The following is a 115,343-nucleotide window of genomic DNA, read 5'->3' as shown; positions in this document are numbered from 1 at the left end:
TTCAACGGACTTTCAGCCGGAGGAAAAGTTGAAATGCCGATGAACAAAACTTTCTGGGGCGCTTATTTCGGAATGTTCAAAGATAAATTCGGAATCAACTGGATGGTAAATTTTGACGAAAATCCAGCTGGGAAATAATAATTAAAGTTATGTTATTCTAAAAGCGGAACATAATTGTTAAATTACTTTGAAAAGCGCATGTATATGCGCTTTTTGTTTGCAAAAAAAACAATGATTATTCTTTTTTATCACCAATAGATTGCCGATTTTTGTCGCTTCAAAATCAATAAAGAAAAAATGGCAATAGAGGATAAAGAAATTATTTTATTAAAAGTTTCAGGACATGATAAAATAGGGGTTACAGCGGGTCTAACAGCTGTATTGGCGGCTTATGATGCTAATATTTTAGATATCGGTCAAGCTGATATTCACGATACACTTTCTTTAGGAATTTTGTTCGAAATTGCTGCAGGTTCTTCTTCTGCGCCGGTTTTGAAAGACTTGTTGTTTAAAGCTTACGAACTCGAAATTAAAGTGAAATTTATTCCAATTTCTATCGACGATTACGAAACTTGGGTAAAATCACAATCAAAACAACGCTATATTATCAATATTTTAGGCGAAAAACTAGCGGCTTCCCAATTGGCGGCGGTGACTAAAATTATGTCAGATCAAAACCTGAATATTGATTCTATTATACGATTAACAGGCCGAACTTCTATTGTCGAAAAAGAGCAATATCCACGTTCTTGTATTCAGTTATCTGTAACGGGTGAAATTGTAAACAAAATTGTCATGACGGCAAGTTTCATGGAAATTTCAAGAACGTTGAATGTTGATATTTCATTTCAAGAAGATAATATTTATAGAAGAAATCGTCGTTTAGTATGTTTCGATATGGATTCAACTTTAATTCAAACTGAAGTTATCGACGAATTGGCAGAATTAAATGGAGTAGGCGATCAAGTAAGAGCAATTACAGAATCGGCTATGAATGGCGAAATTGATTTCAACGAAAGCTTCAAAAAACGTATGGCTTTGCTTGAAGGTTTGAGCGAAGAGGTTTTGCACAATGTAGCAATCAATTTGCCAATCACACAAGGTGCGCACCGCTTGATGAAAGCGTTGAAATACTACGGTTATAAAACCGCAATTCTTTCTGGAGGATTTACTTATTTTGGAGAATATCTGCAAAAAGAATTGGGAATTGATTACGTTCACGCCAATCAATTGGAGATAAAAGACGGTAAATTGACAGGAAAATATATCGGCGATATTGTTGACGGACAAAAGAAAGCGGAACATTTAAAAGCAATCGCCGAAAAAGAAGGAATCCACATCAATCAAACAATCGCCGTTGGCGACGGAGCAAACGATTTGCCAATGCTAAACTTAGCTGGTCTAGGAATCGCTTTCCACGCCAAACCAAAAGTAAAAGAAAGCGCTTCAACTTCAATTTCTAGTTTGGGTCTTGACGGTGTTTTGTATCTTTTAGGATATCACGATCGATATATTGATATGATGTAAACATTCATGTTTACAGCATTTTTGTCATTTCGATCCCGATGCTTCGGGAAAGAAATCTTCGTAAGCAGCTCGACAATCAAAATAAAATTACAACCTTAGTTTTTCAATAAAGACTAAGGTTTTTTTATGGGCATGCCCCGCCAGAAAAAGGCGGGTCGGGCTATCCGTTTCAATCTTTTGTGTCTCGTTAAAGAAACGAGACACAAAAGGATTTCCACTTCTATCCCTCATGCGGGTTTAGTGGAATTAACGTTTTTACTTTCTAGTCTCTAATTCCTTTTTAATCTCTTTCAAATTATTCAGATTCAGGAAAAGAATCGGCAATAGCGCAATAGGGACAACACTCATAGCACTAAATCCTTTATTGTAAATAATGAATATGTTAAGTGCAAACAGTATACATAATGCAATAGCAAAAATAGTATTAACTGTTTTTAGCGTTTTCTGATTTTTGATGAGTTCTTCCGTACTCATTTCGTTGAATTTCGTGTTTTTCATTTTCTATAAATAAAAGTTGTTTTTAACACATTTCTTTCAATTGTTCCAAATAATCCCTCTGATTCGAAAGTCTCGGAATTTTATGTTGTCCGCCAAGTTTATCTCTTTCCTTCAACCAATCATAAAATAAGTTTTCGCGCGCAACATTAATCACCAAAGGATTTAAAGTCATATTGTTGTAGCGTTTCGCTTCGTAGTCTGAATTTAAAGTTTGTAGAGTTTCGTCGAGAACTTTTTGAAAAAGACCAACATCGGCTGGATTTTTCTTGAATTCAATCATCCATTCGTGGGCGCCTTTTTCTTTGTCATGCATAAAAATAGGAGCAACCGTATAATCGATAACTTCGGTTTGAGTAACTTGGCATGCTTTTGCGATAGCTTGGTCCGTATTTTCGACCATTAATTCTTCGCCAAAAACATTAATATGATGTTTGGTTCTTCCCGTAACTCTAATTCGATACGGATTCAATGATGTAAAACGAACGGTATCGCCAATCAAATAACGCCACAAACCAGAATTTGTCGTAATAACAATCGCATAGTTTTTATTCAATTCAACATCGGCTAGACGAACCACTTTTTGATTTGGAGCTCCAAAAGTATCCATCGGAATAAATTCATAGAAAATTCCGTAATCCAACATCAGCAATAAATCACTCGAATAATTCAAATCCTGAATAGCAAAAAAGCCTTCAGATGCATTGTAAATTTCGTAATATTTAAAATCAGAACTTGGCAGGATTTTTTTGTATTGGTCTTTATAAGGAGAAAAACTCACGCCTCCGTGAAAGTAAACTTCAAGATTTGGCCAAAGCTCCAGCAAGTTTTGGTTTCCTGTATTTTCTAAAACCTTATTCATTAAAACCAGCATCCAGGAAGGTACTCCGGCAAAACTGGTTACATTTTCGTTTTTAGTTTCATTGATAATCGCCGCAATTTTGCTTTCCCATTCGCTCATCAATGAAGTTTTGCTGCTTGGCGTACTGCTGAATTCAGCCCAAATAGGCATATTTTCAATTAAAATTGCCGATAAATCACCAAAAAAAGTATTGTTGTTTTCGTAAATCTGAGAGCTTCCACCCAAGCGAAGACTTTTTCCTAAAAACAATTCAGAATCTTCATTGTTATTTAAATAAAGGCAAAGCAAATCTTTGCTTCCTTTATAATGACAATCTTCAAGTGCTTCATTGCTTACGGGAATAAATTTGCTTTTGGCATTTGTAGTACCACTCGATTTGGCAAACCATTTAATTGAAGTTTCCCAAAAAACGCCTTGCTCACCTTGACGCGTGCGTTCAATCAACGGTTGCAATTCTTCGTAAGTTGAAATCGGGACTCTTTCTGCAAAAGTTTTATATGAACTTATCGAGGCAAAATCATATTTTTTCCCCACAACAGTATTTTCTGAAGCCGTCAATAAATTATGCAACAGTTCTTCCTGAACTTCATTCGGATATTTGAGAAAAAGCTCAATTTGGTGTATCCTTTGTTTGAGGACCCAAGATGCGAAAGAATTGATGATAGATACAGGCATGAGTGAATTTTAGATTTTAGATTGCTGATTTTAGATTTTAGATTTGACGCTCTACGCAAAATCAAGAAATTTAAAATTTGAATATCAATAGACAAATACTAACTTTGTCATATTATCAAAAATAGTATTTTTTTGTAAAAAAAACCATTCTATTTCGAGTAAAGATTCTAATTAAATTGAATTAGAAATTAAATTCGGAACTCAAAAGGAATAAATCTAAAATCTAAAATCAGCAATCTAAAATACAATGACTTACCAAGGCGTACTTACAAAAATGCAGACTGAAATGGGAAATCCAATTCAATATTATTTGGTTTTCGAAGATAGTTTCTTAAGTATGAATCAGTTATTGAACAAGGATATTGAGATAAATTTTGCAGGTTTTCAATGCTTAAATTGTGGCAAAAAGAAAAAAATTTACAGACAAGGTTTTTGTTACGATTGTTTTTACTCAAGCGCCGCGGTTGGCGATTGGATTATGCGTCCAGAATTGAGTACGGCTCATTTAGGAATCGCAGATCGTGATTTAGAATTCGAATCAAAAGCGCAGTTGCAACCTCATATCGTATATTTAGCCTTTTCAACAGAGGTAAAAGTAGGTGTAACGAGAAAATCTCAAGTTCCAACAAGATGGATTGATCAAGGTGCAACTCAGGCAATTGCAATTGTTGAGGTTCCAAATCGATACTTGGCTGGAATTACCGAGGTTGCTCTGAAAGACCATTATACAGATAAAACTAATTGGAGAAAAATGCTTCAATGTACCTCTGAATCATGCGATTTAATTCTTGAAAAATCCAAAGTAGAAAGCTTGATTCCTGCAGAAGTAAGGGATTATTTTTATACTGAAAAGAATGATGTTTATGAATTAAATTACCCAGTTTTGAGTTATCCTGCAAAAATCAATAGTTTGAATTTAGATAAAACACCTTCGTTTCAAGGAAAACTAGTTGGAATCAAAGGGCAATATTTATTATTTGAAAACGGAACGGTTTTTAATATTCGTGGTTCAGAAGGGTATGTCGTTACCATAAATGTCTAGTCAACTTAGTCATTCGTCTATTTATTTTTACTACCTGTCTATTAAATATAAAAAAGCGCCAAAATCATTTGTATTTTCGGCGCTTTTTAAAATTATGATGTGAATTATGTTAAATCAGTTTACAATTATGTAACGCTTACTTATTCAAAGATTTTAATTTTAAGAAAAATTTAACTTATATTTGGCCAGTTCGTACCACTGACTTACAAAATAAGGCAAGAAGTTTTTTTTAATTCTAAAAACAAAAAATGAATGAGTAACTTAAAAAAAGTTAACGTGTTCAGACGCAATTTAATGCGTAATTTAACCAAAGGCATTGGTCGTTCCGATGTGCAAAAAAGTGGGCAGATTGACAAAAGTGAAATTAAAAAAGTACTAATCTCTAGACCAAACAAAAGATTGGGAAATTTGCTTTTGATCACGCCACTTGTTCAGGAAGTGACTCAAACATTTCCAAATTGCAAAATTGACTTATTTGTTAAAGGAGGATTGGCACCAATTGTTTTCGAAAATTACGGAAATATTGACAAGATAATAAGTTTGCCAAAGAAGCCTTTCAAAGAATTGATTCAATATTTGAAAGTTTGGACATTGATAAAAAAACAGAATTATGATATGGTAATCAATGTCGATCAGAACTCGTCATCTGGTCGTTTGGCGGTAAAATTTTCAAATGCGAAATATAAATTTTTTGGAGACCTTCCAGAAAATGTGCATCTGCCTTATGAAGATTACGACCACATTGCAAAATATCCAGTTTATAATTTAAGATACGCTTTAAGCCAATTTGGCGTAGAAGAGAAAAAGGATCCTGTTGCACTTATCGATTTAAAATTATCATCTGAAGAAATTGCAAAAGGAAAAACAATTTTAAACAACATTGTCGACGGAAATAAAAAGTCCATTGCCATATTTACTTTTGCAACGGGCGAAAAATGTTATTGTGTAGAATGGTGGGAAGAGTTTTATACCGCTTTGAAAAAGGAATATGAAGCAGATTACAATATTTTTGAAATCTTGCCGGTCGAAAATGTTTCTCAAATAAATTTTCAAGCGCCGTCATTTTACAGTAAAGATGTCCGTGAAATTGGGTCAGTAATGGCAAATACAGCAGTTTTTATTGGTGCTGACAGTGGTATTATGCATTTGGCAAGTGCTTCAAAAGTACCTACAGTTGGTTTATTTTCTGGCGCTAATGTGAAAAAATATGAGCCATACGGAAACGGAAGTCTTGGCGTAGATACTAACACAAACTCAGTTCCAGATTTTATCCGAATCATCGATTTGATCTTAAAGAAATAAAATTTAACGTATAGTTTTTCGGCGATTTGATATAGCCCGTCGTTGATACCACTGACTATGTTTTATGCAGGAGTGTTTATATATGCAACGGAATATTCATAAAAAAGGCTGGCTCAATTTTGAGCCAGCCTTTTTTTATGAAAAGAAATTCGATTTAGTTTTTCTTCTTAAATAATCCATTCAGCAAGTCACTTGCTTTTTTGGTTACTTCTTGCGTTTTTTGTTCTTTTTCAGTTTTTGCTGCTTGAGTTGTATCTTTTGCTTTTGTGTTTTTATTAATTAAATCAGTTAAAGCAGCTGTACCTTTTTGTGTTAATTTTTCTTTTTGCTGATTCGCAACTTGTGACGCTAAACTGTTTACAGCCGTTTTCATGTCTGTGCTAATTTTTGGACTTGAAAAATTACCAGTAATCATCGCATTGATTGGAATATTTTCCAATTTGGCAGCATCAGCAGGAGACATTTTTGCTATTAAGGCATTTGCTTCACTTCCTAAATATTTAGCCGGAACATCAAATTTCAAATTGTAATTCATAGTTTGGTCAAAACCATGTGTTCCGCCAACTGTTATTTTGATGTCTTGATATTTAATGTCAAAAGGTTTTACATTTACTTTTCCATTATCAAAAGTTAAGGCCGCCTTAATATCATTTAAATTTACCTTGTTCATGTCGATAAATTTAATGTTTGAGCTAAGAGCATTAAGCAAAGTTGAATTTTTAGCATTTACAGTAGTTGAAAGCAATTGTCCAAGCAAATCTCCTGAAATAGATTTTAAATCTGGAGTTAATTCATTTGCATCAAGATTTCCGTTTAATTTGATGGTTGAATTCAGTTTTCCATTGATTATTCCAGCAATAGGCGCAATTTTTTTCATCATGTCCAATTGCGTAAAAGTCTGCGCAATATCAACTTGATTGAAACCAAGATTCATATCAAATGTTGGTACTTTCTCCTTTGTTGAAACAGCACCAGTCAAGCCGATTGTTCCTCCGAAAATAGATGTTTTAAAGTTTTCTAAAAGTGCTTTTTCATCTTTAATGATTAATTTCCCAGAAACATCTTTCAGTTTCAAATTATCATACAAAACAGTTGTTGCTTTTGCGTTTAAAGTACAATTCAAGAATGCTGGAATTTTCATTGCTTCAGCAGGTTTTGCTGGAGTTTTTGTTTCTGTTTTTGCAGGCTCGCCAGCAGTCATAAAATCATCAACAGCTAATTGATTTGAACTCATATTGAAATTTCCTCTCAATTCTTGTTTTTTGAACATAAAACCGTAGAAGTTTTCTAAAACTCCATTGATCGCAAGATCGCTTTTTCCAGTAGTTGCATTAAATTGTTTTAAGTTGATTTTACTTGGATTAAACTCAACTAATGCCGTGCTGATGTTCATTGCTTTGCCATTTTCGTCAGTATATTTGAATCCAGACAAACTCATAGTTCCAGCATTTTTGATGTTTTGATATTGGCTTTTTTCAACAGAAGCCATATCAAAATTAGTGGTAACATCAGCTTTCAAAATACCTGCAAGAGGCTTGTCCATTTTAATTGGATATGCTTTTGAAAGATTTGCCAAGTTGATTGTTCCTTTTAAAGCGGCATCAATAATAGGATTTACAGTAATGTTTTTAATGTTTGCTTTAGCGCTAAAAACGTCTTGATCGATTCTGAAAGAAAGCTTGTCAAGATTAACGTAAGTATCGTTAAGAATTCCTGTTTCATTTATGATTTTAGTATCAATTACGATATTTTGAACTGATTTTGGCAAGTTAGGATATTGAAATGAAGAGTTGCTTGAGGCAATTTCAATATTGAATTTAGGTACAGTAGTATCTGTCAACTCTCCTTTTGCAAAACCATTAACTGTAAAATCTCCAGTAGTTTTTACACCTTCCAAACTTGATGCATAAGCGGATGGAATCAAGCCTAAGAAATTTGTAAAAGATGAAGTTGGAGTCTTAAATTTTAAATCATAAATCTGAGCTTTTTCAGTCATTTGAATAAATCCGTCAAATTCTAACGGCAACTGATTGATTAAAGCTTTGTTTTCTTTAAAAGTATATTTGCTTTTGTCAAGATCAATCCCAAGAATAGCATCCAAAGTCAATTTTACATTTTTCATGTAATTGATTTTGTCCATATCCAAAGATACTTTAGCTGTCGATTTTGTAGTTAAATCTAATTTTGAATTGGTAAAATCACCTGTTCCTTCGTGGTTTAGGCTGTCAATTACCATTTTGATTTTAGAACCTTGATCGATGTATCTGAACGTGAAATTTTCGATTTTGTAATTCTGAATTTTTAAAGAAAGCGGTTTGCTTTTCTCGTCTTTAGGTTCATTTTTTTTGTCTTTTAAAGCGATATCAAAATTTCCAATACCGTCTTTATTAAAAATAATATTGATCAAACCATTTTCTGAAGTAATTCCTTGAATGCTTAAAGGTTCATTTTCTCCTTTGAAAAGTTCTTTGATGCTCATTTTAAGATTCAATTGTCCTAAAGAAACTAGAGTATCGCCTTCAAATGGCGCTTTGTTGATAATCACAAGTTTTTCGATTCCAACTGCGGCATTTGGGAAATTTCTAAACAAGCTTAAATCAGCGTCAGCAAAACTTACTTTTGCGTCTACACTTTCATTAATTGCTTCTGAAATTTTTGCCTTGATTTGATCTTTAAAGAAATAGGGAATGGCGAATAATGCGGCCACAAAAACCACAATTACAATGGCGGTTACTTTTAAAATTTTCTTAAACATATTTATAGATTTGAGGGTTTACTTAAAATCGATTACTGCAAAAATAGTTTTTTTTGCCAAAGCCGGGAGATAAAGTTTTCTTAAAAAGTAAGAAAAGTATTGTTTTTAAATAAAAAATCCGTTTGAAGATTTTCAAACGGATTTGCATTTTAATGTTGTATTTGTTTTTTTATGAAGGAAACAATTTTGTCTATCAATACTTCTGAAATTTGTAGCGTTTCATTATTGTAGCTTTCAAAATTTGCTTTATTATCACCATCTATAATTTTTAGAACGTGATTCATTTTTTCTACAATGACTAATTCGGCATTTTTATTTGCTTTCGATAATTTTTCGGCATCAGCAACGCTTACTTGCAAATCATTATTTCCTTGGATTATTAAAATCGGAACAGTCAGTTTTTTAATTTCTGTTTGTGGATCATATTTAAACCAAGAAATCAAATAAGGTTGAATGCTCGGCCTGAATAAAGAATTTAAAAGCGGGTCAACTTTGTTTACTTTATTTCCGGCTTTTAAACTATCAATAATCGGAAAAGTCATTTCTTCAATCTGCTTATTTGATTTAGAAGAAATTTGCTCTTTTAACAATTTGTCTGCAGATTCGCCTGCACCCGCAATTGAAATGAATTTATTCGCTTTTGCTCCGGCTATCATTCCAATTAATGATCCTTCGCTGTGACCAATAACAATCAATTGCGAAAAACGTTTGTCTTGTTTCAAAAAGTTGATCCAGCTTTTGGCATCTTCGGTATAATTTTCAAAAACCAAACTCGACTCTGTTACTGCTAACGCTTTGCTTTCGCCTATTCCTCTTTTGTCATATCGCAATGAGGCAATTCCGTTTTTTGCTAATGCTTCAGCTAGCATTTTCAACGAATTATTTTTCATCGTCGGATTATTCCCGTTTCTGTCCGTTGGACCAGAACCTGCAATTATCAATGCTACTGGACATTTTTTTGCAACATCAGGAACAGTCAATGTCCCATAAAGTTGATCAATATTGATTTTTAAAGTAACATTTGTTTCCTTAAAAGTATCCTGTTTTCCGGTTTGTGCATTTGCAATGGAAATAAATAGGAGGCTCAAAAACAAAAATATTTTTTTCATTTTTTTACGATTTGAACTATTTGATGTTAATTCCAAAAGGCATCATCGCCTGAACTCCTTTTTGTTTTTGAAGCTTTTTAATCTGCTCAATCATTAAGTAGTTTTCTTCACCAATTTCTTCTTTAATAAAAGCTTCTTTAGATTTTCCAAAAGGCATTTTTGATATCAAATCCCCAAAAGTTTTTTCGTATTCCGGATAATTTTGAGTGCTGTACGTTTTTACTTTAGCAATTCTGGCAGCTTCTGCGATCGCATCATTTAATCCACCAATTTTGTCCACTAAACCAATTTTTAAAGCCTGACTTCCAGACCAAACTCTTCCTTGTGCAATAGAATCTACTTGAGCAAAAGTCATTTTTCTTCCCTCGGCAACATGTGTTACAAATGTTTTGTAAATATGCTCAACTCCTTCTAGAGTAAAAGCTTTGAACTTTTCGTCAACAGGAACAAACGGACTATAATTTGCCGAGTTTTCGTGTGTTTTTACTTGCTCGGTATTGATTCCTAATTTGTTTGCTAACGGACTGAAATTTGGCAATATTCCAAAAACTCCGATAGATCCCGTAATTGTATTGCTTTCCGCAAAAATTTTATCAGCGTTGCAGGCAATATAATACCCGCCAGAAGCCGCATAATTACCCATTGAAACCACAACTGGTTTTACTTTTTTAGTCACTTCGATTTCTCTCCAAATCAAATCTGATGTCAAAGCACTCCCTCCTGGGCTGTCAATTCTCAAAACAATTGCTTTTACGTCTTCATCTTTTCTCGCTTCTTGAAGCGCACGGCGCATTGAGCCCTCACCAATAATAGTAACATCTCCTTCGCCACTTTCAATTTCGCCTTGAGCATAAATAATTGCGATTTCGTCAGTTGCTGTATTTGTTAAAGCTGTTGTGACGTTGTTTTGTGTATAGTCTTCAATTGAAATTTTATTGTAATCCTCATCACCGGTTACTTTTAATTGTTTTTTGATTGCATTATGGTAAACATCTTCATAAGCAATAATATCAACTAAACCATTTGCTTTTGCTAATTCTGGAGTTCTTGCCAGCAAGCCATTTGCAATTTCATTTAATCTTGGGAGCGGAATATTTCGGCTTTTTGAAATATCAGCAGAAACTGTTGCCCAAATTGAGTTTAATAAAGCTGTAATTTGTTCTCTGTTAGCGTCACTCATTTTATTTTCTAAGAAAGGCTCGACAGCACTTTTGTATTTTCCGTGGCGAATCACTTCCATATGAATTCCAGACTTGTCTTGAAAATCTTTGAAAAACATTACTTCAGATGACAGCCCTTTGAAATCTAATTCGCCAGCCGGATTTAAATAAACGGTATTGGCAACCGAATTCAAATAATATTCTTTTTGCGAATATGCATTGGCGTAAGCCCAAACAAATTTTCCTGATTTTTTGAAGCTTTCCAAGGCGTTTCTTAAGTCTTTGTATTGTGCAAGACCTAGTGAAGACTCATCATTTAAAATAGAGATCCCTTTAATTTTATCATCTGTTTTTGCCGCTTCAATTGCATTGATAACATCAGTTATGCCAATTCCTTTTTGTTCTGAAAAAACAGTTACCCATGGATCTTTGTATTTTCCGGCGTAGTCATTTTTGATTTCTTTTAAATTCAATTCGATAACCGAATCTTTTTTAACCGAAACCGTATCATCTCCTCCAAAAATAGCTCCTATAAGAATTACTCCAAAAAAGAATAGCATGATAAAAACAAAAATACCAATCACTGTGGCAATTACATTTCCTAAAAACTTCATAAGTATGTTTTTTTTAATAAGTAGCAAAAAGGACTCCTTTGTTACAAATATATCTAAATGCGATTTAATTATGTTATTGAATTTATGAAATATTTGTAGATTTTACATTTTTAAACTCGATAAATAATACAACCAATTCTAAATAGTTTTTAGTTACTTTGCATTAATTATGAAGTCACAGCATCAAGTCGTTTTATCTATAGGAAGTAATCAAGGAAACAGATTAGCAAATATCGAAAGTTGTATTGCTTTAATACATCAGGAAGTAGGAACTGTTGTCAGGGTTTCAAAACTATATGAAACTCCTGCTTGGGGATTTGAAAGTGATGCTTTTTATAATTGCGCATTGCTTTTGCATACCACTTCATCGGCACAAAAAATTCTCAATCAAGTTTTAAAAGTTGAAAAGCAATTAGGAAGAATTCGATCGAATCAAGAAGGATACCAATCCCGAGTTATTGATGTCGATATAATTGCTTTTGATGATGAAATTATTCATACTGAAAAATTACAGATTCCGCACCCGCTGATGCAAAACAGGAAATTTGTTTTGTTGCCATTTCAGGATTTGAAATTAGATTGGGCACATCCAGTTTTACAAAAAACGATTTCAGAGTTAGTTGCAGTTTCTCCAGATGATAGCGTTTGCACAGTGGTTCAAAGCTTGAAAAGTCCATTGCAGGAAATTGCTTTAGAAAACTTCAACTATATTGCTTTTGAAGGAAATATTGGAGCTGGAAAAACGACATTAGTGCATAAAATTGCGGAAGATTTTAATGCTAAAACTGTTTTGGAGGGTTTTGCAGATAATCCTTTTTTGCCTAAATTTTATAAAGATCAAAACCGATATGCTTTTCCTTTAGAAATGTCTTTTTTGGCCGATCGTTACCAGCAATTAGCTGATGATTTAAAACAATTTGATTTGTTTAAAGATTTTATCGTAGCCGATTATCATATTTTTAAATCGCTGATATTTTCTAAAATAACACTCGGAGAAGACGAATATCGATTATACCGAAATCTGTTTGACATTATTTATAAAGAAATGCCAAAACCAGATTTGTACATTTATTTATATCAAAATACAGAAAGATTGCTCCAAAATATTAAGAAACGTGGCCGTAGTTACGAACAAAATATCGAAGCGAGTTATTTGGATAAAATCAATACAGGTTATTTGGATTATATAAAATCACAAACCGATTTGAATGTTTTGATTATTGATGTTTCAGATCGTGATTTTGTAAAGAAACACGAAGATTATCTTTTTATTCTAAATGAAATTAAGAAGAAAGTAGGGTAATATCTCAATTAGAGAATATATGCCAATTTAGGGAATGTGTCAATTAGAGAATGTGTCAATTAGAAAATTAGATAATTTTTATACGGTTTCGAGATCATTTTCTAATTATCTAATTGACAAATTATCTCATTATACAATTCCAAGTTGTTTTCTTAGTTTAACCGATAATTTTTCAGAGACAAGACGATACGACTGCTGAATGTATTTTTCCCATTCTGATTTTTTCATTCTTGTAATATCGTCGATCAAAACCCATTTGTATTTTGCAACATAAGGGGCTGGTTTGAAGCCTGGTTTGGTACTCATTTCTTCAAATTCTTCATCTAAAACTTTAAAAGAAGCCGTAGTAGGATTTTGATCAAGCCCAACAACGCAATACATTTTAGTTCCAACCGAAAACACAAGATCATGATCCCATTTTATATCTTCAGTTGTTCCTGTTAATTTTTTACAGATTTCGCGAATTGCTTCTATATCCATTTTTATCTTTTTAAAGTAAAATGCCCTCTTAAAACAGGCTGTGTATTATCAATTTTTAATACATACCAATAGTCTGAAGCGGGTAAAGGTATTTTATTTATTGTGCCGTCCCAATATTTTTTTGAAGTGTTGAGTTGTGCAATGAATTTTCCATAACGATCAAAAATAGTAATTTGTGCTTCGGGATAATATTCAATTCCGGCTACTTCCCAAATATCATTAAATGAATCATTATTTGGAGTGAAAAATGCTGGAAAAACTAAAACTATAAAGCTTTTTGAAGCTGTTTTGCAACCGCTCTTTTCTCTGGCGTAAGCAGTTTGCAAACCTCCCGGAGCATCATGAAAAACATTCGCATCCTGAAAGTTTATTCCGTCAATTGAATATTCAAAATAACTTTGAGGATTGCTGAGAATAATAGTTACAGTTCTATTGTCAACTTCGATTTTTTGAATTTCAGGAGCAGGGAGTTCAATTACTTCGATGGTTTTTCGGTTGGTACAATTTCCTGCAGCTGAAGCTGTAACGTCAACAAAATAAGTGCCTAGCTGTGAAACGATTATTTTTTGAGTTGTTTCTCCAGTTGACCATAGATAACTCATATTGCTGATTCCAGCGTCGAGTGTTACAGAATTTGGAGCACATAAAACGACTTCTTGATTTTGAATCTCAGGAAGTGGGTAGATTTCTATTTCAATTGGGGTTCGACTTAATGAACGGCAATCATTATTGTTGGCTTCAGCGTAATAAATTGTATTTGATGAAATAGTAGGAGTGATAAACAAGGAACCCGTTCCTAAAATTGTTCCTCCGGTTGGAGAGTCATACCAGTTTGCGTCACCCTCAGAAACAGTAGCTTCGAGAAAAAAGATTCCAGATCCGCATACGGGTTCAGGATTAGAAACCGAAGTTATTTCTGGAACTGTATTTACTTTTGCAATAACGGCAGTTCTTTTAGTGACACAACCTTCAAATTCGGCGGCAACATAATAGGTTTGACTTGCATTTAAAACAGGAGTTGTAAAATTATTTCCAGTTGCAATTATGACTGGGCTCGTTTCATCAGCATACCAATTGATTGTTCCTGCTGCGCTTTTTGCTTCTAATAAAGTTGTTCCAGAGCCACAAATATCTGGAGCTTTGGTTTCTGTAATTGAAAGCATGGTGAGTGAAGTGCTGGCACTTATTTGAGGATAAACATCTCCAGGCATTCCACCATATTCTACAATATATCCTCTCGGATAATTTACATCTGCAGGATCTGAACTTCCATAAAGAGAAGCATCATTCCATCGCCCTTTTTGTCCAAATCCGGGTGGTGTGATATAGGCATAATCTTCAACGCCTTTTAAAGCTAGTTCACCGCCATTATTAGGTTCTTTAAAATCATTCCAATAGGCAAAAGTTGTAGTTGATCCGCTTTCACGACCGTACCAAAACTGAGTTCCTTCTTCGGGGCCGGTTTCCCATATCCAGTAAGGTTCTTTTCGAGTATCGCTGCCTCCAATCCAGCCTGTCCCAGAAAGCTGTTCTCCAACAAATATTGCTTCGTCTAAAGTTGTAATGGTTACTAAATATCCTTTTAAACCAAAGTAATTACTAGCTGCAGCTACTCTTTTAGCTTCGCCCCAAGAAATTCCAGGACTTGAAACAAACTGATAATAATGCTTAGAAGAAGGCAAATAATTGGCTTGCCCTAAACTAATAGAAAAATTTCTGATACCACTTGGTGTTTCAGAGCTATTTTTGAATTCAACAGCCTTAATTGCTGCAATAAATTCAGAAAGCGTGGCAGTACCCGTATTATTGCGTGAAATTGTCAGCATCCCCGAATTTGGATTCCAGTTTGAGGATAAACTGGGGTGGGAGCCAGTTAAAGTTAATACGTCTTCACCGGTTACATATCCGGAGGAAATTTGAATGTAGATTGTATTGATTTCTTCTGAGGCATTTATTGCTACGTCAGTTACAATTTTAATAGTGCTTTGTGGGCAATAAACTTGATTTCCAGTCGCGGTAATTATTGATGCAAATGATAAAGGTATTTGTGGATTTCTTTTCTCTGGCAAAGGCATGCTTTTGAGGGCAAACATCGTATTGCAACATAGCAATACAATTGCCAGAGTAAAACTGCCAAAGAATTTTGTTTTCATATTTAAAATTACATTTTTTAATTGAAAACGGTCTACGAAAGACAAAAAAGTGTTTTCAGAGACATTTATTTATCTTTTTAATGAAAAATGGCCTCTTAAAATAGGATGTGTATCATCAATTTTTAAAGCGTACCAATAATCAGACGCAGGGAGTTGTACTTTGTTGAAAGTCCCGTCCCAGCTCATTCTTGATAATGATAATTGGGCTAATAATTTTCCGTAACGGTCAAAAATAGTTACTTGTGCCTGCGGATAATTTTCCATTCCAGTTACTTCCCATACATCATTATAGCTATCGTTGTTCGGAGTGAAAAATGCTGGAAAAACTAAAACAACAAAGTTTTTTGCTGTACCGCCACAACCGCCTTTTTCTCTAACATAGGCAGTTTGTAGTCCGCCTGGAACATCATAAAAAATATTTGAATCTTGAAAATTTGAGCCATCGACCGAATATTCAAAATAGGGCTGTTCTTTTTTAAGGTAAATTATTGCTCTTGTTCCTTCAACATCGATACGGTCAATTTGAGGAACTTCATGTTCTTCCACAATAATTGTTTTTCGGCTTGTACAGTTTTGCGGAGATGGACTTGTTACGTCAACGGTATAGGTTCCTGCAACACCTATTTCGATTGTTTGAGTGGTAGCGCCAGTTGACCACAAATAATTCATTCCAGCTATTCCTGCGTCTAGCATTTTCTTTTGAAATTGACATAATACTACAGTTTCGTCTGTCACAACAGGAGGTGTGTAAATTGTAATATTTACAGGTGTACGTGTAGTATTCAGACAGCCGTTATTTGAGGCTTCTGCGTAATAAGTTGTAGATGAAGTAATGTTCGGTGCAGTAAAAATGTTTCCTGTCCAAACGCTTGTCCCTCCCGATGAAGTTGTGTACCAGCTGATAAGCCCTACATCAGTAGAAGCCTGCAATGTTACATTTCCTGGTCCGCATCGTGAAATATTTGACGATGCTACAGTTGGTGTGTCCGGGGTCTTGTTGATTACAGCCGTAACTGATTTTCGATTTGCTTCGCAACCTGCATCAACATAATAAGTTGTAGTTGTGTTTATAACAGGTGTTGTGTAGGAAGTTCCTGTGGCAATAGCAGCGCCACCAGTTGCTTGATTGTACCAGCTGATTGTTGCGCCAGCAGTTGCAGTTGCAGTAAGTGTAAAACTTCCTGAGTCACAAATTGGGGTTGGAGTCAAAACATTTGCTTCGGGAATTGTAATTTTTGTACTTGTTGCTATTTGCAAAGATGATTCTCCAGCAGATCCGCCATATTCAACTACATAACCTTTTGGCTGATAAGCATCGCCAGGGGTTAATGATCCAGTGTTTGATAAATCATTCCATGAACCGGGTATTCCTACTCCAGGTTGTGTAATATGTGCATAGTCCTCATCTCCTTGCTGATTTGGCTCGCCGGTATTCCAAAATGCAAAATTCGGTGTTGATCCATTTGCTGCTCCATTCCAAAAAATAGTTCCAGCTTCTGGGCCTGTCACCCATTTCCAAACCCCTTCAGTTTCTGCATCGCTTCCTCCAATCCATCCTGTTCCCGAAGCTTGCTCTCCAATTAATTTGGCCTCATCTGCTGATAAGATAGTAGCTAAATATCCTTTAAGTCCATAATAGGTACTTGCGGCTGCGGCATCTCGCGCCGAATTCCAGGTAATACCGATACTTGGAACATATAAATAAAAGTGTTGTGTTGAAGGTAGATAATTGGCATTTCCAATCGTAATTGAAAAAGTTCGCGTTCCAGATGCTGTAGATGATGAATTAGTAAAAACCACATCTTTTACAGCGGCAATTAAATCAGAATATAAAACGTCAGTTCCTAGGGGGCTTGTTATGCTTAATTTTCCTGCCGTTGCATCCCAACTTGTTGTTACATTAGGATGTGAAGCAGGGTTTGAAAGAGCAAGCTGATCCAAACCACTTGAATATCCAGATGAAACTTGAATATAAACGCCTTTAGTTCCTGTTTCCGTTAGATCATGTATAATATTGAAATCAGTTACAATATTTATTGAGCTTTGAGGGCAGTATAACTGGTCTCCGGTTGCTATGACGATAGGAGCAGTTGTCGTAATTTGAGCAAATCCAAAGAAATTCGACAGCAGAAAAGCTAATGAGATATATGTTTTAAGAGAGTAATTTTTTTTCATTTTATAAAAGTATCACTTTTATAATAATAAAAAAAAATATTTCAATTTCTAACAATTAAAGCCTAAAAACAACTTTAAAATCACATTTTTTTAGTAAAAGTATTCGTTAATTGTTTGTAGGCCAGTTTAGTTTTTGAAATAAATCCCAAACCACAATCCCTGCACTTACAGAGATGTTCAAAGAATGTTTAGTTCCGAGTTGAGGAATCTCGATGCAGCCATCACAAATTGCAACAGCTTCTTGCGCGACACCATAAACTTCGTTTCCAAAAACCAACGCATATTTTTGATTTTTCTCCACTTTAAAATCTTGAAGGAAAATAGCGCTTTCTACTTGTTCTATCGCAAGTGTCAAAACATTTTCTTTTTTAAGGTTTTCTATAACTTCCAAAACATTTTCATGATGTTCCCAAGTTACAGTTTCTGTTGCGCCAAGAGCAGTTTTGTGAATTTCCTTATTTGGCGGAGTAGCCGTGATCCCACACAAAATGATTTTTTCAATCAAAAAAGCATCGGCCGTTCTAAAAACAGAACCTATATTGTGTAAACTGCGAATATCATCCAAAACCAAAATTAATGGAGTTTTGTCTGATTTTTTAAAATCTTCAATCGATTTGCGGTCTAATTCGCTATTTTCAAGTTTTCTCATTTTGTGTTGCATTCAGGTCATAAAAAAAGCTTCCAAAGATAAGGAAGCTTTTTCAATTATTTTATTTTGTTTTGTTTCAGATTAGCTTTTTACTGGATCTGGTAAAACTGTACCTTTAATTGTAAGAACTTTTGTTGGCTGTCCTTCAGCGTTAGAAGTAACTGTTACAGTTTTTGTAAAAGCACCAACTCTATCAGTAGCATATTTTACACCAATAATTCCTTTTGCACCTGGAGCGATTGGCTCTTTTGGTGTAGTTGGAACAGTACATCCGCAAGAACCTTGCGTGTTAGTAATGATAAGTGGTTTAGTTCCGTTGTTAACAAAAACGAATTCACGTTTTCCATCAGCATTGTGAGCAATTGTTCCGTAGTCAATTGTTTCTGTTTCAAAAAGCATACCTGCACCTTCGATTTTAGCAACCTTAGTAGCTTTAGCTTTTTTAGTGCTTTGAGCATTTGAAGCTGTAATTCCAACTACAGCTAACATAGCGAATAAAATTATTTTTTTCATTTTTTATAGTCTTTGTTTAAATGATGAACAAATCTATGTAAAATTCTGAAATGTCAGCTTAAAAAATTCTTAAAATATTTTAATTTTTGAAGCCTTCGATATGCCATTAAAAAATTATAAATTCGCTGTCTTAATTTTCATTTAAATTTTATCGATTTGGCAGCTAAAGAAAAAGTGGTGAAGGAAACACCTTTAATGAAACAGTATAACGAAATCAAGAGAAAATATCCTGATGCATGTCTGCTTTTCAGAGTTGGGGATTTTTATGAAACTTTTGGCGAAGATGCCATCAGATCTTCAAAAATTCTTGGAATAACACTGACTAAAAGGGGTGCGGGTTCTGATACTGAAACAGCTTTGGCGGGTTTTCCACATCATTCAATCAATACTTATTTGCCAAAATTGGTTAAGGCCGGACTTCGTGTGGCGATCTGTGATCAATTGGAAGATCCAAAAATGACCAAAACTATAGTGAAACGTGGCGTTACTGAGCTAGTAACTCCTGGAGTTTCTTTAAACGATGAGGTCCTGCAGTCTAAGTCGAATAACTTTTTGGCATCGGTTTATTTTGCCAATAAAAATATCGGGATTTCCTTTTTGGATGTTTCAACAGGAGAATTTCTAACAGCTCAAGGAAATGCAGAATACATCGATAAATTATTGCAGAATTTTAGTCCAAGCGAGGTTTTAGTTCCAAAGAATAATAAAAGCGATTTTAAAAGTGCTTTTGGAGAAGATTTTCATAGTTTTTATTTGGAAGATTGGATCTATAAAGAAGATTATGCTTTAGAAACATTGACAAAACATTTTCAGACAAATTCCCTAAAAGGTTTTGGTGTCGAAGAATTGAAAGAAGGGATCATTGCTTCTGGAGCAATTTTGTATTATTTGTCAGAAACACAGCATAATCGTGTGCAGCATATTACGGCAATTCAGCGTATTGCTGAAGATGCTTATGTTTGGATGGATCGTTTTACGATTCGAAATTTGGAACTGTATCATAGTTATAATCCGAATGCAGTTACGCTTTTGGATGTTATTGACAAAACGCTTTCTCCAATGGGAGGGCGTTTGCTAAAACGTTGGTTAGCTTTACCATTGAAAGATGCTAATAAAGTAAAAAGTCGACATGAAGTTGTGGCTTACTTGAAGTCTAATCCTGAAATCCTGCGTAATATTCAATATCAGATCAAACAAATTTCAGATTTAGAACGTCTGATTTCGAAAATCGCGGCAGGAAAAGTTTCGCCTCGTGAAATTGTTTATTTAAAAGAATCTCTTGACGCGATTATTCCAATAAAAACCTTAGCGCTCGAAAGTCCGCAAGAAGCTGTAAAAGTTATTGGAGATAGTTTGCATGCCTGTGACTTGCTTCGCGAAAAAATCAAAACAACTTTAAATCAAGATGCGCCTGTTGCAATTGCAAAAGGAAATGCTATCGCAAGTGGGATTAATGAAGAATTGGATGAATTGCGTGCGATATCAACTTCTGGAAAAGAATATTTGGAAGGAATTGAAAGAAGAGAATCGGAGCGTACTGGAATTTCTTCTTTGAAAATATCCTTTAATAATGTTTTTGGATATTATATCGAAGTTCGAAATACGCACAAAGATAAAGTTCCTACAGAATGGATCAGAAAGCAGACATTGGTCAATGCGGAACGTTATATTACAGAAGAATTAAAAGAATACGAAACCAAAATTTTAGGGGCAGAGGAAAGAATCTATAAAATTGAAGCTGATCTTTTTGAGCAATTAGTTGCTTGGATCGCTACTTATATTAAGCCTGTGCAAATGAACGCTAATTTGGTTGCACAATTAGATTGCTTGTGTTCTTTTACGCAATTAGCAATAGAAAATAAATATGTTTGCCCAGAAATAGACGATTCGTTTGAATTGGAAATCAAAGAAGGAAGACACCCTGTAATTGAAAAACAATTGCCAGTTGGCACGCCATATATTTCAAATGATGTTTATTTAGACAGAGAAAGACAGCAGATTATTATGATTACCGGGCCAAATATGTCGGGTAAATCGGCAATTTTGAGACAAACGGCTTTGATTGTGTTATTGGCTCAAATGGGAAGTTTTGTTCCTGCTGAAAGTGTTAGAATGGGAATTGTAGATAAGATTTTTACAAGGGTAGGAGCTTCTGATAATATTTCGATGGGAGAATCTACTTTTATGGTGGAGATGAATGAAACGGCTTCGATTTTGAATAATATTTCAGATAGAAGTTTGGTGCTGTTGGATGAAATTGGAAGAGGGACTAGCACTTATGATGGAATTTCGATTGCTTGGGCTATTGCTGAATTTTTGCACGAACACCCGTCAAAAGCCAAAACGCTTTTTGCAACACATTATCATGAATTGAATGAAATGACAGAGTCTTTACCGAGAATTCAGAATTTTAATGTGGCGGTAAAAGAGTTGAAAGATACTGTGCTTTTTGTTCGTAAATTGGTAAAAGGGGGAAGTGCCCATAGTTTTGGAATTCATGTCGCAAAAATGGCCGGAATGCCTCAGTTGGTTATTTCTAAAGCGCAAAAGCTTTTAAAGAAATTAGAAAAAAATCATTCAAGCGATGCTCTAAACGGAATAAAAGCCGCTAATGACGAAATGCAGATGAGCTTCTTTAATTTGGATGATCCTTTGTTAGAAGAGATAAAAGAAGAGATTTTAGGGCTTGATATAAATGCAATAACGCCTGTTGAAGCCTTGATGAAACTGAATGAGATCAAAAGAATGTTGGTTAAAAAATAAAAATAAAAATTTTCAAGTTTAAAGTTTAGGTTATCAGAAAGTTATAAAATAAGTGTGATATTTTTTTTAAAAACGCTTGTATAATTGAATAAATGTCCTAAATTTGCACTCGCAATACGAAACAAGTGTTGTGGTTCTTAAATAGAATTTGAAATGCGAAAATAGCTCAGTTGGTAGAGCGCGACCTTGCCAAGGTCGAGGTCGCGGGTTCGAGCCCCGTTTTTCGCTCAAAACCATACAATGCTCGGATGGTGAAATTGGTAGACACGCTGGACTTAAAATCCAGTGAACAGCAATGTTCGTGCGGGTTCAAGTCCCGCTCTGAGTACTAAAGCCTCTTCTTTTGAAGAGGCTTTTTTTATTTCGCAAACTTGCGATTGATAAATTTACGTAGTAGATTTATTGGAAAATCTAAAATCAACAATCTAAAATCTAAAATTTGTAAATGGGTGCTTTTGTAATCAGCAGGAGGTTTAATGATGAATATAAATTTACGTTTACTTCTCGAAAAGGGAAGGTGATTTTTACGAGTTTGAGTTATGAGCTGCGATTTGAGTGTGAAGAAGATATTGAGAAGTTTAAAGGGTCGATTGATCTTGCGAAGTTTTTGAAATTTAAAGGTTCGGGAGGGAAGTATTTTTTTAAATTGATGCTGGGAGATGTTCATTTTGCTACAAGTCGTAAATATAGTACAGAATTGCTTTTGCAAAAAGGAATAAAAGAAATCGTGTCGTATGCCTCGAGGGCTGAAATTTTGGATTTCTCGTCAAATGAAGCGATTTTTGAAGATGAGGCAATTGAGGAAGAGGAAGAGGTGGAGTAGTCTTTTTGTTTGGGATATAAAAAAAAGTGTCTGCTTTTGCGGACACTTTTTTTATGCAATGTCGATTTTTGAAATCGGCATAAAAAAAACCATCACTATGATGGTTTTAAAATTTTTAGAACTTAGGTTCTAATTATTTTTTTACTTCTTCTACTTTAGCAGCAGCAGAATCAACTTTAGCAGCAGCAGAATCAACAGTTGCAGCAGCAGAATCAACTACAGTAGCAGCAGAATCAACAGTAACAGCAGTAGAATCTACAGCAGCAGCATCAGCAGCAGCGTCAGCTTTTTTACAAGATACAACAGTTAATACAGCAACAACAGCTAAACTTAAAAATACTTTTTTCATCTTACTTTATTATAAAAGGTTAATTATTAATTCGTGGCAAAGATATAAATTTTTTAATATGTAAAATATTTTTTCACTTTTTTTTTAAAATATTTTCGTCGCTCACGATTATCTTAGTTATCAATAAACATGCCAAAATACTAAAAAAAGATTATATTATTGTATTTTTTGCAGAAATTATTTTTTGCTGCAGATTCATCAGAAAAACTATTGTTTTAGAATCGCTGGCTTGTGCTTTATTTTGTTTTTTATGAAAAAAACATTCAAACAGATAAACTTCAAATAAACTTGTTTATATGCTTTGCAAATATCATAATAGCGTTTAGTTACAGTTTAGCTTTTAAATCGTCTCTGAAACAATTTTCATAATACAGTCTGTGGCTCCTTCATTGTTTTGTATAAAGGTTTTGCAAATTTTGCTCTTTTCGTCAAAATATTTTTTGTCTGTGAGCAAACGATCAAAATAGTTTTTTAGCTCCTTTTCATTAGAAATAGAAATACACCCACCTAATTCCACTAGTGAAACAGCTTCTGCAAAATTGGAATAATTTGGGCCAATCAGAATTGGAATTCCAAATGTAGCTGGTTCTAAAACATTATGAATTCCTGGGTTTCCAAAACCGCCTCCTACATAGGCAATCGTTCCGTAACTGTAAATTTTAGTCAGCAAACCAATTGTGTCAATAATAAATACATTATAGCTGGATAAATCGCCAGCATGATCTTTTTCTGAAAACAAAACGGTTGATTTTGTGATTTGCGTTTTTAAATTCGAAATTTGATCTTCTTTGATGTTATGAGGCGCAATAATAAATTTTACATTTTCAGAAGTTTGATTGATGTATTCTGCTAGTAAAGCTTCGTCTTTTGGCCACGAACTCCCTATGACTATTGTCGGGACATTGTTTTTGAATTTCTCAATAAAATCAACATGATTGTCTCTTTCTAAAATTGCTGCAACGCGATCAAAACGTGTATCGCCAGAAATGATTACATTTTGAAATCCGATTGCTTCAATTTTTTCTTTTGATTTTTCATTCTGAACAAAGAAATAGGTAAATGCCTTTAGCGCTTTGCGATAAAAACCTCCATACCATTTAAAGAACGTTTGATTGTCTCTGAAAATTCCTGAAATCAGATAGGTTGGTGTTTTGCTTTTTTCTAATTCTTTTAAATAGTTTAGCCAAAATTCATATTTAATAAAAAAGGCAATTTCTGGATGAACTAATTTTAAAAACTTTCGTGCATTGCTTTTTGTGTCTAATGGCAAGTATATTGTCACATCAGCAACTGTATTATTTTTACGCACTTCGTATCCGGATGGTGAAAAAAAGGTTACAATAATTTTGTGCGCAGGGTATTTTTCTTTGATTTTTTCGATGACGGGAAGTCCTTGCTCATATTCGCCTAAAGAAGCCGAATGGAACCAAATAGTTTTGTCTTCGGTTTTGATTTTTTCTTTTAGGATTGAGAAAACGTCTTTTCGGCCTTCAACAAAAAGCTTAATTTTCGGACTAAATAACGCAATGATTCTTAAGAAAAATCCTGCTAAGTGTATGGCGAAATTGTATAAAAAAAGCATCTGATAATTTTTGCAGCTAAATTACATTTCTTTAGACTATTTTCATTGGTGTGAAGCTATTAATAACTATTTTTGTTCCTCCTTTTAGAGATTCTGTTAAAAAAACAGGTCTTTATTTTTAAATGTTATTCAAAATGAAAAAAATACAAATGGTTGACTTGAAAAGTCAATACGAAAAAATAAAATCGACTGTAGATGCTTCAATTCAGGAAGTTTTAGATACAAATACTTATATCAACGGACCTTTAGTTCACCAGTTTCAAAAAAATCTTGAGGATTATTTAGGAGCAAAACACGTTATTCCATGTGCAAATGGAACAGATGCTTTGCAAATTGCTATGATGGGGCTTGGCCTTCAGCCCGGGGATGAAGTAATCACTGCTGATTTTACTTTTGCAGCAACGGTTGAGGTTATTGCTTTATTACAGTTAACGCCAGTTTTAGTGGACGTTGATATGGTAAATATGAATATTGATATTGATGCAATAAAAAAAGCAATCACTCCAAAAACAAAAGCAATTGTTCCGGTACATTTATTTGGACGCGCTGCAAATATGGATGCAATTATGGAAATTGCTGCCGAACATAATTTATATGTAATTGAAGATAATGCGCAAGCAATTGGAGCCGATTATATTTCTAAATCGGGATCAAAAGTAAAAGTAGGAACAATTGGTCATGTTGCAGCGACTTCTTTCTTCCCATCTAAAAACTTGGGTTGTTATGGAGACGGAGGAGCAATTTTTACTAATGACGATAAATTAGCACACATTATCCGCGGAATTGTAAATCACGGAATGTACGAGCGCTATCACCACGATGTAGTGGGAGTTAATTCTCGTTTAGATAGTATTCAGGCAGGAGTTTTGAATGCAAAATTGCCTTTGCTTGATGAATACAACAAGGCGCGTCGTTTAGCGGCAACAAAATATAATGCCGCTTTTGCAGGGAATAAGCATATTATCACGCCAGATTTTAATGCAAAAGAAAATGATCACGTTTTTCATCAATATGTTTTAAGAATTATCGATGCTGACAGAAATGCTTTGATGCAACATTTATTAGATAAAGGAATTCCTTGCGCAATTTATTATCCAATTCCGCTTCACTCTCAAAAAGCATATTTGGATCCGCGTTATAAAGAAGAGCAATTTCCGGTAACGAATCAATTAGTCCAGGAAGTAATTGCTTTGCCAATGCACACGGAACTTGATGATGAGCAGATTAAATTTATTACTGACAGCGTAATTGAGTTTTTGAAATAAAAAAAGTTATAAGCCCAAAAAACAACAACAACAAAACAACCAAATAATGAAAGTATTAGTAACAGGAGGTTTAGGATTTATAGGTTCTCACACTGTAGTCGAATTGCAAAATGAAGGCTTCGAAGTTGTGATTATTGATAATCTTTCAAATTCTTCAGAAGATGTTTTAAAAGGAATTACAACCATTACAGGCAAAACACCTTTATTCGAAAAATTGGATTTAAGAGAAAAAGCATCAGTGCAGGATTTCTTTAAAAAGCATAATGATGTTGCGGGAGTAATTCATTTTGCCGCTTCAAAAGCAGTCGGAGAAAGCGTTGAACAGCCATTATTGTATTATGAAAACAATATTAGCAGTTTAATTTATCTTTTGCAGGAATTGCAACAAAAACCAGAAGCGAGTTTTATTTTTAGTTCTTCTTGTACGGTTTACGGTCAGGCTGAAAAAATGCCAATTACGGAAGATGCTCCAGTTCAAGTGGCAATGTCTCCTTACGGAAACACAAAGCAAATTGGCGAAGAAATCATTACAGATACTGCCAAAGTCACAAATATCAACGCTATTTTATTGCGTTATTTTAACCCAGTTGGAGCGCACAAATCTGTGGAAATTGGAGAATTGCCATTGGGAGTTCCCCAAAATCTAGTTCCGTTTATCACACAAACTGGGGTTGGTTTACGCCAAGAATTATCTGTTTTTGGGGATGATTATCCAACGCCAGATGGAACTGCTGTTCGTGATTACATTCATGTTGTGGATTTAGCAAAAGCACACGTAATTGCTTTGCAAAGACTATTAAGCAAGAAAAACTTATCGAAAGTCGAGACTTTCAATTTGGGAACAGGAAAAGGAAGTTCAGTTCTTGAAGTCATTCACAGTTTTGAAAAAGTCAGCGATAAAAAATTGCCATATAAGATGATGCCTCGTCGTGAAGGTGACATTACGGAAGCTTACGCGAATACAGATAAGGCAAATAATATTTTAGGATGGAAGGCTGAATTGAGTCTTGACGAAGCAATGGCAAGTGCATGGAAATGGGAACAAAAAGTGAGGAGTAAATAATTCTTTACTTTAAAATTATAAAATTTTAAGATCCCAAATTATAGCAATATAGTTTGGGATTTTTTTTAGCAGATTGATTATCATGAAACAAACTTTAGATTATAAATTAATTTTTGCTTTAGCGGCAGTTGGAATTGTTTGGGGAACAACGTTTTTAGGAATTCGCGTTGCGGTTGAAACGATTCCGCCATGGTATGTAACTTCAATTCGTCAAGGGTTGGCGGGATTGATTATGATGACTATTTTGTTGTTCAAAAAAGAATTAAAATGGATTGGCTGGGACAATTACAAACAACAGCTTATTCCGTCGGTTTTGATGATTGTAATTGCGAATGGCTTTACCACAATTGCCGAAAAGACTGTGCCAAGCGGATTAGCTTCAGTAATAAGTGCTTTGTCTCCAATATTGATTTTTTTAGGAAGTATTTTAGTCGGATTGCAAAAAATGAGCTTTAGGGGATTTGTTGGTGTGTTAATAGGGTTTACTGGAGTCGTTTTTATTTTTAAAGACGGACTAGGATCATTTTTAGATGCTGATTACAGAATTGGGATGATGTTTATGGGATTTGCAATTCTGGCTTGGGCTATTGGAACAATTTACACCAAAATACACGCCAATAAATCCAATAATATTGTGCTTAATCTGTTTTATCAATTCACATCTGCGTCTTGTATTCAATTAGTTTTAGCATCAATTTTTTCGCCAGATCCCGATTTCAGTTCGTGGACTTCCAGAAGTATTTTGGCTGCTTTGTATTTATCGATTTTTGGATCTGTGATTGCTTTTTTCTGTTATAGTTATGCTTTGAAGTATGTTACAGCGGTTCAGGTTTCTATTCTAGCTTATATAAATACTATAATTGCGGTATTTTTAGGTTGGCTTCTTTTAGATGAAGTCATTACAATCGACTTTATAATTGCGACAGCTCTTATTATTCTTGGTGTTTTTATTGTAAATTATAAGAAGAAGGAAAAGAAAGTTTTATAAATTTTGATTTAATTTATTTTATAAATTTATAAGAATATAAAATGTAGGAATAATGGGTTCGGATAAAGAAAATAAAAAGAACAAGGTTGAAGAACCAAGAATAGAATACGAAATTCAAAAACCGAAATTTAAAGGAATAGATCCAGAAACTTTTGATTTTGATGCCGAGTTTGCGAAAGGATTAACTCTTGAAGAAGCAAAAGTAGAATCCAAAAGAAGAATTAGAGAATGGTGGCCAGAAAATTTGGATGCTGAATTTGCAAAAGGATTTACACCAGAAGAGTTTAAAGCTGAAATGTTTAAAAGAATTCAGAATTATCCTTGGAGAAAATAACAAAATAAAAAATCCTCGAAAACTGATTAAAGTTTATGAGGATTTTTTGCGTATAGTAAGTAATGACTGAAAACTGTCACTGAGACTGAACACTAATTAAGCATTCGCAGTCACCGCTTCTTTATCAATTTTATTAATCAAACCAGCTAATACTTTTCCTGGACCAACTTCAGTAAACAAAGTAGCACCGTCAGCGATCATTTGTTGTACAGATTGCGTCCATTTTACAGGAGCCGTCAATTGAATAATTAAGTTCTTTTTAATTTCGTTCGCATCAGAAACCGCATTTGCAGTTACGTTTTGGTAAACTGGGCAAATTGGAGTAGAGAAAGTAGTTGCTTCGATTGCAGCCGCTAATTCTTCTCTTGCAGGCTCCATCATTGGAGAGTGGAAGGCGCCTCCAACAGGTAAAATTAAAGCACGTTTTGCTCCAGCTGCTTTCATAGCTTCGCAAGCTTTTTCAACTGCTGAAGTTTCTCCAGAAATTACTAATTGTCCAGGGCAGTTATAGTTTGCAGCAACTACAACACCGTCGATAGAAGCGCAAACTTCTTCTACAACATTATCCGCTAAACCTAAAACTGCAGCCATAGTAGATGGAGTGATTTCGCAAGCTTTTTGCATAGCCAAAGCACGTTGAGAAACTAATTTCAAGCCATCTTCAAAAGATAAAGTTTCGTTAGCCACCAAAGCTGAAAATTCTCCTAATGAATGTCCTGCAACCATTTCTGGTTTGAAATCTTCTAAAGTTTTTGCTAAAATAACAGAGTGTAAAAATACAGCTGGCTGTGTAACTTTAGTTTCTTTTAGTTCTTCGGCAGTACCTTCAAACATAATATCTGTAATTCTGAAACCTAATATTTCATTAGCTTTTTCGAATAATTCTTTGGCTAAAGCCGAATTTTCATAAAGGTCTTTACCCATTCCTGTGAATTGCGCACCTTGACCTGGAAATACGTATGCTTTCATTTGTCTAATTTGTTTTTTTATTTTTTTGGAATTGAAAATTAGCTTCAATTGAAAGGCAAAAATAACACTTTTTTATTTCGTATAATCCTTAAACATGTAAATCCATGCCAACCTTGAAAATCGGAGATTGAAAGGAGTAAGCAAAGTTATCACAATGGCAATGATGGGAATGATTCTTAAATCGAAGTTTTTTTCAAAGAAAAACTGTGCAATACAATAGGTTGCAATTCCTTGAGCCACTGTTAATCCGTAGTTTACATACATCGCGCCAAAGAAATAGCCAGGTTCTTTTTGAAATTTATAATGGCAGTGACTGCAGTATTCATTCATTTTTGGAAGACCAAAAGTCAAAAAAATATTTTTGTCTGTAAATACTTTTCCTTTGTGACAAACAGGACATTCGTTGCTTAAAATATGAGTTAATGCATTTGACATGATTTCGATGTTTTTTATTTATACAAAGGTAATTCGGACTTGAATAAAAGTCTTTTTAGTATCTTCGCTACTTATAGCACAATAAAGACATTTTTATGAAGAAGTATCCAATTTATAGTGTTCAAAATTTTAGTTGCAACGACATTCATCGTGATTTTTATGTGAATACTTTTAAAGAACATCTAAAAAGCCACAGTTTTGTCGAAGAACCGCATCGGCATGATTCGTATTTAATGGTGTTTTTTACAAAAGGTTCAGGAAAGCACGAAGTCGATTTTGATCAATTCGAAATAAAAAGAGGCAGTTTATTTGTGCTTCAGCCCGGACAAATGCATCATTGGAGTTTGTCAGAAGATATCGAAGGTTTTGTAATTATATTTTCTCAGGAATTGTATAATTTATATTTCGGACAAAAAAAGATCAATGATTATAATTTTTATCATTCGATTCATAACCGGCCGGAAATGGTTTTTGAAGAAAAAGAAATCCCAAAAATCCTTCCGTATTTTGACTTATTGATTCAGGAAAACAATCAAAATAATAAATATCAGCTTGATAAAATGCTGAATTTGTTAGATTCAATTCACATCGAAATTGCCCGTAAATACAGTGAAACCTATTCGCATCAAACGCATTCGTACAATATTAAAATCAACAAATTCGAATCGCTTTTGGAACAATATTTCAGAACTGAAAAACTCCCATCTTTCTACGCAGAAAAACTAAACATTACACTAAAACATTTAAACAGAATCTGTAACGAAATTCTCCAAAAAACCGCCACAGAAGTAATCACGGATCGGGTAATTCTGGAAATAAAAAGAATGTTAATCGACAAACAATTAGCTGTAAACGAAGTAGCTTTCAAAGTTGGCTATGAAGATTATTCGTATTTCTCCAGATTCTTCAAAAAACAAACAGGAGTTTCGCCAACAGAATTTCGAAACACAGTGCGATGATTTTTGGTTTGCCACGAATTGCACTAATTTCCACGAATTATTTTTTTGCCACAGATTAAAAGGATTTTCACAGATTACTTATTCTCACAAAGCAAGAATAAATCCTTTTTAATCTTTTTAATCTGTGGCAAAAAAAAGATCTAGTTTTGAGAGAAAAAAAATTAGTGAAAATTAGTGCAATTCGTGGCAAACCCCAAAAAAAAGCCTGCACTCCCGAGAAAAAGTGCAGGCTTCTTAACCAACCAAATTAAAACCTATTATAAAGTATTAAGCTTGTTTTACGAATTGTAATTCAATGTTTAATTTTACTTCTTCACCAACTAAAACACCTCCAGTTTCAAGGGCAGAGTTCCAGTTTAAACCCCAATCTTTACGATTGATTTTTCCTTCAATGCTTAAACCTACTTTTGTATTTCCCCATGGATCAGTCATGATTCCGCTAAATTCAACTGGGAATTTTACCGTTTTAGAAACACCTTTAATGTCTAAATCTCCAGTTAATTCAAATTCGCCATCATTGATTTTTTTGAAAGCAGAAGATTTGAAAGTTAATTTTGGATGTTTCTCAGCATCAAAGAAATCACCGCTTCTTAAATGTCCGTCACGATCTGCGTTTGCAGTGTCGATTGAAGCGATATCAGCAGAAAAACTAAAATCTGCATTATCAAAGCTTTCTCCTTCTGTGATTGCAGAAGCATCATAAGTTCCAAATTTTCCTGAAACATTTGTAAACATCATGTGTTTAACTTTAAAACCAATTTCTGAATGTGTTGGGTCAATTGACCATTTTGTAGTTGCCATAATTTTATTTTTTAAATAATTAATTTATTTCATTTTGATAGGACAAAGTTACGGTGGTAGTAAGCGTAACGCACTTAACCTAGATTAAGAAATAAAAAATGGGATAATTTTTTTGCCACTCCCGATAGCTATCGGGATACACAGATTAAAAGGATTAAAAAAAATATTGCCACGAATTGCACGAATTACCACGAAAAAAATTGAATCAAAATTTGTGGAAATTAGTGTAATTCGTGGCGAATAAAAGCATTTTAATCCGGGGCAAAAAAACTTGATAAAATTGTAACAAAAAAAGAAACGATAATAAGCTGAAAATCAACTTAAATATCGTTTCTGAAAAAAAAAGTATTAATTGTAATCTTCGAATTAGTAATTCATCGGAATATCCATCAATAAAAATTCAGCATTTGTATTGGCTTTAATAGTTAAAGTGTCAGTTCCTGAAATTCCAACCGCATCACGAGTGTTTAATTCCTGTCCGTTGATGGTAACATTTCCTTTTAAAATGAAAGCATAAACTCCGTTTCCTTCTTTGTTAATTTTATATTCAGTTGCGATTCCGGAATCAAAATTTCCCATATTGAACCAAGCGTCTTGGTGAATCCAAACGCCTTCATCATCAGCATTTGGAGATAAAATTTGAGATAGTTTGTTATGTCTGTCAGCAACATTTAAAGTGATTTGTTGGTAACGTGGCGTAACGTTTCTTTTGTTAGGAAATAACCAGATTTGCAACAATTTAGTCTGCTGGTCAGCATTTGGGTTAAACTCACTGTGTTGAACTCCAGTTCCAGCACTCATAACCTGAATATCACCATTTTTAATGATTTCAGTATTTCCCATACTGTCTTTATGAGCCAAATCACCTTCTAACGGAATCGTAATGATTTCCATATTATCGTGAGGATGCGTTCCAAAACCCATTCCGCCCGCAATCGTATCATCGTTCAAAACACGAAGTGCTCCAAACTGAATTCTATCCGGATTGTACCAGCTCGCAAAACTAAAGCTATGATAAGCGTTTAACCAACCGTGATTTGCATTTCCTCTTGTGTCTGCTTTGTGCAATACTATATTTTCCATGATTTTGTTCTTTTGTTAATTTTATAGTACAAAGATACGGTCGATGTAGACGAAAAGCACTTAATCTAGGTTAAGAAAGATTCTGAGGCGCTAAGATGCTAAGATTTTTTAGGAGCAGAAATTTTGGTTTTCAAAAGACGTTTAGTCCCGCTATCCGTTTCAATCTTTTATGGTGAACCCCACCATAAAAGGATTTTCACTTCTATCGGGGCTAGACTAGGAATTTCATTTTTATAAGAAGGTTCAAAGGTTCAAAGTTGCAGAGGTTCAAAGGTTTTTATCATACAGTTTGTCATTCCGAGGAACGAGGAATCTTCGCAAGTAGCTCTACAAAGATTGGTGTAGATTATTCTTGTAAATTTCCATCAGGATATTTATAAAACTCTAAATCCAAAAGTTCTAATTTTGCATTAATTTTTTCATCATTAAGCTCCTCAACTTCTCGATTTCGGAGTTTTTTAATTAAATCATCATTAGGTAGTTTTTTCGGATTAATTAAATTAATTGCTGATTCAAGAATTTTTGCGGTTTTAAACTTTTTATTTTTCTTCAACACTTTTAATGTTTCGAAACAATTTTGCCCACTAGAATTAAAAAAGTATTGATTAAATCCTCCATTATTTACTTCCATTTCTAATTCTTCAATATTAGCTTTCGATTTAGAAATGATGGTTTTCTCTTTGTCTGATGAAACTTGGCTTAAACAACTTGAAAATGTTATTAGAATTAAAAATAAAATGGGGTTGAATAATTTCATTTTTTTAAGTTTTTGATTTTACTTTGTCGAGCTTCTTGCGAAGATTTGCTTCGCCAGTTCGCTATCGCTCGAGTCTCCTTAGTCGAGATGACAATATTGAGTATAGATTATTATGTTCAAAGAAAAAATAAACTTTGCGACTTCCCTCCCGATAGCTATCGGGATTACGAGATTATTAAAAACTTGTATTATTTAATCCTAATCAATTTTCCTTTTCCAACTATTTCATCAAGGTAATTTGCAGACAAACTATTCTTGTCATGCATGAAAAACGGAATGGTATCTTTTGTAATTTGTTCTTTATCAATGCTTATAATCAAATCGATATTCATAAAATTGTCCAGTAGAATTTTGTTTCCGTACGAAATTTTTCCTTTCGGCATAAACTTATTGTCAAACACAAAAACACTATCCTTAAAAGTGATTTTATCTTTTTGGATATAGGAATCGTTCTCTTCTATTACATAATTGTATCGGCCGTTCAGTTTGTCTGTTTTCTGATAGGAGTTAATAGAAAGCAATGTTATTAGTAAAACAAGATATTTCATAATTATTCTAACTGTATTGATTAATAAACTGCTGTACAACTGCATCGGTATTTTCATGGCGCTTTTCCTTTTCTAAAACAATAGGAGGAGCGCTTCTTTCTAAACAATCTTGTACAGCACAGGTCTCGCAAGTTACACCAACAATTCTTTTGACCAAAGGTTTTCCGTCAATGAATTTGAATTTCTTTTTCATCGTCGGATTAATCAAAATTCCAACGGAAATACTACGGATAACATTCTCCGCAAAAGGATCTTTTGTAGCCGATGAAAAAACCAGATACTCGTTTCCGCTGTTGGCATAACTCGAAATTTGAGCATCAAAAAAATGAGATTTATTTTGTTTGATGGCTTCGTCTATAGTTTTGATAGAAACCCATCTTCTGCAATAATGTTCGTTGGTTTCATTAGCATGCGGTTCCTGCTGATGCGTAATGTGCAATTCTTTATTTATCTGATAAAAATCAGAACCAATTTTGTGTGACAATCTTAAGAAAAAAAGGTTTTTCAGCTGAAAATCTTTTGGCAATAAATTGGTCAATCGCTGATAAAAAGATTCAGGCGATACTTCAAAACTTTCAATTAATTGAACAAATTCTTCCGGTTTTGGATTTTCGTTTTCTAAAAAAAGATTGATTTTGTCTACAACCAATTTTCTTGGCAACAATAAAGCGCCAGCAAAATAAGAAGCGTAAAAGTTATGCAAAACCTGATCGAAATTTTCAAATTTAATCCAGCTGAAAGTCAGCAGACGATCTGAAATTTTCAAGTAATTATAAGCAATTTCTTTAGCCAAAATAAAAGCTTTTTGCGGAGCGTCAAGTTCTGTAGAAAGCAATAAAGTCTTGCTTTTCGGGACATAAATCGAACGCAAATCGTCTAATGCTTCCTGATCTGTAAAAGCAATTTCTTTGATATTGTATTCGTATTCTTCTTTCAAAATCGCCTCTAATTCTTCTACGGTGATTTTAGAATCCAAATTAATTTGAAACGACTTCGAAAACGCAATTACCTTTTCTTCTAAATCTTCAAAATAATTGCTATGCGCTTCCTGATACGAACGCAAAGAAGCCAAAAAGAAGCTTTCACGACTTAAATTATAATGCTGTGCAATTTCGATAATCGTACTAATAAACGCGTTGACTTTTGCGGGAGCATTGGCAATAATATCAATTAAATCGGCTTCCTGAATTCCGAAAAGCTCTAGCGGAATCTCTTTTAAAATTCCGGATTTTAATATTTCGCCAATCGGAGCGAGGTTGTTATCGAGTTTTAAAGACACCATTTGGTCGTAAGTCACATCCAAATGTTCGCAGAGCAATAAAATTTTATCTGTTTTTGGATATTTTTTACCCTTTTCAATCTCGTTTAAATAAGATTTTGAAAGATTTGTCAGTTTGGCCAAGCCAAAAAGAGACAGATTTTTTTGCGTTCTGACTTGCTTCAATTTTAGTCCGAAGATCAGCTTTATATAGTCTTTTTCGATATCCATGAACCAAATATAGTTATTCTAAAAATAATCGCCAAAAAATTATTTTTTAATTTTAGCGAACGTTCGCTTGTTTTGTAAAAAACTTTTTTATAATATTGTCATGTAGAAATTATTAAAAATCAAAACGTTACGATTCTGATATTCCGAAATGAATGAACAATGATGTAACGACAAGATTTTTTTCTAATAAAAAAATAAAACCACAGCTATGAAAAACCAATTAGAAATTACCGAAACGGCAATGGAATTTTTAGCCGAAAAAAAGCTTCGTTATCCAAAAATCTGGACAGAAGAAGCGATTGTTTTTATAACCGAATTGCATAGAAAATTCGAATCACAGCGAAAACTATTGCTTTTGCAACGCGAACAAAAACAAGTCACTTTTGATCAGGGAATCATGCCGGTTTTTATTCCGGAAACCAAAAGTGTCAGAGAAGGCAATTGGACAGCTGGCGAAATTCCGAAAGATTTATTAGACCGAAGAGTAGAGATTACCGGACCAGTTGATCGAAAAATGATTATCAACGCGTTGAATTCGGGAGCAAAAACCTTCATGGCCGATTTTGAGGATAGTACTTCACCAACTTGGCAAAATTTAATGGATGGGCAAGTAAATCTAATCGATGCGGTTAACAAAACAATCACTTATACGGATTTGGTAAAACAAAAATCCTATCATTTAAATGAAAAAATCGCAACACTGATTGTTCGCCCGAGAGGATTGCATTTACCAGAAAAGCACATTTTAATTGAAGGAAATGAAGTATCAGGCTCTTTGGTAGATTTTGGTTTATATGTTTTTCATAATCATAAACGACTTTTAGAAAACAATTCTGGACCGTATTTCTACATTCCGAAATTGGAACATTATCTGGAAGCGCGTTGGTGGAATACTGTAATTGATTTTACCGAGGATTATTTAAAACTGAAGAGAGGAACGATAAAAGTGACGGTTTTAATTGAGACTATAACCGCAAGTTTTCAATTAGATGAAATTATTTACGAATTAAAAGAACATATCGTTGGCTTAAACTGCGGGCGTTGGGATTATATTTTTTCATACATCAAAAAGTTCAGAAAAAATCCAAAGTTCATTGTTCCGGATCGCGATCAGGTAACTATGACTTCACCTTTTATGAATGCTTATTCGAATCTAGTAATTCAAAGATGCCACAAAAGAGGAATTCATGCGATCGGCGGAATGGCCGCACAGATTCCGATTCGGAATAATGAAGAAGCCAATGCTATCGCTTTCGCAAAAGTAAAAACCGATAAAGAGCGCGAAGTTCGAAACGGCCATGATGGAACTTGGGTAGCGCATCCAGATTTGGTTGCAATAGCAAAAGAAATCTTTGATAAAGGAATGCCAACTCCAAATCAGATTCATATTAAAAGAGAACATCGAAAAATTACAGAAGCGGATTTGATCGAACCGCCAATAGGAATCATCACTGAAAATGGCGTTCGAAAAAATATCAATGTTGCAGTTTTGTATCTGGCTTCATGGTTGAACGGACAAGGCGCAGCGGCGCTTCATAATTTGATGGAAGATGCAGCAACAGCCGAAATTTCGAGATCGCAATTGTGGCAATGGCTTCAGAATAAAGTGATTTTAGATAATGGACGGAAATTAAATTTGGCGTATTATCACGAATTGGCTTTAGATGAATGCCGAAAAATAAAGGAAGAATTAGGAGCAGAAAACCATGAAAAACAGCAATTTCCATTAGCAGAAAAAATGCTGGAAAGGCTAGTGGTAAATTTGCATTTTGTAGATTTTCTAACCATTCCTTGCTATAAGTATTTATAGAAGAATTGATTTGAATTCCTGCAAGGTTTTGAAAACCTTGTAGGTATTTTGTCAAGAATACAAAACCTACAAGGTCAAAAAAAGACCTTGCAGGAAATCACACAACACTATTACTTACTAACCAACTTAACTATATTATTTATGAAAACAACAGAAGACAGAATTCAGGAATTGATTAACGATTGGATCACGAACCCAAGATGGAAAGGTGTTGAACGTCCTTACACTGCAAGCGAAGTTGTGGCGCTTCAGGGATCGTATAAAATTGAGCATTCTATTGCCAAAATGGGTGCGGAAAAATTATGGAGAAAGTTAAAAAGTCAGGATTATGTTGCGGGGTTGGGAGCTTTGACTGGAAATCAGGCGATTCAAGAGGTCGATGCGGGTTTAGAAGCGATTTATTTGAGCGGATGGCAGGTTGCTGCCGATGCAAATCTGGCTGGCGAAATGTATCCTGACCAATCACTTTATCCGGTAAACAGCGTACCAATGGTGGTAAAAAAGATCAATAATGCTTTGTTGCGTGCTGATCAGATTCAGAATGTAAATAAAATTGAAGGTAAAAAAGATTATCTGGTTCCGATTGTGGCTGATGCCGAAGCAGGTTTTGGGGGAAACCTAAATGCTTTCGAATTAATGAAATCGATGATCGAAGCTGGAGCTTCTGGAGTTCATTTTGAAGATCAATTAAGTTCTGCTAAAAAGTGCGGACACTTGGGAGGGAAAGTTTTGGTTCCAACTCAAGAAGCGATCAATAAATTAATTGCAGCGCGACTGGCTTCAGATGTTATGGGAGTTTCAACTTTAATTGTTGCAAGAACAGATGCCGATGCGGCCAATTTATTAACGAGCGACGCAGATCCAAGAGATAGAAAGTTTTTGACAGGAGAAAAAACGGCCGAAGGTTTCTTTTACGTTAAAAATGGAATCGATCAGGGAATTGCGAGAGGATTGAGCTATGCGCCCTACGCCGATTTAATTTGGATGGAAACCAGTAATCCGGATTTGGATTATGCTAGAAAGTTTGCAAAAGCAATGAAAAAAGAATTTCCAGATAAAATGTTAGCATACAATTGTTCGCCATCTTTCAATTGGGCGGCGAAATTATCAGTTGCCGAAATGGAAACTTTCAGAGAAGATTTGGCAGCAATGGGATATAGTTTCCAATTCATCACTTTAGCAGGATTCCATGCTTTGAATACGAGTATGTTTGAATTATCAAAAGCGTATAAAGAGCGCGGTATGGCAGGTTATTCTGAATTGCAGGAACGCGAATTTGCTTTACAGAAAAACGGATTCAGAGCGGTAAAACACCAAGCTTTTGTTGGGACTTCTTATTTTGATGCGGTTCAAAACACAGTAATGCTAGGAAAATCAGCAATAACCGCAATGGAGCATTCTACGGAGGTTGAGCAATTTTAATTCTTTTTTTTCAACCATTAAGATATTAAGAAAGTTAAGCTTTATATTCTTAAAAAATAAGAAAGATTAAGTCTAGCTTAATGATTCTTAATGTCTTAATGGTTTAATTTTATTTTTTCAAAAGTCGAGCTTTCATTTTACTAAAGAATTCGGGTGTTACGCCAATGAAAGAAGCAATTTGTTTTTGAGGAACTTTGTGAACCAATGTTCCGTATTTCTTAGTGAATTTTTCAAAACGTTCTTCTGCAGGCAAGCTTAAATTATCCATTAATCTTTGTTGGTTGGCAACTAAAGAATTCTCGATTAAAATTCTAAAAAAACGTTCTAGTTTTGGAATTTCAAGATATAATTGTTCCTGATTTACTTTGGATAAAGAAACCACTTCAGCTTCTTCTAAAACTTCAATAAAAAGTTGTCCTGGTTTTTCAGAAAAATAGCTGTACATATCGCTTATCCACCAGCCTTCGCAAGCGAAAGAAAGTACATGTTCAACAATATTGTCGTTGATATTGAAACTTCTTAAAATTCCTGAGTTTACAAAATATGAATGTTTGCAGACTTCACCAGCGTTCAACAAAACCGTTTTGGCTTTATAAGTATTTGTTTCTAGTTTCGATAAAAAAAGTACTTGTTCTTCTGGTGTCAAAGAAACGTGTTTGGCGATATTTTGGAGAATTAATTCCATTATTTTTTATCGTCAATTAAGGTAAATGAAGTAGCGATAAATTTATTTCCTTTGATTTGCCCTGTAACAGAAGCTTTTCTGATCGCGTTGCAGAATCCGTCTTTTGCATGAGCATCACCATGCTGATCAATTTTTGTTCCTTCAACAAAATACGATTTTCCGTCAATTCGAACGGCTAAATCACAGCTTTTACCTTTCATTCCAAATTGGCATTCTCCACAAGAAGCTTCTACTACAGTTGGTTGGTCAAATTTCTTTTTGTCTTGAGCCTGAGTTGAAATTCCGATAAAAAGGAAAGTCATGAATATTAGTTTTTTCATTTTTAAGAGTTTACAGTTATTAATTTTGCCGTTTCTTTGGCGCGTTCTGTTACTTCATTTATTGGAGTGGAAAGTGTATCGTGACTTAAAACAACTCCCATTCTTCGGTAAGGTCTTGATGTTGGTTTTCCGAAAATCCTGAAATCAGTTTTTGGTAAAGCGGCTACTTTTTCGATTCCGGTAAAAGTTGGGTTTGTCGAATCTTGTGAAGCTAAAATCACGGCGCTTGCTCCAGCTTTTTCTAAAGTAATTTCGAAAATCGGAAGACTTAAGATTGCTCTTAAATGCAATTCAAATTCGTTGAAATTTTGTGTTCCGGCCAAAGTTACCATTCCGGTATCATGCGGACGCGGAGAAAGTTCTGAGAAATAAACTCCTTCTTTAGTCAGGAAAAATTCAACGCCAAAAAGTCCAGCTCCGCCAAGTGCTTCGGTGATTTTTTCGGCCATATCTTGTGCTTCGTACAAATCTTTTTCAGAAACCAAAGCCGGTTGCCAGCTTTCCTGATAATCGCCTCTTTCTTGTCTGTGGCCAATTGGCGCACAAAACAAAGTAGGGTTGCCGTTTTGCGTAATGGTTAAAAGTGTAATTTCAGAATCGAAATTTACAAAAGCTTCAACAATCACTTCGATAACATCTCCACGCGAACCCGCAACGGCATATTGCCATGCTTTTTCGATATCACTTTCTGTTTTGATTGTTGATTGCCCTTTTCCTGACGAAGACATCAATGGTTTTACTACACAAGGAATTCCAACTTCCTGAACGGCTTTTTGAAGTTCTTCTGCAGAAGTTGCGTATTGGTATTTGGCAGTTCTTAGCCCAAGTTCTTTTGATGCTAAATCACGAATGGCTTTACGGTTCATGGTAAAGTTTGCCGCCTTCGCTGAAGGGACAACCGTGATTCCTTGTTTTTCGTAATCGTAAAAACGTTCCGTGCGAATGGCTTCTATTTCAGGAACTATAAAGTCTGGTTTGTGTTTGGCTACAATTCTGTCAAGCGCTTCGCCGTCGAGCATATTAATGACTTCAAAACCGTGAGCAACTTGCATGGCTGGAGCATTTTCGTAACTGTCAACTGCAATTATGGTTTGTCCGATTCGTTGTGCAGCAATGACAAATTCTTTGCCTAACTCGCCTGAACCTAAGAGTAGTATTTTCATTTTGGAGGGTTGTAATGTTTGAGTAGTAAAAGTAATTAAAAATGTTTTTAACCGCAATCCCGATAGCTATCGGGAGCAAAGAATTACACGAAGAACGCTAAGTTTTTGTTTTTAAGATAAAAAATGGCGCAAAGAATTTCTCTCGCAGATTTTGGGGATTCGGCAGATTTAATTTAATAACTAGCTTGTCTTTTAGATAAACTAACCACACAGTTTGTCATTTCGAGGAACGAGAAATCACACTCGGGATTCGACAAAGATTGGCGATTTTGATTGCGGAGTTTCTAGTGCGATTTCTCGTTCCGAAATGACAAGATTCGGGGAATTTTAAACGAAAACGCTATTATAAAACCGTTTGCGTGAGGGATAGAAGTGGAAAGCCCACAGCCGTGAGGAACGAACAGGCGAGGACTTGAAACGGATAGCCCGACCCGGAGGGACACGCCCAAAATAAAAAACCGATACTTCTTTTAAAAAGTATCGGTTTGTATATTAATGAAAATGATCTTCTTCAATTTCAAATTCAGCATCTTTTTCCCAGATTTCCATTTCGCAGGGTTTGCAGTTGAATTTTAGTTTGTATTCAAGCTCACCTTGTTTTAATACTAGTGGCTCTTTTACCTTGACACCAACGATGTCTTTTTGGTGTATTGGGCATTTTTTCAATTCGTATTTGATGCAATATTTGGTTGTCATTACTCGAGATTTTCCTGGATCCCATTGTAATTCGAATGCTTTTTCGATTTCGGTAACACCGTGGCGTTCGTAGAATTTACGAGCTGTTTTGTTCGAAACGTTGTACATGAAATCCAGTTTAGTTTCTGGATACGGATGCGACGTTTTTACCAATTGGTGTTCTTCACGAACGTAATTTGCGAGACGAATTTCTGTTAACTGATCGTAAACTGTTCTTCTCATTTCGTTAATTTTTGAAATAGGCAGGAACCAGTTTTGAGAAAACATAATATTGATTTCATCAGCTGTATAAGGCGTAAAACCTGTTTTTGCTAATTGTGTTTTGATGTTTTCTTCTATAGATTCGCCTGTTTTTGTTTGCTCTTTTGGGTGTTCTAAATTTACCGTACTTACGTTTCCGTCTTCGTCGGTTGCGATTAATTCGAAACCAGTTTCAGTTTCAGTAAGCAATAAAGTTGTACTTAATTTACGCACGGCACTATCTTCTCTTTCCACAATTTTGATGAAAGCAGCGTCGTTATTTCTGTAAATGAAAGTTCCGTCTTTTACTTCTTTTAAAACGTTTGGATATACTTTTCCGTTTTCGGCTTTGTTTACGTAGATTCCGTCAGCTTCGTTATTTTCGTTGATGAAGCAAAGTCCGTCGCCGTTGTTTAATAATTCGCCGTTTTCGATTTCGTAAGCACCGCCAACAGTTCGAATTAATTTACCGATATATTGCCCTTTTGATTTTGGGCTTTCCCAAGAACCAATTGAGCTATGTCTTTCGTTAACGAAATAATCAGTATAGCCACGGTTGAAAGTTCTGTTTAATGCAGAATCAAAAGTATACGTACATTTTCCAGAAGAAGCTTTTGTGTATTTATCGCTTCCCGGACCTTCTAAATAACTATCTAATTTTTGACGAAGATAAGACACGTTGTTTTTAACGTAAGCCACATCTTTTAATCGACCTTCGATTTTGAAAGAAACGATTCCCGCTTCGATCAAATTCGGAATCTGGTCTGAAATATCTAAATCTTTAATCGAAAGCAAGTGACTGTTTCTGATTAAAGTATCTCCATTTCCGTCGATTAAGTTGTATGGTAAACGGCAGTTTTGTGCGCATGAACCACGATTCGCGCTTCGTTCTCCGTTGGCCACACTCATATAACAGTTTCCGCTAAAGGAAACACATAAAGCTCCAGTTACGAAAAACTCTAATTCAACATCAGCGTGATCGTATATTGTTTTGATTTGATGCAAGTTTAATTCACGTGCTAAAACTACACGTTTAATACCAGCGTCTTTTAAGAATTTTATTTTATCGGCATCACGATTATTAGCTTGTGTACTGGCATGAAGTACGATTGGAGGCAAGTCCATTTCCATAATCGCCATATCCTGAATAATTAACGCATCGACACCAATATCGTATAATTCCCAAATCATGGCACGACAAGTTTCTAATTCGTTATCATATAAAATAGTATTGATAACTACAAAAACCTGAGCGTTAAATAAGTGTGCGTATTTTACCAGTTCGGCAACATCTTCGATTGAATTGTTGGCATTAGAACGTGCACCAAATTGCGGTGCACCAATATACACAGCATCGGCACCACTATTTATGGCAGCGATTCCTCCAATTAAATCTCTAGCAGGAGCTAATATTTCGATTTTCTTCTTCATTTCTAAAACTTTAGACTTTTGTGGTATTCCCGAAAAAAAGTGTGCAAAGGTCTAATAAATTATTCGAGTTTGCTAGTGATGAAGCGATTTTTTTGAAATTGTTAACTTAATATGGAATGATTCGACTCTGTATCTTTCTCAACGAATTAAAATCCGTTGCTGCAAATTAAATCGTTCTTTCGGGATTCATCCATTTTAGAGATTTGTCATCAGGTAGAACAAAAAAACTGCTTGGTTATTTAAACCAAGCAGTTTTTCTAAAACAAAAGCTTCAATGATATTAATTTGCTCTCATTTTAATTTGTGATAAAGTGTTTTGAATGCTGTTTAATTGTTTTGAAACAATATAAACTTGACTATGCTCAAGGTGATTCTCTTCGAGTGCCATTTTGTATTTTTCAATTGCAGCTTCTTCACCCGTAACGCAAGCGTTGATGATTGCTTTGGTGTCGCCTCCTGTAAAAGAAGATTTAATATCGATCCAGGTACGGTGTAAGGCGCCTAATGGTCCGCCCCCTGAAGTGTCAGTAGATTTTCCAAGTTTATTGATTTCGTCTTGTAGTTCTACAATAAATAAAGCTCGTTCGCGGGCATAATCAAGAAAATCGGCTTTCATGGCTAGATTTTCTACATGTTCAGCGGCATTTGTGTATCCTAGTTTTCCGTCTTCAAGAATTGAAATTAATCCGTTTAAGGTTTTTACGGTTTCATCTGTGTTTACATCTGTATTTGTCATGACTAATAGTTTTTTAATTAATACATTACAAATTTCAGAACTTATAAGGTGTTATGTTTTACAGGATTAGATGTGTGGTTTTATAATATTGTAGAATGGGAATTTTGAAAGTAAAAATTTTTCTCTCGCAGATTTAGCAGATCTCGGGGATTTTTTTCTTTTGAAAATGAATATTTTCGTTTTACGGTTTGCGTGAGGGATTGAGGCGGTATCCTTTTATGAAGCGGAGCGGAATAAAAGATATAGCCGAAAGCCCGACCCGCCTTTTTCGGCGGTGCACGCCCAAAATAACTTCATAAAAAAAACAGCTTAAAGTATAAAAGTGATGAAACTTTTGAACCTTAAGCCGTTTTAATAAAACTTATTATATTGTTATGCAGTCAAAGCTTCTTTGATTCTGCGTAATGCTTCTTTTAAGATGTCGTTGCTTGTTGCATAAGAGAAACGAATACAGTTCGGGTTTCCGAAAGCGTCTCCCGTTACTGTTGCTACGTTTGCCTCAGCTAAAAGATACATCGAAACGTCGTTTGCATCTTTAATTTCGTGTCCTTTTAATGTTTTTCCGAAGAAAGAAGAAACGTCTGGGAATACGTAGAATGCTCCTTCGGGAACGTTGATTTTTACGCCTGGGATTTCTTTTAATAATCCAACTACTAAATCTCTACGACCGTGGAAAGCCTCAACCATATGGTTTAAAACACTTGGATCAGCATCTACTGCAGTGATTGTAGCTCTTTGTGCCACAGAATTTGCTCCAGATGTTACTTGTCCCTGAATTTTTGTACATGCTTTTGCAATGAATTCTGGTGCTCCAATGTAACCAATTCTGTATCCTGTCATTGCAAATGCTTTTGCAACTCCGTTTACAGTGATTGTTTTTTCTAACATTCCAGGAATTGAACCGATGCTGCAGAAAGTTCCTGAGAAATTGATGTGCTCATAGATTTCGTCTGAAACTACGTAAATATTTGGGTGTTTTTCTAAAACTTTTGCCAATGCTGTTAATTCTTCTCTGCTGTAAACAGAACCTGAAGGATTACAAGGAGAAGAGAACCACATCATTTTTGTTTTTGGTGTAATTGCAGCTTCTAATTGCTCTGGGGTCATTTTGAAATCTGTTTCAACTGAAGTTGGAACTTCAATCGGAACTCCGCCAGAAAGTTTTACGATTTCGAAATAAGAAACCCAGTATGGTGCCGGCAAGATAACCTCGTCACCGTCGTTTAACATTACTTGTGCAATGTTGTATAAAGATTGTTTTGCTCCTGTAGAAACTACGATTTGAGTTGGTTTGTAATCCAAATCATTGTCTCTTTTGAATTTTCTGCAGATTGCTTCTCTCAATTCAAGGTAACCTTCTACTGGAGAATATGTGCTGTAATTTTCGTCTACTGCTTTTTTTACCGCTTCTTTAATGAAGTCTGGCGTATTGAAATCAGGCTCGCCTAAACTTAAACTGATAATGTCTTTTCCTTGTGCTTTTAATTCTCTTGCCAAAGCAGCCATTGCTAATGTTTGCGAAGTCGCAAGGTTGTTGATTCTGTCCGAAAGAATATGATTCATTATAAAATTTTTGATGTCCTTAAATTTGCTGTGTTGTTTAAGGAAGGTTAATTATTAATAGATTTTTTTAGTTTTTATGCTAATTCTGGCTTCATTCCCAATTCTCGTAAATGCTTGAAGTGAGCAATAACAGCACTTCGCATTGTTTTATATTCGTAATATGGTAAGTTACATTCCTTTGCAGTTTCTTTTACGATTTTAGCAATTTTACCATAGTGAATGTGACTGATATTAGGAAAAATATGATGCTCGATTTGATGATTTAATCCACCTGTATACCAGTTTACGATAGCATTTTTAGGCGCAAAGTTAGTGGTAGTGTACAATTGATGAATGGCCCAAGTATTGTCCATTTCGCCTAATTCATTTGGCTCTGGATTGGTTGTGTGGTCAACAACGTGTGCTAACTGGAAAACTATACTTAATATTAATCCTGTTGTATAGTGCATTACAAAAAATCCAAGAAGTACTTTCCACCATGTAATTCCAATTACAATTGGTAAAACAATCCAGATTGATGCGTAGATGATTTTTGTGATGATTAAAGTTGTCCAAAGAATTTTAGGGCTTTTTGGTTCGCCGTAAGATAATTTTCTTTTAAGGTAATTACGCATTTGTTTGAAATCGGTTGTAATTGCCCAATTGAAAGTCAATAATCCGTATAAGAAAACAGAGTAATAATGTTGAAAACGGTGAAAACTATGCCATTCAGCGTGTTTTGTGAAACGAATGATGCGTCCAGCATCTAAATCTTCATCGTGTCCAGGAATATTAGTATAAGTGTGGTGCAATACGTTATGTTGAACCTGCCAATTGTAGACATTTCCAGCCAAAACATAAATTGTACCCCCCATTATTTTATTAATCCAGCTTTTGTTTGAGTAAGAACCGTGATTTCCATCGTGCATTACGTTCATTCCAACGCCTGCCATTCCAACGCCCATTACGATAGATAACAATAACATTACCCAAAATGGCATATCAAGTGTAAGGATCAAAAAGTATGGTGTTAAAAAAACAGCAAAAAGAATAACAGCTTTTAGATGCAGTTTCCAGTTTCCAGTTTTTTGAATATTATTTTCTTTGAAATAATTGTTTACGCGAGAGTTAAGCGTTCTGAAAAACTTCAGATTGTCTTGTCTTGCAAATGTAGGTGCAGGGTTATTCATAATTATTTTAAATAGTTTTCAAAGGTAATTATTATAAATTCTCAATTTGCAAATTTGAGTTAAATATTTCAATCGTAAAGTAGTACTTTTGTTAAAAATTTACAGCAATGGATGAGATATTGAAATATTTTCCTGATTTGACCGATCTTCAAATCAAACAATTTCAACAATTAGACTTTTTATACCACGATTGGAATGAAAAAATCAATGTTATTTCACGTAAAGACATTGATTCCTTATATACAAAACACATTTTGCATTCGTTGGGAATTGCAAAAATCATGAAATTTGAGCCAGGCACTACTGTTTTGGATGTTGGAACAGGTGGTGGTTTCCCCGGAATTCCACTGGCGATTTTGTTTCCTGAAACACGTTTTTATCTAATTGATGTTATTGCTAAAAAAATTAGAGTGGTTCAGGGCGTTGCTGAAGCACTAGAATTAAAGAATGTAAAGGCAGAACAAAAACGTGCCGAATTGGTTAAAGGCGATTTTGATTTTATTGTTAGCCGCGCTGTAACTAATATGCCTGACTTTGTTTCTTGGATAAAAGATAAAATCAAAAAACAGAACAAGCATACTTTAAAAAATGGAATTCTTTATTTAAAAGGAGGTGATTTGAGTGAAGAATTGAAAGATTTTCCAAATGCTACTTTGTACGATTTGGCAGATTATTTTGAAGATGAATTTTTTGAAACAAAAAAAGTGGTGCATTTGCCTTTAAAGTTCAAACCGTAAGATAGTTATAAATACAACAAACCCGATAATGATCACTTGATTTCAGTGGTATTATCGGGTTTTGCATTTTAAAATGAATTATAATTAAGATGCTTTTTCAGATATGTGAATAAATGGATTTGAATTGAAGTCTAAATTGTTAATGAAATTATTCACTGCATTTTTTGATGCTTCTGGGGTATATTCAAATTCTGAATCAAAGAAAAACTCTCTACATATTGCCGGTTCGTTTGATGAATCATAAAAGTCTTCTTCGTCTCTGTTTTCGTCATATTTGTATGGGCAAGGATAAAAGTGGCCCAATTCGACAACGATTTTATTAAACCATTTATCAAATACTTTCTTTTTTGGGGTAATGTGTCTCACTAAAAGGACTAATCCTGCAAGCTCGTTCTGAATAAAATAAGTTCCTTTTCTGTAATTTACATCAATCATTCTAGCGGTCATAAGCGCCACCCAAATTGGTCCGTTGATGTGGTCCGAAGTTGGGAAATTAAGATCTAAATCAAATTCTAAAGGGTTTGTGCTTTCTAGGTTTATTGTAGAGCACCATAATGCTTCAATGCGTTCCTGAATATCATTGGTGGCTTTGCTGTATCCTGAAAAACGGCAAAGCACCCATTCTAATAATGCTGCAGTCAAAGCGACTGAAGCTTTGTGGTTAATATGGGATAAAGCAATTTCAAGATCTTCATTACTTTCAAGGCAATCTAAAAATTGTTCTGCCTTTTTTTTATTCCATTTAAAGTCGATTGGATGACCAATGCATTTTGATTTTAAAATAATTGATGGCGTATTCAAGTTCTTCATATTTCTTTATCGCTTTTAAATTTTCTTTTCAGTTTATTTTATAACAGGGCAAATGTATATTGATGCCTAATAATGAATTGTTTCTAAAAGTTTTAAAAATGATAGAATAAGTTTTTTTAGAGTTGTAATTGGTTGAAATACAATAGTATAAGAAAAAGACTACAAATAATTTGATTTAAAAGCATAAAATTAAAAAGCCGATTCCTATAGAGAATCGGCTTTGTATCTGTAGTCAGATTTATAACTTTAAACCTGAAACTTTAAACTAATATTATCTTAAGAAAGGATATCTGTAATCTTCTGGAGTTACAAACGTTTCTTTGATCGTTCTTGGAGAAGCCCAACGTAATAAGTTCAATGCAGAACCTGCTTTGTCGTTAGTTCCAGAAGCTCTTGCTCCACCAAATGGTTGCATTCCAACAACTGCTCCAGTTGGTTTGTCGTTGATGTAGAAGTTACCAGCAGCATTTTGCAATTTAGTTGTAGCTACTTCAATAGCATAACGATCTTGGCTGAAAACCGCTCCGGTCAAAGCGTACTCAGAAGTAGTATCAACTAATTCTAATGTCTCTTCCCATTTTGCATCTTCGTAAACATAAATCGTGATAACTGGTCCGAATAACTCAGTTTCCATTGTAGTATATTTAGGATTTGTAGTTACAATAACTGTTGGCTCAATAAAGTATCCAACTGATTTATCGTAATTTCCTCCAATGATGATTTCTGCATCAGCATCTTTTTTAGCTTGGTCAATATAACTAGCTAATTTATCAAAAGAGCCTTCGTGAATAACTGCCGTAATAAAGTTTCCAAAATCTTCTGGAGAACCCATTTTCATCGATTTTACGTCAGTAATTAATTGTTCTTTTACAGCCGGCCATAAACTTTGTGGAATATAAGCTCTAGAAGCTGCAGAACATTTTTGTCCTTGGAATTCAAATGCTCCACGAGTAATTCCAGTAACTACTTGTTTTACGTTTGCGCTTGGATGAGCAATGATAAAATCTTTACCACCAGTTTCACCAACGATTCTTGGGTATGTTTTGTAATTGTGGATGTTTGCTCCAATTTTAGCCCAAATATCTTTAAATACGTGAGTTGAACCTGTAAAGTGAACACCAGCGAAATCACGGCTTGCTAAAACAGTATCAGTAATCATTAAAGCGTCTCCAAAAACTACGTTGATAACGCCATCTGGAACTCCAGCTTCTTTGAAAACGTCCAAAATGATTTTAGTAGAAAATACTTGGCTGTCACTTGGTTTCCAAACAACAACATTCCCCATCATTGCAGCGCTTGCAGGAAGGTTTGCAGCGATAGCAGTAAAGTTGAATGGAGTAATTGCGTATACAAAACCTTCTAATGGTCTGTATTCTACACGATTCCAAACAGAAGAATCTGATTTTGGCTGATCATTGTAGATTTGAGTCATGAACTCAACATTGTAACGTAAAAAGTCAATTAATTCACAAGAAGCATCAATTTCTGCCTGGTGAATATTTTTAGACTGACCAATCATTGTTGCTGCGTTAATACGAGCTCTGTATGGTCCTGCGATAAGTTCAGCAGCTTTTAAGAAAATAGCAGCACGTTGTTCCCATGCCATGTTTGCCCATGCTTTTCTTGATTCAAGTGCATTAGCGATTGCTTTTTCAATATGTTGTTTTTCAGCTAAATGATATTTTCCAACTACGTGTTGGTGATCGTGAGGAGCTGTAATATTTCTTGTGTTTCCAGTTCTAATTTCTTCGCTTCCAATATGTAAAGGAACGTCAATTTGAGAATTCCACATTGTGGTGTACGCTGCCTGAACAGCTGCTTTTTCTGGTGAGTTCGGTGCGTAGCTTTTTACAGGCTCGTTTACCGCTTTTGGTACATGAAAGAATCCTTTTAACATGGGATAAATTATTTTAAAATTTACGAATTGTTTAATTTTTTACAAAAGTACAAATGATAATTTGAATTTATCACAATACAATATTAAAAAGTTGTAATTTAATAAACTAATTGTGTGAAGTTGTAAAATTAGTGATTCTATAAAGCTTTAAATTTGAGTTGCTTCAAAAGAGAATGTCTTAATTCTATTACTATGAAAATACCGCTTTTAGCTTTTAATGACAAAGGTATTTATTGCCAGCAAGCCGATGTTTATCTTGATCCGTGGCGACCTGTAAAAAATGCGATCATTACACACGGACATGCTGATCACGCGCGCTGGGGACATCAAAATTATATTACGCATAATACTAATGTTCCTATTATTCGTCATCGGTTAGGAGAAATAAATGTAACGGGAAAAGAATGGGGAGAAACCTTTGTAGTCAATAATGTGAAATTTTCCCTTCATCCCTCCGGACATATTATTGGAAGCTCACAAATCAGGGTCGAACACAAAGGCGAAGTCTGGGTTTTTACCGGAGATTATAAAACCGAAGACGACGGAATTTCAACTCCATACGAAGTCGTAAAATGCGACACATTTATAACCGAATGCACTTTTGGATTGCCCGCTTTTAACTGGACACCGCAAGCCGAAGTTATTTCCGAAATCAACAATTGGTGGGCCGAAAATAAAGCAGAAGGCAGAACTTCAATTCTGTTTGGCTATTCTTTAGGAAAAGCGCAAAGACTTTTAAAATACTTAGATACCAATATTGGAAAAATATATACGCACGGCGCAATCGAAAATATGACCAATGTTTTACGTCCAATGATTGATTTTCCTCCAACCGAATTAATTACCAGAGAAACAAAAAGAGAAGCGCTTTTAGGAAATATTGTTCTCGCTCCGCCAAGTGCACACGGAAGTATTTGGATTAGAAAAATGACACCATTTGTAACTGGAGCAGCAAGCGGATGGATGGCTTTTCGTGGCGCAAGACGAAGACGCGCCATCGATAAGGGTTTTGTTTTAAGTGATCATTGTGATTGGCATTCTTTACTGGAAAGTGTAAAAGCAACTGGTGCAGAACGTGTAATCTGTACGCATGGTTATACCGACATTTTTGCCAAATATTTAAGAGAATTAGGTTACGACGCCAGAACCGAAAAAACACAATATGAAGGCGAAACTGCCGAAATGGAAAAAGAGGATAAAGCAGAAATAGATCAAAATGAAACTTCGATTATTTCTGAAAATTAAATGTAAATGAAAAATTTCGCCCAACTCATAAAAACGCTGGACAGTTCAAATAAAACGAACGTAAAAGTCGATGCTCTGACAACGTATTTTAAAAATGCGTCGCCAGAAGATAAAGTATGGACAATCGCCATTCTTTCGCATCGTCGTCCGGCGCGACCGGTTAATACAACTTTGTTAAGACTTTGGGCAAATGAATTAGCCAATATTCCATTATGGCTTTTTGAAGAAAGTTATCATATAGTAGGTGATTTGGCTGAAACAATTGCACTTATAATTCCAACCACAAAAGAACATTCTGATAAAAGTTTAACCGAATTTCTACAGGAAATTATTGCCTTAAAAAAGAAAACCGATTCGGAGAAAAAAGAATATCTACATGAAAATTGGGTTGCTCTAAATTATTACGAACGCTTCGTTTTTACCAAATTAATTACCGGAAGTTTCAGAATCGGCGTAAGCCAAAAATTAATGACAAGAGCGTTATCAAAAGCGGAAAATGTAGATGAAGATGCTTTGGCTTATAAATTAATGGGAAATTGGAATCCGAATACGATTACTTTTCAGGAATTGATTTTGGATGAAAAAAGTTCCGATTATTTATCAAAACCGTATCCGTTTTATTTGGCGTACCCAATTGAAGGTGAAGTCGAAGATTTAGGAAATCCCGAAGATTGGTCGATCGAACACAAATGGGACGGAATTCGGTCACAGACCATCATCCGCGAAAGCGAGATTTACGTTTGGTCAAGAGGCGAGGAGTTAGTTACCGATAAATATCCGGAGTTTAAATCTTTCGTCGGATTGATTCCAAACGGAACCGTAATTGATGCAGAAATTTTAGCTTTTCCAGAAAATGAAATTGGTACTTTCAATGATTTACAAGCCAGAATTGGACGCAAAACAATATCGTCAAATTTGCTGGAAAAAGTTCCCGTAATTTTAAAAGCATACGATATTTTAGAATGGGAAGGAAAAGACATTCGAAATTTACCGTATATAGAAAGAAGAAAATTGTTAGAAGATTTATACGATGAAATAAAAGATTTTACGGCAACATTTCAACTTTCAAAACGAGTTGCTTTAACTTCTTGGGAAGATATTACAAAAGAAAGAGAACGCGCCCGCGAAATGAAAAGTGAAGGTTTAATGATAAAACGCAACAATTCGCCGTACCAAGTTGGAAGAAAAAAAGGCGATTGGTGGAAATGGAAAATTGAACCTCTTGTAATTGATGCTGTTTTGACCTACGCCATGCGCGGACACGGACGACGCTCGAATTTATTTACCGATTATACTTTCGCACTTTGGCAGAATAATGAAAACGGAGAAAAAGAACTCGTCACTTTCGCGAAAGCCTATTCCGGTTTAACCGATGCTGAATTCAGGAAAGTAGATGATTTTATAAAGAAGAATACTTTAGAACGTTTTGGTCCGGTTCGAAGTGTAACGCCACAATTGGTTTTTGAAATTGGTTTTGAAGGAATCTCACTTTCCAAAAGACATAAAAGCGGAATCGCAACAAGATTTCCAAGGATTTTGAGATGGCGACAAGACAAAAAAATAGAAGAAGCCAATTCTATTGAAGATTTAAAAAGTATGATTTCGTAAAAGATTCAAAGGGACAAAGTAACAGAGTTTCAAAGAAAAAAAAATATGAAACAGCTAAACTTTGTCCCTCTGAGCCTTTGCAACTTTGAACCTAAAAAAAATGAATAGGGAAGAATTGTATACAGTAGCCGAAAACTGGTTTAAAAGTCAGGGTTGGAAATCTTTTCCATTCCAGACGCAAACTTGGACAGCTTTTCTGCAGGGAAAAAATGGTTTATTAAACGCTCCAACGGGAAGCGGAAAAACCTATGCCTTGTGGGTTCCTGTAGTTCTCGATTACATTAAAAAAAATCCCGATTATAAAACGAAACACAAACCCGGATTAAAAGCAATCTGGATTACGCCTTTGCGAGCGCTTTCTGTTGAAATAAAACAAGCTGCAGAACGAATTATTACCGATTTAGATTTACCGTTAACTGTCGGAATCCGCTCTGGAGATACTTCTCAAAGCGAAAGAGCAAAGCAAAAAAACAAAATGCCAGATTTTTTAATTACAACGCCTGAGAGTTTACAGCTTTTGTTAGCATCAAAACAATACGAAAAAACCTTTGCCAATTGCGGTGCCATTGTAGTTGACGAATGGCACGAATTAATGGGAACCAAACGCGGTGTGCAAATGGAATTGGCACTTTCGAGATTAAAAACGATTGCTCCAAAAATGCGAATTTGGGGAATTTCAGCCACAATTGGGAATCTGGAATTAGCTCAGGAAGTTTTATTAGGACATGATACGGAAGCTTATAAAAATTCGGTTTTAATAAAAGCCCATATCAATAAAAAAATAAAAATAGAATCGATTCTACCTGAAAAAATGGAAACTTATCCGTGGCGCGGGCATATGGGTTTGCATTTAATTGATGAGGTTGCCAAAATCATTCGTAGAAGTAAAACAACTTTAATTTTCACTAATGTACGTTCAGCTTGCGAAATTTGGTTTCAGGCAATTTTAGAAAGATATCCTGAATTTGCCGGAGAAATGGCGATGCATCACGGAAGCATCAGCAGAGAAACGCGTCTGTGGGTGGAAGACGCGATTCGAAATGAAGAACTAAAAGTGGTAGTTTGTACTTCGAGTCTGGATCTGGGCGTTGATTTTGCACCTGTAGAAACGATTATCCAAGTTGGCGGACCAAAAGGTGTTGCGCGTTTCTTGCAAAGAGCCGGAAGAAGCGGACACCAGCCAGGAAAAGAAAGTATGATTTATTTTCTCGCTACACACGCAATGGAATTGATAGAAGCTTCGGCATTAAAAAAAGCGGTTGCCAAAACCGTTGTCGAAGATCGAATGCCTTATTTAAACAGTTGGGATGTTTTGGTTCAATACCTCAATACACTTGCCGTTTCTGACGGATTTTTTCCGGATGAAATTTATGAAGAAGTCAAAACAACTTTTTGTTATCAAAACATAACCAAAGAAAACTGGAACTGGATTTTGAATTTCATTACAAACGGAAGCCAAAGTTTACAAGCCTACGACGAATTCAAAAAAGTAGAAATCGAAGAAGACGGACGTTATAAAATCAATAGCCGTTTTATTGCCATGCATCACAGAATGCAAATGGGAACCATTGTGGGTGATGCCGTTTTAAATGTAAAATTTTTAAGTGGCGGTTTTATCGGTACAATCGAAGAATGGTTTGCTTCAAAATTGCAACGAGGCGATGTTTTTACTTTTTCCGGAAGGCGACTCGAATTATTTCAAATTAAAAACATGCAGGTTTTAGTTCGAAAAGCAGATCCGAAAAAAACGGCAAGAGTTGTAAGCTGGATGGGAGGGAGAATGACGTTATCGGCACAAATGAGTGAATTGCTTCGGGAAGAATTATATACTGCAAACACAGACAATTTAACTCCAGAATTAAAAGCGTTAAAACCCATTTTTGACAGACAAAGAAAAGAAAGTATTGTCCCTAACAATGATGAATTTTTAATTGAAACTTTTAAAACACGCGAAGGTTTTCATGCGCTTTTTTATCCTTTTGAAGGTCGTTATGTCCATGAAGCGATGGCAAGTTTAATTTCGTACCGAATCAGTTTGTTGTCGCCAATCACGTTTTCGTTGGCTTATAATGATTATGGGTTTGAACTACTTTCGGATCAGGAAATTGATATGCAGTCTGTTTTTGATAATAATTTATTTACGACAGAATATGTACATCATGATTTGCAGAAAAGTTTAAATTCAACCGAAATGGCGCGTAGAAAATTTCGGGATATTGCTGTAATTGCAGGTTTAGTTTTTACTGGAATGCCCGGAAAACCAGTAAAAACGAAACATTTGCAAAGTGGTTCACAATTGCTTTTTGAGGTTTTTAGAGATTACGAACCCGATAATTTACTTTTACAACAGGCCTTTATCGAAACCTTTGAACATCAGTTAGAAGAAGGTCGTTTGATTCAGGCAATGGAAAGAATAAACAGTCAAAATATTATTTGGAAACAATGCAAGAAACCAACGCCGTTTAGTTTTCCTATTATTACGGATCGTTTGCGAGAGAAAATATCCAGCGAAACTTTGCAGGAAAGAATCAAAAAAATGACAGCCAATTACATGAAATAATTTAGAACATGAAAATTACAATCCACAATCAAAGTTTTGTTTTGCATCCTTGCGGTGCTGCATTTTGGGAAGAAAAGAAAATCCTCTTAATTTCTGATTTGCATTTGGGGAAAATCGCGCATTTCAGAAAGCACGGAATGGCGATTCCAGAACGAGCTGTTCAGGAAAATTTCATACGATTAAATAATGTTCTTCAATTGTTTGATGCTGAAACGATTATTTTTCTTGGCGATTTATTTCACAGTAAAATAAACAACGAATGGGATTTTTTTGCTGACTGGACCAAAACTGTTTCGCAACAAATTATTTTAGTTGAAGGCAATCATGATATTATTTCTAAAAAAAATTATGCGGATTTGAATATTGAAATTTATGAAGAATTAATAATGGACGATTTTCTCCTAACGCATCAACCGACAACAAGAGAAAACTTTTTCAATTTATGCGGACACATTCATCCTGGAATAAAACTAAAAGGATTAGGGAAACAATCGCTCGGGTTATCTTGTTTTTTTAGAAAACCACATCAAATGATTTTTCCGGCTTTTGGAGAATTTACAGGCAATTTTTATCTCATTCCCGAGGAAAATGACAAAGTTTATGCGATTGCAAAAGATGAGGTAATCGAAATAAAAAACTAAATTAGTTCAATGCAAAAGGAGCGCACATTCTAAAAGTAGGAACAATTACTTTGAATGTTTTAGTTGTAGTGAAATTAATCATGTTAAAATGACCTTTCATAGCGCCATAAGGAGATGATAATAAACATCCAGAACTGTAAGTGTGATTTTCACCTGGTTTTAAAACCGGTTTTTTGCCAATAACTCCTTCTCCGTCCACAATATCTAAATCATTTAATGAATCAAAAATTTCCCAGTGACGTGAAGTTAATTGTACCGAATCTTTACTGTGGTTTTCAATTGTAACTACATAACTAAAAGCAAAATGAATCTTGTAGTTCTTGAAGTAAGTACCTTCAAAACTAGTCAAAACCGATATTTTTATGCCTCGTGTAATTTGAGAAACCATACTAAAGTAGTATATATGTGTGCGTTATATGTGCAAAGCTACGAAAAAAAATGATTGAAGTGAAAACCTTAACATTGTTTTAATTTACGATGTTTATTGAGTTTCCGTTTCCTTTTCCGATGACTCTTTGGTAGCGATCCGAACTTTCTTTGTAATAAACTAAGATGGTATATTCATTTTCAGTCTGATAAAAATTTCCATCAACAGCATTTTCATAATCAATGACTCCTTTTTTATCCACGGTTCTGTATTGATAATTAGTGAAACCTTGTTTGATCATCACAGCTTTTTCAAAGATCGCCTTGTCTGGATTATAATCCATTTTATATTCAGGCGAAAGGCTGAAATTATTGAACATTCCAACAATGTAAATATCTTTATTCAATTGAAAAGCCGGTGCAGATAAAGTGAAATAAACCCAAGCATAATCAGCTTCAATTTCTTGCTTGAATCCGTTGATGTTTTTTACAACAAAATTTCCGTTTACATCTTCGTAAAGCGTATAAATTTGGTTGCCTCTCGCAGCATTAGTGTATAAATATGAGCTGTAAACGTCATTGTTGGAACCCATTCTAGCTACATTATTGCTTGCAGCGCGGATGTCTTTGTTTTCGAAATACAAAAATTCATTTCCGCCCCAAAATTGCGTTTCCTTGTCGTATTTGTAAACCAGTTGATTTCCAATGGTGTATTGGGGAGGGACATTTTTAATGCTGGTCTTGAAATCACCATTTTGCAATAAAAGGACTTTTACACTTTGTAAAGGTGTTTGAAAAGTAATATCATTTGACAAAATAGTAAATTCAAGATTTTGCTTGTAATCAATATTGCTTAGGTTTCTTGTGCGTTTTACCAAGCAGGCAACAGTAGAGTGATTTTCGTAAAGAACAAATTTCCTTGCGAGAACAATTTCTTTATCTTCATTAAGGATTTTCAGTATATAGTTCCCCGAAATTCTAAGCTGCGTTGTAAACTGATTCGGAAACGTTAATCTATAATGTGTATAGCCTTGAAGTGTATTAAATGAATTTGTAAAATCAGTAATTCTTTGATTGTCAAAACCGCGAATGTATTCCGTCTTTGGGATATCTGACGGAATCCAATTGTAATCGCAATGAACCAATTCAAAATAATAGTTGGCTTCGTTGCCAAACAAATCATCAAATTGAAATGAAAATACCGAACCCAATTCAAAAATTGGGACAACATTCGTATCGTTTTGAACAAATGAAGCGGTCTTGATATTATATGGAGGGTCTATTTCGTTTTGTATTTCCTGAGCTTTCGCCGAAGTAAAAATTAAAAACAAAAAGAAGCTTATAGATAATAATTTTGGCATTTTATATATTGTAAGATTTGTAAATATAACAATTTTATGCCACGAAAAATAGGCCAATCTATTGGGTTTAACAATTAAGAACCCAAAATGTATTCTAAATTGCCTTCAATTTCATCATTAATATAACTTTCTTCTAAAAGTGAATCCGACAACAATTTTTTGTTTTCCTGCAGTTTGATGATTTTTTCCTCAACTGTATTTTTTGAAATAAAACGAATCACATTTACTTTATTCATTTGTCCAATTCTGTGCGCTCGGCCAATACCTTGTTTTTCGGCAAAAGGATTCCACCAAGGGTCCAGAAATAAAACATACGAAGCTTTGGTAATATTTAATCCCACGCCGCCCGCTTTAAGCGAAATAAAAAACAACAATGGATTTTCCTTTTCCTGAAAACGTTTTACTTCTTGTTCTCGTTTACTAGCTGGAGTTTCCCCAGTAATTTCGCAAAATTCTATTTTATGCTCTTTGCACCAATCGGTATAAAAACTCAAATTCGTAACAAACGAACTGAAAATGATTACTTTCTGTTTCGATTTAACTAAATTTTCTAAATAGTTTGTAACAGCAATATATTTTCCAGAATCAATTTCTGAATCTGCATCAATCATTTTTGGGTGATTGCTCAATTGTCTTAACTTCATCAGTGTATTAATAATACTGATTTTGTCCGGACTTGAATCTGTTTTCAACAAGAAATTACGGGCTTTAGATTTTTCTTTCTCGTACAATTTTTCCTGTTCAGGATCCATATCGCAGTAATAAATCTGCTCAGTTAATTCTGGTAAGTCTTTTAAAACCTGTTCTTTGGTTCTTCTTAAGATATAGGGAGCAATGAGGTTTTTTAACTCGGATAAAACTTCTTCATTTTGCTTTTTCTCAATAGGATTTTTGAAGTTTTCCATGAAAAAAGCATAACTACCCAAAATATCCGGATTGATAAACTGCATTTGTGACCATAAATCGTCAAGTGAATTTTCGATTGGCGTACCACTCAAGGCAATTTTATGCCCTGTGTTGATTTTATTTATGGCTTTAAAAATCTTAGAATTTTTGTTTTTGATGTATTGACTTTCATCCAAAATCAAATAACGGAAATCATATTTTTCTAAAATGGAAATATCACGATGAATGATGCTGTAACTTGTAAAAATCAAATCGGTCGAATTGATGCTGCTTGCTAACATTTTTCGATCATTTCCGACATATTGCATTTTAGAAAAGTGAGGCGTAAACTTTCCAGCTTCATTAAACCAGTTAAAAACCAATGAAGAAGGAAGAACGATCAAAGCTTTTAGAGGTTCTCTTTCAATAGTAGTTTCGTTGGCAAACAAATCAAAATTGGTGGTTTTAGTGGTAAAGCCTAATTGTTCCTGAACAGAAACCAAAACGGATAATGTTTGCAAGGTTTTTCCAAGTCCCATATCGTCGGCGAGACACGCGCCCATATTAGAGTTAAAATGTCCCAAAAGCCATTTTACTCCTTCAACTTGATAAGGTCTTAAAGTTGCTTTTATTAACTCTGAAGCTGTAAATTCGGCTTGATGAATCTGATCCAAATCATTGTCGATTTCCGAAATTCCGTCAAGAGCAGTAAAGTTGCTTTTACGTAAAAGCAAAACGCCGTTTTCTGTTTTGGCTAATTTTGCCAAAGAGCCGTATTTGCTGAACCATTCCAGCGGAATCAAAAAGTAGTTTCCGTCAGGCAATTGGAAAAGCCTTTCCTTGCTTTTTATATTAGGAATTATTTCGCTGAAATTGATTTTGTAATTTCCAACTGTAATAATGATTTTAATGTCAAACCAATCGGCTTTCGTTTCTTTTGCAATCGAAATTGTATTGCTTTCTGTAATGATTTCTTTGCTTTCGAGTTTTAAGTTCTGAATCGTAAAACCTAAATTTTCCAGTTTTTCCTTATTATCAATAATGAGTTGAATATTCAGATAAGGATCAGAAGTTTCAGCTTCCGATTTTAATCCAAATAACTCATTTTTGATTTTTTCTAAACCAATTTCGAGTAATTTTTTACAGTATGAATTTTCGTCTGAACTTCTTTTGAATTGAATTATTCTAGGTTCATTAGCGACACTGAAATCAACAAATGAATGTGTTTTTTTAGTTTTGCTTCCATCAAAAATATATCCGTTATAATCAAAATATAAATTGAGATAAAAGCAGTTTTTAAAGAAATCAAAAACGGGTTGTATTGTACAGGAAACGATTTTGTCGCGAAGCTCGATTTCAAAACCATTCGAGTGAATGTCGATTTTTTTAGCTATTTCCGGAATGAAATTCTTAAAATAATCATCTACTAATTTTGAAGGAATTTCAATTGATTTTTTCTTTAAAAATGGCGTCAGTTTTTTAGCATTTAACTCTTTTAACTGGCCTAATTTTTTATCAATAATCAACCAGCCTGGTTCATCTAAAAGAATGTCAACATTTTTATTCATTGGCAAAAATATAGTTTCATTTTCTTTTAATGAAAGCGTATAAGTGATGCCTTCAGCGTGTTTGTCGAACTGAATTTGAGGCTCAAAATCCAGCGGTTCTATGCTAACTCTTGATCGGTAAAAATCTTTTTCCGGACCCAAATTAATAGATAAAGGAAATTGCTCCTTTACAATCAAATCGTAAAAAGGAGTCAGGTTGATTTTTAAATGCTGACGAATGGCAAAATCAATTTTGGAATCTTTCTGCAAATCGGCAATGGTTTTGGCTGATTTAATTTTTGCACCGAATTTTTTGAAAATAAATTCAGGTTTTAAAGATTCACAAATATTTAGAATTCTTTTTGAATTGGGATCTAAATTTTCGAAATCAATTCCGAAACTTTCAAGAACACCTTTAGTTGCCTTTTTATTTAGATATTTAATTTCAATAGTATTCTCAACAATATATGCAGTTGGGATATAGGCATTCAGATTTTTTTCAAAACTGATGTCAAAACAGAACTGAAATGATTTTGTAGGTTCCAAGATTTGAGGTTTGATTGGCGTATAGTTGGGGGATTTGGCTAAAATTCAAAAAAATGAACGCTGATTAAACGGATTGCTAAAGCAAAACGCGGATCAAAGCAGATTTTTGTTTTAAATATCGATAAACCTAACAGGTTTTTAAAACCTGTTAGGTTTTGTCTTGGAGCTTTATATAAATGAACTTATATCACTTATATGGTGAAAAAAAATTAGTTTTCAGGTTTAAAGCAAAGCGGAATGATTTCTCCTTTTGCCAAACAATATTTTTCAACTAATTCTGGTGCAATTTTATTGGTATAATCTTCTTCAATTACGATAAAACCAATGCTTCTTAATTTGTCGAAATAATCGCGTCCGTAAATACGAACGTGATCGTATTGACCAAATATTCTTGCACGTTCTTTCTGATCTGTAATAGAATCATCCGCAAAAGTAACTTCGCGATTTAAATCTTGTGGAATTTGCAAAATCGCCATTCCGCCTGGTTTTAAAACTCTGAATAATTCCTGCATTGCTTTTGTATCATCCGGAATATGTTCTAAAACGTGATTACACAAAATAACATCGTATTCATTGTCTTTGAAAGGTAAATTACAAATGTCTGCTTTTACATCTGCCAAAGGCGAAAACAAATCGGTTGTAGTGTAATCAAGGTTTTTTTGCTTACGGAAAAGTTTGTAAAAAGCTTGTTCCGGAGCAAAATGTAGTACTTTTTTAGGTGCTGTAAAAAAATCAGTCTGATCATTTAAATATAACCAAAGCAAGCGATGTCTTTCTAACGAAAGTGTACTTGGCGAAAGCACATTATTACGTTGTTTTCCATATCCGTAAGGCAAAAAAGATCTAAAACTTTTTCCGTCGATAGGATCAGTATATTTACTTCCTTTTAAAGATAAAGCTAAAATTGGACGTGCTACATAACTCAAACGAATTAATAAAGGACGCGGGATTGTATTAAGGACTAATTTGAAAAGTTTTTTCACAGGTTTGATTCGAGATTGTATTTATACGATTAACGGAATTTGTCTGAATTCATCTTCTTCATTACTCTCGATTCCAAGAGCTTTGTAGATGTATTTGAAAGTTGATAATAATTCAGGTTTTCCATCAACTAAAGCAACATCGTGTTCGAAATGCGCACTAGGTTTTCCGTCGGCAGTCAGAATTGTCCAACCATCTTTCAATTGTTTGATGTTTCTAGTTCCCATGTTGATCATTGGCTCGATTGCTACAACCATTCCTTCAACGAACATTTTTCCACGTCCGCGTTTTCCGTAGTTTGGCATTTCTGGTTCTTCGTGCATTTTTTGTCCAACACCGTGTCCAACTAATTCACGAACTACTCCGTAACCGTGAGCTTCAGTATATTTTTGAATCGCATTTCCAACATCTTCCACGCGATTTCCTGCTTTAAATTCTCTAATTCCAACGTAAAGAGATTCTTTAGTAACACGCAAAAGTTTTTTGACTTCTGGAGCAACTTCTCCAATTTCGAAACTATAAGCATGATCTCCGTGGAAACCATTTTTAAAAGCACCACAGTCAACCGAAATTACGTCACCATTTTTTAGAGGAACATTATTTGGAATACCGTGAACAACCTGAGCATTTGGGCTCATACAAAGCGAATTCGGGAAATCGTACAATCCAAGGAAACTTGGAACTGCACCGTGATCACGAATAAATTCTTCGGCTAATTTGTCAAGATATAATGTAGTCACTCCTTCTTTAATTTCAGAAGCAATCATTCCTAATGTTTTTGATACGATCAAAGCACTTTCGCGCATTAATTCGATTTCCTCTCTAGTTTTTTGGATAATCATATTTTTTCCATTTTCAGTTGGCAAAAATACAATTTTATATTATTTTTTTCGCCACGAATTTCACGAATTATCACTAATTGTATATCGTTTAAAAATTCGCTTAAATTTTAATTCGTGATAATTCGTGAAATTCGTGGCTGACAAAAGATAGGGAACACAGGAAGTATCTCAGAAAAAAGCCATAAATTAGTAGTAGAAACACATATAATCATGGAAACTATTACAGATAAAGATATAGCCAAAGTAAAAGCACTGAAGAAAATGAAGCGTAATGCTTTGGGGCTTTTGGGTATTGCAGTGCTGTTGTTTTTAATTGCCATTTATTTTAAGATTCCAATGTTGCAGGCTTTCAGCGAAGCGGCGATGGTGGGCGGAATTGCCGATTGGTTTGCCGTTGTGGCGCTTTTTCGTCATCCGATGGGAATTCCAATTTGGCATACCGCAATTATTCCGACTAAGAAAAATGAAATAGGAGAGAACCTAGGGAACTTTGTTTCTGAGGAATTTCTCGATCGCGAAAAATTAGAAATTAAATTGGACGAATTCAATTTTGCAACTAAGGCATCAGATTGGCTTTCGCACGAGGAAAATGCAAATAAAATTGCTAATTCGGTTACTGTAAGTGTGATTCCGGGAATTTTAAGAACGATTAAAGATGAAGATGTAAAGCGATTTATTCAGGTTCAGTTTAAAGAAAAAATGGAAGGAATAAATTTCGGAAATTGGATAGCCGTTGCATTAGAACCTCTGCAAAAAGGGAATTTGAAAAATCAAATGTTGACGAATCTTCTTGAAGTAATGAGTGATGAATTGACTAATAATAAAGATTTAATCCGGCAAAAAGTGAAAGCTTCAACTCCGTTTTTGAGTTTCGGATTAGCAGACAAAAGCATCACAGAAGGCGTTTTTAACGGCCTGCAGGATTTTTTAAATGAAGCTAAAAAACCAGAAAGCGCAGTTCGTTTAAAAATTGACGAGTACATTTTTAATTTCTTAGAAAAAGTAAAAAACTCCGAAGAAATGCGAATCAAGATCAACGATATGATTTTAAATTTTGTTGGAAAAAAAGAAGTTCAGGATTACATTAACGGAATTTGGGATGAAATAAAATTATCGATTACAAACGATATAAATAAGGGAAATGATTCTTCAATAAAAAATAATATCGCAGATTTGATTCAAACTTTTGGAAACGGAATTAAGGAAGATGCTGTGATGATAGGTAAAATCAACGGATTTATCAAGAATGATTTATTGTCAATGCTTTTGAATAATAAAAAAGTAATTGGAGATTTGATTTCATCAACCGTAAAAAGCTGGGACGGAAAAGAAGTCTCGGAAAAATTAGAATTAGAAATTGGGAAAGATCTTCAATATATTAGGATAAATGGGACTTTAGTTGGTGGATTTATCGGTCTTGTGATTTATGGAGTTGAGCAGCTTTATCATTTTGTTTTTTAAACCATATAGTGATATCAGTAAATATAAATTCATGCTGTTTTCTTTGCGTAGATAAACCATATAAGTTATAAAAGTAAATATAAGTTTAGGCTATTTTCTTTGTGAAAATAAAAACCACATGAGAAGTATAAGTTTAAGTAAGCTTTGAGCTTCTAATAAATGAGCTTATATCACTTATATGGTGTAAAAAAAATTACATTCTGGTATAAAATAGTTCTCGCAAAGACACAGAGACGCAAAGTTTATTATTCTTTGCGACTTAGCTTCTTTGCGAGATTTTTTTTAAGTTCGAATTAAATGAACTTATATAACTTATATGGTTTTAAAAAATTACAAAAGCGAATGACATGTCATTGCATTTGGTTGCTGAACACCCATCAATTCTAAAATTGTTGGAGCGATATCACCTAAAACACCGTTTTGGATGTTTTTCAATTCTTTGTCCACTAAAATAATCGGCACTGGATTTGTTGTGTGCGCAGTATTTGGGCTTCCATCTGGATTAATCATTGTTTCGCAGTTTCCGTGATCGGCAATTACGATTGTCGTGTAATCATTTGCAAGAGCAGCATCGATAACTTTTTTCGCGCAAGCGTCAACAGCTTCACAAGCTTTAATTGCAGCTTCCATAATTCCGGTATGACCAACCATGTCTCCGTTTGCAAAGTTTAAGCACACGAAATCAACTTCGCCTTTGTTCAATTCAGGAACAAGAGCATCAGCAAGTTCGTAAGCACTCATTTCTGGCTGTAAATCATAAGTCGCTACTTTTGGAGAGTTTCTCAAGATTCTTGATTCACCCTCAAAAGGAGTTTCTCTTCCGCCAGAGAAGAAGAAAGTTACGTGAGGATATTTCTCAGTCTCCGCAATTCTGATTTGTTTTTTGCCAGCTTTTTCTAAAACTTCACCAAGAGTTTCGGTGATATTATCTTTATTGTAAACCACTTTCACGTTTTGGTACGTTTCGTCGTAGTTTGTTAATGTTACATAGTACAAGTTTAATTTGTGCATGTTTTGCTCATGGAAATCTTGCTGAGAAAGCGCTTCAGTAAGTTCACGTCCTCTGTCTGTTCTAAAGTTGAAGAAAATTACAACATCGCCTTCCACAATTGTAGCAAGGGGTTTCGCATTTTCGTCAACGATAACAACTGGCTCAATAAACTCATCTGTAACGTCTTTTTCATAACTTGAAAGTACGCTTGCAACAGCATTTGTCGATGGAGTTCCAACGCCATTTACGACTAAGTCATAAGCTAATTTTACGCGCTCCCAACGTTTGTCACGATCCATCGCATAATAACGACCAATGATAGAAGCGATTTTTACCGGAGTATCTTTAATATAATCTTCAAGATCGTGAATATATTTTGCTCCAGATTTTGGATCAACGTCGCGTCCGTCTGTGAAAGCGTGAACGTAAACCTGATCTAAACCATATTCTTGAGAAGCATCGATCAACCCACGTAAGTGTGAAGTATGTGAATGTACACCTCCATCAGAAACTAATCCTAAAAAGTGTACTTTTTTGTTGTTTTCTTTAGCATAAGTAAAAGCGTCAATTAAAACTTGTTCTTTTGCAAGTGTTTTATGTGCTACAGCTAAATTAATTTTTGCCAAATCCTGGTACACAATTCTTCCGGCACCAAGATTCATGTGTCCAACTTCGCTATTTCCCATTTGGCCTTCAGGTAAACCAACGTTTAATCCGTCAGTTCTTAATTGTGCACTTGGGTAATTTTTGTAAAGACTATTTATAAATGGAACATTTGCATTGTCTATTGCAGATACTTTAGGGTCAGGAGATTTTCCCCAACCATCTAAAATCATAAGGATAACTTTTTTGTTCATTACTTTTTGTTTTCTACAAAGATAATTCATTTCTATACTTTGCAAGAGCACAGCAGTACATTTATATTTAATAAAATGAAGCGTATTAAAAAATAATAATTTAATTGCAGAAGCCTTTATTTTTTAAAATTAATTCACGCTAAGCTCGCTTTCTGAACTTATTTTTGACAGCATTATAGTCAATAAAGTATTTTACACTGACTGAAAAAACGTGTTTTAATGCATCGTTATTTAGCAAAGCTGTTACGTTGTCTTTGTATTGCTTGTCAATAACGCGTTCAAAATTATCGGCACTATTGCGGTACAATACAGAAACCTGGCTACCTGGTGCAAACCACCATGAATATGATAAATCGGCATTCCAAGAATAAAAGCTTGAATTTTTATTGTCGGTATATTCAGGATACGGAGTCAAAGTTCCATCTTGTTCTAATTGTAAAATGTCTTTATTTTCAGCATATGACCAATATTGTCTCACTGATAAATTAAAAGTCATCGTGCTGTTCAAAGCATATTTTCCGCCAATTGTATTCGAGTAAGTAATTACATTTCGGTTGGCAAAAACAATGTCGTTTGGAGTGGCTTCATTATCGTCTCCATCTACGCTGTCAATGTAGCCTTTGTTGTTGTTTTTTCTAAAAAAGCTAAAATAATAGGTCAGTAAAAGTTTGTCATTAAAGCGATATCTAGGTCCCACATCAACTCCATAAGCAATTCTTCCCGGTTCATCTGCAACTGCAATTGATGGATTTAAATCTAATGCAAACTTATTATTGTAATTAGTCGAAATACTTCCCCAAGCCTCAATTTTTTTTGGAATAATAACATATCTTTTGTCAGCTCTTGGCTCGTAATAATCATGTGATTCCATTGGATAAAGGGTTATTCCTCCACCAAAATAATTGTTTTTTACAGTAGTCAAGTTTACATTCACATTAATACTGTTGTCTTGAACCAATCCGGATTCTTTATTGAATTCGGCATACATATTATAATTGATTCTAAAGCTATTGAAATGCTTGGTTGGATTTAGGATTCGATAATTGGCATTTCCGTAAAAGTTGTAGTAATTCGTGTAAAAATTAATCCCAAGATCATTTGGGTCATAATCTTTGGTCACAAAATCAGAACCGATACTGTAGCGGTATTTTCCGCTAGTTTCGGCAAAACCAATCGTTGTAAAAACGCCATTTTTATCTTCTTCTTTATTGATGTGGCTGTATTTTGCATTTCCGTATAAACTGTAGGTGTTTGCTTTTGTGTTTAAGTCCCAAGCCAAACCTGTTACGTTTGCATCTCTATAATGCCCATTTCTCGTAACATTAGTATTGATAAAAGTAACCGAAGAATTTTTGCGGAAACGCTGATCAAGGACCAAAACATTATAATTGGTCAGAGGTTCAATAACGACTTGTCTAGTCTCGTTTGAAATTGTATCTTTTATCGTAGCATACGTTTTTTCGGTAACAGCATTTAAAACGCCAATCCCTAAGCCATTTTTTGTTCTTCCTGAAACTTTTAAAGCATTGATTAGATTGACATTTTGAACAGTCTCAATGAGTTCTTCATTTTCATTTAAGTCTGGATCAACTGATGGACTTCCGCCAATTCTTCTCGAATAAAAAATATTTCCTTTGTTGAATAAATCAGTTCCTTCGGTGAAAAAGGCACGATTTTCATTGAATTGTTGTTCAAACGGGCTCAAATTAAGGATTTGATCATCGTATTTTGTTTGTCCAAAATCAGGAATCAGAATCGCATCAAGCGTAAAAGCGTCATTAATTCCGTATTTAATGTCCATGCCACCTTTCATTGTACCGTATGTTTTTTGTCCGTCGGCTGCGTTTAAATAATAGGAAGCATAAGGCAAAAAGAATAATCGGGTAGGAGGTTTGATGTTTTCAATTCCTGCTAATTCACCATTTTGCTGGGTAAACGTTCCAATTTTGGTATCAATTAAATTCCAAGTATATTTTTTGCGTTCACGTTTTACCTCTCTAAAAAAGTTGATTCCCCAAGTTTGCTTGTTTTCTGCAGAAAAGCGTAAAGCCGCGTACGGAAGTTTAATTTCAACAATCCAGCCTTTGTCGGTAATTCGGGCCTTGCTTAGCCAAACAGCATCCCAAGAATAATCTTCTCCAATGGCGTCAGTCATAATACAATCACCTTGAACATCAGCGGCAGAGACAAAAAACTCAAAATTTTGTTGCCCGTCATTGAATCCATTTACAAAAACGCCAAAGATATCAGCCGTTCCAAAATTGTCACGCTGTGATATTTCCTTTAAAATTTTATTTGGCTCATCATCATACATCATGGCGCCTATATAAATGGCGTCATTATTATAAAGCACTTTAATTTCGGTTTTTTTCCCTTCTGGAATTGGTTTCCCGTTGTCAGGCTCAAACATGATGAAATTTGTTGCAATTGGCGCATTTTCCCAAGCCACTTCGTCTAACTTTCCATCAATTGAAATGGACTCCACAGTCGATTGTGCCTGTAGCGATTTCTTTTGGCTGTAACACCAAAAAGACATTAGAAGAAGACTTAAGAAAACTAATTTTTTCATGAAAATAATGATGGGGAAATGAGTGCTCAAAATATATTAATGCTGTAATAGACTTCGATTAGTTTTAATTGTTACAGTTTTAAAAGCCAAAAATAGTCTTTAATTATATTTTCCTTAAGAAAATGCCTAAAAACGTTTAGATTTTATGTGGTGGTAAATATCTTACAAAAAAATCAGTTTTTCGACTAAAATGCAAAGTTTTTACTATTATTCTGTTAAAATTTAAGTAAAAAAGCACTGAATCAGTAGATTGGGTTCATTTCGCTATATTTTTTTTATATTTTTGCCCTACCCAAATTTATGTATTAACCTAAAGAAATTCAATGATTTACAAAATTTATCCCTTGTTTGTGTTTTTTCTATTGTCTTTTGGTAAAGATTCAAAAAGCACTCCCGAAATTAAAACTGCAACTGTAAAAAGTATAGCTAAGGTTGAAAAACTAACAGTTGATGCTAAAATTGAAAATGTATATGAAAATTTGAATGCAAACCATTTTCAGTTGCCAGAACTTAAAATTTTTTCTGAAGCTTTAAAAGGATTCTATCTTTTGAAAGAAAGAGGAGTAATCCAAAAAGATGTTTTAACGTTGATTGATTTTAGTTTGTCATCAAACAGTAAACGTCTTTGGGTTATTGATTTATCGACTAATACAATTTTATTTCAGTCATTAGTAGCACACGGAAGAAATACTGGTGAAGAATTTGCTTCTTCGTTTTCAAATACAAATTCGTCTTATAAAAGCAGCTTAGGTTTTTATGCTACTGGTGAAACGTATCAAGGAAAACACGGTGCTTCTTTACGTCTTGATGGATTAGAAAAAGGTTTTAACAGTAATGCTCGTGAAAGAGGTGTTGTGATGCATGGCGCAGATTATGTATCGGAAGCTTTTATTAAAGCGCATAGAAGATTAGGCAGAAGCCAAGGTTGTCCTGCAATCCCTTTTGAATTGAGAGATGAAATAATTGATGCTATAAAAGGAAAATCGTGTTTGTATATCTATCATCCGTCAAGAACTTTTGCGATGGAAGAAAAGCTAATTTCTTAATTTAGCATACAAATCCGAATCAAGATTATAAATATCAGCTCTGAAAATGAGCTGATTTTTTTTGCTCCAAGCTGTCCAATACCATTGATACAAAGCGTATTTTTTTACGATTTTGACACTTGTTGTTTTTTTGGAAGCAATAATAGTGTCGATTTTTTCTCTTGAAAATCGTGTAGAATCTGCTAAAATATGTGCTGCCAGTTCCAACGGATTTTCAACACGAACACAACCTGAACTCAGCGAGCGATTGCTTCTCCCAAAATAATTGCGGTGATTTGTATCATGAAGATAAACACTATGGTGATTAGGGAATAGAATTTTCATTACACCAAGTGAGTTGTTGTAGCCAGGACTTTGAATATATCTATAATTACCAGGTTTATTTTCGTTCCATTTATTTGGCTCAACTACATTTCCAGCAGTATCATATATAGTTATGCTTTTATTGGCTAAATAATTCCGATTTCGTTTCATTGCCGGCACCACATCTTCTTTTAAAATTGTTGGCGGAACGGTCCAAGTCGGATTAAAAACAATCGTTCTTAAGGTTGATGTTATTATAGGAGTTTTTCTTTTGCTGGTTCCAACCACGACATTTCTAACCAAGGTTGTGTCTTGATCTTCAACTACATTTAAGCTGTAATCAGGAATGTTTATGATAAAATAATTTTCGGCGAAATCAGCTGTAAACCATCTCCAACGTTCTAAATTGGCAATGATTTGCTGTTTTCTTTTTTCTTTTGAATAATTTAAGGCATTAATAGTTCCCTGGCCAATAACACCGTCAGTCGCTAAGCCGTGACGTTCTTGAAATCTTTTGATTGATTCAAATGTCTTGTTGTCGTAGATTTTGGTAAAGCTGCTATCTTTTCCAGTCATGTCTCCCCAAAACAGCAGTCTTTTTTTGATGTTGATTAGCGCAGCATTGCTTTCGTTTAAAATTATTTTTTTTGTCAAAGAATCTGTAGTTATCTTTTCAATGTTGTCGTCTGGAAATGTATTGATGATTTCAAGCGCTTTTAAAAGCTCTTTGTAAGTTTCAGATTTTGGCTGAATATTATCGACAATACTGTCTAATTTGTTTTTATTGAAAGCTTTAATGAGAACATCATTTACATCAAGAACTTTTTCTTCCAAATCCCAATCGGTGTAGATTGTTTTAGGATCTAGTTTTCCTTTGAAAAGATGATTCAGGTATTTTTCAAAATTATAAGTCAGTAAAATATCATAAGTCGCCAAGTCGGTATCACTTAGTGAAGCAATTTGCTTTTCAAATTTTTGCAATTGTGAAGCTTTGTAATCTTCGGGTTCTAAGCCAAGTTTGTCTGCGTTTTGAAGCTGAGACAAAATGTAAGTTCTCTTTTTTAAGTTTCCCCAAACAGTTTTATTTTCAGATGAATTATAAAACTGTTTGAGGGTTTCGCTTTTGTAAGCGCCTATTATAGCGGTGTCAATTTCAACTTTTCTTTCGTCAGTAAGTATGATTATGGGGGGCTTTTTTTTGACAATAGGAATGATTTTTGGCTCCTCTTTTTTACAGCCAAAAAACAAACATATCACTAAAAGAAAGTAAAGTTTTTTCATTTTATAATTTTTTATACATCAAGTAATGTTCGCCAACATCCTTAATGTCAAAAGGTTCTCCTAAAACCTCATAATTCATTTTTTTATAAAAGCCAACAGCGGCAGTTCTTGCGTTAAACCAAATCAATTGTACTTTATTTTCATTGCAGTAATTTTCGCAATGTTTGACAAGAGCTTCTCCAAATCCTTTTTTTTGATGGGTATCTAAAACCGCCATTCCGCGAATCTGAGCTTGATTTTTTGCGGCAAATATAGAGTTGATTTGTGAAAATAATGAAATTATTCCTGTTAAATTTTCATTTTCAAATAGTCCGAAATGATGTGTTGTCTCTAAATCATCGCCTTCAAAGATGCAACTTTCGATAGGTTTTCCTGCTCTTAATACAGGTTGACGAACGGCGTAAGTTTCTTTTGATGGGATTTCTTTAATAATAGTCATGATTTTTTTTAATTTTTTTTAATTTATAACTTTTTAATTTTAAATGTGTTATAAATTATTGTTGATTTTTATTGATTTTTTTTACCAAAAAGCTTGTTTTGAACTTAACTTTCTTTTTATATTTGCACCACCAATGCGAAAGTAGCTCAGTTGGTAGAGCTCCAGCCTTCCAAGCTGGTTGTCGCGAGTTCGAGCCTCGTCTTTCGCTCTAAAATAAATAATTTTAGATTTTATTTTTTTAGAAATTAAAATTATTTATATTTGCAGCATAAATGCGAAAGTAGCTCAGTTGGTAGAGCTCCAGCCTTCCAAGCTGGTTGTCGCGAGTTCGAGCCTCGTCTTTCGCTCTTCAAAAGCCTCAAACATTGTTTGAGGCTTTTTTGTTTTTGCTCTTTTGAAACCATATAAGTTATATAAGTAAAGTAAGTTTTTAGTTAAGCTTAAATTAATGAACTAATATAACTTATATGGTTGAAAAATTATTTTAAAGTGCTTAAATCGCTTTCAGTTTCCAGTTCTATTGGAGCTTCGTTTTGTTTGAATAAACGTGCTGTCAGATTCCCTTTTAAAGTGATTTCCTCACCTTTGACTTCCAGCCAGCTTCCTTCTCGTAAGCCTAAAACGGGAATCGAATTAAAAGCATGGAATTCTTTGATTCTGGTTTCGCGCGTTTCGCCCATGTGTTTCGACTGTAAATCTGGATCTAAATAATGCGGATTTAGATTGAATGGAATCAATCCTAAGGTTTGAAAACTTGGTGGGTAGATAATAGGCATATCATTTGTTGTTTGCATCGAAAGACCGCAAATGTTGCTGCCGGCACTTGTTCCAAGATAAGGAGTTCCATTTTTTACAGTTTCTGCAAGAAGTTGCATGATGTTGTGCCTGTAAAGTTGCGTAACTAGCAAAAATGTGTTGCCTCCGCCTGTAAAAATTCCTTCTGCATTTTTAATGGCTTCTTGAGCGTCTTCAAATTCGTGAATTCCTTTAACAGAAATATCGATAGTTGCAAAAGCTTCAGAAACTTTTTGAGTATAGTCATCGTGCGAAATGCCGCTCGGGCGTGCGTACGGGATAAATAAAAGATTTTTGCAATTTTTAAAATGTGATTGTAGTGTAGGCAGTAAATACTCTAAATAACTGCCTTCGTGGAGAGTAGAAGTGCTTGCAATGATAACGCTTTTCATAATTTTTAAAATCAGATTCTGTAGGTTAAAGGTATTAAAAAGTCTCTTTTTGATAATGATTGGCAATGTTTAATTAACATATTTTTACCAAGTCCTTAATACTAAATTTGGAACACATTAAGATATTTTTACGGCTTTAAGAATAGTTTTAAATTTTTATCATTTTGATTAATAAAATTGCCTGTTTTTTGTTAGTGGTTTGGGGACAGAATACTAGTTCTCAAGTTCAGGATAAAACCGTAATCACTGGAAAAATTACTTCTAATAATTTTGATTTGGAAGGCGTTTACGTGATTAATGCCCAGACTGAAGCAATGACTGTTACTGATGCTGCTGGAGGTTTTTCGATTTTAGCAAATGTGGGAGAAACACTGGTTTTTTCATCAATCCAGTTTAAGGAAAAGAGAGTTTTGTTAACTGCTGATAATTTTTCGGATCTTAATTTCACTGTAAAATTAAATATGGTCATGCATCAACTACAGGAAGTTGTGGTCAGAAATTATAATGGAATAAATGCTGAGACGCTAGGAATTGTGCCGTATGGTCAAAAAACATATACGCAGGCCGAACGTAAATTGCGTACAGCTACTGCTTTGAATCCCGAAGGGAGCTCGCCAACAGACGGGAGGCTGGAGGCTGGAGGATCAATATCTGCAGATCCTTTATTTAATTTTATGTCTGGACGTACTGCAATGTTGAAAAAAGAATTGGCAGTGGAGAAAAAAGAGGCATTTATGAAGCTTTTAGAAAAAATGTTTTCGCTTGAACATTTTGTCGACCGCTTAAAAATTCCGCTCGAATATGTAAAAGGTTTTGAGTATTATGCTGTTGAGAATGATAAGTTTACTGTTGTTTTAAATTCAAAGAATAAGACTTCTACAGAATTTTTATTGGCAGAATTAGCAACTAAATATAAAGAAATGATTGCGAGTGAAATCAAATAATACTTTGCATATAATTCTTTTTTTGGTTTTGGCTGAATTCAGTTATGGGCAAGATGTGGACAGAAAAGAAATTTTAGGAGAGATTTTTGAAGGTTCTGTTTCTATTGAAGGCGTGAATGTTATTAATGCTAATTCTCAAATTGCCAAAGTTTCGGATAGAAACGGTATGTTTTCTATTCCTGTTAAAAAAGGGGATGTTTTGGTTTTTTCGGCAGTTAGTCTCGATTCGCTTAAGCGTGAAATTACAACGGAAGACTTGAAAGTGGGGAAACTATTTGTTAAAATGGTAGTGAACAAAATAGAGTTAAAAGAGGTGGTTGTAAATACAGGTATTACTGCAGAAAATCTCGGAATTGTTCCCCATGGGCAAAAGACATTTACGCCAGCAGAACGAAAGCTTGCCACTGCAGGAGATTTTAAGCCTGTTCATTTACTTGGGTTGTTGGGTGGCTCTTTTGAATTGGATCCGCTTCTTAATAAAATAAATGGCAGAACAAAAAAACTGAAAGAACTGGTGGAGATCGAAAGAAAAGAAATGAACATCGTACAATTGGGTTACCTGTTTGAAGATGCCTATTTTACAGATTATTTGAAAATTCCTTCTGAGTATGTTCTTGGATTTAAATTTTATTTTGTTGAAAGTCAAGACGTAAGCCTTCTTTTAACAGAGAAAGACAAAACAAAACTAACTCCATTGTTGGCGGAGTCAGCTTTAAAATACAATGAAATAATTTCAGGTGAAACCAAATAAGACTTTACATATAATTCTTTTTCTTTTTTTTGCTCAATTCGTTGCTGGGCAAAATTTGGTTAGAAAAGAAATTTTAGGGCAGATTTTTGAAAAGTCAACTTCTGTCAATGGTGTTACTATTGTCAATAATACAACGCAATTCACTACAATTTCTGATGAAAACGGAATGTTTTCTATTGTTGTTAAGGAAGGAGATGTTTTGGTGTTTTCATCTGTCAATTTAGATCCGCTAAAACATAGAATTACTGCCGAAGATTTGATTTCTGAAAAAATTCAGATCAAAATGACGGCCAAAGAAATTGAGTTGAAGGAGGTTGTTGTAAATGAAAATCCCTCTATTACTACTGAAAACCTTGGAATTGTCCCGCATGGACAAAAAACGTACACGCCTGCTGAGAGAAAAGTTTACACAGCCACTTCGACCTCAATTGATAAATTGCTGAATAAGATTTCTGGTCGTACTGCAATGCTTAAAAAAGAAGTAGTTGTCGAGAAAAAAGAAATGCTTTTCAGAAAATTGGAATATCTTTTTGAAGAAAATTATTATACTGACCGATTGAAAATTCCTGTTGATGATATTAAAGGATTTCAATTATTTTGTGTGGATGATGCTCAATTTGCCGTATCTTTGAATACAAAGAACAAAACAATGAGTATGTTTTTAATCACAGATTTAGCTAGAAAGTATTTAATAATTCTCGAAAATGAAAAATAAATTAGGAATATTCGTTGTTTGCTTGTTTTGTCAAATTGCATTAGGGCAAAACTCTAGGATATCACTGCATGGGCAAGTGGTGAATTCGTCATTATCAATTGAAAGCGGTTATGTAATGAATATTAATGCAAATAGCAGAACTTTTATTGGTTCTGGTGGTTTGTTTGATATTTTGGCAAAACCAAAAGATACATTGGTATTTACAGGAATGGCTTTTCAATCAAAAAAAATTGTGTTGACTGAAAAGGATTGTGCAGAAATTCTTTTTGTAGTGCCATTGGAGTTAGTAAATAACCAATTGAAAGAAGTTGTTGTTCACAAGGAACTAAAAGTTAAATCATTAGGAGTTGGCTCACAGGCAATTGTCGATATGCAGTTTGAAGACGACAAGCAGTCAACTGCAAAAAATACGGCAATGTATTCTGATCAAACCATAAAATACGGAACTGATTTTGTTCGAATATTCAAAGATGTCAAAAAGCTTTTGAGGAAAAAGGATGATGTTAAAGAAGAAGAAATATCAGATATTGCTTTTGTGGCATATGCAAAAGATAACTTCCAACCAGATTTTTTTACAAAAACCTTAGGATTGAAAGAAGATGAAATTGACTTGTTTTTAATGTATTGTTCCAATGATCCAGAATCGAAAAGACACGTTGATCCAGATCAAAAATTTGAATTGATCGACTTTTTGATCAATAAAAATAAGGAATTCAAAAAATCGAATGTTGTTGAAAAATGAAAAAAAGATCGATTTACCCCTTAATTGGGGTTTTATTTTTATTGCTTTCGGCGTTTGCATTTCATAAGTTTTATATGGGGGTTTTTCAGGTAAATTATGCTGCCGAAAAAAAAATGATTCAAATTACATCCCGCATTTTTGTAGATGATCTAAACAACGGATTGGAAAAAAAATACCATAAAAAAACTTTTATTGGTACCGAAAAAGAAACTCCAGAAGATGTAGAGCTTCTTAAAAAATATTTAGCAGAAAACTTTGTAATAAAAGTAAATGGTCAAACAAAAGCAATAACCTTTTTATCTAAAGAAATAGAGTCTGGAGAGGTTTTGGTTTGTTATTCCAGAATAAAGGATGTTGAGAAATTTAAAACACTTGAGATCCAAAACACGATTTTGGTAGATTGGAACGCTGAGCAACAAAACATTACACATATTTCAGCATTTGGCACAAAAAAGAGTGTGCTTTTTACAGAATCTTCAAGGAAAGAAGTGTTAAAGTATTAATAGAAAAGAGAAATTATCATTTTAATTGTTATTTTCACACCCTGATAAAATTACCATTAAATTTTTATGAAAAAACTTTCATTATTATTACTTTTTCCTGCAATGCTAGTTGCCCAGGATAAAGCCAATACTCCAGCAGTTCAAAGACAGCAAGGAAAGTACGACACAAACAAGTTCAGTCAAATGTATGATTTGCTGGCAACTCCAAATATGTTTCGTACAGCATCTGGAGCACCGGGCCCAGCCTACTACCAACAACAGGCAGATTATAAAATTGATATCGAACTTGATGATAAAAATTCAAAAATAACAGGTTCTGAGGTTATTACTTATACTAATAATTCACCAGACAGTTTAGAGTATTTATGGATTCAATTGGATCAAAACCAAGCTCGCGCTAATACGCAAAGTACTTTAGCAGAAAGCGAAAAAATCAATCAGGTTTTGCCATTGGATGGTTTTTCAAGCAAATATTTGAAAAAAGATTTAGAACGCGGATTCAATATTGAGCAGGTAAAAGACGCAAAAGGAAATCCGATGTCATATACAATCAATGAAACTATGATGCGTATTAATCTTGCATCACCTTTAAAGCCTGGAGAAAAAATTTCTTTAGCTATTAAATGGTGGTACAACGTTAATAATTATAGAAAAGAAGGCGGACGTTCTGGTTACGAATTATTTGAAAAAGACGGAAATAAATTATATGTAATTGCGCAGTTCTATCCTAGAATGGCAGTTTATAATGATGTTGAAGGATGGCAAAATATGCAGTTCTGGGGAAGTGGAGAGTTTGCTCTTCCTTTCGGAAACTTTGATGTAAATATCACAGTTCCTGCTGATCACGTAATTGATGCAACAGGAGAATTGATGAACAGAAGCGAAGTTTTTACTGCTGAGCAAGTAAAACGTTACGAGCAGGCTCAAAAATCTTTTGACAAACCTGTTGTAATTGTAACTCAAGCTGAAGCTGAAGCGGCTGAAAAAGGTTTTTCTGAAAAGAAAAAAACTTGGAAATTCAGCGCAAAGAATGTTCGCGATTTCGGAATTGCTTCTTCAAGAAAATTCATTTATGATGCAATGGCTGTAAAATTAGGAGGCAAAATTGTTATGGCTGAATCGGTTTATCCTAAAGAAGCAAATCCGCTTTGGGGAGAAACTTCAACAATGACAGTTGCACATACTTTGAAAAGCTATTCATCTCATACTTTTGATTATCCTTATCCAAAGGCGGTTTCTGTTTCAGCAGAAGATCAAGGAATGGAATATCCAATGATTTGCTGGAATTTTGGTCGTCCTGATGAAAATGGAGTAACAAGCAAAGAAGTTAAAAACGGAATGATTGGTGTTGTTATTCATGAAGTTGGGCACACTTTTTTCCCGATGATTGTAAACTCAGACGAGCGTCAATGGACTTGGATGGATGAAGGATTGAATTCATTTTTAGAATACTTGGCTGAACAAGAATTAGATCCAACTTTCCCATCAAGACGCGGACCTGCAAAAAATATTGTTCCTTATATGAGTGGTGACCAAAAGTTTTTAGAGCCAATTATGTCAAACTCTGAAACGATTCACCAATTTGGAAATAACGCTTACGGAAAACCAGCTACAGGTCTTAATATTTTAAGAGAAGTTGTAATGGGGAGAGAATTGTTTGATTACGCTTTTAGAACGTACGCAAACAGATGGAAATTTAAGCACCCAACTCCAGAGGATTTCTTCAGAACTATGGAAGATGCTTCGGCTGTTGATTTGGATTGGTTCTGGAGAGGATGGTTCTATTCAACTGATTTCGTAGACATCGGAATTAAAGAGGTGAAACAATATTACGTTTCTGAAACTCCAACTGCAGATTTAAAAGATGTTAAAGTTAGAAAAGGACGTTTTGGTTTAGATAAAGGACCTTTTGTTTACTTAGTTTCTGGAGATAATGCGGAAGTTAGCGCATCAAGCAAAAAAGCTTTAAAAGTTGAGGATGTAAAATTATTATCAGATTACGTAAATCAAACTTTTACAGCAGAAGAAAAAGCAGGTCTGAAATCTCCAAAATATTTCTACGAAGTAGAGTTCAATAAGCCAGGAGGAATGATTATGCCAATCTTAGTTGAGATTACTTATGAAGATGGTTCAAAAGATAATTATCAATATCCTGCACAAATCTGGAGAAAAAATAACGATACCGCTAAAAAAGTTTATGCAACTTCAAAAGCAATCAAAAGTATCCAAATTGATCCAAAATTAATGACTGCTGATATTGATGTAACCAACAACGCTTGGCCGAAAGCAGAAGAAAAATCAAAATTTGATTAAGAATAAACTTAAAAAGACTCTTAAAAGAGTCTTTTTTTTTAAGTAAATTTTAAAACTCTACGCAGCAAAATTTAATATCTTTGTGACCACGTAAAAATAAAAGATATGTTCGGTATAGGAGGAGGAGAATTAGTTTTCATACTGTTTATAGTGCTAATGCTTTTTGGTTCAGATAAAGTGCCAGAAATTGCCCGTACAATGGGAAAAGCAATGGCACAATTAAAGAATGCCACTAATGATATTAAAAGCGAAATTCAAAAGGGAGCTGAGGCAAATGGTCTTGACACCAAATCGCTTAATAGTATAACAGGCAATATCAATGCTCAGATCAATGAAGCTAAATCTAATATTATAGGAGATTCGGGTAATCTTTTGGGAGATACAGCTACAGAAATCGACAAAGTAAAAGAAGATATTGATTCACTTTCAGGACCTATAAAACGTCAAATGTAATATGCTTGAAAAAATACAAGAATTAGATACAAATCTCTTCGTGTATCTGAATGGTTTAGGTTCTGAAACATACGACAAACTTTGGCTGATTATTACACAACAGTTGTATTGGACACCACTTTTCTTATTGATGTTTTATCTTATTTATAAAAAAATAGGAGGAAAACAAACCTTGTATTTGTTGCTTTTCATAGCAGTTTTAATTGCTTTTACAGATCAGACTTGTAATTTATTTAAACACACTTTTGAACGCTTGCGTCCTTGCAATAACCCAGAACTTAATTCATTTATAAGAGTTGTTCAGGTCAGAAAATCATATAGTTTCTTTTCTGGTCATGCTGCAAATACGATGGCTGTTGCAACCTTTTTATATTTGGTTTTAAAAAGCCGTTTTAAGTATTTAGGATTCATCTTTTTATGGCCTTTAATTTTTGCATATAGCCGAATTTATTTAGGATTGCATTATCCAGGTGATATCCTTGCTGGTTATTTCTTCGGTGCTCTTTTTGGGTCGTTAATTTATTTGGTTTACAGAAAGTTGAAACCACAATATTTTCCGGGATAATTTTTTAAGAGGCTAAGATTTTAAGTTGCTGAGATACTAAGTTTTTTTAAATATCGAACTATTAAATTATATGAATTGCCTCCAGCTTTAGCTGGAGAATTTAATAAAAGCTTATATCGAAAAGGCTTTAGCCAAAATACAGTAGGTATTTGGCTAAAGCCTTTTTTATAAAAGAAAACACTAAGGTTCTTAGAATCTTAGCACTTAAAAATTAAAGTACGCGACTCACTGTCAACCCATCACGAATAGGCAATAAAACTGTTTCAACGCGAGGATCATCTTTCAAAAGTTGGTTGTACTCTAAGAGAACTTTTGTACTCACATCATTAGGATGAACTGGTTCCAGAATTTTTCCGCTCCACAAAACATTATCAGATAAAATAATGCCGCCTTTATTCATTTTCGGAACAATCATTTCCCAGTAATTTAGGTAGTTTTCTTTGTCGGCATCAATAAAAACCAAATCAAACTTTATATCCAAAGTAGGAATAATGTCAATGGCTTCACCCAAATGTTGGAAAATTTGATTTCCCCAAGGTGAGGCGTCAAAATATTTTCTTTGAAAATCAACCAATTCTTCCTTGATGTCAATAGTGTGCAATTGACCAGTCTCCTGCATTCCTTCGCATAAACATAAAGCTGCATAACCAGTGTAAGTACCAATTTCAAGAATGTTTACAGGGCGAATAAGTTTAGAAAGCATGCTTAACACTCGACCTTGAAAATGTCCGCTCAGCATTCTGGGCAAAAGAATTTTTTGATAGGTCTCTTTGTTGAGTTTTGCTAATAACGCTGGTTCGTTTTCAGAATGCTGTTCGATGTAATCTTCTAATTCTTGTGATATAAAATGCATTTGCAGAGTCTTATTAATTTGAAGCAAAAATACAAAATTATAAGCTCTAATATTAGGGCATAAAAAAACCATTCGTTTTAGGCGAATGGTTTTGGATTTGATTTTAAATGAAATTATTTTTTCAATGCTTCATTCACTTCTTTTGCTGTTTTTACAGTTCCGTCTTTTGCTGCTTTTGCTGCATTTTCAACTTTTTCTGCTCCTTTTTTAGTAGCATCTTTTACATCATCTGCAGCCTTTTTGGTTGCATTCTTAACATCCTGAGCCGCACTTTCAGTTTTGCTTACTGCGCTGTCTTTTACTTCTTCAATATCTGAAGTTAATGAATCAACTTTGTTTCCAAGTGTTAATTCGTCCTCTGCAGGTTTTGGTTCTTTTTTCTCGCATGATTGAATGGCGAATGCTAATAAAGCAACAACAGCTAAGCTTAAAATTTGTTTTTTCATAATGAATTGTCTTTTTAGGTTTATTAAAATAATATAAGGTTATATCGCCGAAAAACATAAAATTACAAATTTTAAAATTAGTGCGCGCTTTGTAAGATTATTTTTCCTTAAATGTGCAAGACAATTCTTGTGCCAAAATTTTCTGTTGGAATAGAAACCGATTTATTTAGGATTTTTTTAAGTATTTTTTTCTCAAGCCATTTTTATTTGATTACCAAAACATTTTCATTTCTTGCAAAATCAGTTAAAGTAATATTGAAAAGAACTGTAATTTCCTTTCCAGCACGCACTACTCCAAGAGCTGCCGATGGAGGAGTCATTTCAAAATCAGTAAAAGTCATTTTGTTTGTGCCTTGTAGTACCAAAGTGCTGCTGTCATTTGTAGTTGCTTTTACTTGCGTTTTAAAGTCTTTATTTACACCAGCAATAGTGTATGTTCCGTTGAAAATCCAAGTTGTTTCATTTACTTTTTCAGCTGATTTTAAAGTGTATTTGATGTTTTTATGCGTTTTAGTGTCCAAGGTTTCATAAGCGACATCATCCATGCTGGTTTTGCTGCTTTTTATGCTTTCAGCTGGCAATGTAATAGTTAGGTTTTTAATGTCGACAAGTCTTGAATCGGTGATAGTTAAAATAGCGCTTCCGGTACCATCTGAAGATCGTATTACCCAGTCGTGTATATTAGAAGTTCCTGCAACTTCAAAAGTTGATTTTGTGAGAGAATATCTTTTTTGTGCATTTACTTGTAGAGATAATGTAATTACTACGGCTAATAAAATTGATTTGATCGTTTTCATTTGAATGTGGTATTTAGTTAAACTAGATAGTTTGTGATTCCTATCTTTTTTCTTGAGTCAAAGGTATTGTGAACAAATCGCAGCGGAACTGATAAAAATCATGGTTATAATTTTATTAAAAACTTATACTAATGGAGAAATACTTATCTCTTTGTTAGTATAAGTTTTAGTATAAAATAGTATTTGTTTTTAATTTTTGTAAAGAATAAAATTTATAACAATGTCATCTTTTACCTTTATTAGGCCGCCCATTTTTACTGGTGGAACTAGTTCAAGATCAGAAAATTTTAGATTGAGCGTTCCCTGAATCTTGTTATCAGAATTGTATAGAATAAAATCATTGTATTTTAAGGTTTTATCCGTTACAATAAAATTGAGTTTGCATTTGTAATTTTTACCATTTGGTTTTACGTCAGTTATGCAAACTACACTGTTGGGGAACTTTTGGACTTTAACTGTACCTTGCAGATCTTTAGTCATTATTTTATTTCCACAATCGAAACTCGACATTTTGATTGCAGTATTAAAAGTGTTTTTTTTATTTGAATTTATATAAATCGTATCTTTTATAGAAAAAGTATTTGAGCAATTATATTTGCCTACAGTTGATATTCCTGTAATTTCTATTTTTATTTTGTTTATTAGCAAGGTTGTATCATCTGTTAAAGAAGAGGGTTTAGCACTTCCTAAGAAAAAGAAAACTACTAAACCCGTAATTAAAAAAATAAATCTATTAGGCATGCTGTCAAAACAAGATTACAGCCTCGAACATTAATCCTTTAAAGCTGCCGCCAAAAAGATCGTTTGGAGTTGCTCCGTTAAATTGAGAGAAGTTTTTATAGTTTTGATCAACATACTCTAATTTTGCCAGAACATTTTTAGTCATAAACCAACCAGCAGCAGCTTCAAATCGATTTATTTGAATTGCTTCTGCGTTTGCATTAGCTAATTTTCCGTCAACTAAGTTATATTTCCCGCCTACATAAAATCTTTCTCCTTGGCCAAAGCGATAAACTAAATCTCCAACATATTGATTTACTTTGCGAGTATCATCGGTCCCTTTAAAATCTCCTCCAGAGGTAAATTCTAATGTTCCAAAAAATTCCAAACCTTTATATTTGATAAAAGGGTTTACCATGTAAGATGTTGCCCAGTTTCCATAAGCAGGATTAAATCTGCCTGTGTCTTTATTTGCAGTTGGGTCAAAGTTATTTGCCACAGTACTTACAATAGCTCCTGTATTAGGATTTACAATATTATATTCAGAATGACTCATAACACCGTAAAAACGGCTTCCTGCTCGGTCAGAAGCATATAAATTTCCGCTAGAATTTGCAGTGTGATAGAAAGAACCAGTCAATCTAATTCTTAAATCTTCATTGATCTGTTTATCCCAGCCTAATTTAGCTAGTATAGAAGGGCTTATTGTGCTATTGTTATTTGGTTTTGCAGGCGTAGGAGTAGCTGCTACAATTTCTTGAACATTTTGATTCAATTTAGAGTTTGTAACGCCAATCATGCTTACAAAACCTGATCTGTTGTAATAAACTTCTGCTCCCATTTCTGTAATAAAAGCATCCATGATATTGTTTCCCACGAACGGATTCATAAAGGCATTCCCGTTGTCAGATCTTCTAAAGTGAGCGTCACCATAGTTGTTCTCCATCTGACCAATTTTAATCGTGGTGTACTTCATGAAATCAGCAAGGAAATCTTTCTTGATGAAATCTAATTTATCAATTTGTAAATAACCTCCTTTTACCCAGGTTTCATTATGATGACGCGAAGCTAGATACACATCTAAGTTTACACGAACACCGTCATACAATTGAGCACCAATGGTGAAATTTGCATTCGGTAAATTGAAATTATTCTCCAGGTTATTTAATCTGTAATTTGGTGCTGTGGCAATATTTTTTTGATCATTAAAAGAATTTAAAGCTTGAAACTGCAATGCAAAGGCAGCGCCCATGTCTACGCTTAAACCTTTGTAAGCAACAGTATCTTTTTTTACATCAAATTGATTAATGCCTTTTTGATTTCTGGGGATTTGGTTTTGAATATGTCCAAAACTAACTTGTGCATTAACCGCAAATGTTGTTGTTAAAGCAATCAATAAAGTATGAATTTTTTTCATGGCTGTTATAAGTTAAAATATAAATTAAATTTCAAGGTCAAATCTTGACCCGTTTTGATAGTGCCTAGCAGAGCAGTTGGCGATTTCATTCCAAAATCAGCAAACGTTATTTTGTTAGATCCCTGCATACTCAATCCATCTTTTGTAATGGCTGTTTTTACGGTAGTTTTGTAAATTTTGCTAACTCCGGCAATTGTGTATGTTCCGGTTAGTTCCCAAGTTGTTTCGTTAATTTTTTCTGCAGATTTTAAAGCATATTTAATGGATTTGTTTTTATCTGTTTTCAGAGTTTCGTAAGCGACTTTATCCATACTTTTTTTCTCACTTTTAATGCTTTCTGCTAAAAGAACAATAGCAATAGATTCAATTTCAGATAACTTTCCATTTGTGATTGTAAAATTGGCTGTCCCAGTTCCTGAGCTAGATTTCATTTCCCAATCATGGAGTGTTGAAGTTCCTGATACTGAAAATGTTGATTTGTTGTCTAGAGCATATGATTTTTGCGCAACGACAAATGATGTAATTCCAAAAAATGTGACTAACGACATTAACAATTTTAATTTTATTGCTTTCATTTTGAATTGATTTTTAAATTATAGTCTAGTATCATGCGCATTTACTAACCTTGATTCAAATGTATTTTGATTTATGTGGTATTTTTATGACAAAAATCATTGTTAAAGCTTTATTAAAATTGTATTTATAACTACAACGATTTCATTCGTTTCGTTTTCGTTAAGTGTTAAAAAAGATTGGCTGAATTCTTCTTTTTAGAGTGTTTTTAAATGTTAATTTTTTCAATTTTAAAGATTGGTTCTTTCTTTATTCTTTTAGAAATGAACAAATACTTAACTTTGCATCATGCAAATCGAGAAAAAAGACATAAGAGCTTTATCAAAAGAACAGTTGCGCGATTTTTTTGTCGAAAATAATGACAAAGCTTTCCGCGGAAATCAAGTTTATGAATGGCTTTGGAGCAAAGGAGCACATAGTTTTGAAGACATGACCAATGTTGCCAAAACAACGCGTACAATGCTTGAGGAGAATTTTGTTATCAATCATATTAAGGTTGATACTATGCAACGCAGCAGTGACGGAACAGTTAAAAATGCCGTTCGCTTGCATGATGGCTTGGTGGTAGAATCGGTTTTGATTCCAACAGAAACGAGAACTACTGCTTGTGTTTCTAGTCAAGTAGGTTGTAGTTTGGATTGTAATTTTTGCGCAACTGCAAGATTAAAACGTATGAGAAATCTGGAGCCAGGCGAAATTTACGACCAGATTTTGGCAATCGACAAAGAAAGCCGTTTGTATTACAATCATCCGCTTTCAAATATTGTTTTTATGGGAATGGGAGAGCCTTTAATGAATTATAACAATGTTATTAAGGCGATCGATATGGTTACATCATCTGAGGGTTTAGGAATGTCGCCAAAACGAATTATGGTTTCGACTTCAGGAATTCCGAAAATGATCAAAAAAATGGCCGATGATGAAGTGAAGTTCAAATTGGCAGTTTCGCTGCACTCTGCAATTGACGAAACGCGTGCGAAGATTATGCCTTTCAGCAAAAATTTCCCTTTGAAAGATTTGCGCGAAGCATTAGAATATTGGTACAGAAAAACAAAAAGCAAAGTATCATACGAGTATGTAGTTTGGAAAGGAATAAACGACGATAAGGCCTCAGTTGACGCGTTGGTTAAATTCTGCAAATATGTGCCTTGTAAAGTCAATTTAATTGAATATAATCCAATTGACGACGGAGAGTTTCAGCAAGCCTCAGAGGAATCTATTATGGCTTATATAAAAGCATTGGAAAATATTGGAGTAGTGGTAAAAGTTAGACGTAGCCGAGGGAAAGATATTGATGCTGCTTGTGGGCAATTAGCAAATAAAGAAGCCTAATTTTATATTTTTAGGATAAACAAAAAAGCATTAAAAACGAGAAATCTTGTTTTTAATGCTTTTTTTTTGGGCAAAAAGGATTCTTATTTTTTCAAATCAACTTCTTCTGTTACGCCATCTTTTGTAATTGTTGCAAGTGTATCGCATGTTCCGTCGCCATAATCAACAACAGCCGTAGCTCCGTTTTTGGTTACAGACAATACTCCTTTTACAGCAACAGATCTTTTGCATGATGCTTTAAATTGCAGTGGAGTTGTAATTTCGGCAGAAAAAGTATCTCCGTTAGGGAAAGTCGTTGTACTGCTTCCAGTTACTAAATATGCATTATCATCCCAGTTGAACCAAGTGTCAAAGCCTTCAACTTGTTCCTTAACTAGTGTGCCTTTTCGAGTATAAACGCCTCCGTCATCAAAAGTAATTGTCATATCGATTGCGGCTGTAAAAACGGGATGTGCCGTTGCAAGCAAATCGGTTGTTTTTACTGTTCGTACTATGCTTTTGCTTCCTTGAAGTTTTTTTCCATTGTGATAAAATCCGTCAAAAGTATAACTAATTGTTTGTGTGGATGAAGCAAAATCATTGGAGAAAGAAATAACCATTTTTCCTTTTACCGTATTTCCGTTTTCAAGCGTACAGCCTTCTACGCCAAAATCGACAGTTCTTGTCCAGGTGTTGTTAGTTAATACTGTTGTAATTGTAGCACAACTCGGAAGGAAATTTTTTACCGGTCCGCTTGGTTTTGAAGTTACGTTTTGTTGTGCGCTAAACTGATCTTCGGCAATATTTGTTACATCATCAATTGAGGCATCAATTTTTGAATTTTTGATGATTTCATCTTTTGTAATTGTCGCAGATGATGATCCGTCATTTGTTTTTTCGTCAGAGTTACAGCTGGCAAAAAAAGATAAAGCGGCTAATGTTCCAATAAAGAAAATTTTTGTTTTCATAATAAATTAGTTTTACGTGATTTTAATTAATGAATTCAAATTAGGCTTTAACTAGAAATGTGTTTTTTGGTGGTGAATTTATATTAGTGTACAAATTGTTGATATACTAACATAAAATTGATAACGTTTTTTTATTTAAAATAGTATATTTGGAATCGAAATGAATATTACTTCCCAAATAAAACAGCCCATTTTTAACGAGATGGAACTTTTCGAAAAAAAGTTCCATGAATCGATGACTTCAAAGGTTGCATTGCTGAACCGAATTACCTACTATATTGTAAATCGGAAAGGAAAGCAAATGCGTCCAATGTTTGTTTTTTTGACGGCAAAAATGGTCTCTGGAGGTGTTGTAAATGAGAGAACTTATCGAGGTGCTTCGGTAATCGAATTGATTCATACGGCTACTTTAGTTCACGATGATGTGGTGGACGACAGTAATCGTCGTCGCGGATTTTTCTCAATCAATGCACTTTGGAAAAATAAAATTGCTGTTTTAGTTGGAGATTATTTGCTTTCAAAAGGATTGTTATTGTCAATCGACAATGGCGATTTTGATTTGCTTCGAATTATTTCTGTAGCCGTTCGAGAAATGAGCGAAGGCGAGTTGCTTCAAATAGAAAAAGCCCGAAGACTCGATATTACCGAAGATGTTTATTACAAAATTATCCGTAAGAAAACCGCAACGCTTATTGCGGCTTGTTGTGCGCTTGGCGCAAAAGCTGTAATTGAAGATGACGCTCAGGTTGAAAACATGCGCAAATTCGGAGAATTGATCGGAATGGCTTTTCAAATCAAAGATGATTTATTTGATTACAGCGAAGAAGCTATCGGGAAACCAACAGGAATCGATATCAAAGAACAAAAAATGACTTTGCCGTTAATTCATGTTTTAAATACTTGCACGCCACAAGAAAAAAAGTGGCTGATCAATTCCATCAAAAACCATAACAAAGACAAAAAACGCGTAAAAGAAGTTATTGCTTTTGTAAAAAATAATAATGGTTTGGCTTACGCCGAAAACAAAATGGTCGAATTCCAGCAGGAAGCGCTATCTCTTCTTCAAAACTTCGAAGATTCAGAATATAAAGAGGCGTTGACTTTGATGGTGAACTACGTAATCGAAAGAAAAAAATAATTTTTTAATTAGATAATTAGAAAATTTGTCAATTAGATAATTGTTTTTACTTTGTTGTGAATCAATTATCTAATTGACAAATTTTCTGATTGTCCAATTATTTTTTCATTCCCATGCAACCATTTCAAACCGACAATCGTCTATGCTAATAGAAGTCTGTTTCTAGAACCAAAACCGAACGCTTATAAATGAAAATTATTCCGTTACATCAAGAAGAAACCAAAATCATAAAGCTGGCTGTCGAGAACAATCGTCAAGCACAGCAACAGATTTATGGCAAGTTTTCTTCAAAAATGTTAAGTGTATGTCGACAATATATAAAGGACATTCAGCTGGCAGAAGATGTAATGATAACGGCTTTTATGAAAGTGTTCGCCAATTTAAGCAAGTTTGAACACAAAGGAAGTTTTGAAGGCTGGATCCGCCGAATTATGGTTAACGAATGCATTTCCTATTTAAGAGTTCAGAAAAAAGTAAAATTTGCTGAAGATGAGTTTTTTACAGAAGAAAGCTTTAACGAAATCGACAGCCAATTTACAGTAGAACAGATTCAGTTTTTAATTGACGCTTTGCCGGATGGCTATAAAATGGTTTTCAATTTATACGCAATCGAAGGCTATAAACACAATGAAATTGCCAAGATGTTAGGGATTAATGAAGGAACATCAAAATCGCAATTATCGCACGCTAGAAAAATGCTGCAAACACAAATTACTATTTTAAAAAAACAAGATAATGGAACCGAATAATTTTGAAAAGGATTTCCGTGAAAAACTAAATCAGCGTGAAATTGAGCCAAGCAACAAAGCTTGGGATCGATTAGATGCCATGTTGAGTGTTGCCGATGAAAAGAAACCTAAAAAGAAAAGCAAAAAATGGTTTTATATCGCGGCGAGTGTTGTGGGATTTTTGTTGGTTGGAACTTTCTTCTTTAATCAAAAAGAAAATACAATTGAAGCGCCTAAAAATTCAGTTGTTGTAAAAGATTCGGAGAAAGATTCTGTTGAAAAGCCAGTTTTAAATAACATCAATTCTTCAAAAACTGAAATCGCAGTTTCAGAAAATGATTCAAAAGAAAATTTAAATCAACCAGCTAATAACAGTAATCAAAAAACAAATAAAATCAGTAAAAATGAATCAAATCAAATAGCGGAGTCTTCAATCATCATCAAAAACAATCAAGAAAAACAATCCACCAACAATCAAACTGCTGTTGCCGAAACCTCTAAAAAAGAAAGTGTAGATCAATTATTAGAAACGGCTGAAAATAAGGTTGTAGCTGAAAATTCGGCTAAACCAAAAGCAAAAATTAAAGTCAATGCAAATGATTTGCTGAATCAAGTTGACGGCGAATTAGAGGAATCCTTTCGTGAAAAAGTAATCACAAGAGTCAATAAAAATTATCAGACAGTAAAAGTGGCTTTGGCAAATAGAAATCAGCAGGAGTAGAGGATTAGTATTAAGTATCAAGAATTAAGTATCAAGAATTAAGAATTAAGAATTAAGAATTAAGTATTAAGAATTAAGTATTAAGAAAAAGAATATAGATTTTTTTAGTTCCGGAGCAACGATCCATTTTGTAGCGTCGGGTTTCAACCCGATGGACAATGAATTGATCATTCACAATTAACATTTTACAATTAACAATTAATCATCATCAATCACAATCAATTAAAAAATCAATCATGAAAAATTTTACCATTCATCTCGTAATTTTAATCTTTTTATTCGTGAGCAAGGTTTTCGGACAAGAGACTTTTGAATCAAAAGCGAAGAAAATTGCCAATAAAATCGAGAAAGTTACCAAAGAAGAAAAAGAAACCTTAAAACAAGAAGTGGAAGCCGTAAACGTTCAATTGTCTGAAGGCAAAATCACACAGGAACAAGCGGATAAACGCAAAAAAGAATTGGCAGAAGCCAGAGCCGTAATTATCGAGGAAAAAGTAACGTTGGCGCAAAATGAACTGAATGATCTTGTACAGCAAAAAGTAGATGGGAAACTAAAGGAACAGGATACTACTAAAAAAAGCAAGATTGTTATTTACTGGGATAAAAACGACTGGAACCAAAATAAACGCAAGGATTCTCTTCGTGGAGAAAAAAGAACTACTTCGCAATTTGTTTTTGCAATGGGTTTGAATAATATGATGGTTGACGGAAAATATCAGGATTCAAATTACAGTTTTATAGGTTCGCATTTTTATGAGTGGGGTTTCACCTATAATTCAAGATTAATGAAAAATGACAATTTGCTTCACGCGAAGTACGGACTTTCATTAATGTACAATAACATTCGCCCGACAGATAACCGTTATTTTGTGGTAAACGGCGATCAAACCAATTTAGAAACTAATCCAGTAAATTTAACCGAATCACGTTTTAGAAATGTGTATTTGGTAGCGCCAGTCCATTTGGAATTTGATTTTACAAGGCCAACAGTAAAAGATGGAAAAACGTACTTCAAAACACATAAAAGTTTCCGTTTTGGAATTGGAGGTTACGCTGGAATCAACGTAAAATCAAAACAAATTTTGAAATTCGAAGAAGACGATTTAAAATATAAAAGCAAAGTAAAAGGCGAATACAATGTAAATAATTTCATGTATGGCGTGAGTTCATATATTGGATATAGAGAATTAAGCTTGTATGTAAAATACGATTTGAATCCGTTGTTTCAGGACAATTTAGTTAAGGAAAACAATATTTCAATGGGATTGAGATTAGATTTGAATTAAGTATGACTTTGAGTTTAGTTAGTAGAAAAAGTGCTTCGCAAGAGGCACTTTTTTTAGTTTAATAAATAAATTTCAGGAAGGATTTATGTACTTTTACAGGCTTTCAACTTTAAAAAATAAATTTACGTTTTGATTTCACAAAGTACAATTGATGCTGTTTTTGAAACTGCTCGAGTAGAGGAGGTTATTGGCGATTTTGTTAATTTAAAACGTGCCGGAAGTAATTTCAAAGGATTGAGTCCATTCTCAGATGAGCGCTCACCATCGTTCATGGTTTCGCCGGCAAAAGGAATCTGGAAAGATTTTAGTACAGGAAAAGGTGGGAACTCGGTTAAATTCTTAATGGAGCATTCGCAGTTTACCTATCCAGAAGCGATTCGCTATTTGGCTCGAAAATATAATATTGAGATTGAAGAGACGGAACAAACAGATGCTGAAAAAGCAATGACGGATGTTCGTGAAAGTATGTATTTGGTTTCAGAATTTGCAAAAGATTATTTTCATAAAACGCTTTTAAATTCGGAAGAGGGAAAAGCGATTGGGCTTTCTTATTTCAAAGAAAGAGGTTTTACAAATGAAACCATCAAAAAATTTAGTTTAGGATATTCTCCAGAAACATGGGATGCGCTTACTAAAGAAGCATTAGGAAAGGGGTACAAACTAGAATTTTTAGAAAGCACAGGTTTGACCATTCCTAGAGAAGACCGTTCATTTGATCGATTTAAAGGGCGTGTCATGTTTCCTATTGAAAGTATGTCAGGACGCGTTTTGGGTTTTGGAGGACGTATTCTGACTAATGACAAAAAAGCGGCAAAATACCTGAATTCACCAGAAAGTGATATTTACCATAAAAGTAAAGTTCTCTATGGGATTTTTCAGGCAAAACAATCGATAGCGAAACTAAATAATTGTTATTTGGTTGAAGGTTATACCGATGTGATTCAGTTTAATCAATCTGGAATCGAGAATGTTGTAGCATCATCAGGAACGGCTTTGACGCCAGATCAAATCCGATTGATTAATCGTCTTACACGAAATATTACCGTACTTTTTGACGGTGACGCTGCAGGGCTTCGTGCTGCCATTCGTGGAATCGATTTGATTTTGGAAGAAGGCATGAACGTAAGGGTTTGCGCATTTCCTGACGGAGAAGATCCAGACAGTTTTGCAAGGAAAACGCCTCATGATGAATTGGTGGCTTATTTAGAAAATAATAGTAAAGATTTTATACAATTTAAAGCTTCAATTTTAATGAATGAAGCTAAAAATGATCCAATTAAGAAAGCCGATTTGATTCGTGACATGGTTGCGAGTATTTCTAAAATACCAGATCGTATTCAGCGCGAAGTATATGTTCAGGAATGTGCACGAATAATGGATATTTCGGAGCAGGTTTTGGTAAGCACTTTGGCGCAGCTGATTCAAAAAGATATTGCAGAAGCGAATAAAAAGCAAAAGCAAGAACAAAAACCTTTTGAAGTTCATAGAAATCAGCCTCCGCAAACTGGAACTTTTTCAGGGGGAGATCCAGAAGATCCAAGAACTGGCCCGCCGGAAGGTTATGATTATCCTGGAGATATGGGATATGAAGAACCGTCTCAAAAAGTTGATATTTTATATGGTTTTGAAAGAAAAGTCATTGAGCTGTTGTTGCTTTATGGAAGTGTAGAAGAAGATTTTGAAGATGTTTTCTTGAAAGCAGATGAAGAAGGAAATGTCAAAGAAGTTTCGGAAAAACGAAAATATAAGGTTTTTGAAAAAATCTACTTGAGTTTGCAAGAAGATGAGATTGAGCTTTCTAATCAATTATTTCAAGATATTTTTAAAAACTTGATCAATTTTTTCAATCAAAATGAAGTCTTTAGTTTGGATAAATATTTGATGCACTTACAACCAGAATTTGCTCAGGAAGTGACCAATATTTTAATGGAAGATGAAAAAGTGGTCATTCACGATTGGGAAGGACAAAATATTTTTCCTAAACACAAAAATGTGACTATTGAGCAAAATGTTTCCGATACGATATTTTCATTAAGGTGGTTTTTGGTTTCAAAAATCATTCATGATTTGAAAAATTCGTTGATTACAGATCCACAAGATGATAATTCAGAAGTTTTGTCGATGGTTGTAGATTATTCTAAGTTGTTGAATAATTTTTCAAAGAAATTAGGAAGAGTAGTTGTTCCTTATCATTAAAAAATCAAAAAGCTCTATATTGATAAACAATACAGAGCTTTTTTATTACTGATGATTGCCGAAGCAGATCAACATTAAATTAAATAATTTCTAAAGTCTTAGCTTTGTTTACTAAGTCAACTAAATTAGTAACATTTAATTTAGTCAATAATCTTAATTTGTAAGTACTGATCGTTTTTTCGTTCAGATTTAAGATTTTAGAAATTTCATTGTTTTTCTTACCGTCACTTAAGTAACGTAAAACTTCAATCTCGCGATTAGAAAGTTTTCTGTACAAACGTTCGCTCTTGCTTTGTTTAGCAATAAGGGCCATGTTTTTGCGAACTGTTTCGTTGATAATAATTTTTCCTTCGTGTACCTTAATAATAGAAAGACCTAATGTTTCAAGTTTTTCTGTTTTGTGTACATACCCTGAAACCCCCGCTTTAATTGCATTTGGAGCATACATTTGTTCAGCGAGGTCACTAAAAATTACAATTTTTGTTTTTGGAAAGTTTTTCAGGATCGATTTAACTTCAAAGATGCTTGAAAGACCTTCTAACTCTAGATCTAGAATTAGGATGTCGATCTCCTTCGTCTGAAGAATGTCTCTAACCATTGAAAAATTGCCTACGTTGGCAACAATTGAAATTTGATCGTGGTCTTTAAAATAAGACTTAACGCCAAAGTGCGTCACAGGATGATTGTCTGCTAGACATACTTTAATCATAATTTTTACCTTTTTAGAATTGTTATCATGTTTTTGGAACGGTAAAATTAATAAATAAATTCTGTAGTTTATAGCTGACAAATGTTAAAAAGTTTTATTTTAACGTTTTTGGTATCAAACAGACCGGAATTGCTTCCATTTTATGCTTGTTGCTGGTGTTTAATCGTTTATAAATTTCAAAGACAGTTTTTTCTCTCCCGTCGAAGTCAACTGCCGTATTTCCTGACTCCGCTGCTAACATCGCCCATTCTAGTTCATCATAACTTGCGCCTAATTGATCCTCATCGGTGCGATTATCGCCAAATAATCCGTCTGTTGGAGCGGCTGTTAAAATTGATTGCGGAATCGTTAAAAATTCTCCTAAAGCATATACATCTGATTTCATTAAGTCTGCTATTGGACTTAAATCAACTCCTCCGTCTCCATATTTTGTGTAAAAACCAACTCCAAAATCTTCTACTTTGTTTCCTGTTCCGGCAACCAAAAGTCCGTGAATTCCAGCTAAATAGTATAAAGATGTCATTCGGATACGAGCACGTGTGTTTGCTAAAGCGAGATTAACTTTAGCTTCGTCGTCAGTTTTTGGAACTGCACTTTTAAAAGCTTCGAAAGTAGCCGTCAAATCGGTTTGCACGCTTGAAACGTTTGGAAAGCGTTTTTTTAATTGCTCAATATGTTCTTTTGCTCTTGAAACTTGACTTTCAGCTTGATGAATTGGCATTTCAACACATAAAACTTGTAAACCGGTTTGTGCGCATAATGTTGAAGTAACCGCAGAGTCAACGCCGCCAGAAATTCCAATTACAAAACCATTTACTTTTGCGCTTTCGGCATAACTTTTAAGCCACTCTACAATGTGGGCATTTACTTTTTCTGTTTGAATAGTGCTTTTTTTAGCCATAATAGTTCAAGTTTTAAGATACAGGGATGTATATTTGCAGAAATATTTTTAGGTATGAATTTATTTAAATTTATGCAACACAAATCTAATTAAAATAAAATGAAATTATATCGCTTTGCAGTGCTTCTGTGTTTGTTTTTTTTGTCATGTGAACAAAAAAGCAAAGTTGAAAAAGAAGTTGAAGAAATTCCGGTTGACATTAAAGTAGAACGTTTTGATAAAGCTTTTTTTGAGTCCAAACCTGAAGATCTTGGGAAATTAAAAAAGCAATATCCATATTTTTTTCCAACAGGAAATGACGATTCGGTTTGGATTCAAAAAATGCAGGAACCAATTTGGCGAGAAGTATATAGCGAAGTGCAAAAAAAGTATTCGAATTTTGAACCCGTACGTCAGGAATTCAATTCGCTTTTCCAGCATGTAAAATATTATTTTCCTAAAAGTAAAACACCAAAAGTAATTACTGTAATTGGTGAAATGGATTATACTGCCAAAGCAATTTATGCGGACAGTTTGGTTATTGTCGCTCTTGAACTATATTTAGGAAAAGAGCATAAATTTTATGAATTCCCGAATTATCTGAAGCAGAATTTTGAAGAGAAACAAATTATGCCAGACGTAGTTTCGAGTTTTACTTACCGTAACATTCCTGCTTTTCCTGATAAAAATTTAGTTTCTCAAATGATTTTTGAAGGAAAACAACTTTATGCCAAAGATCTGCTTTTGCCTGAATATACAGATGCGGATAAAATAGGTTATACTCCTGAGCAAATAAAATGGTGTGAGGAAAATGAGGCTTATATGTGGCGCTATTTTATGGAGAAAGAAATGCTTTATAGCGATGATCCAAAACTTACAACCCGATTTATTGCTCCAGCGCCGTTTTCTAAATTTTATTTAGAAATTGATAATGATTCGCCAGGAAGAGTAGGTGCGTGGATTGGTTGGCAAATTGTACGTTCGTATATGAAAAATAACAACGTAACTTTGCCAGAATTATTAAAAGTTAATGCGAAAGAAATTTTCGAGAAGTCAAAATATAAACCTAAGAAATAATGTCAAATACAATAAATTCAGAAATTAAATTCAATATAGAATTAGATGAAAACCGCGTTCCAGAAAAATTGACATGGAGTGCGCAGGACGGTGGTGTTGTTGCCGAGGAAGCAAAAGCAATTATGCTTTCTATCTGGGACAGCAAAGCGAAAGAAACGATGCGTATCGATCTTTGGACAAAAGATATGCCGGTTGATGAAATGAAAATCTTTTTCCACCAAACTTTGGTGGCAATGGCAGATACCTTCAAACGTGCGACAGATGACGAGAAAATGTCGGATACGATGAAGGATTTTTGCGATTATTTTGCAGAAAAACTAGAACTTACAAAGTAAAATAAATTTCAATAGTAAAAATCCCAAATTCCAATTTTGAAGATTGGGTTTGGGATTTTCTGTTTTTATTTTGTAAATTGTCGTAAAACAAAAAAAAATATGCTTTTTCCGTTTATTGTGAGCCTTGTCGGATTGTTTTTCTTACTTGCAAATGCGATTCGGTTTGCGATTACGTGTAAAAATAGAGATGTATCATACCGCATTCTTACGATTTATTTGATTCTTTTGTTTTGTGTAGAATTGTTTTGCAATATTATCGGATTTCTGTATCCTAATTCTAATTTTTTCCTTTCACATTATTATTTTATTTTCCAGTTTATAACCCTAAACTTGTTTTTTTATAAAAGTTTTTCGAATGTCACATTAAAGCGAATTATGGTAATTGTTTTTATTTCCGTACTGCTTTTTTTTAGGATTTCAATATTATAATAAGCCTTCGCTTTATTGGGAGTTTAATCTGGCAGAAGTAGCAATAACCTCTGTTCCTTTATTGTTTTATGCGTTCTATTTTATTATTTCAAATTTTAAAAAACATAATCATAATTATTTCTATTTCTGTAATGGACTAATTGTTTATGTAACAAGCAGTGCAGGTGTTTTTCTGTCTGGAAATAGTGATTCGGTATTAGCTACAGAACCTTTTATAATTGACTTTTGGTTTTTCAATTCTCTTTTTTATATCCTCTACCAGTTTTTGATTTATAAAGAATGGAAAATCTTGAATTTTAGAAGAACAACAAAGAGAAAATTTCAATATTAAAAATTGCTTCGCCTGTTCGCTATCGCTCGGTTCCAAATTCCAAGTTTAAAGTTGGAATTTTTTTATTGTGTTTTTTTTAGTTTTCTATTTTACTGATCTTTTGTCTAAATCGTGGAATATCTTTTTTAAAGATTTGGTCATTAGTTTGTTGGCGCTTTTGTAAAACGCTATATTGTCTATGAGCTTATCTGATTTTTCGGTTTGCCACATTGACTCCGAAGCTTCTTTTCTTGTGATTCCCACTACGTTTTGAGAATAGATTATTTGTTGCAGATTTAAATCATAAATTTCGAGAATTACTGAAGCTTCATTCCTTCCCGTTTCGCTTTCACTTTGGTACAATTCTATCGAGGAGAAATCACTTTTATTTTTTTTTGTAGAAATATTGATAAAAAAGTCAAACCCTGTACCTTCTTTGAGTTCTTTTAATTTTGTTTTGTTCGGATTTAAAGGGATTTTTCTCGGAACAAGCAATCCGTTTACATCATGAATATAAGATACTCGTTCGCCCAGATTTTTTTTGAAAAACTTTATGGATTCAGCGGTCAATTGATCTTTTGAGTTTTTTGGGCAGTCTATTTCATTTAAAAGCCATTTTCCTGAGGCAAAATCAACACCGGTTCGCTGAGGGGTTAAAAACATATAGGAGGGCGTATTGCATGAAAAGAAAATAATAAAAAGCAATAATACGGCAAGTAATTTTGTTTTCTTCATAAAGAGTCAGTTAATTCATTCAAAAATAGAGAAAGAAAACCCAATAAAAAAATCCCTAATTCCATTTTGAACTGGAATTAGGGATTTTTTTATTGTCTATTTTAAGGTTTGAAATTTGGATCCGAGTAAAAGTGAACAGGCAAAGCAATTTCAAAAAAATGGAGTTTGATATTTTAAAACCCCGAGTTGTTTTTGAAAATTCCCTGGTTCACTTCGTCTATGTACGATAAAAGTTCTTCTTTTCCAATTGACTCTGTAGATGAGGTTACAAAATAATGAGGCATTTCGGCCCAATTGTTTGCATACATTTGTTTTTTATAAGTTGCTATATGCGAGTCGACTTTTGTTTTGCTGATTTTATCTGCTTTGGTGAAAATAATGCAAAACGGAATTTCGCTTTCTCCCATATACGACATAAATTCAATATCAATATTTTGCGCCTCGTGGCGAATATCGATTAATACAAAAGCGCATACAAGCTGTTCTCTGTTTTCGAAATAATCTGTAATGAACTGTTGAAAAACAGATTTTGTTTTTTTAGAAACCTTGGCATATCCATAACCTGGCAAATCGACCAAAAACCAATTGTTGTTGATTTTAAAGTGATTAATTAATTGTGTTTTTCCAGGTTTTCCTGATGTTTTTGCTAAATTTTTATGATTGGTAAGCATGTTGATCAAAGAGGATTTCCCTACATTTGATCGGCCAATAAAAGCATATTCCGGTAAAAATTCAGCCGGACATTTTGAAGCGTCAGAATTGCTTACAATGAATTCGGCAGAAGTGATTTTCATATTTTTTTGTTTTTAAAACCTTCTTAAAAGCGAAAGTTAAATACTATAATTTCTGCTCAGTAAGCCATTTTTCAAGAATCTCGTTGAATTCATCAGGATGTTCCATCATAGCGGCGTGTCCACATTTGTCAATCCAATACAAAGTTGAATTAGGCAATAATTTGTCAAATTCTTCGGCAACATTTGGCGGTGTTACAGAATCATTTTTACCCCAAATGATGCAGGTTTCCACATTCATTTTAGGTAAATCTTTAGCCATATTATGACGAATTGCGCTCTTGGCAATCGTTAAAGTCTTGATTAATTTGATTCGGTCATTAGCGGTTGCATATACTTCATCAATAAGTTCTGGAGTTGCAATTGCAGGATCATAAAACACATCTTCAGCTTTCTTTTTGATATATTCATAATCGCCTCTTCTTGGGTAACTGTCACCCATTGCGCTTTCGTAAAGCCCAGAACTGCCAGTGATTACAAGTCCGGCAACTTTCTCAGGGTAAAGTTTTGTGTGGTACAATGCGATATGCCCTCCCAATGAATTTCCTAGTAAAATAACTTTGTCAAAGCCTTTAAAAGCGATAAAGTCTTTTACGTATTTGGCAAAACTTTTCACGTTTGTTTTTAAAATGCTCTGCGTGTAGATTGGCAAATCCGGGATTACCACTTTGTATCCTTTCGATGGGAAATATTGCGCTACACCATCAAAATTACTAAGGCCTCCCATTAACCCATGTAAAATTACGATAGGAGTTCCTTCTCCAGCTTCAAAATAGCTGTATTTGCCTTCTTTTTTGTAGTGTTTGTCCATTTAATCTAATGCCAATTTCAATTTGGACAAATATAGGGTTAAATAAATAAAAATGAATTTTTGCTGATGATTTTTAACTAGATAATTTCTGTAGAATTTCTAAATGGCTTAAAATCAGGTTTTAGGGTGGTTTTTGTGAAAAAAGCCAAATGTTAAGAAATCAGCATTAAAAGCATTTTTTTAAGAAAATTAGTGCTTATTTTTTTTGAATGATTAGTGTTATTAAGAAAACGCTAATAATAAGTTAAAGTATTGATTGTCTATAGCTTAATGAAGGTGGTAGAAAAGTGGTTAAACTTATTAACAAAGTGGTATATTGTGGTAAAATGTGGTAATATTTTTTATATTTTTGTCCTATAACTATCTTAATTGATTTTTTTGAACACAATTGTTGGAACATATGAGTGTAAAGTTGATGCTAAAGGAAGGCTGATGATGCCTGCGCCTTTGAAAAAGCAATTGGCTTCATCGCTTCAAGACGGTTTCGTTTTGAAACGCTCCGTTTTTCAGCCGTGTTTAGAATTATATCCAATGGAAGAGTGGAATTTGATGATGCAAAAAATCAACAAGCTTAATCGCTTTGTGAAAAAAAACAATGATTTCATTCGAAGATTTACTGCTGGGGTTAAAATGGTCGAGATTGATGCATTAGGAAGATTGCTGGTGCCGAAAGATTTGGTTGCTTTTTCTAGTATTTCTAAAGATGTTGTTTTTTCTTCTGCGGTTAATATTGTGGAAATTTGGGATAAAGATTTATACGAAAAATCAATAAGCGGCGAAGATATGGATTTTGCTGATTTAGCCGAGGAGGTAATGGGAAATATTAATGACGACGACAATGGAATATCATAATCCGGTTTTGCTTCATTCAACAGTTGATGGTTTAAATATTAAACCTGATGGCGTTTATGTAGATGTGACTTTTGGTGGAGGCGGACATTCAAAAGAAATTTTGAGACGTTTAGGGCCAAATGGAAAATTGTTTGCTTTTGATCAGGACGAAGATGCACTCGCAAATGCGTTGCCAGATGAAAGGTTTACTTTAATTAATGAGAATTTCAGATATATTAAAAGGTTCTTGCGTTTTCATGGTGTAAGAGGGGTTGATGGAATCTTGGCAGATTTAGGGGTTTCATCACATCAGTTTGATGTTCCTGAAAGAGGTTTTTCAACAAGATTTGATGCCGACCTTGATATGCGGATGAGTCAAAAAAATGATTTGAGTGCTTATCGGGTGGTTAACGAATATGAAGAACAGGATTTACGTCGTGTTTTTTTTGATTATGGGGAGTTGAAAAACGCACCCGCTCTAGCTAGAACAATCGTTGAAGCGAGAAGAGATTATCCAATTAAAACTACAGACGAGCTGAAAGATATTTTAAAAAAATATTTGCCTGAGAAAGTTCGAAACAAAGTTTTGGCTCAGATTTATCAAGCAATCAGAATTGAGGTGAATCAGGAAATGGATGTTCTAAAAGAGTTTATTGAGCAATCTTTGGAGATTTTAAAACCAGGCGGAAGATTTTCAGTAATCTCATATCATTCTTTAGAAGATCGTTTGGTGAAAAGATTTATAAAAAACGGAATGTTTGAAGGAGAGCCTGAACGTGATTTTTATGGGAATTTCTCAGTTCCTTTTAAAACAATCGGAAAACTGATTGTTCCTGATGCAGAAGAAATCAAAATCAACAATAGAGCACGAAGCGCAAAATTGAGAATTGCTGAAAAGATATAATATATATAGGTAGAAAATGAAAAGTGGTGTATTTGGGATATTAAAAGCAAGATTTCTGATAAATGATGATGCAGTAAAAAACTGGAGATTCATCGTTTTTATCATTCTGCTGGCAATTTTGATGATTGCAAATACTCAAAGATATGAGCAAAAGGTTTTTGAAATTGCCAAATTAAATAATGAAGTAAAGGAATTGAGATCAGAATTTGTAGATCGACGTTCAGAACTGATGAAGTTAAAAATGGAATCTACGATATCGGATAAAATGCTGGAGAAGCAAATTTTTCCATCGACAGTTCCTCCAATAAAAATAGAAGTTAAAAAAGTAGAAGAAAAAAGTTTCTTTAAAAGAATATGGCAGTAGACGATAAACATATATCCTACAGAATTTACCTCGTAGCAGTTTTCATCTTTTTGATGGCAATTGCTATTGTTGTTAAATTAACCAATATTCAATGGGTTGAAGGTGATCATTACAGAAAACTGGCAAAACAGCGTACGGTTCGAAATTTTGTAATTCCGGCAAATAAGGGGAATATTTATTCGGCTGACGGTAGTTTATTGGCAACATCAATTCCGAATTATGAAATTCGTTTTGATGCAAAAGCACCAAAAACAGAAACTTTTGAAAAATACGTAAGACAATTGTCAGATTCATTGGCTACCGTTTTAGATAGACCGGCAGGTTATTACGAACAGGAATTAAGAAAAGCGAGAGCCAATAAAAATCGTTACTATTTGATTGCCCGAAATTTAAGTTATACTGAATATGTAAAAATTAAAGGCTTTCCATTGTTTAAGTTGGGAGCTTTTAAAGGTGGGATTATAATTGAGCAAGAAACGGTTAGAAAACACCCAATTGGAAAAATTGCAGAAAGAACGATTGGTTACGATCGAATAGATCCGGCGACAGGAATCGAAGTTGGAAAAGGAATTGAATGGGCTTTTAAAAGTTATCTTAATGGGAAAGATGGTAAAATCTTAAAACAAAAAATAGCAAAAGGGCAGTGGAAACCAATTCGCGACGTAAATGAAGTAGATCCAATTGATGGTTACGATGTGATTTCGACTATCGATGTATTTATTCAGGATATTGCACATCACGCTTTATTGAAGCAACTTCAGGATTACGAAGCTGATCACGGTTGTGTTGTTGTAATGGAAACAGAAACGGGTTATATAAAAGCGATTTCGAATTTAGGTAGAAGTGAAGATGGATCATATACAGAAACTGTAAATTATGCAGTAGCAGAATCTCACGAGCCAGGATCGACTTTTAAGCTGGTTGATTTAATGGCGATATTAGAAGATAAAGTAGCTGATACTAGTACGGTTTATGACAGTCACAACGGTGTTGTTAAATATTACGGAAGATCTGTACGTGATTCTCATCATGGAGGTTATGGGAAAATTTCATTAGCGCGCGGATTTGAGCTTTCGTCTAATACAGTAATGGTTCAGGCAGTTTACGATAATTATAAAAGTAATCCATCAAAATTTGTAAATCATATCAAGAGTTTTGGTTTAGATAAACCTTTAGGATTGCATTTTAAAGGAGAAGGAAGACCAATTATTCCTCATCCTGGAGATAAAATTTGGTCTGGAATTTCACTTCCGTGGATGGCTTTTGGTTATTCGGTTTCAGTAACGCCAATGCAGACTTTGGCCTTTTATAATTCGGTAGCAAATAATGGTGTAATGGTAAAGCCGCAATTTGTTTCGGAAATTAAAGAATGGAATAAAACGATTAAAAAATTCGATACAGAGGTAATTAATCCAAAGATTTGTTCAGATGAAACGCTTAAAAAAGTAAGAGCAGTTTTAGGAAACGTGGTAAAAAAAGGAACAGCTTCTAAACTGTATTCGAAAGAGTTTCCGATGGCAGGAAAAACGGGAACGGCCATGGTTAATTATAATAAAGCAGGAAGAGAAGGAATGTATTATGCATCGTCTTTCGTAGGGTATTTTCCGGCTGATCATCCTAAATATTCTTGTATTGTGGTAGTTCATAAGCCAAATACATCAAAAAATAATTATTACGGAGCAGACGTTGCCGGGCCAGTTTTTAAAAGAATTGCCCAAAAAATATTTACTGATGCGCCTTCAACAAATAAAATAAAACAGCTGGATTCTAAAATTGCAAAACAGGAAATCAGTTATGCGAAGTTTGATACACAATCCAATACAAAAACAAATGTAATTCCGAATTTAAAAGGAATGCCAGGGATGGACGCAATTGCTTTGCTTGAAAATTTAGGTATGAAAGTAAAAGTAAATGGAGTAGGAAAAGTGAAGAATCAATCGATTCAAGCGGGTCAAAATATTAATAAAAACGCAATTATAGTATTAGAATTATCGTGAAAATACTGAAAGACATATTATATAAAGTAGCTATCGAATCAGTAAAAGGTTCGACAGAAATTGGTATTCAAAAAATTGAATTTGATTCTCGCAAAGTAGAAGCAAATGATATTTTTGTTGCCATTCGCGGTTCGCTTTCTGATGGACACGATTATATCGAAAAAGCAATTCAGCTTGGAGCGACAGCAATTATCTGCGATACGCTTCCTCAAAATATAGAAAATGGAGTTGCTTATATTCAGGTAAAAGATACCAATAAGGCTTTAGCTTTTATGGCAGCTAATTATTTTGGAGATCCATCTGCGAAATTAAAATTGGTTGGCGTAACGGGTACAAACGGAAAAACGACAATTGCATCATTGTTGTTTCAGATGTTTAAAAAAGCAGGGCATAAAGTTGGATTATTGTCAACTGTAAAAATTATGGTTGACGAAACAGAATATCCAGCAACACATACAACGCCAGATTCAATTACAATTAATCATTATTTAAATGAAATGATTGAAGCTGGAGTAACGCATTGTTTCATGGAAGTGAGTTCGCACGGAATTCATCAAAAACGTACCGAAGCTTTGCATTTTGTAGGAGGAATTTTCACGAATCTTTCGCATGATCATTTGGATTATCATCCAACTTTTGCAGAGTATAGAGATGTGAAAAAGTCATTTTTTGATTCGCTTCCAAAATCAGCTTTTGTTTTATCAAACATTGATGATAAAAATGGAACAGTAATGTTGCAAAATACGGTGGCAAAAAAACTGACTTATGCTTTAAAATCCTATGCAGATTACAGAGCACAGATTTTAGAAAGTCAATTGTCAGGTTTGTTATTGAAAATTAATGATAATGAAGTTTGGGTGAAACTAATTGGTACTTTCAACGCATACAATGTTTTAGCAATTTATGGAACGGCTGTAGAATTAGGAATTGATAGTCTAGAAGCGTTACGATTACTGTCTGATTTAGAAAGTGTTTCGGGTCGTTTTCAATATATCGTTTCAAATGAAAAGATAACTGCTGTAGTTGACTATGCACACACGCCGGATGCGTTGGAAAATGTTTTGAAAACTATAAACGACATCCGTACAAAAAATGAACAGTTGATTACTGTTGTTGGTTGTGGCGGAAATAGAGATAAAACGAAAAGACCAGTAATGGCAAAAAGCGCTTCGGAATTGAGCGATAAGGCAATTTTGACTTCTGATAATCCTAGAAACGAAAATCCTGAAGTGATTTTAGATGAAATGGAAGCAGGAGTTGAAGGGCAGAATTACAAAAAGATTCTAAGAATTACGGACAGAAAGCAAGCAATAAAAACTGCTTGTCAATTGGCTCAGCCAAATGATATTATTCTTATTGCAGGAAAAGGACACGAGACATATCAAGAGATAAATGGTGTTCGTCATCATTTTGATGATATGGAAACTGTAAAAGAAATTTTAGAACAACTAGGAAAATAATAAATAGAAATTCCAAAATCAAAATCCAGTTTAAGATTGGAATTTGGGATTTAAAAAATGGAATTTAATTCAAAATTGGAATTTTAAAATAGAAAAATATGCTATACTACTTATTTGAATATTTTGACAAAACATTAGATGTTCCGGGAACAGGAGTTTTTCAGTACATCACTTTTAGATCGGCTTTAGCATTGATGCTTTCTTTGCTTTTGTCAACAATTTACGGAAAACGAATTATCAACTTTTTACGCAATCAGCAAGTAGGTGAAACGGTTCGTGAGCTTGGTCTTCAAGGGCAAAATGAGAAAGCAGGAACGCCAACAATGGGAGGTCTGATTATCATTTTTGCAACGCTTGTGCCTGTTTTGTTGTTCGCTCGTTTGCATAATATTTATATCGTATTGCTTATTGTGACTACGCTTTGGATGGGTGCAATTGGCTTTATTGATGATTATATCAAAATATTCAAAAAAGATAAAGAAGGTCTAAAAGGAATTTTCAAAGTTATTGGTCAAGTTGGTTTGGGAATAATCGTGGGTACGGTTTTGTATTTTAGTCCAGCTGTAACAGTAAGAACGGATACTGGTAGAACAGATGTTTTTAAAGCATCACAAAATACAACGGTAGTTTTGCCAGCGCCAATTGAAGAAAAATCTACAGCAACTACAATTCCATTCGTGAAAAACAACGAATTTGATTATGCTGAAATCTTAGCATGGACAGGGGAGGGATATGAAAAATGGGCTTGGTTGGTTTTTATTCCGGTAGTGATTTTTATTATTACAGCAGTTTCTAACGGAGCTAATCTAACAGACGGAATCGACGGTCTTGCTGCCGGGACCTCTGCAGTTTCGGTACTTGCGCTCGGTATATTTACATTCGTTTCGGGAAATATCATTTTTTCTAATTATTTGAACATTATGTATATCCCAAATTCGGGAGAAATGACAGTGTTTATATCTGCTTTTGTTGGAGCGTTAATAGGATTCCTTTGGTACAATTCTTATCCAGCATCAGTTTTTATGGGAGACACAGGAAGTTTGACAATTGGAGGAATTATCGCGGTTTTAGCAATCGCTGTTCGTAAAGAGTTATTGATTCCGTTATTATGTGGGATCTTTTTAGTAGAGAATTTCTCAGTGGTTTTACAAGTGAGTTATTTCAAATTTACTAAAAAGAGATATGGAGAGGGCCGAAGAATTTTCTTGATGTCGCCTCTTCATCATCATTATCAGAAGAAAGGATATCACGAAAGTAAAATTGTGACCAGATTCTGGGTTGTTGCCATCATGTTGGCCATTTTGTCAATCGTTACTTTAAAACTTAGATAGTTTAAAATTAAAAATTAAAAATTAAGAATTAAAAGATTATACGTTCTTATTAAAATGAAAGAAAATATTATTCAGGATAAATCTTTTGATTTTGCGGTCAGAATTGTTAATCTATACAAGTATTTGACTGAGAATAAAAAAGAATATGTTTTGAGTAAACAAGTCTTAAGATCTGGAACTTCAATTGGCGCAAATATTGAAGAATCGATTGGCGGACGTTCTGATAAAGAGTTTTTATTTAAGCTTGAAATTTCATATAAAGAGGCTAGAGAAACTATTTATTGGTTGAAGTTGTTAAAAGCAACAGATTATATTTCTGCGAATGAATTTGAAAGTATTCATTTTGAGGCAAATGAGATTTGCAGAATATTAGCGAAAATAATACTAACCTTAAAAAGAAATAGAGAATGATTAAAGGTCAGATTGAATGTTTTTTAATTTTTAATTCTCAATTTTTAATTATATAAAATATGAGATTAGTGGTTCTAGGAGGAGGAGAAAGTGGTGTAGGTACTGCGATCCTCGGAAAGAAAAAAGGATACGATGTTTTTGTATCTGATTTTGGGAAGATAAAAGAGAGTTATAAAGAAGTTCTTATCATTAATAAAATTGCTTGGGAAGAAGAGCAACACACTGAAGATTTAATTCTGAATGCCGATGTGGTGATGAAAAGCCCAGGAATTCCTGAGAAATCTCCAATAGTAAAAAAGTTGGTTGCTGCAGGAATAAAAGTGATTTCAGAAATTGAATTCGCTAAACCTTTTACAGAAGCACTGACAGTTGGGATCACAGGAAGTAACGGTAAAACCACCACAACAATGCTGACTTACCACTTGCTGAAATCGGCGGGATTGAATGTAGGATTGGGAGGTAATATTGGAAAAAGCTTTGCCTGGCAAGTTGCCGAAAATAAGTTTGACGCATACGTTCTTGAATTAAGCAGTTTTCAGCTTGACGGAATCATAGATTACAGGCCAGATATTGCTATAATTACGAATATCAGCCCTGATCATTTGGATCGATATGAGTATAAATATGAAAATTATATCAATTCGAAATTCAGAATAACCATGAATCAGACTGAAAGTGATTATCTGATTTATGATGCCGATGATGAAGCAAGCACAGAATGGTTAAAAAATAATACAACAAAAGCGAAATTAATTCCTTTCTCATTGACTAAAAATCTTAAAGAAGGGGCTTCTATAAATAACAACAAAATGGAAATAAAGATCAACCAAGAAGAGTTTACAATGGACACAGAACACATTGCGTTAGAAGGAAAACATAATATGAAAAATGCAATGGCAGCAAGCTCTGTAGCAAAATTGATGCAAATTAGAAATGCAACAATTCGTGAAAGTCTATCTAATTTCCAAGGTGTTGAACACCGTTTAGAAAAAGTATTAAAAATTCAGAATGTACAATATATCAACGATTCAAAAGCAACAAACGTTAATGCAACTTTCTTTGCTTTGGATAGCATGAATGTGCCGACAGTTTGGATTGTTGGAGGTGTTGATAAAGGAAATGATTACAATGAATTGATGTCATTAGTTCGTGAAAAAGTAAAAGCAATTATTTGCTTAGGAATCGATAACCGAAAAATTATTGATGCTTTTGGAAACGTTGTTGATATTATGGTTGAAGTAAACAATATGAATGATGCAGTGAAAACTGCTCAAAGATTAACAGAAAAAGGTGATGCTGTTTTATTGTCTCCAGCTTGCGCAAGTTTTGATTTATTCGAAAACTATGAAGACAGAGGAAAGCAATTTAAACAAGCAGTTCATAATTTATAATTTTAGATTTTAGAGTTCAGATTTTAGATTGTTCCTAAACTTTGAACTCAAAATAACATAAGTTCTTTTTGATTATGACGACAGACGAGATGAAATTGAGAACAAAGAAATTCTCTTTAATGATAATTGAATTGGCTGAAAAAATGCCAAATACAAATGTGATTAGATCGATTACTGATCAAATAGTAAGAAGTGGAACATCTGTCGGAGCAAATTATCGAGCTGTATGCAGAGCCAGAAGCGATAGGGAGTTTGTTGCAAAAATGAATATAGTTTTAGAGGAAGCGGATGAAACGCTGTTTTGGCTAGAAATTATAAAAGAAAAGATGTGGATTGCTAAAGAAGAATTGGAATCAATGTTAAAAGAAGCTAATGAGTTAACAGCAATTTTTGTAAGCAGTTTAAAAACAGTAAATAAAAGAATCAATCAATAAAAAAAACCGAAGGTTTTAGAAAATAATCTATAATCTATAATCTAAAATCTAAAATCAGAAATCTAAAATAATGAAGGAGCTAGTAAACAAATTAAAAGGGGATAGAGTAATATGGTCATTCGTGGCTTTATTAGCGCTGTTTTCGTTTATGCCTGTTTTTAGTGCGAGTAGTAATTTAGCATACATTGGTCACGGAACCGGAAATACACTGGGGTATTTGGTGAAACATTTGGCTCACATCTGTATTGGTTTCTTGATTATTTATTGGGTGCATCGAGTTCCGTATCATTATTTTAGAGCGATTTCAAAAATAGCACTGCCAGTGGTTTGGATTTTGTTGCTTTACACCATGTTGAAAGGAACGGTTATTGCCGGTGCAAATGCAAGTCGTTGGATTCAGGTTCCTTTCATCGGAATTACATTTCAGACTTCGACTTTAGCTGCTATTGTTTTATTTGTTTTTGTAGCGCGTTATTTGTCAAAAACCAAAGAAGAAAATGAACCTTTTCAAGTGTCATTAGTACAGCTTTGGATTCCAGTGTTTATTACGCTGGCATTGATTTTGCCTGCAAATTTTTCGACTACCGCGTTAATATTTGTTATGGTGGTGATGCTAACGTTTGTTGGAAAGTATCCATTAAAATATCTTGGTTTCGTTATTGGTTCAGGAATTTTAGCACTTACTTTTTTTATTCTGATTGGGAAAGCTTTTCCAGATTCCAGATTTTTTAATAGGGTTGCAACTTGGGAAGGTCGTTACGAAGATTTTACCACAAACAAACCTGGTGAAGACGATTATCAGATTGAAAAGGCAAAAATTGCTATCGCATCTGGAAAATTAGGTGGTTTAGGACCTGGGAAAAGTGTTCAAAAGAACTTTTTGCCACAATCCTCTTCGGATTTTATTTATGCTATTATTGTTGAAGAATATGGATTAGTTGGTGGAGTTGCAATAGTGGTTTTGTATTTATTGCTTCTGTTCCGATTTGTGATCGCATCGCACAAAGCCAATACATTGTTTGGAAAACTTGTCGTCGTTGGTCTCGGTTTTCCGATGATATTTCAGGCGATGATCAATATGGCTGTTGCAGTTGAATTATTGCCAGTAACGGGACAAACATTACCACTGATAAGTTCAGGAGGAAGTTCGATCTGGATGACATGTTTAGGACTTGGGATTATCATAAGCGTTACGAAAAAGGAAGAAGAAATAGCGGAAGAAAAAGAAGAGAAGGAGAGACGAAAAGAAGCGCTTCAAAGATTAATTGACAAAGAATTAGCAGAAGAAGATTTGCCTGCGGATGAAATTTATGAAGAAGAGGCTATGTATTCAATCGAAGATAATTCAAGAAATCCGATGAGTGCAGTTTTGAATAAATAAGATTAAAATATAAGAATTTTTTAAAAAGTTGTAATTTTTAGAAAGATGACAAAGTATAAATTCATACTTAGCGGAGGAGGAACAGGAGGGCATATTTATCCTGCAATTGCGATTGCAAATGAATTAAAATTACAATTTCCTGATGCTGAATTTCTTTTTGTTGGTGCAAAAGACAAAATGGAAATGCAAAAAGTGCCTCAGGCAGGTTACGAAATAAAAGGTCTTTGGATTGCGGGATTACAGCGCAAATTGACTTTACAAAATATGATGTTTCCATTAAAATTGGCAACAAGTTTATTGGAATCAAGAAGAATCATTAAAAAGTTCAAACCAAATGTGGTAATTGGAACGGGTGGGTTTGCTAGCGGGCCATTATTACAAGCTGCAGGTTCAGCGGGAATTCCGACTGTAATTCAGGAACAGAATTCTTTTCCAGGAATTACAAATAAATTATTGAGCAAAAAAGCGAATGCTATTTGTGTTGCTTACGATAATTTGGAAAGATTTTTTCCAGCAGATAAAATTGTTTTGACTGGAAATCCAGTTCGCCAAGATTTGATCGATATTGAAAGTAAACGCAATGAAGCAATTGCTTTCTATGGCTTAGATCCAAATAAGAAAACATTATTGGTTTTAGGCGGAAGTTTAGGCGCAAGAAGGATCAATCAATTAATTGAAAAAGAATTGCAGAATTTCCTTTCTCAAGATGTTCAGATTATCTGGCAATGCGGAAAGTTATATTTTGAAGATTATAAAAAATACAATCAGCCAAATGTAAGAGTGGTTGATTTTATTGAAAGAATGGATTTTGTTTACGCCGCGGCCGATGTAATTATTTCAAGAGCGGGCGCATCATCTGTTTCAGAATTATCTATTGTTGGTAAACCGGTAATATTTATTCCGTCTCCAAATGTGGCCGAAGATCATCAAACAAAAAATGCACAAGCAATTGTAGATGCAAAAGGTGCAATTTTGTTGAGAGAATCTGAATTAGAAAGTCAGTTTAGTATTGTTTTTGAAGCTTTGCTAAAAGATGAAGGAAAACAAAAACAATTGAGTGATAATATTAAAAAACTTGCAAAACCGAAAGCAACACAAGACATTGTAGCTGAGATTGTGAAGTTAATTCAATAGGCTATAGGCAATAAGTTTTAAGCTTGATGTGCTGTCTAAAGAATAATAAAGTGTAAAGGAATATAAAGAATTAAGTAATAAAGATAAAAGTTGAAGGCCTAAAGCCTAAAGCTTAATGCTTAAAGCAGGAAAAAATGAATTTAAATCAAATACAAAACGTTTATTTTATAGGTATCGGAGGGATCGGAATGAGTGCTCTGGCTCGTTATTTCAAATATATTGGAAAACAAGTTTCAGGTTACGACAAAACGCCGTCTATGCTTACAAGTGAATTGATTGAGAGCGGAATTGATATTCATTTTGAGGACAATATTAATTTGATTCCAACTGATTATTTTGTGGATAATACATTGGTGATTTTTACTCCGGCAGTACCAAAATCACATTCAGAGTGGAATTATTTTATTGAAAGAAATTACGAAATAAAAAAACGTGCTGAAGTTTTAGGAATTATAACGAAAGACACTTTTAGTTTTGCAGTTGCCGGAACACACGGAAAAACGACAACATCAAGTATTTTAGGTCATATTTTGTATGAAAGTGGTGCTGATGTTACTGCTTTTGTGGGTGGAATTGTAGAAAATTATAATTCAAATTTAATTGGAACTGGAAAAACAGTAACAGTTGTTGAGGCAGATGAATTCGATAGATCATTTTTGCATTTGCATCCTAATATTGCTTGTGTAACCTCAATGGATGCTGATCATTTGGATATTTATGGAACAAGCGATGCGATTCAGGATTCTTTCAGAGAATTTGCTTCAAAAGTTGAGGATAAAAATAAGCTGTTTATCACTAAAGAATTGCCTTTAGAAGGCGTTCAATGCGCGATAAACGAAGATGCAGTATATAAGGCGTACAATGTTCGAATTGAAGACGGAAGCTATGTTTTTGATGTGCAGACGCCATCAGAAATTATCAAAGATCTTCGTTTTGGATTGCCAGGAAAACACAATTTAATGAATGGATTGATGGCTATTGCGATGGCTAAAACGTACGGCACCCCGACCGACTCTATTGCAAAAGCCATTGCTTCATTCAGAGGGATTAGAAGACGTTTTTCTTATCAGATTAAATCAGATAAGTTAGTTTATATAGATGATTATGCGCATCATCCAACAGAGATAAATGCTGTTCATCAGGCAGTTAGAGAGTTGTATCCAGGCAAAAAAGTCTTGGCTATTTTTCAACCGCATTTGTTCAGCAGAACGAAAGATTTTGTGGATGGATTTGCAGAAAGCTTGTCTCAGTTTGACGAAGTATTTTTAATGGATATTTATCCAGCAAGAGAACTCCCGATGGAAGGAGTGACTTCAGAATGGCTTTTGGGCAAAATGACAAATTCGAACAAAAAAATTGTTGCAAAAGAAGATTTATTGGCAGAGATCAAAGCTAATGATGCGCCAATAATTGTAACAGTAGGAGCAGGTGATATTGGAGAAATGGTGCCATCAATTAAAGAGATGCTAAATGAAAATATTTAATTGGACAAATATTAGATTAGTACTTATTTTCGGACTAGTTCTTTTTCTATATTCCTTCGCTCAACATCGAAATGGAGATAGAAAATTGAAAAAATCTATGGTCATTTTTGTAGGGGAAAATTCGCTTTTTGTGAAAGCAGAAACGGTTAATAAATTGTTGATAGAAAATAAAAGAGACGCTTCCAGTATTAGAAAAGATGAACTAGATTTGAATAAGATAGAAAAATCCCTTGATGCGCAAGACATGATTGAGAAGTCAGATGTTTTTGTAAGTATCGATGGTGTTCTAAAAGCGGTAGTAAAACAGAAGACACCAATAGCAAGAGTTTATGATGGTGATCGATCTTTTTATATTGACTATGAGGGAGGTAAAATGCCCTTGTCAGATAATTTTACAGCGCGAGTTCCTCTTGTTTCAGGGACAATAAATGAAAAAAATAACGAAGATTTAGCTGCTTTATTTCGCACAATTTATGACGATGCGTTTTTGAAAAAGAACATCATTGCAATACAAATTATGCCTAATGGCAGCCTAAAAATGTTTAATCGAAATTTTGATTTTGTTATAGATTTCGGTAGAACGATGAATGTTGATAAAAAATTTAGAAACTATAAAGCGTTTTTTCAAAAAGCAGTTTTAGATAGTTCGTTATACAAATACAATAAAATTGACCTTAGGTTTACGGAACAAGTAGTTTGCACAAAATAATAGAAAATGGAAAAAGATAACATTGCAGTAGGTCTAGATATTGGAACGACAAAGATAGTTGCCATGATAGGCAAGAAGAACGAGTATGGTAAATTGGAAATTTTGGGTATTGGAAAATCCAAAAGTCTAGGGGTTGCGAGAGGAGTTGTAAACAACATCACGCAAACTATTCAATCAATCCAACAAGCAATTCTTGAGGCAGAAAACAATTCAGGTTACAAAATAAAAGATGTGGTGGTTGGTATTGCCGGGCAACACATCAGAAGTATTCAGCATACAGATTACATCAGCCGTAGTAATCCGGAGGAAGTAATCGGCGAAAAAGATATTCAGCTTTTAATTGACCAGGTAAACAAATTGGCAATGTTGCCGGGTGAAGAAATCATCCACGTTTTGCCACAGGAATTCAAAATCGACGGACAATCTGAAATCAAAGAACCTATCGGAATGTATGGGGGAAGACTAGAATCTAGTTTTCACGTTGTGGTAGGGCAGGCATCTTCAATCAGAAATGTTGGAAGATGTATTCAAAGTTCAGGAATTGAGTTATCAGGATTGACTTTGGAACCGTTGGCTTCGGCAGATGCTGTTTTGAGCCAGGAAGAAAAAGAAGCAGGAGTTGCACTTATCGACATTGGAGGTGGAACTACAGATTTAGCTATTTTCAAAGATGGAATTATTCGTCATACTGCTGTTATTCCTTTTGGAGGAAATGTAATTACAGATGATATAAAAGAAGGCTGTTCAATAATTGAAAAACAAGCAGAGCTTTTAAAAATAAAATTCGGATCAGCTTGGCCGGGAGAAAATAAAGACAACGAAATTGTTTCTATTCCTGGTTTAAGAGGAAGAGAGCCAAAAGAGATTTCACTTAAAAATTTATCAAAAATCATCCACGCACGCGTAGTGGAAATTATTGAGCAGGTTTTTGCTGAAATCAAAGCCTATGGTCACGAAGATCCTCGCAAAAAATTAATTGCAGGAATTGTTTTGACAGGAGGTGGAGCTCAATTGAAACATATTAAGCAATTAGTAGAATATATTACTGGTATGGATACCAGAATTGGATATCCAAATGAGCATTTAGCTGGGAATTCTAGTGAAGAAATTTCGAGCCCATTGTTTGCAACAGCTGTTGGTTTAGTAATGAATAGCATTGAAAATAGTACACAAAGTGCTGTTAGAATGGAAATTGTAAATGAACAACCAAAAATTGTATACAGAAATGCACCACCGCCAGTTCAACAACGATACGAAGTAGAAGAAAACTACGTTGAAAGAGTTGAAACTATTGAAGAGCCTAGAGAAACAGTAAGGGTGAACAAGGTGGAAACAGAGTCTACAGAGACAAAAATAAGAAGATCATTTTTTGACAGATACGTCGATAAAATCAAAGATTTTTTAGACAACGCTGAATAAATATAAGCCGAATAGAGAAAAGAGAAGGATTACTTTCTGGCCCCAAGTCACGAAGTAAAAAATGTACTAAATAAGAATTAAAAAAACCAAAAAGATGATGAGCAACTCAGAATTTGGAAGCATTTCATTTGATTTACCAAAAAACCAGTCAAATGTAATCAAAGTAATAGGTGTAGGTGGAGGAGGTAGCAATGCTATCAACCATATGTTTAAACAAGGTATTAAAGGTGTTGATTTCATCGTTTGTAATACCGATCAACAAGCGCTTCAAAATAGTTCGGTGCCTAACAAAATTCAGTTGGGTATGAATTTGACTGAAGGTCTTGGTGCTGGTGCAAACCCTGATGTAGGGCAGCAGTCAGCTATTGAGAGTATTGCCGATATAGAAAAAATGTTAGACCGTGGTACTAAGATGGTATTTATTACCGCTGGTATGGGTGGCGGTACTGGTACAGGTGCAGCTCCGGTAATTGCACAATTAGCAAAAGAAAGAGAAATCTTAACAGTGGGTATCGTGACGATTCCGTTTCAGTTTGAAGGGAAAGTACGTCAGGAGCAAGCGCTTTTGGGAATCGAAAAATTACGTAAGCAAGTAGACTCTTTGATCGTAATTAATAATAACAAATTAAGAGAAGTTTACGGAAATCTAGGTTTCAAAGCTGGATTCTCTAAAGCGGATGAAGTTTTAGCAACTGCCTCAAGAGGTATTGCTGAAGTAATTACACACCACTATACCCAAAATATCGACTTACGTGATGCTAAAACAGTTTTAGCAAATAGCGGAACGGCAATTATGGGGTCTGCTGTGGCACAGGGAGAAAATAGAGCAAAAGATGCAATTGTATCTGCTTTGGATTCACCATTATTAAATGACAACAAAATTACAGGAGCCAAAAACGTATTGTTGCTTATCGTTTCTGGATCTGATGAGATAACGCTTGATGAGATTGGAGAAATCAATGATCATATTCAGGCTGAGGCTGGTTATAATGCAAATATTATCATGGGGGTTGGTGAAGACGAAGCTCTTGGTGATGCTATTGCAGTAACTATTATCGCTACTGGCTTTGATGTTGAACAACAAAACGATATCGTTAATACGGAGCCAAAGAAAATTATTCATACGTTAGAAGATGAACAAAGAAGCGTTCATAATCTAACAAACAAACCGCTTGCATCTTTTGATTTAAATGCTGAAACACCTACTGCAAAATCTGAGGATAAAGTTGTTTTTGATTTAATGGAAGATACGGTTGCTCCCGTAGCTCAAACTCCAGTTGCTCCAGTAACACCGCCAACAATCAATCAAGAAGAATTGGTAGTGATGTCTGAGTTTATAAAAAATCTTGATGTGACTTTTGAAATCGTTTCTCCTATAACTGATATCGATTTTAAAATTTCAACTCCAGAAGTGCCAGCTTACCAAGAAGTAAAGCCTGTGCAGCAAAGAACTTTTGAG

102 protein-coding genes and 4 tRNA genes (2 of these 106 running past the window's edge) are annotated in these 115,343 nt (G+C 34.3%); 56 read left to right on the top strand and 50 right to left on the bottom strand.

Annotated features, from left to right (window positions below):
- Nucleotides 1-138: the final stretch of a VOC family protein gene (locus H600_RS0121175; RefSeq protein WP_026730663.1), read on the top strand. Its footprint begins 300 nt before the window's first position; the window shows 138 of its 438 coding nt (coding positions 301-438); the start codon falls outside the window, past its left edge; the stop codon is at nt 136-138.
- A gap of 159 nt (nt 139-297) precedes the next feature.
- Nucleotides 298-1,527, top strand: a complete 1,230-nt coding sequence (gene serB / locus H600_RS0121170; protein ID WP_026730662.1) for a phosphoserine phosphatase SerB — start codon at nt 298-300, stop codon at nt 1,525-1,527.
- A gap of 255 nt (nt 1,528-1,782) precedes the next feature.
- Here the strand turns inward: serB and H600_RS0121165 are convergent, their stop codons facing one another.
- Together H600_RS0121165 and H600_RS0121160 are read right to left on the bottom strand one after the other, a co-directional pair.
- Nucleotides 1,783-2,025: a hypothetical protein gene (locus H600_RS0121165; RefSeq protein WP_026730661.1), complete on the bottom strand. Its 243-nt coding sequence runs from the start codon at nt 2,023-2,025 to the stop codon at nt 1,783-1,785.
- Between the two features lie 22 nt (nt 2,026-2,047).
- Nucleotides 2,048-3,559 (bottom strand): GH3 auxin-responsive promoter family protein, encoded by a 1,512-nt coding sequence (locus H600_RS0121160; protein WP_026730660.1) that lies wholly within the window; start codon nt 3,557-3,559, stop codon nt 2,048-2,050.
- A gap of 247 nt (nt 3,560-3,806) precedes the next feature.
- Between H600_RS0121160 and H600_RS0121155 the strand changes: the two genes are divergently transcribed.
- Together H600_RS0121155 and H600_RS0121150 are read left to right on the top strand one after the other, a co-directional pair.
- Complete coding sequence (locus tag H600_RS0121155; protein WP_026730659.1) at nt 3,807-4,601, top strand: DUF2797 domain-containing protein; 795 nt, start codon at nt 3,807-3,809, stop codon at nt 4,599-4,601.
- A gap of 252 nt (nt 4,602-4,853) precedes the next feature.
- A complete protein-coding gene (locus H600_RS0121150; RefSeq protein ID WP_026730658.1) occupies nt 4,854-5,903 on the top strand; it encodes a glycosyltransferase family 9 protein in 1,050 nt (349 codons plus the stop codon).
- A 154-nt stretch (nt 5,904-6,057) separates the two neighbouring features.
- Here H600_RS0121150 and H600_RS0121140 read toward each other — a convergent pair whose 3' ends face one another.
- From H600_RS0121140 to sppA, 3 genes are all read right to left on the bottom strand, one after another.
- Nucleotides 6,058-8,658: an AsmA-like C-terminal region-containing protein gene (locus tag H600_RS0121140; RefSeq protein WP_026730657.1), complete on the bottom strand. Its 2,601-nt coding sequence runs from the start codon at nt 8,656-8,658 to the stop codon at nt 6,058-6,060.
- Between the two features lie 149 nt (nt 8,659-8,807).
- Nucleotides 8,808-9,767 carry an alpha/beta hydrolase gene (locus H600_RS0121135; RefSeq protein ID WP_026730656.1) on the bottom strand — a complete coding sequence of 320 codons (960 nt, stop codon included), beginning with the start codon at nt 9,765-9,767 and terminating at the stop codon, nt 8,808-8,810.
- A gap of 16 nt (nt 9,768-9,783) precedes the next feature.
- Nucleotides 9,784-11,541 carry a signal peptide peptidase SppA gene (sppA, locus tag H600_RS0121130; protein WP_026730655.1) on the bottom strand — a complete coding sequence of 586 codons (1,758 nt, stop codon included), beginning with the start codon at nt 11,539-11,541 and terminating at the stop codon, nt 9,784-9,786.
- Nucleotides 11,542-11,710: 169 nt separating this feature from the next.
- On the opposite strand from sppA, the gene folK reads away from it, so the two are divergent.
- Nucleotides 11,711-12,844 carry a 2-amino-4-hydroxy-6-hydroxymethyldihydropteridine diphosphokinase gene (gene folK, locus H600_RS0121125; RefSeq protein WP_026730654.1) on the top strand — a complete coding sequence of 378 codons (1,134 nt, stop codon included), beginning with the start codon at nt 11,711-11,713 and terminating at the stop codon, nt 12,842-12,844.
- A gap of 129 nt (nt 12,845-12,973) precedes the next feature.
- Here the strand turns inward: folK and H600_RS0121120 are convergent, their stop codons facing one another.
- The 5 genes from H600_RS0121120 to H600_RS0121100 form a co-directional block, all read right to left on the bottom strand.
- Entirely contained in the window at nt 12,974-13,324 is a 351-nt protein-coding gene (locus H600_RS0121120) for an MmcQ/YjbR family DNA-binding protein (RefSeq protein ID WP_026730653.1), read from the bottom strand.
- 2 nt (nt 13,325-13,326) lie between these two features.
- Nucleotides 13,327-15,477 (bottom strand): Ig-like domain-containing protein, encoded by a 2,151-nt coding sequence (locus tag H600_RS22395; protein ID WP_051234485.1) that lies wholly within the window; start codon nt 15,475-15,477, stop codon nt 13,327-13,329.
- Nucleotides 15,478-15,546: 69 nt separating this feature from the next.
- Nucleotides 15,547-17,652 carry an Ig-like domain-containing protein gene (locus H600_RS22390; RefSeq protein ID WP_084157412.1) on the bottom strand — a complete coding sequence of 702 codons (2,106 nt, stop codon included), beginning with the start codon at nt 17,650-17,652 and terminating at the stop codon, nt 15,547-15,549.
- Nucleotides 17,653-17,758: 106 nt separating this feature from the next.
- Nucleotides 17,759-18,301, bottom strand: a complete 543-nt coding sequence (locus H600_RS0121105; RefSeq protein WP_026730652.1) for an RNA methyltransferase — start codon at nt 18,299-18,301, stop codon at nt 17,759-17,761.
- Between the two features lie 81 nt (nt 18,302-18,382).
- Nucleotides 18,383-18,814: a DUF1573 domain-containing protein gene (locus H600_RS0121100; RefSeq protein WP_026730651.1), complete on the bottom strand. Its 432-nt coding sequence runs from the start codon at nt 18,812-18,814 to the stop codon at nt 18,383-18,385.
- 156 nt (nt 18,815-18,970) lie between these two features.
- Here H600_RS0121100 and mutS point away from each other — a divergent pair, with 156 nt between their 5' ends.
- From mutS to H600_RS0121080, 4 genes are all read left to right on the top strand, one after another.
- On the top strand, nt 18,971-21,577 hold the full coding sequence (gene mutS, locus H600_RS0121095) for a DNA mismatch repair protein MutS (protein WP_026730650.1): 2,607 nt from the start codon (nt 18,971-18,973) through the stop codon (nt 21,575-21,577).
- Nucleotides 21,578-21,732: 155 nt separating this feature from the next.
- Nucleotides 21,733-21,805 (top strand) — tRNA-Gly (locus H600_RS0121090).
- A gap of 14 nt (nt 21,806-21,819) precedes the next feature.
- Nucleotides 21,820-21,905: transfer RNA gene (locus H600_RS0121085), tRNA-Leu, on the top strand.
- A gap of 117 nt (nt 21,906-22,022) precedes the next feature.
- Nucleotides 22,023-22,400, top strand: a complete 378-nt coding sequence (locus H600_RS0121080) for a hypothetical protein (RefSeq protein WP_026730649.1) — start codon at nt 22,023-22,025, stop codon at nt 22,398-22,400.
- A gap of 133 nt (nt 22,401-22,533) precedes the next feature.
- On the opposite strand, the gene H600_RS0121075 is transcribed toward H600_RS0121080, so the two are convergent.
- Both H600_RS0121075 and H600_RS0121070 read right to left on the bottom strand, forming a co-directional pair.
- Nucleotides 22,534-22,749 carry a PG1828 family lipoprotein gene (locus H600_RS0121075; RefSeq protein ID WP_026730648.1) on the bottom strand — a complete coding sequence of 72 codons (216 nt, stop codon included), beginning with the start codon at nt 22,747-22,749 and terminating at the stop codon, nt 22,534-22,536.
- Between the two features lie 340 nt (nt 22,750-23,089).
- Nucleotides 23,090-24,331 carry a 3-deoxy-D-manno-octulosonic acid transferase gene (locus H600_RS0121070; protein ID WP_026730647.1) on the bottom strand — a complete coding sequence of 414 codons (1,242 nt, stop codon included), beginning with the start codon at nt 24,329-24,331 and terminating at the stop codon, nt 23,090-23,092.
- A gap of 134 nt (nt 24,332-24,465) precedes the next feature.
- Between H600_RS0121070 and H600_RS0121065 the strand changes: the two genes are divergently transcribed.
- From H600_RS0121065 to H600_RS0121050, 4 genes are all read left to right on the top strand, one after another.
- Complete coding sequence (locus H600_RS0121065) at nt 24,466-25,596, top strand: DegT/DnrJ/EryC1/StrS family aminotransferase (protein WP_026730646.1); 1,131 nt, start codon at nt 24,466-24,468, stop codon at nt 25,594-25,596.
- Nucleotides 25,597-25,642: 46 nt separating this feature from the next.
- Complete coding sequence (gene galE, locus H600_RS0121060) at nt 25,643-26,659, top strand: UDP-glucose 4-epimerase GalE (RefSeq protein WP_026730645.1); 1,017 nt, start codon at nt 25,643-25,645, stop codon at nt 26,657-26,659.
- 82 nt (nt 26,660-26,741) lie between these two features.
- Complete coding sequence (locus H600_RS0121055; RefSeq protein WP_026730644.1) at nt 26,742-27,647, top strand: DMT family transporter; 906 nt, start codon at nt 26,742-26,744, stop codon at nt 27,645-27,647.
- A gap of 52 nt (nt 27,648-27,699) precedes the next feature.
- Nucleotides 27,700-27,981, top strand: coding sequence for a hypothetical protein (locus H600_RS0121050; RefSeq protein ID WP_026730643.1), 282 nt, complete (start codon nt 27,700-27,702; stop codon nt 27,979-27,981).
- Nucleotides 27,982-28,077: 96 nt separating this feature from the next.
- On the opposite strand, the gene fabD is transcribed toward H600_RS0121050, so the two are convergent.
- Together fabD and H600_RS0121040 are read right to left on the bottom strand one after the other, a co-directional pair.
- Nucleotides 28,078-28,950, bottom strand: a complete 873-nt coding sequence (gene fabD / locus H600_RS0121045; protein WP_026730642.1) for an ACP S-malonyltransferase — start codon at nt 28,948-28,950, stop codon at nt 28,078-28,080.
- Nucleotides 28,951-29,022: 72 nt separating this feature from the next.
- Nucleotides 29,023-29,385, bottom strand: coding sequence for a DUF983 domain-containing protein (locus H600_RS0121040; RefSeq protein ID WP_026730641.1), 363 nt, complete (start codon nt 29,383-29,385; stop codon nt 29,023-29,025).
- A 95-nt stretch (nt 29,386-29,480) separates the two neighbouring features.
- On the opposite strand from H600_RS0121040, the gene H600_RS0121035 reads away from it, so the two are divergent.
- On the top strand, nt 29,481-30,344 hold the full coding sequence (locus tag H600_RS0121035; protein ID WP_026730640.1) for a helix-turn-helix domain-containing protein: 864 nt from the start codon (nt 29,481-29,483) through the stop codon (nt 30,342-30,344).
- 267 nt (nt 30,345-30,611) lie between these two features.
- Here the strand turns inward: H600_RS0121035 and H600_RS0121030 are convergent, their stop codons facing one another.
- The 5 genes from H600_RS0121030 to H600_RS0121010 form a co-directional block, all read right to left on the bottom strand.
- The gene (locus H600_RS0121030) at nt 30,612-31,145 is read right to left on the bottom strand and encodes a YceI family protein (protein ID WP_026730639.1); all 534 of its coding nucleotides are present in this window, start codon (nt 31,143-31,145) and stop codon (nt 30,612-30,614) included.
- A gap of 366 nt (nt 31,146-31,511) precedes the next feature.
- Nucleotides 31,512-32,228, bottom strand: coding sequence for a pirin family protein (locus tag H600_RS0121025; RefSeq protein ID WP_026730638.1), 717 nt, complete (start codon nt 32,226-32,228; stop codon nt 31,512-31,514).
- 346 nt (nt 32,229-32,574) lie between these two features.
- Nucleotides 32,575-32,985 (bottom strand): DMP19 family protein, encoded by a 411-nt coding sequence (locus tag H600_RS22385; RefSeq protein WP_051234484.1) that lies wholly within the window; start codon nt 32,983-32,985, stop codon nt 32,575-32,577.
- Nucleotides 32,986-33,173: 188 nt separating this feature from the next.
- Complete coding sequence (locus H600_RS0121015; protein ID WP_026730637.1) at nt 33,174-33,533, bottom strand: hypothetical protein; 360 nt, start codon at nt 33,531-33,533, stop codon at nt 33,174-33,176.
- 7 nt (nt 33,534-33,540) lie between these two features.
- Nucleotides 33,541-35,022: a helix-turn-helix domain-containing protein gene (locus H600_RS0121010; protein WP_026730636.1), complete on the bottom strand. Its 1,482-nt coding sequence runs from the start codon at nt 35,020-35,022 to the stop codon at nt 33,541-33,543.
- Between the two features lie 208 nt (nt 35,023-35,230).
- On the opposite strand from H600_RS0121010, the gene aceB reads away from it, so the two are divergent.
- Both aceB and aceA read left to right on the top strand, forming a co-directional pair.
- Nucleotides 35,231-36,832 carry a malate synthase A gene (gene aceB, locus H600_RS0121005; protein WP_026730635.1) on the top strand — a complete coding sequence of 534 codons (1,602 nt, stop codon included), beginning with the start codon at nt 35,231-35,233 and terminating at the stop codon, nt 36,830-36,832.
- Nucleotides 36,833-36,973: 141 nt separating this feature from the next.
- Complete coding sequence (gene aceA / locus H600_RS0121000) at nt 36,974-38,254, top strand: isocitrate lyase (protein WP_026730634.1); 1,281 nt, start codon at nt 36,974-36,976, stop codon at nt 38,252-38,254.
- A gap of 109 nt (nt 38,255-38,363) precedes the next feature.
- Here the strand turns inward: aceA and H600_RS0120995 are convergent, their stop codons facing one another.
- The 7 genes from H600_RS0120995 to H600_RS0120965 form a co-directional block, all read right to left on the bottom strand.
- Entirely contained in the window at nt 38,364-38,939 is a 576-nt protein-coding gene (locus tag H600_RS0120995) for a Crp/Fnr family transcriptional regulator (RefSeq protein ID WP_026730633.1), read from the bottom strand.
- Nucleotides 38,939-39,259, bottom strand: coding sequence for a DUF6370 family protein (locus H600_RS0120990; protein ID WP_026730632.1), 321 nt, complete (start codon nt 39,257-39,259; stop codon nt 38,939-38,941). Before H600_RS0120990 ends, H600_RS0120995 begins: the two co-directional genes overlap by 1 nt.
- Nucleotides 39,260-39,261: 2 nt before the next feature.
- Nucleotides 39,262-40,458 (bottom strand): formate-dependent phosphoribosylglycinamide formyltransferase, encoded by a 1,197-nt coding sequence (purT, locus tag H600_RS0120985; protein ID WP_280648461.1) that lies wholly within the window; start codon nt 40,456-40,458, stop codon nt 39,262-39,264.
- Between the two features lie 456 nt (nt 40,459-40,914).
- The gene (locus H600_RS0120980) at nt 40,915-42,789 is read right to left on the bottom strand and encodes a peptidase U32 family protein (RefSeq protein ID WP_026730630.1); all 1,875 of its coding nucleotides are present in this window, start codon (nt 42,787-42,789) and stop codon (nt 40,915-40,917) included.
- 280 nt (nt 42,790-43,069) lie between these two features.
- Nucleotides 43,070-43,525: a ferritin-like domain-containing protein gene (locus H600_RS0120975; RefSeq protein WP_026730629.1), complete on the bottom strand. Its 456-nt coding sequence runs from the start codon at nt 43,523-43,525 to the stop codon at nt 43,070-43,072.
- A gap of 372 nt (nt 43,526-43,897) precedes the next feature.
- Nucleotides 43,898-45,088 (bottom strand): pyridoxal phosphate-dependent aminotransferase, encoded by a 1,191-nt coding sequence (locus H600_RS0120970; protein ID WP_026730628.1) that lies wholly within the window; start codon nt 45,086-45,088, stop codon nt 43,898-43,900.
- Between the two features lie 74 nt (nt 45,089-45,162).
- On the bottom strand, nt 45,163-46,257 hold the full coding sequence (locus H600_RS0120965; RefSeq protein ID WP_026730627.1) for a fatty acid desaturase family protein: 1,095 nt from the start codon (nt 46,255-46,257) through the stop codon (nt 45,163-45,165).
- 107 nt (nt 46,258-46,364) lie between these two features.
- On the opposite strand from H600_RS0120965, the gene rsmG reads away from it, so the two are divergent.
- Nucleotides 46,365-46,994, top strand: a complete 630-nt coding sequence (rsmG, locus tag H600_RS0120960; protein ID WP_026730626.1) for a 16S rRNA (guanine(527)-N(7))-methyltransferase RsmG — start codon at nt 46,365-46,367, stop codon at nt 46,992-46,994.
- An 84-nt stretch (nt 46,995-47,078) separates the two neighbouring features.
- On the opposite strand, the gene H600_RS0120955 is transcribed toward rsmG, so the two are convergent.
- Complete coding sequence (locus H600_RS0120955; protein WP_026730625.1) at nt 47,079-47,804, bottom strand: hypothetical protein; 726 nt, start codon at nt 47,802-47,804, stop codon at nt 47,079-47,081.
- Nucleotides 47,805-48,075: 271 nt separating this feature from the next.
- Entirely contained in the window at nt 48,076-49,701 is a 1,626-nt protein-coding gene (gene pruA, locus H600_RS0120950) for an L-glutamate gamma-semialdehyde dehydrogenase (protein WP_026730624.1), read from the bottom strand.
- Between the two features lie 192 nt (nt 49,702-49,893).
- Between pruA and H600_RS0120945 the strand changes: the two genes are divergently transcribed.
- The 4 genes from H600_RS0120945 to pdeM all read left to right on the top strand — a co-directional run bounded on the left by H600_RS0120945 (nt 49,894) and on the right by pdeM (nt 55,755).
- Nucleotides 49,894-50,946 carry a ligase-associated DNA damage response exonuclease gene (locus H600_RS0120945; RefSeq protein ID WP_026730623.1) on the top strand — a complete coding sequence of 351 codons (1,053 nt, stop codon included), beginning with the start codon at nt 49,894-49,896 and terminating at the stop codon, nt 50,944-50,946.
- Between the two features lie 6 nt (nt 50,947-50,952).
- The gene (locus tag H600_RS0120940; protein ID WP_026730622.1) at nt 50,953-52,554 is read left to right on the top strand and encodes an ATP-dependent DNA ligase; all 1,602 of its coding nucleotides are present in this window, start codon (nt 50,953-50,955) and stop codon (nt 52,552-52,554) included.
- Between the two features lie 100 nt (nt 52,555-52,654).
- Nucleotides 52,655-55,114: a ligase-associated DNA damage response DEXH box helicase gene (locus tag H600_RS0120935; protein ID WP_026730621.1), complete on the top strand. Its 2,460-nt coding sequence runs from the start codon at nt 52,655-52,657 to the stop codon at nt 55,112-55,114.
- An 8-nt stretch (nt 55,115-55,122) separates the two neighbouring features.
- The gene (gene pdeM, locus H600_RS0120930; RefSeq protein ID WP_026730620.1) at nt 55,123-55,755 is read left to right on the top strand and encodes a ligase-associated DNA damage response endonuclease PdeM; all 633 of its coding nucleotides are present in this window, start codon (nt 55,123-55,125) and stop codon (nt 55,753-55,755) included.
- 1 nt (nt 55,756) lies between these two features.
- On the opposite strand, the gene apaG is transcribed toward pdeM, so the two are convergent.
- From apaG to map, 5 genes are all read right to left on the bottom strand, one after another.
- Nucleotides 55,757-56,143, bottom strand: a complete 387-nt coding sequence (apaG, locus tag H600_RS0120925; RefSeq protein ID WP_012023834.1) for a Co2+/Mg2+ efflux protein ApaG — start codon at nt 56,141-56,143, stop codon at nt 55,757-55,759.
- 79 nt (nt 56,144-56,222) lie between these two features.
- Nucleotides 56,223-57,482, bottom strand: coding sequence for a type IX secretion system plug protein (locus H600_RS0120920; RefSeq protein WP_026730619.1), 1,260 nt, complete (start codon nt 57,480-57,482; stop codon nt 56,223-56,225).
- A gap of 74 nt (nt 57,483-57,556) precedes the next feature.
- A complete protein-coding gene (locus H600_RS0120915; RefSeq protein WP_026730618.1) occupies nt 57,557-60,460 on the bottom strand; it encodes a DEAD/DEAH box helicase in 2,904 nt (967 codons plus the stop codon).
- A 209-nt stretch (nt 60,461-60,669) separates the two neighbouring features.
- A complete protein-coding gene (locus H600_RS0120910; protein ID WP_026730617.1) occupies nt 60,670-61,443 on the bottom strand; it encodes a class I SAM-dependent methyltransferase in 774 nt (257 codons plus the stop codon).
- Nucleotides 61,444-61,464: 21 nt separating this feature from the next.
- Entirely contained in the window at nt 61,465-62,283 is an 819-nt protein-coding gene (gene map / locus H600_RS0120905; protein WP_026730616.1) for a type I methionyl aminopeptidase, read from the bottom strand.
- Between the two features lie 210 nt (nt 62,284-62,493).
- On the opposite strand from map, the gene H600_RS0120900 reads away from it, so the two are divergent.
- Nucleotides 62,494-63,744 carry a DUF445 domain-containing protein gene (locus H600_RS0120900; protein WP_026730615.1) on the top strand — a complete coding sequence of 417 codons (1,251 nt, stop codon included), beginning with the start codon at nt 62,494-62,496 and terminating at the stop codon, nt 63,742-63,744.
- Between the two features lie 330 nt (nt 63,745-64,074).
- Here H600_RS0120900 and gpmI read toward each other — a convergent pair whose 3' ends face one another.
- Together gpmI and H600_RS0120890 are read right to left on the bottom strand one after the other, a co-directional pair.
- On the bottom strand, nt 64,075-65,592 hold the full coding sequence (gpmI, locus tag H600_RS0120895; protein ID WP_026730614.1) for a 2,3-bisphosphoglycerate-independent phosphoglycerate mutase: 1,518 nt from the start codon (nt 65,590-65,592) through the stop codon (nt 64,075-64,077).
- Between the two features lie 139 nt (nt 65,593-65,731).
- Nucleotides 65,732-68,161 (bottom strand): DUF5916 domain-containing protein, encoded by a 2,430-nt coding sequence (locus H600_RS0120890; protein ID WP_026730613.1) that lies wholly within the window; start codon nt 68,159-68,161, stop codon nt 65,732-65,734.
- Between the two features lie 323 nt (nt 68,162-68,484).
- On the opposite strand from H600_RS0120890, the gene H600_RS0120885 reads away from it, so the two are divergent.
- Complete coding sequence (locus H600_RS0120885; protein WP_026730612.1) at nt 68,485-69,207, top strand: murein L,D-transpeptidase catalytic domain family protein; 723 nt, start codon at nt 68,485-68,487, stop codon at nt 69,205-69,207.
- Here the strand turns inward: H600_RS0120885 and H600_RS0120880 are convergent.
- Nucleotides 69,196-70,791, bottom strand: coding sequence for a L,D-transpeptidase family protein (locus tag H600_RS0120880; RefSeq protein WP_026730611.1), 1,596 nt, complete (start codon nt 70,789-70,791; stop codon nt 69,196-69,198). The two genes, H600_RS0120885 and H600_RS0120880, sit on opposite strands and share 12 nt — an antisense overlap.
- 1 nt (nt 70,792) lies before the next feature.
- Nucleotides 70,793-71,230: a GNAT family N-acetyltransferase gene (locus H600_RS0120875; protein ID WP_026730610.1), complete on the bottom strand. Its 438-nt coding sequence runs from the start codon at nt 71,228-71,230 to the stop codon at nt 70,793-70,795.
- 135 nt (nt 71,231-71,365) lie between these two features.
- Here H600_RS0120875 and H600_RS0120870 point away from each other — a divergent pair.
- Nucleotides 71,366-71,438 (top strand) — tRNA-Gly (locus H600_RS0120870).
- A gap of 66 nt (nt 71,439-71,504) precedes the next feature.
- Nucleotides 71,505-71,577 (top strand) — tRNA-Gly (locus tag H600_RS0120865).
- Between the two features lie 132 nt (nt 71,578-71,709).
- Here the strand turns inward: H600_RS0120865 and pepE are convergent.
- Nucleotides 71,710-72,417 (bottom strand): dipeptidase PepE, encoded by a 708-nt coding sequence (pepE, locus tag H600_RS0120860; protein ID WP_026730609.1) that lies wholly within the window; start codon nt 72,415-72,417, stop codon nt 71,710-71,712.
- Between the two features lie 164 nt (nt 72,418-72,581).
- On the opposite strand from pepE, the gene H600_RS0120855 reads away from it, so the two are divergent.
- From H600_RS0120855 to H600_RS0120820, 8 genes are all read left to right on the top strand, one after another.
- Nucleotides 72,582-73,361, top strand: coding sequence for a carboxypeptidase-like regulatory domain-containing protein (locus H600_RS0120855; RefSeq protein ID WP_157509960.1), 780 nt, complete (start codon nt 72,582-72,584; stop codon nt 73,359-73,361).
- Nucleotides 73,348-74,112 carry a carboxypeptidase-like regulatory domain-containing protein gene (locus tag H600_RS0120850; RefSeq protein ID WP_026730607.1) on the top strand — a complete coding sequence of 255 codons (765 nt, stop codon included), beginning with the start codon at nt 73,348-73,350 and terminating at the stop codon, nt 74,110-74,112. The genes H600_RS0120855 and H600_RS0120850 overlap by 14 nt, the downstream gene beginning before the upstream one ends.
- A 55-nt stretch (nt 74,113-74,167) precedes the next feature.
- Nucleotides 74,168-74,827, top strand: coding sequence for a carboxypeptidase-like regulatory domain-containing protein (locus tag H600_RS0120845; RefSeq protein ID WP_245176610.1), 660 nt, complete (start codon nt 74,168-74,170; stop codon nt 74,825-74,827).
- A complete protein-coding gene (gene bamP, locus H600_RS0120840; RefSeq protein WP_026730605.1) occupies nt 74,817-75,569 on the top strand; it encodes a BamP family beta-barrel-assembly machinery protein in 753 nt (250 codons plus the stop codon). The genes H600_RS0120845 and bamP overlap by 11 nt, the downstream gene beginning before the upstream one ends.
- The gene (locus tag H600_RS0120835) at nt 75,566-76,072 is read left to right on the top strand and encodes a DUF6702 family protein (protein WP_026730604.1); all 507 of its coding nucleotides are present in this window, start codon (nt 75,566-75,568) and stop codon (nt 76,070-76,072) included. Before bamP ends, H600_RS0120835 begins: the two co-directional genes overlap by 4 nt.
- Before the next feature lie 66 nt (nt 76,073-76,138).
- The gene (locus tag H600_RS0120830; RefSeq protein WP_026730603.1) at nt 76,139-78,385 is read left to right on the top strand and encodes a M1 family metallopeptidase; all 2,247 of its coding nucleotides are present in this window, start codon (nt 76,139-76,141) and stop codon (nt 78,383-78,385) included.
- Between the two features lie 105 nt (nt 78,386-78,490).
- A complete protein-coding gene (locus H600_RS0120825) occupies nt 78,491-78,838 on the top strand; it encodes a Sec-independent protein translocase subunit TatA/TatB (protein ID WP_026730602.1) in 348 nt (115 codons plus the stop codon).
- 1 nt (nt 78,839) lies between these two features.
- On the top strand, nt 78,840-79,403 hold the full coding sequence (locus H600_RS0120820) for a phosphatase PAP2 family protein (protein WP_026730601.1): 564 nt from the start codon (nt 78,840-78,842) through the stop codon (nt 79,401-79,403).
- 211 nt (nt 79,404-79,614) lie between these two features.
- On the opposite strand, the gene H600_RS0120815 is transcribed toward H600_RS0120820, so the two are convergent.
- The 6 genes from H600_RS0120815 to H600_RS0120790 all read right to left on the bottom strand — a co-directional run bounded on the left by H600_RS0120815 (nt 79,615) and on the right by H600_RS0120790 (nt 84,211).
- Nucleotides 79,615-80,256: an O-methyltransferase gene (locus H600_RS0120815; RefSeq protein ID WP_026730600.1), complete on the bottom strand. Its 642-nt coding sequence runs from the start codon at nt 80,254-80,256 to the stop codon at nt 79,615-79,617.
- 113 nt (nt 80,257-80,369) lie between these two features.
- Nucleotides 80,370-80,702 carry a hypothetical protein gene (locus H600_RS0120810; protein ID WP_026730599.1) on the bottom strand — a complete coding sequence of 111 codons (333 nt, stop codon included), beginning with the start codon at nt 80,700-80,702 and terminating at the stop codon, nt 80,370-80,372.
- Between the two features lie 203 nt (nt 80,703-80,905).
- The gene (locus tag H600_RS22380; RefSeq protein WP_035108797.1) at nt 80,906-81,499 is read right to left on the bottom strand and encodes a YceI family protein; all 594 of its coding nucleotides are present in this window, start codon (nt 81,497-81,499) and stop codon (nt 80,906-80,908) included.
- A gap of 189 nt (nt 81,500-81,688) precedes the next feature.
- Nucleotides 81,689-82,240: a hypothetical protein gene (locus H600_RS0120800; protein ID WP_026730598.1), complete on the bottom strand. Its 552-nt coding sequence runs from the start codon at nt 82,238-82,240 to the stop codon at nt 81,689-81,691.
- 4 nt (nt 82,241-82,244) lie between these two features.
- Nucleotides 82,245-83,636: a hypothetical protein gene (locus tag H600_RS0120795; RefSeq protein ID WP_026730597.1), complete on the bottom strand. Its 1,392-nt coding sequence runs from the start codon at nt 83,634-83,636 to the stop codon at nt 82,245-82,247.
- A 5-nt stretch (nt 83,637-83,641) separates the two neighbouring features.
- Entirely contained in the window at nt 83,642-84,211 is a 570-nt protein-coding gene (locus H600_RS0120790) for a YceI family protein (RefSeq protein WP_026730596.1), read from the bottom strand.
- Between the two features lie 286 nt (nt 84,212-84,497).
- On the opposite strand from H600_RS0120790, the gene rlmN reads away from it, so the two are divergent.
- Nucleotides 84,498-85,541 carry a dual-specificity RNA methyltransferase RlmN gene (gene rlmN / locus H600_RS0120785; protein ID WP_026730595.1) on the top strand — a complete coding sequence of 348 codons (1,044 nt, stop codon included), beginning with the start codon at nt 84,498-84,500 and terminating at the stop codon, nt 85,539-85,541.
- Nucleotides 85,542-85,624: 83 nt separating this feature from the next.
- On the opposite strand, the gene H600_RS0120780 is transcribed toward rlmN, so the two are convergent.
- Nucleotides 85,625-86,488 carry a hypothetical protein gene (locus H600_RS0120780; RefSeq protein ID WP_026730594.1) on the bottom strand — a complete coding sequence of 288 codons (864 nt, stop codon included), beginning with the start codon at nt 86,486-86,488 and terminating at the stop codon, nt 85,625-85,627.
- Between the two features lie 160 nt (nt 86,489-86,648).
- On the opposite strand from H600_RS0120780, the gene H600_RS0120775 reads away from it, so the two are divergent.
- The 5 genes from H600_RS0120775 (at nt 86,649) to dnaG (ending at nt 92,557) form a co-directional block, all read left to right on the top strand.
- On the top strand, nt 86,649-87,626 hold the full coding sequence (locus tag H600_RS0120775; RefSeq protein WP_026730593.1) for a polyprenyl synthetase family protein: 978 nt from the start codon (nt 86,649-86,651) through the stop codon (nt 87,624-87,626).
- 188 nt (nt 87,627-87,814) lie between these two features.
- Entirely contained in the window at nt 87,815-88,375 is a 561-nt protein-coding gene (locus tag H600_RS0120770; protein ID WP_026730592.1) for an RNA polymerase sigma factor, read from the top strand.
- Nucleotides 88,362-89,075: a hypothetical protein gene (locus H600_RS0120765; protein WP_026730591.1), complete on the top strand. Its 714-nt coding sequence runs from the start codon at nt 88,362-88,364 to the stop codon at nt 89,073-89,075. The genes H600_RS0120770 and H600_RS0120765 overlap by 14 nt, the downstream gene beginning before the upstream one ends.
- A 236-nt stretch (nt 89,076-89,311) precedes the next feature.
- On the top strand, nt 89,312-90,361 hold the full coding sequence (locus H600_RS0120760; RefSeq protein ID WP_026730590.1) for a hypothetical protein: 1,050 nt from the start codon (nt 89,312-89,314) through the stop codon (nt 90,359-90,361).
- Between the two features lie 129 nt (nt 90,362-90,490).
- Nucleotides 90,491-92,557, top strand: coding sequence for a DNA primase (gene dnaG / locus H600_RS0120755; RefSeq protein WP_026730589.1), 2,067 nt, complete (start codon nt 90,491-90,493; stop codon nt 92,555-92,557).
- A gap of 79 nt (nt 92,558-92,636) precedes the next feature.
- Here the strand turns inward: dnaG and H600_RS0120750 are convergent, their stop codons facing one another.
- Both H600_RS0120750 and nadE read right to left on the bottom strand, forming a co-directional pair.
- Nucleotides 92,637-93,266, bottom strand: a complete 630-nt coding sequence (locus H600_RS0120750) for a response regulator transcription factor (protein ID WP_026730588.1) — start codon at nt 93,264-93,266, stop codon at nt 92,637-92,639.
- 94 nt (nt 93,267-93,360) lie between these two features.
- Complete coding sequence (gene nadE, locus H600_RS0120745) at nt 93,361-94,167, bottom strand: NAD(+) synthase (protein ID WP_026730587.1); 807 nt, start codon at nt 94,165-94,167, stop codon at nt 93,361-93,363.
- A gap of 99 nt (nt 94,168-94,266) precedes the next feature.
- On the opposite strand from nadE, the gene gldB reads away from it, so the two are divergent.
- Nucleotides 94,267-95,223 carry a gliding motility lipoprotein GldB gene (gene gldB, locus H600_RS0120740; RefSeq protein WP_026730586.1) on the top strand — a complete coding sequence of 319 codons (957 nt, stop codon included), beginning with the start codon at nt 94,267-94,269 and terminating at the stop codon, nt 95,221-95,223.
- Nucleotides 95,223-95,558, top strand: a complete 336-nt coding sequence (gene gldC, locus H600_RS0120735) for a gliding motility protein GldC (RefSeq protein WP_026730585.1) — start codon at nt 95,223-95,225, stop codon at nt 95,556-95,558. The genes gldB and gldC overlap by 1 nt, the downstream gene beginning before the upstream one ends.
- A gap of 844 nt (nt 95,559-96,402) precedes the next feature.
- Here gldC and H600_RS0120725 read toward each other — a convergent pair.
- From H600_RS0120725 to H600_RS0120715, 3 genes are all read right to left on the bottom strand, one after another.
- Nucleotides 96,403-97,032, bottom strand: a complete 630-nt coding sequence (locus tag H600_RS0120725) for a hypothetical protein (protein ID WP_157509958.1) — start codon at nt 97,030-97,032, stop codon at nt 96,403-96,405.
- A gap of 173 nt (nt 97,033-97,205) precedes the next feature.
- Nucleotides 97,206-97,826: a ribosome biogenesis GTP-binding protein YihA/YsxC gene (gene yihA / locus H600_RS0120720; protein ID WP_026730582.1), complete on the bottom strand. Its 621-nt coding sequence runs from the start codon at nt 97,824-97,826 to the stop codon at nt 97,206-97,208.
- Nucleotides 97,827-97,869: 43 nt separating this feature from the next.
- Nucleotides 97,870-98,634 carry an alpha/beta fold hydrolase gene (locus H600_RS0120715; protein WP_026730581.1) on the bottom strand — a complete coding sequence of 255 codons (765 nt, stop codon included), beginning with the start codon at nt 98,632-98,634 and terminating at the stop codon, nt 97,870-97,872.
- 378 nt (nt 98,635-99,012) lie between these two features.
- Between H600_RS0120715 and H600_RS0120710 the strand changes: the two genes are divergently transcribed.
- The 15 genes from H600_RS0120710 to ftsZ form a co-directional block, all read left to right on the top strand.
- Nucleotides 99,013-99,486: a division/cell wall cluster transcriptional repressor MraZ gene (locus H600_RS0120710; RefSeq protein ID WP_026730580.1), complete on the top strand. Its 474-nt coding sequence runs from the start codon at nt 99,013-99,015 to the stop codon at nt 99,484-99,486.
- Complete coding sequence (gene rsmH / locus H600_RS0120705; protein ID WP_209320135.1) at nt 99,461-100,369, top strand: 16S rRNA (cytosine(1402)-N(4))-methyltransferase RsmH; 909 nt, start codon at nt 99,461-99,463, stop codon at nt 100,367-100,369. Before H600_RS0120710 ends, rsmH begins: the two co-directional genes overlap by 26 nt.
- A 16-nt stretch (nt 100,370-100,385) precedes the next feature.
- Entirely contained in the window at nt 100,386-100,733 is a 348-nt protein-coding gene (locus H600_RS0120700) for an FtsL-like putative cell division protein (protein ID WP_026730578.1), read from the top strand.
- On the top strand, nt 100,724-102,730 hold the full coding sequence (locus H600_RS0120695) for a penicillin-binding protein (protein WP_026730577.1): 2,007 nt from the start codon (nt 100,724-100,726) through the stop codon (nt 102,728-102,730). Before H600_RS0120700 ends, H600_RS0120695 begins: the two co-directional genes overlap by 10 nt.
- Nucleotides 102,727-104,190, top strand: a complete 1,464-nt coding sequence (locus tag H600_RS0120690; protein ID WP_026730576.1) for a UDP-N-acetylmuramoyl-L-alanyl-D-glutamate--2,6-diaminopimelate ligase — start codon at nt 102,727-102,729, stop codon at nt 104,188-104,190. The genes H600_RS0120695 and H600_RS0120690 overlap by 4 nt, the downstream gene beginning before the upstream one ends.
- Nucleotides 104,191-104,288: 98 nt before the next feature.
- Nucleotides 104,289-105,521 carry a phospho-N-acetylmuramoyl-pentapeptide-transferase gene (gene mraY / locus H600_RS0120685; protein WP_026730575.1) on the top strand — a complete coding sequence of 411 codons (1,233 nt, stop codon included), beginning with the start codon at nt 104,289-104,291 and terminating at the stop codon, nt 105,519-105,521.
- Between the two features lie 54 nt (nt 105,522-105,575).
- Nucleotides 105,576-105,932, top strand: a complete 357-nt coding sequence (locus H600_RS0120680; protein ID WP_026730574.1) for a four helix bundle protein — start codon at nt 105,576-105,578, stop codon at nt 105,930-105,932.
- A 59-nt stretch (nt 105,933-105,991) separates the two neighbouring features.
- A complete protein-coding gene (gene murD / locus H600_RS0120675; RefSeq protein ID WP_026730573.1) occupies nt 105,992-107,323 on the top strand; it encodes a UDP-N-acetylmuramoyl-L-alanine--D-glutamate ligase in 1,332 nt (443 codons plus the stop codon).
- 74 nt (nt 107,324-107,397) lie between these two features.
- A complete protein-coding gene (locus H600_RS0120670) occupies nt 107,398-107,757 on the top strand; it encodes a four helix bundle protein (protein WP_026730572.1) in 360 nt (119 codons plus the stop codon).
- A 70-nt stretch (nt 107,758-107,827) separates the two neighbouring features.
- A complete protein-coding gene (locus tag H600_RS0120665) occupies nt 107,828-109,138 on the top strand; it encodes an FtsW/RodA/SpoVE family cell cycle protein (protein ID WP_026730571.1) in 1,311 nt (436 codons plus the stop codon).
- Nucleotides 109,139-109,183: 45 nt separating this feature from the next.
- Nucleotides 109,184-110,272: an undecaprenyldiphospho-muramoylpentapeptide beta-N-acetylglucosaminyltransferase gene (gene murG / locus H600_RS0120660; RefSeq protein ID WP_026730570.1), complete on the top strand. Its 1,089-nt coding sequence runs from the start codon at nt 109,184-109,186 to the stop codon at nt 110,270-110,272.
- A gap of 134 nt (nt 110,273-110,406) precedes the next feature.
- Nucleotides 110,407-111,756 carry a UDP-N-acetylmuramate--L-alanine ligase gene (gene murC, locus H600_RS0120655; RefSeq protein WP_026730569.1) on the top strand — a complete coding sequence of 450 codons (1,350 nt, stop codon included), beginning with the start codon at nt 110,407-110,409 and terminating at the stop codon, nt 111,754-111,756.
- The gene (locus H600_RS0120650) at nt 111,743-112,465 is read left to right on the top strand and encodes a cell division protein FtsQ/DivIB (protein WP_026730568.1); all 723 of its coding nucleotides are present in this window, start codon (nt 111,743-111,745) and stop codon (nt 112,463-112,465) included. The genes murC and H600_RS0120650 overlap by 14 nt, the downstream gene beginning before the upstream one ends.
- 6 nt (nt 112,466-112,471) lie before the next feature.
- On the top strand, nt 112,472-113,884 hold the full coding sequence (gene ftsA / locus H600_RS0120645; RefSeq protein ID WP_026730567.1) for a cell division protein FtsA: 1,413 nt from the start codon (nt 112,472-112,474) through the stop codon (nt 113,882-113,884).
- 94 nt (nt 113,885-113,978) lie between these two features.
- Nucleotides 113,979-115,343 carry the 5' portion of a cell division protein FtsZ gene (gene ftsZ, locus H600_RS0120640; RefSeq protein WP_026730566.1) on the top strand. It continues 618 nt past the right edge of the window, so only the first 1,365 of its 1,983 coding nucleotides appear in the window; its start codon is at nt 113,979-113,981; its stop codon lies beyond the right edge, outside the window.

It is taken from the genome of Flavobacterium denitrificans DSM 15936 (genome assembly GCF_000425445.1).
Classification (GTDB): domain Bacteria; phylum Bacteroidota; class Bacteroidia; order Flavobacteriales; family Flavobacteriaceae; genus Flavobacterium; species Flavobacterium denitrificans.
The sequence above is the reverse complement of the archived record's forward strand: the minus strand, read 5'-3'. Positions and strand labels throughout refer to the sequence as shown.

What these genes read in the sequence shown, in the direction of transcription:
- serB (WP_026730662.1), top strand. Translation starts at nt 298, where the DNA reads ATGGCAATAGAGGATAAAGAAATTATTTTATTAAAAGTTTCAGGACAT.
- H600_RS0121165 (WP_026730661.1), bottom strand. Translation starts at nt 2,025, where the DNA reads ATGAAAAACACGAAATTCAACGAAATGAGTACGGAAGAACTCATCAAA.
- H600_RS0121160 (WP_026730660.1), bottom strand. Translation starts at nt 3,559, where the DNA reads ATGCCTGTATCTATCATCAATTCTTTCGCATCTTGGGTCCTCAAACAA.
- H600_RS0121155 (WP_026730659.1), top strand. Translation starts at nt 3,807, where the DNA reads ATGACTTACCAAGGCGTACTTACAAAAATGCAGACTGAAATGGGAAAT.
- H600_RS0121150 (WP_026730658.1), top strand. Translation starts at nt 4,854, where the DNA reads ATGAGTAACTTAAAAAAAGTTAACGTGTTCAGACGCAATTTAATGCGT.
- H600_RS0121140 (WP_026730657.1), bottom strand. Translation starts at nt 8,658, where the DNA reads ATGTTTAAGAAAATTTTAAAAGTAACCGCCATTGTAATTGTGGTTTTT.
- H600_RS0121135 (WP_026730656.1), bottom strand. Translation starts at nt 9,767, where the DNA reads ATGAAAAAAATATTTTTGTTTTTGAGCCTCCTATTTATTTCCATTGCA.
- sppA (WP_026730655.1), bottom strand. Translation starts at nt 11,541, where the DNA reads ATGAAGTTTTTAGGAAATGTAATTGCCACAGTGATTGGTATTTTTGTT.
- folK (WP_026730654.1), top strand. Translation starts at nt 11,711, where the DNA reads ATGAAGTCACAGCATCAAGTCGTTTTATCTATAGGAAGTAATCAAGGA.
- H600_RS0121120 (WP_026730653.1), bottom strand. Translation starts at nt 13,324, where the DNA reads ATGGATATAGAAGCAATTCGCGAAATCTGTAAAAAATTAACAGGAACA.
- H600_RS22395 (WP_051234485.1), bottom strand. Translation starts at nt 15,477, where the DNA reads ATGAAAACAAAATTCTTTGGCAGTTTTACTCTGGCAATTGTATTGCTA.
- H600_RS22390 (WP_084157412.1), bottom strand. Translation starts at nt 17,652, where the DNA reads ATGAAAAAAAATTACTCTCTTAAAACATATATCTCATTAGCTTTTCTG.
- H600_RS0121105 (WP_026730652.1), bottom strand. Translation starts at nt 18,301, where the DNA reads ATGAGAAAACTTGAAAATAGCGAATTAGACCGCAAATCGATTGAAGAT.
- H600_RS0121100 (WP_026730651.1), bottom strand. Translation starts at nt 18,814, where the DNA reads ATGAAAAAAATAATTTTATTCGCTATGTTAGCTGTAGTTGGAATTACA.
- H600_RS0121080 (WP_026730649.1), top strand. Translation starts at nt 22,023, where the DNA reads ATGGGTGCTTTTGTAATCAGCAGGAGGTTTAATGATGAATATAAATTT.
- H600_RS0121075 (WP_026730648.1), bottom strand. Translation starts at nt 22,749, where the DNA reads ATGAAAAAAGTATTTTTAAGTTTAGCTGTTGTTGCTGTATTAACTGTT.
- H600_RS0121070 (WP_026730647.1), bottom strand. Translation starts at nt 24,331, where the DNA reads ATGCTTTTTTTATACAATTTCGCCATACACTTAGCAGGATTTTTCTTA.
- H600_RS0121065 (WP_026730646.1), top strand. Translation starts at nt 24,466, where the DNA reads ATGAAAAAAATACAAATGGTTGACTTGAAAAGTCAATACGAAAAAATA.
- galE (WP_026730645.1), top strand. Translation starts at nt 25,643, where the DNA reads ATGAAAGTATTAGTAACAGGAGGTTTAGGATTTATAGGTTCTCACACT.
- H600_RS0121055 (WP_026730644.1), top strand. Translation starts at nt 26,742, where the DNA reads ATGAAACAAACTTTAGATTATAAATTAATTTTTGCTTTAGCGGCAGTT.
- H600_RS0121050 (WP_026730643.1), top strand. Translation starts at nt 27,700, where the DNA reads ATGGGTTCGGATAAAGAAAATAAAAAGAACAAGGTTGAAGAACCAAGA.
- fabD (WP_026730642.1), bottom strand. Translation starts at nt 28,950, where the DNA reads ATGAAAGCATACGTATTTCCAGGTCAAGGTGCGCAATTCACAGGAATG.
- H600_RS0121040 (WP_026730641.1), bottom strand. Translation starts at nt 29,385, where the DNA reads ATGTCAAATGCATTAACTCATATTTTAAGCAACGAATGTCCTGTTTGT.
- H600_RS0121035 (WP_026730640.1), top strand. Translation starts at nt 29,481, where the DNA reads ATGAAGAAGTATCCAATTTATAGTGTTCAAAATTTTAGTTGCAACGAC.
- H600_RS0121030 (WP_026730639.1), bottom strand. Translation starts at nt 31,145, where the DNA reads ATGGCAACTACAAAATGGTCAATTGACCCAACACATTCAGAAATTGGT.
- H600_RS0121025 (WP_026730638.1), bottom strand. Translation starts at nt 32,228, where the DNA reads ATGGAAAATATAGTATTGCACAAAGCAGACACAAGAGGAAATGCAAAT.
- H600_RS22385 (WP_051234484.1), bottom strand. Translation starts at nt 32,985, where the DNA reads ATGAAATTATTCAACCCCATTTTATTTTTAATTCTAATAACATTTTCA.
- H600_RS0121015 (WP_026730637.1), bottom strand. Translation starts at nt 33,533, where the DNA reads ATGAAATATCTTGTTTTACTAATAACATTGCTTTCTATTAACTCCTAT.
- H600_RS0121010 (WP_026730636.1), bottom strand. Translation starts at nt 35,022, where the DNA reads ATGGATATCGAAAAAGACTATATAAAGCTGATCTTCGGACTAAAATTG.
- aceB (WP_026730635.1), top strand. Translation starts at nt 35,231, where the DNA reads ATGAAAAACCAATTAGAAATTACCGAAACGGCAATGGAATTTTTAGCC.
- aceA (WP_026730634.1), top strand. Translation starts at nt 36,974, where the DNA reads ATGAAAACAACAGAAGACAGAATTCAGGAATTGATTAACGATTGGATC.
- H600_RS0120995 (WP_026730633.1), bottom strand. Translation starts at nt 38,939, where the DNA reads ATGGAATTAATTCTCCAAAATATCGCCAAACACGTTTCTTTGACACCA.
- H600_RS0120990 (WP_026730632.1), bottom strand. Translation starts at nt 39,259, where the DNA reads ATGAAAAAACTAATATTCATGACTTTCCTTTTTATCGGAATTTCAACT.
- H600_RS0120980 (WP_026730630.1), bottom strand. Translation starts at nt 42,789, where the DNA reads ATGAAGAAGAAAATCGAAATATTAGCTCCTGCTAGAGATTTAATTGGA.
- H600_RS0120975 (WP_026730629.1), bottom strand. Translation starts at nt 43,525, where the DNA reads ATGACAAATACAGATGTAAACACAGATGAAACCGTAAAAACCTTAAAC.
- H600_RS0120970 (WP_026730628.1), bottom strand. Translation starts at nt 45,088, where the DNA reads ATGAATCATATTCTTTCGGACAGAATCAACAACCTTGCGACTTCGCAA.
- H600_RS0120965 (WP_026730627.1), bottom strand. Translation starts at nt 46,257, where the DNA reads ATGAATAACCCTGCACCTACATTTGCAAGACAAGACAATCTGAAGTTT.
- rsmG (WP_026730626.1), top strand. Translation starts at nt 46,365, where the DNA reads ATGGATGAGATATTGAAATATTTTCCTGATTTGACCGATCTTCAAATC.
- H600_RS0120955 (WP_026730625.1), bottom strand. Translation starts at nt 47,804, where the DNA reads ATGAAGAACTTGAATACGCCATCAATTATTTTAAAATCAAAATGCATT.
- pruA (WP_026730624.1), bottom strand. Translation starts at nt 49,701, where the DNA reads ATGTTAAAAGGATTCTTTCATGTACCAAAAGCGGTAAACGAGCCTGTA.
- H600_RS0120945 (WP_026730623.1), top strand. Translation starts at nt 49,894, where the DNA reads ATGAAAATACCGCTTTTAGCTTTTAATGACAAAGGTATTTATTGCCAG.
- H600_RS0120940 (WP_026730622.1), top strand. Translation starts at nt 50,953, where the DNA reads ATGAAAAATTTCGCCCAACTCATAAAAACGCTGGACAGTTCAAATAAA.
- H600_RS0120935 (WP_026730621.1), top strand. Translation starts at nt 52,655, where the DNA reads ATGAATAGGGAAGAATTGTATACAGTAGCCGAAAACTGGTTTAAAAGT.
- pdeM (WP_026730620.1), top strand. Translation starts at nt 55,123, where the DNA reads ATGAAAATTACAATCCACAATCAAAGTTTTGTTTTGCATCCTTGCGGT.
- apaG (WP_012023834.1), bottom strand. Translation starts at nt 56,143, where the DNA reads ATGGTTTCTCAAATTACACGAGGCATAAAAATATCGGTTTTGACTAGT.
- H600_RS0120920 (WP_026730619.1), bottom strand. Translation starts at nt 57,482, where the DNA reads ATGCCAAAATTATTATCTATAAGCTTCTTTTTGTTTTTAATTTTTACT.
- map (WP_026730616.1), bottom strand. Translation starts at nt 62,283, where the DNA reads ATGATTATCCAAAAAACTAGAGAGGAAATCGAATTAATGCGCGAAAGT.
- H600_RS0120900 (WP_026730615.1), top strand. Translation starts at nt 62,494, where the DNA reads ATGGAAACTATTACAGATAAAGATATAGCCAAAGTAAAAGCACTGAAG.
- gpmI (WP_026730614.1), bottom strand. Translation starts at nt 65,592, where the DNA reads ATGAACAAAAAAGTTATCCTTATGATTTTAGATGGTTGGGGAAAATCT.
- H600_RS0120890 (WP_026730613.1), bottom strand. Translation starts at nt 68,161, where the DNA reads ATGAAAAAATTAGTTTTCTTAAGTCTTCTTCTAATGTCTTTTTGGTGT.
- H600_RS0120885 (WP_026730612.1), top strand. Translation starts at nt 68,485, where the DNA reads ATGATTTACAAAATTTATCCCTTGTTTGTGTTTTTTCTATTGTCTTTT.
- H600_RS0120880 (WP_026730611.1), bottom strand. Translation starts at nt 70,791, where the DNA reads ATGAAAAAACTTTACTTTCTTTTAGTGATATGTTTGTTTTTTGGCTGT.
- H600_RS0120875 (WP_026730610.1), bottom strand. Translation starts at nt 71,230, where the DNA reads ATGACTATTATTAAAGAAATCCCATCAAAAGAAACTTACGCCGTTCGT.
- pepE (WP_026730609.1), bottom strand. Translation starts at nt 72,417, where the DNA reads ATGAAAAGCGTTATCATTGCAAGCACTTCTACTCTCCACGAAGGCAGT.
- bamP (WP_026730605.1), top strand. Translation starts at nt 74,817, where the DNA reads ATGAAAAATAAATTAGGAATATTCGTTGTTTGCTTGTTTTGTCAAATT.
- H600_RS0120835 (WP_026730604.1), top strand. Translation starts at nt 75,566, where the DNA reads ATGAAAAAAAGATCGATTTACCCCTTAATTGGGGTTTTATTTTTATTG.
- H600_RS0120830 (WP_026730603.1), top strand. Translation starts at nt 76,139, where the DNA reads ATGAAAAAACTTTCATTATTATTACTTTTTCCTGCAATGCTAGTTGCC.
- H600_RS0120825 (WP_026730602.1), top strand. Translation starts at nt 78,491, where the DNA reads ATGTTCGGTATAGGAGGAGGAGAATTAGTTTTCATACTGTTTATAGTG.
- H600_RS0120820 (WP_026730601.1), top strand. Translation starts at nt 78,840, where the DNA reads ATGCTTGAAAAAATACAAGAATTAGATACAAATCTCTTCGTGTATCTG.
- H600_RS0120815 (WP_026730600.1), bottom strand. Translation starts at nt 80,256, where the DNA reads ATGCATTTTATATCACAAGAATTAGAAGATTACATCGAACAGCATTCT.
- H600_RS0120810 (WP_026730599.1), bottom strand. Translation starts at nt 80,702, where the DNA reads ATGAAAAAACAAATTTTAAGCTTAGCTGTTGTTGCTTTATTAGCATTC.
- H600_RS22380 (WP_035108797.1), bottom strand. Translation starts at nt 81,499, where the DNA reads ATGAAAACGATCAAATCAATTTTATTAGCCGTAGTAATTACATTATCT.
- H600_RS0120800 (WP_026730598.1), bottom strand. Translation starts at nt 82,240, where the DNA reads ATGCCTAATAGATTTATTTTTTTAATTACGGGTTTAGTAGTTTTCTTT.
- H600_RS0120795 (WP_026730597.1), bottom strand. Translation starts at nt 83,636, where the DNA reads ATGAAAAAAATTCATACTTTATTGATTGCTTTAACAACAACATTTGCG.
- H600_RS0120790 (WP_026730596.1), bottom strand. Translation starts at nt 84,211, where the DNA reads ATGAAAGCAATAAAATTAAAATTGTTAATGTCGTTAGTCACATTTTTT.
- rlmN (WP_026730595.1), top strand. Translation starts at nt 84,498, where the DNA reads ATGCAAATCGAGAAAAAAGACATAAGAGCTTTATCAAAAGAACAGTTG.
- H600_RS0120780 (WP_026730594.1), bottom strand. Translation starts at nt 86,488, where the DNA reads ATGAAAACAAAAATTTTCTTTATTGGAACATTAGCCGCTTTATCTTTT.
- H600_RS0120775 (WP_026730593.1), top strand. Translation starts at nt 86,649, where the DNA reads ATGAATATTACTTCCCAAATAAAACAGCCCATTTTTAACGAGATGGAA.
- H600_RS0120770 (WP_026730592.1), top strand. Translation starts at nt 87,815, where the DNA reads ATGAAAATTATTCCGTTACATCAAGAAGAAACCAAAATCATAAAGCTG.
- H600_RS0120765 (WP_026730591.1), top strand. Translation starts at nt 88,362, where the DNA reads ATGGAACCGAATAATTTTGAAAAGGATTTCCGTGAAAAACTAAATCAG.
- H600_RS0120760 (WP_026730590.1), top strand. Translation starts at nt 89,312, where the DNA reads ATGAAAAATTTTACCATTCATCTCGTAATTTTAATCTTTTTATTCGTG.
- H600_RS0120750 (WP_026730588.1), bottom strand. Translation starts at nt 93,266, where the DNA reads ATGATTAAAGTATGTCTAGCAGACAATCATCCTGTGACGCACTTTGGC.
- nadE (WP_026730587.1), bottom strand. Translation starts at nt 94,167, where the DNA reads ATGGCTAAAAAAAGCACTATTCAAACAGAAAAAGTAAATGCCCACATT.
- gldB (WP_026730586.1), top strand. Translation starts at nt 94,267, where the DNA reads ATGAAATTATATCGCTTTGCAGTGCTTCTGTGTTTGTTTTTTTTGTCA.
- gldC (WP_026730585.1), top strand. Translation starts at nt 95,223, where the DNA reads ATGTCAAATACAATAAATTCAGAAATTAAATTCAATATAGAATTAGAT.
- H600_RS0120725 (WP_157509958.1), bottom strand. Translation starts at nt 97,032, where the DNA reads ATGAAGAAAACAAAATTACTTGCCGTATTATTGCTTTTTATTATTTTC.
- yihA (WP_026730582.1), bottom strand. Translation starts at nt 97,826, where the DNA reads ATGAAAATCACTTCTGCCGAATTCATTGTAAGCAATTCTGACGCTTCA.
- H600_RS0120715 (WP_026730581.1), bottom strand. Translation starts at nt 98,634, where the DNA reads ATGGACAAACACTACAAAAAAGAAGGCAAATACAGCTATTTTGAAGCT.
- rsmH (WP_209320135.1), top strand. Translation starts at nt 99,461, where the DNA reads ATGACGACGACAATGGAATATCATAATCCGGTTTTGCTTCATTCAACA.
- H600_RS0120700 (WP_026730578.1), top strand. Translation starts at nt 100,386, where the DNA reads ATGAAAAGTGGTGTATTTGGGATATTAAAAGCAAGATTTCTGATAAAT.
- H600_RS0120695 (WP_026730577.1), top strand. Translation starts at nt 100,724, where the DNA reads ATGGCAGTAGACGATAAACATATATCCTACAGAATTTACCTCGTAGCA.
- mraY (WP_026730575.1), top strand. Translation starts at nt 104,289, where the DNA reads ATGCTATACTACTTATTTGAATATTTTGACAAAACATTAGATGTTCCG.
- H600_RS0120680 (WP_026730574.1), top strand. Translation starts at nt 105,576, where the DNA reads ATGAAAGAAAATATTATTCAGGATAAATCTTTTGATTTTGCGGTCAGA.
- murD (WP_026730573.1), top strand. Translation starts at nt 105,992, where the DNA reads ATGAGATTAGTGGTTCTAGGAGGAGGAGAAAGTGGTGTAGGTACTGCG.
- H600_RS0120670 (WP_026730572.1), top strand. Translation starts at nt 107,398, where the DNA reads ATGACGACAGACGAGATGAAATTGAGAACAAAGAAATTCTCTTTAATG.
- H600_RS0120665 (WP_026730571.1), top strand. Translation starts at nt 107,828, where the DNA reads ATGAAGGAGCTAGTAAACAAATTAAAAGGGGATAGAGTAATATGGTCA.
- murG (WP_026730570.1), top strand. Translation starts at nt 109,184, where the DNA reads ATGACAAAGTATAAATTCATACTTAGCGGAGGAGGAACAGGAGGGCAT.
- murC (WP_026730569.1), top strand. Translation starts at nt 110,407, where the DNA reads ATGAATTTAAATCAAATACAAAACGTTTATTTTATAGGTATCGGAGGG.
- H600_RS0120650 (WP_026730568.1), top strand. Translation starts at nt 111,743, where the DNA reads ATGAAAATATTTAATTGGACAAATATTAGATTAGTACTTATTTTCGGA.
- ftsA (WP_026730567.1), top strand. Translation starts at nt 112,472, where the DNA reads ATGGAAAAAGATAACATTGCAGTAGGTCTAGATATTGGAACGACAAAG.